Origin of the sequence: Cellulomonas chitinilytica, assembly GCF_016862675.1 — a bacterium.
Taxonomy (GTDB): Bacteria; Actinomycetota; Actinomycetes; order Actinomycetales; family Cellulomonadaceae; genus Cellulomonas; species Cellulomonas chitinilytica.
Genome location: NZ_BONK01000004.1, coordinates 111,834 through 227,176 on the forward strand (window position 1 = coordinate 111,834; position 115,343 = coordinate 227,176).

General features: G+C 72.4%; 103 protein-coding genes, 3 tRNA genes and 1 pseudogene (2 of these 107 cut by a window edge). 59 read left to right on the plus strand and 48 right to left on the minus strand.

Translation table 11 applies throughout. The features are described from left to right. The 5 genes from Cch01nite_RS07045 to Cch01nite_RS07065 all read left to right on the plus strand — a co-directional run. Positions 1-946, plus strand: partial view of an MATE family efflux transporter gene (locus Cch01nite_RS07045; protein ID WP_203750426.1) — the 3' portion only. It extends 410 nt beyond the left edge of the window; only the last 946 of its 1,356 coding nucleotides appear in the window; its start codon lies beyond the left edge, outside the window; its stop codon occupies positions 944-946. Positions 947-1,113: 167 nt separating this feature from the next. After that, on the plus strand, positions 1,114-1,311 hold the full coding sequence (locus Cch01nite_RS07050) for a hypothetical protein (protein WP_203750429.1): 198 nt from the start codon (positions 1,114-1,116) through the stop codon (positions 1,309-1,311). A gap of 158 nt (positions 1,312-1,469) precedes the next feature. Continuing rightward, positions 1,470-1,700 (plus strand): hypothetical protein, encoded by a 231-nt coding sequence (locus tag Cch01nite_RS07055; RefSeq protein WP_203750432.1) that lies wholly within the window; start codon positions 1,470-1,472, stop codon positions 1,698-1,700. A gap of 47 nt (positions 1,701-1,747) precedes the next feature. Next, complete coding sequence (locus tag Cch01nite_RS07060; protein ID WP_203750434.1) at positions 1,748-2,200, plus strand: HNH endonuclease; 453 nt, start codon at positions 1,748-1,750, stop codon at positions 2,198-2,200. A 130-nt stretch (positions 2,201-2,330) separates the two neighbouring features. Continuing rightward, positions 2,331-5,507, plus strand: coding sequence for a beta-phosphoglucomutase family hydrolase (locus Cch01nite_RS07065; RefSeq protein ID WP_203750438.1), 3,177 nt, complete (start codon positions 2,331-2,333; stop codon positions 5,505-5,507). A gap of 21 nt (positions 5,508-5,528) precedes the next feature. On the opposite strand, the gene Cch01nite_RS07070 is transcribed toward Cch01nite_RS07065, so the two are convergent. Next, positions 5,529-6,449: an alcohol dehydrogenase catalytic domain-containing protein gene (locus Cch01nite_RS07070; protein ID WP_203750441.1), complete on the minus strand. Its 921-nt coding sequence runs from the start codon at positions 6,447-6,449 to the stop codon at positions 5,529-5,531. 118 nt (positions 6,450-6,567) lie between these two features. Between Cch01nite_RS07070 and Cch01nite_RS07075 the strand changes: the two genes are divergently transcribed. The 3 genes from Cch01nite_RS07075 (at position 6,568) to Cch01nite_RS07085 (ending at position 8,132) form a co-directional block, all read left to right on the plus strand. Then, entirely contained in the window at positions 6,568-6,954 is a 387-nt protein-coding gene (locus Cch01nite_RS07075; protein WP_203750444.1) for a winged helix-turn-helix transcriptional regulator, read from the plus strand. A gap of 64 nt (positions 6,955-7,018) precedes the next feature. Beyond that, positions 7,019-7,504, plus strand: a complete 486-nt coding sequence (locus Cch01nite_RS07080) for a hypothetical protein (RefSeq protein ID WP_203750447.1) — start codon at positions 7,019-7,021, stop codon at positions 7,502-7,504. Between the two features lie 202 nt (positions 7,505-7,706). Continuing rightward, positions 7,707-8,132 (plus strand): helix-turn-helix domain-containing protein, encoded by a 426-nt coding sequence (locus Cch01nite_RS07085; RefSeq protein WP_203750450.1) that lies wholly within the window; start codon positions 7,707-7,709, stop codon positions 8,130-8,132. Between the two features lie 90 nt (positions 8,133-8,222). Here Cch01nite_RS07085 and Cch01nite_RS07090 read toward each other — a convergent pair whose 3' ends face one another. From Cch01nite_RS07090 to Cch01nite_RS07110, 5 genes are all read right to left on the minus strand, one after another. Further along, a complete protein-coding gene (locus tag Cch01nite_RS07090; protein ID WP_203750453.1) occupies positions 8,223-8,834 on the minus strand; it encodes a ClpP family protease in 612 nt (203 codons plus the stop codon). After that, on the minus strand, positions 8,834-9,451 hold the full coding sequence (locus Cch01nite_RS07095) for a ClpP family protease (protein ID WP_203750457.1): 618 nt from the start codon (positions 9,449-9,451) through the stop codon (positions 8,834-8,836). Before Cch01nite_RS07095 ends, Cch01nite_RS07090 begins: the two co-directional genes overlap by 1 nt. A 131-nt stretch (positions 9,452-9,582) precedes the next feature. Continuing rightward, positions 9,583-10,074: a hypothetical protein gene (locus Cch01nite_RS07100; protein ID WP_203750460.1), complete on the minus strand. Its 492-nt coding sequence runs from the start codon at positions 10,072-10,074 to the stop codon at positions 9,583-9,585. A 65-nt stretch (positions 10,075-10,139) separates the two neighbouring features. Beyond that, on the minus strand, positions 10,140-12,581 hold the full coding sequence (locus Cch01nite_RS07105) for a glycoside hydrolase domain-containing protein (protein WP_203750464.1): 2,442 nt from the start codon (positions 12,579-12,581) through the stop codon (positions 10,140-10,142). Between the two features lie 24 nt (positions 12,582-12,605). Continuing rightward, on the minus strand, positions 12,606-13,697 hold the full coding sequence (locus Cch01nite_RS07110; protein WP_203750467.1) for a hypothetical protein: 1,092 nt from the start codon (positions 13,695-13,697) through the stop codon (positions 12,606-12,608). A gap of 352 nt (positions 13,698-14,049) precedes the next feature. Here Cch01nite_RS07110 and Cch01nite_RS07115 point away from each other — a divergent pair, with 352 nt between their 5' ends. Beyond that, complete coding sequence (locus Cch01nite_RS07115; RefSeq protein WP_203750472.1) at positions 14,050-14,613, plus strand: peptidoglycan-binding domain-containing protein; 564 nt, start codon at positions 14,050-14,052, stop codon at positions 14,611-14,613. A 150-nt stretch (positions 14,614-14,763) separates the two neighbouring features. On the opposite strand, the gene rplI is transcribed toward Cch01nite_RS07115, so the two are convergent. From rplI to Cch01nite_RS07140, 5 genes are all read right to left on the minus strand, one after another. Then, on the minus strand, positions 14,764-15,213 hold the full coding sequence (gene rplI / locus Cch01nite_RS07120; RefSeq protein WP_203750474.1) for a 50S ribosomal protein L9: 450 nt from the start codon (positions 15,211-15,213) through the stop codon (positions 14,764-14,766). A 14-nt stretch (positions 15,214-15,227) separates the two neighbouring features. Next, positions 15,228-15,464 (minus strand): 30S ribosomal protein S18, encoded by a 237-nt coding sequence (rpsR, locus tag Cch01nite_RS07125; RefSeq protein WP_203750476.1) that lies wholly within the window; start codon positions 15,462-15,464, stop codon positions 15,228-15,230. 77 nt (positions 15,465-15,541) lie between these two features. After that, on the minus strand, positions 15,542-16,048 hold the full coding sequence (locus tag Cch01nite_RS07130; RefSeq protein WP_203750478.1) for a single-stranded DNA-binding protein: 507 nt from the start codon (positions 16,046-16,048) through the stop codon (positions 15,542-15,544). A gap of 92 nt (positions 16,049-16,140) precedes the next feature. After that, positions 16,141-16,434 carry a 30S ribosomal protein S6 gene (rpsF, locus tag Cch01nite_RS07135; RefSeq protein WP_203750480.1) on the minus strand — a complete coding sequence of 98 codons (294 nt, stop codon included), beginning with the start codon at positions 16,432-16,434 and terminating at the stop codon, positions 16,141-16,143. 210 nt (positions 16,435-16,644) lie between these two features. Further along, positions 16,645-19,131, minus strand: a complete 2,487-nt coding sequence (locus tag Cch01nite_RS07140; protein WP_203750482.1) for a transglycosylase domain-containing protein — start codon at positions 19,129-19,131, stop codon at positions 16,645-16,647. 330 nt (positions 19,132-19,461) lie between these two features. Between Cch01nite_RS07140 and Cch01nite_RS07145 the strand changes: the two genes are divergently transcribed. Further along, a complete protein-coding gene (locus Cch01nite_RS07145) occupies positions 19,462-20,118 on the plus strand; it encodes a PadR family transcriptional regulator (RefSeq protein ID WP_203750484.1) in 657 nt (218 codons plus the stop codon). Next, positions 20,115-21,206: an inositol-3-phosphate synthase gene (locus Cch01nite_RS07150; RefSeq protein ID WP_203750487.1), complete on the plus strand. Its 1,092-nt coding sequence runs from the start codon at positions 20,115-20,117 to the stop codon at positions 21,204-21,206. The genes Cch01nite_RS07145 and Cch01nite_RS07150 overlap by 4 nt, the downstream gene beginning before the upstream one ends. Before the next feature lie 134 nt (positions 21,207-21,340). Here the strand turns inward: Cch01nite_RS07150 and Cch01nite_RS07155 are convergent, their stop codons facing one another. From Cch01nite_RS07155 to Cch01nite_RS07170, 4 genes are all read right to left on the minus strand, one after another. After that, positions 21,341-22,801: a hypothetical protein gene (locus tag Cch01nite_RS07155; RefSeq protein WP_203750489.1), complete on the minus strand. Its 1,461-nt coding sequence runs from the start codon at positions 22,799-22,801 to the stop codon at positions 21,341-21,343. Beyond that, positions 22,791-23,345, minus strand: a complete 555-nt coding sequence (locus Cch01nite_RS07160; protein ID WP_203750491.1) for a sigma-70 family RNA polymerase sigma factor — start codon at positions 23,343-23,345, stop codon at positions 22,791-22,793. The genes Cch01nite_RS07155 and Cch01nite_RS07160 overlap by 11 nt, the downstream gene beginning before the upstream one ends. 68 nt (positions 23,346-23,413) lie before the next feature. Beyond that, on the minus strand, positions 23,414-24,799 hold the full coding sequence (locus Cch01nite_RS07165) for a hypothetical protein (protein ID WP_203750494.1): 1,386 nt from the start codon (positions 24,797-24,799) through the stop codon (positions 23,414-23,416). Further along, complete coding sequence (locus Cch01nite_RS07170; protein WP_203750496.1) at positions 24,796-25,344, minus strand: RNA polymerase sigma factor; 549 nt, start codon at positions 25,342-25,344, stop codon at positions 24,796-24,798. The genes Cch01nite_RS07165 and Cch01nite_RS07170 overlap by 4 nt, the downstream gene beginning before the upstream one ends. A 172-nt stretch (positions 25,345-25,516) precedes the next feature. On the opposite strand from Cch01nite_RS07170, the gene Cch01nite_RS07175 reads away from it, so the two are divergent. Next, positions 25,517-26,827 carry an MFS transporter gene (locus tag Cch01nite_RS07175; RefSeq protein WP_203750499.1) on the plus strand — a complete coding sequence of 437 codons (1,311 nt, stop codon included), beginning with the start codon at positions 25,517-25,519 and terminating at the stop codon, positions 26,825-26,827. Beyond that, positions 26,824-28,482: a SpoIIE family protein phosphatase gene (locus Cch01nite_RS07180; protein ID WP_203750501.1), complete on the plus strand. Its 1,659-nt coding sequence runs from the start codon at positions 26,824-26,826 to the stop codon at positions 28,480-28,482. The genes Cch01nite_RS07175 and Cch01nite_RS07180 overlap by 4 nt, the downstream gene beginning before the upstream one ends. Before the next feature lie 9 nt (positions 28,483-28,491). Here the strand turns inward: Cch01nite_RS07180 and Cch01nite_RS07185 are convergent, their stop codons facing one another. Then, on the minus strand, positions 28,492-30,033 hold the full coding sequence (locus Cch01nite_RS07185; RefSeq protein WP_373309844.1) for a CCA tRNA nucleotidyltransferase: 1,542 nt from the start codon (positions 30,031-30,033) through the stop codon (positions 28,492-28,494). A 191-nt stretch (positions 30,034-30,224) separates the two neighbouring features. Here Cch01nite_RS07185 and Cch01nite_RS07190 point away from each other — a divergent pair, with 191 nt between their 5' ends. From Cch01nite_RS07190 to Cch01nite_RS07230, 9 genes are all read left to right on the plus strand, one after another. Further along, complete coding sequence (locus Cch01nite_RS07190) at positions 30,225-30,932, plus strand: hypothetical protein (protein ID WP_203750503.1); 708 nt, start codon at positions 30,225-30,227, stop codon at positions 30,930-30,932. Between the two features lie 54 nt (positions 30,933-30,986). Next, positions 30,987-31,541, plus strand: a complete 555-nt coding sequence (locus Cch01nite_RS07195; RefSeq protein ID WP_203750505.1) for an NUDIX hydrolase — start codon at positions 30,987-30,989, stop codon at positions 31,539-31,541. Beyond that, on the plus strand, positions 31,538-33,754 hold the full coding sequence (locus tag Cch01nite_RS07200) for a DUF6049 family protein (RefSeq protein ID WP_203750507.1): 2,217 nt from the start codon (positions 31,538-31,540) through the stop codon (positions 33,752-33,754). The genes Cch01nite_RS07195 and Cch01nite_RS07200 overlap by 4 nt, the downstream gene beginning before the upstream one ends. Beyond that, entirely contained in the window at positions 33,751-35,391 is a 1,641-nt protein-coding gene (gene murJ, locus Cch01nite_RS07205) for a murein biosynthesis integral membrane protein MurJ (RefSeq protein ID WP_203750509.1), read from the plus strand. Before Cch01nite_RS07200 ends, murJ begins: the two co-directional genes overlap by 4 nt. Before the next feature lie 131 nt (positions 35,392-35,522). Then, positions 35,523-37,604: a protein kinase family protein gene (locus Cch01nite_RS07210; RefSeq protein ID WP_203750512.1), complete on the plus strand. Its 2,082-nt coding sequence runs from the start codon at positions 35,523-35,525 to the stop codon at positions 37,602-37,604. 103 nt (positions 37,605-37,707) lie between these two features. Beyond that, positions 37,708-38,712, plus strand: a complete 1,005-nt coding sequence (gene trxB, locus Cch01nite_RS07215; protein WP_203750514.1) for a thioredoxin-disulfide reductase — start codon at positions 37,708-37,710, stop codon at positions 38,710-38,712. Further along, a complete protein-coding gene (gene trxA / locus Cch01nite_RS07220; protein ID WP_203750516.1) occupies positions 38,709-39,041 on the plus strand; it encodes a thioredoxin in 333 nt (110 codons plus the stop codon). The genes trxB and trxA overlap by 4 nt, the downstream gene beginning before the upstream one ends. A gap of 69 nt (positions 39,042-39,110) precedes the next feature. Next, complete coding sequence (locus Cch01nite_RS07225; RefSeq protein ID WP_203750519.1) at positions 39,111-40,460, plus strand: aminotransferase-like domain-containing protein; 1,350 nt, start codon at positions 39,111-39,113, stop codon at positions 40,458-40,460. Positions 40,461-40,679: 219 nt separating this feature from the next. Then, on the plus strand, positions 40,680-41,630 hold the full coding sequence (locus Cch01nite_RS07230) for a D-alanine--D-alanine ligase family protein (RefSeq protein ID WP_203750521.1): 951 nt from the start codon (positions 40,680-40,682) through the stop codon (positions 41,628-41,630). A 146-nt stretch (positions 41,631-41,776) separates the two neighbouring features. Here the strand turns inward: Cch01nite_RS07230 and Cch01nite_RS07235 are convergent, their stop codons facing one another. The 8 genes from Cch01nite_RS07235 to rpmH form a co-directional block, all read right to left on the minus strand. Beyond that, positions 41,777-43,126 (minus strand): ParB/RepB/Spo0J family partition protein, encoded by a 1,350-nt coding sequence (locus Cch01nite_RS07235; protein ID WP_203750524.1) that lies wholly within the window; start codon positions 43,124-43,126, stop codon positions 41,777-41,779. After that, positions 43,123-44,160 carry a ParA family protein gene (locus Cch01nite_RS07240; RefSeq protein WP_239070016.1) on the minus strand — a complete coding sequence of 346 codons (1,038 nt, stop codon included), beginning with the start codon at positions 44,158-44,160 and terminating at the stop codon, positions 43,123-43,125. The genes Cch01nite_RS07235 and Cch01nite_RS07240 overlap by 4 nt, the downstream gene beginning before the upstream one ends. Positions 44,161-45,193: 1,033 nt before the next feature. Continuing rightward, the gene (rsmG, locus tag Cch01nite_RS07245) at positions 45,194-45,877 is read right to left on the minus strand and encodes a 16S rRNA (guanine(527)-N(7))-methyltransferase RsmG (RefSeq protein WP_308439214.1); all 684 of its coding nucleotides are present in this window, start codon (positions 45,875-45,877) and stop codon (positions 45,194-45,196) included. A 4,672-nt stretch (positions 45,878-50,549) separates the two neighbouring features. Continuing rightward, entirely contained in the window at positions 50,550-51,062 is a 513-nt protein-coding gene (locus Cch01nite_RS07250) for a Jag family protein (RefSeq protein WP_203750527.1), read from the minus strand. Between the two features lie 29 nt (positions 51,063-51,091). Continuing rightward, positions 51,092-52,240, minus strand: coding sequence for a membrane protein insertase YidC (gene yidC / locus Cch01nite_RS07255; protein WP_203750530.1), 1,149 nt, complete (start codon positions 52,238-52,240; stop codon positions 51,092-51,094). 37 nt (positions 52,241-52,277) lie between these two features. Further along, on the minus strand, positions 52,278-52,583 hold the full coding sequence (yidD, locus tag Cch01nite_RS07260) for a membrane protein insertion efficiency factor YidD (protein WP_203750532.1): 306 nt from the start codon (positions 52,581-52,583) through the stop codon (positions 52,278-52,280). Between the two features lie 7 nt (positions 52,584-52,590). Then, positions 52,591-52,956: a ribonuclease P protein component gene (gene rnpA / locus Cch01nite_RS07265; RefSeq protein WP_203750535.1), complete on the minus strand. Its 366-nt coding sequence runs from the start codon at positions 52,954-52,956 to the stop codon at positions 52,591-52,593. An 11-nt stretch (positions 52,957-52,967) separates the two neighbouring features. Continuing rightward, entirely contained in the window at positions 52,968-53,105 is a 138-nt protein-coding gene (rpmH, locus tag Cch01nite_RS07270) for a 50S ribosomal protein L34 (RefSeq protein WP_043601468.1), read from the minus strand. Between the two features lie 411 nt (positions 53,106-53,516). On the opposite strand from rpmH, the gene dnaA reads away from it, so the two are divergent. The 11 genes and pseudogenes from dnaA to Cch01nite_RS07320 all read left to right on the plus strand — a co-directional run bounded on the left by dnaA (position 53,517) and on the right by Cch01nite_RS07320 (position 66,116). Next, the gene (gene dnaA, locus Cch01nite_RS07275) at positions 53,517-55,034 is read left to right on the plus strand and encodes a chromosomal replication initiator protein DnaA (RefSeq protein WP_203750537.1); all 1,518 of its coding nucleotides are present in this window, start codon (positions 53,517-53,519) and stop codon (positions 55,032-55,034) included. An 804-nt stretch (positions 55,035-55,838) separates the two neighbouring features. Then, entirely contained in the window at positions 55,839-56,969 is a 1,131-nt protein-coding gene (dnaN, locus tag Cch01nite_RS07280) for a DNA polymerase III subunit beta (protein ID WP_203750539.1), read from the plus strand. A gap of 143 nt (positions 56,970-57,112) precedes the next feature. Next, positions 57,113-58,063: pseudogene (gene gnd / locus Cch01nite_RS07285) on the plus strand (phosphogluconate dehydrogenase (NAD(+)-dependent, decarboxylating)); the annotation flags it as partial. Positions 58,064-58,069: 6 nt separating this feature from the next. Continuing rightward, entirely contained in the window at positions 58,070-59,257 is a 1,188-nt protein-coding gene (gene recF / locus Cch01nite_RS07290) for a DNA replication/repair protein RecF (RefSeq protein ID WP_203750543.1), read from the plus strand. Next, positions 59,247-59,861 (plus strand): DciA family protein, encoded by a 615-nt coding sequence (locus tag Cch01nite_RS07295; RefSeq protein ID WP_203750545.1) that lies wholly within the window; start codon positions 59,247-59,249, stop codon positions 59,859-59,861. The genes recF and Cch01nite_RS07295 overlap by 11 nt, the downstream gene beginning before the upstream one ends. Positions 59,862-60,058: 197 nt before the next feature. Further along, on the plus strand, positions 60,059-62,128 hold the full coding sequence (gene gyrB / locus Cch01nite_RS07300) for a DNA topoisomerase (ATP-hydrolyzing) subunit B (protein ID WP_203750547.1): 2,070 nt from the start codon (positions 60,059-60,061) through the stop codon (positions 62,126-62,128). A 49-nt stretch (positions 62,129-62,177) separates the two neighbouring features. After that, positions 62,178-64,796 carry a DNA gyrase subunit A gene (gene gyrA, locus Cch01nite_RS07305; protein WP_203750549.1) on the plus strand — a complete coding sequence of 873 codons (2,619 nt, stop codon included), beginning with the start codon at positions 62,178-62,180 and terminating at the stop codon, positions 64,794-64,796. Next, a complete protein-coding gene (locus tag Cch01nite_RS07310; RefSeq protein ID WP_203750551.1) occupies positions 64,793-65,710 on the plus strand; it encodes a DUF3566 domain-containing protein in 918 nt (305 codons plus the stop codon). Before gyrA ends, Cch01nite_RS07310 begins: the two co-directional genes overlap by 4 nt. A gap of 77 nt (positions 65,711-65,787) precedes the next feature. Further along, positions 65,788-65,861: transfer RNA gene (locus Cch01nite_RS07315), tRNA-Ile, on the plus strand. Positions 65,862-65,883: 22 nt separating this feature from the next. Next, a complete protein-coding gene (locus tag Cch01nite_RS22690; RefSeq protein WP_239070018.1) occupies positions 65,884-66,003 on the plus strand; it encodes a DLW-39 family protein in 120 nt (39 codons plus the stop codon). A 40-nt stretch (positions 66,004-66,043) separates the two neighbouring features. After that, positions 66,044-66,116, plus strand: a tRNA-Ala gene (locus tag Cch01nite_RS07320). A gap of 4 nt (positions 66,117-66,120) precedes the next feature. Here Cch01nite_RS07320 and Cch01nite_RS07325 read toward each other — a convergent pair. Next, positions 66,121-67,113, minus strand: a complete 993-nt coding sequence (locus Cch01nite_RS07325) for an ArsR/SmtB family transcription factor (RefSeq protein WP_203750554.1) — start codon at positions 67,111-67,113, stop codon at positions 66,121-66,123. A 92-nt stretch (positions 67,114-67,205) separates the two neighbouring features. On the opposite strand from Cch01nite_RS07325, the gene Cch01nite_RS07330 reads away from it, so the two are divergent. Next, positions 67,206-68,057, plus strand: a complete 852-nt coding sequence (locus Cch01nite_RS07330) for an isocitrate lyase/PEP mutase family protein (RefSeq protein ID WP_239070020.1) — start codon at positions 67,206-67,208, stop codon at positions 68,055-68,057. 39 nt (positions 68,058-68,096) lie between these two features. On the opposite strand, the gene Cch01nite_RS07335 is transcribed toward Cch01nite_RS07330, so the two are convergent. Then, on the minus strand, positions 68,097-68,537 hold the full coding sequence (locus Cch01nite_RS07335; RefSeq protein WP_203750557.1) for a DUF6326 family protein: 441 nt from the start codon (positions 68,535-68,537) through the stop codon (positions 68,097-68,099). Between the two features lie 79 nt (positions 68,538-68,616). Between Cch01nite_RS07335 and Cch01nite_RS07340 the strand changes: the two genes are divergently transcribed. Continuing rightward, on the plus strand, positions 68,617-69,288 hold the full coding sequence (locus Cch01nite_RS07340; RefSeq protein WP_203750558.1) for a TetR/AcrR family transcriptional regulator C-terminal domain-containing protein: 672 nt from the start codon (positions 68,617-68,619) through the stop codon (positions 69,286-69,288). Between the two features lie 193 nt (positions 69,289-69,481). Then, positions 69,482-69,979 carry a YciI family protein gene (locus Cch01nite_RS07345; RefSeq protein WP_203750560.1) on the plus strand — a complete coding sequence of 166 codons (498 nt, stop codon included), beginning with the start codon at positions 69,482-69,484 and terminating at the stop codon, positions 69,977-69,979. Here the strand turns inward: Cch01nite_RS07345 and Cch01nite_RS07350 are convergent. The 3 genes from Cch01nite_RS07350 to Cch01nite_RS07360 all read right to left on the minus strand — a co-directional run bounded on the left by Cch01nite_RS07350 (position 69,976) and on the right by Cch01nite_RS07360 (position 72,392). Then, positions 69,976-70,632, minus strand: a complete 657-nt coding sequence (locus tag Cch01nite_RS07350) for a GNAT family N-acetyltransferase (protein WP_203750562.1) — start codon at positions 70,630-70,632, stop codon at positions 69,976-69,978. The two genes, Cch01nite_RS07345 and Cch01nite_RS07350, sit on opposite strands and share 4 nt — an antisense overlap. Positions 70,633-70,741: 109 nt before the next feature. Then, the gene (locus Cch01nite_RS07355) at positions 70,742-71,104 is read right to left on the minus strand and encodes a hypothetical protein (protein WP_203750564.1); all 363 of its coding nucleotides are present in this window, start codon (positions 71,102-71,104) and stop codon (positions 70,742-70,744) included. Positions 71,105-71,258: 154 nt separating this feature from the next. After that, on the minus strand, positions 71,259-72,392 hold the full coding sequence (locus Cch01nite_RS07360) for a hypothetical protein (RefSeq protein WP_203750566.1): 1,134 nt from the start codon (positions 72,390-72,392) through the stop codon (positions 71,259-71,261). 165 nt (positions 72,393-72,557) lie between these two features. Here Cch01nite_RS07360 and Cch01nite_RS07365 point away from each other — a divergent pair, with 165 nt between their 5' ends. From Cch01nite_RS07365 to Cch01nite_RS07375, 3 genes are all read left to right on the plus strand, one after another. Beyond that, on the plus strand, positions 72,558-73,481 hold the full coding sequence (locus tag Cch01nite_RS07365) for an ABC transporter ATP-binding protein (protein ID WP_203750568.1): 924 nt from the start codon (positions 72,558-72,560) through the stop codon (positions 73,479-73,481). Between the two features lie 71 nt (positions 73,482-73,552). Further along, on the plus strand, positions 73,553-74,359 hold the full coding sequence (locus tag Cch01nite_RS07370) for an ABC transporter permease (protein WP_203751156.1): 807 nt from the start codon (positions 73,553-73,555) through the stop codon (positions 74,357-74,359). Beyond that, positions 74,356-75,180: an ABC transporter permease gene (locus Cch01nite_RS07375; RefSeq protein ID WP_203750571.1), complete on the plus strand. Its 825-nt coding sequence runs from the start codon at positions 74,356-74,358 to the stop codon at positions 75,178-75,180. The genes Cch01nite_RS07370 and Cch01nite_RS07375 overlap by 4 nt, the downstream gene beginning before the upstream one ends. 19 nt (positions 75,181-75,199) lie before the next feature. Here Cch01nite_RS07375 and Cch01nite_RS07380 read toward each other — a convergent pair whose 3' ends face one another. The 3 genes from Cch01nite_RS07380 to Cch01nite_RS07390 form a co-directional block, all read right to left on the minus strand. Next, positions 75,200-76,603 carry a cellulose binding domain-containing protein gene (locus Cch01nite_RS07380; protein ID WP_203750574.1) on the minus strand — a complete coding sequence of 468 codons (1,404 nt, stop codon included), beginning with the start codon at positions 76,601-76,603 and terminating at the stop codon, positions 75,200-75,202. Between the two features lie 219 nt (positions 76,604-76,822). Further along, entirely contained in the window at positions 76,823-80,002 is a 3,180-nt protein-coding gene (locus Cch01nite_RS07385; RefSeq protein ID WP_203750577.1) for a glycoside hydrolase family 9 protein, read from the minus strand. Between the two features lie 201 nt (positions 80,003-80,203). After that, the gene (locus Cch01nite_RS07390; RefSeq protein ID WP_203750580.1) at positions 80,204-81,079 is read right to left on the minus strand and encodes a YtxH domain-containing protein; all 876 of its coding nucleotides are present in this window, start codon (positions 81,077-81,079) and stop codon (positions 80,204-80,206) included. 121 nt (positions 81,080-81,200) lie between these two features. Between Cch01nite_RS07390 and Cch01nite_RS07395 the strand changes: the two genes are divergently transcribed. Then, positions 81,201-81,740: a peptidylprolyl isomerase gene (locus Cch01nite_RS07395; protein ID WP_203750583.1), complete on the plus strand. Its 540-nt coding sequence runs from the start codon at positions 81,201-81,203 to the stop codon at positions 81,738-81,740. Positions 81,741-81,810: 70 nt separating this feature from the next. Next, positions 81,811-82,611, plus strand: coding sequence for a rhomboid family intramembrane serine protease (locus Cch01nite_RS07400; RefSeq protein ID WP_239070024.1), 801 nt, complete (start codon positions 81,811-81,813; stop codon positions 82,609-82,611). Between the two features lie 433 nt (positions 82,612-83,044). On the opposite strand, the gene Cch01nite_RS07405 is transcribed toward Cch01nite_RS07400, so the two are convergent. Further along, positions 83,045-83,293 (minus strand): cell division protein CrgA, encoded by a 249-nt coding sequence (locus Cch01nite_RS07405; RefSeq protein WP_203750586.1) that lies wholly within the window; start codon positions 83,291-83,293, stop codon positions 83,045-83,047. A gap of 185 nt (positions 83,294-83,478) precedes the next feature. Between Cch01nite_RS07405 and Cch01nite_RS07410 the strand changes: the two genes are divergently transcribed. From Cch01nite_RS07410 to Cch01nite_RS07425, 4 genes are read left to right on the plus strand one after another with little or no spacing between them, the layout of a single operon-like run. Beyond that, on the plus strand, positions 83,479-84,318 hold the full coding sequence (locus tag Cch01nite_RS07410; RefSeq protein ID WP_203750589.1) for a DUF881 domain-containing protein: 840 nt from the start codon (positions 83,479-83,481) through the stop codon (positions 84,316-84,318). Continuing rightward, positions 84,315-85,124, plus strand: coding sequence for a class E sortase (locus Cch01nite_RS07415; RefSeq protein WP_203750592.1), 810 nt, complete (start codon positions 84,315-84,317; stop codon positions 85,122-85,124). The genes Cch01nite_RS07410 and Cch01nite_RS07415 overlap by 4 nt, the downstream gene beginning before the upstream one ends. 49 nt (positions 85,125-85,173) lie before the next feature. After that, positions 85,174-85,332 (plus strand): hypothetical protein, encoded by a 159-nt coding sequence (locus Cch01nite_RS07420; RefSeq protein ID WP_203750594.1) that lies wholly within the window; start codon positions 85,174-85,176, stop codon positions 85,330-85,332. A gap of 1 nt (position 85,333) precedes the next feature. After that, the gene (locus tag Cch01nite_RS07425) at positions 85,334-85,957 is read left to right on the plus strand and encodes an aminodeoxychorismate/anthranilate synthase component II (protein WP_203751160.1); all 624 of its coding nucleotides are present in this window, start codon (positions 85,334-85,336) and stop codon (positions 85,955-85,957) included. 9 nt (positions 85,958-85,966) lie between these two features. Here Cch01nite_RS07425 and Cch01nite_RS07430 read toward each other — a convergent pair whose 3' ends face one another. The 8 genes from Cch01nite_RS07430 to Cch01nite_RS07465 all read right to left on the minus strand — a co-directional run bounded on the left by Cch01nite_RS07430 (position 85,967) and on the right by Cch01nite_RS07465 (position 95,852). Further along, positions 85,967-86,797, minus strand: a complete 831-nt coding sequence (locus Cch01nite_RS07430) for a class II glutamine amidotransferase (RefSeq protein ID WP_203750596.1) — start codon at positions 86,795-86,797, stop codon at positions 85,967-85,969. A gap of 168 nt (positions 86,798-86,965) precedes the next feature. Then, positions 86,966-88,951, minus strand: coding sequence for a Stk1 family PASTA domain-containing Ser/Thr kinase (pknB, locus tag Cch01nite_RS07435; protein ID WP_203750598.1), 1,986 nt, complete (start codon positions 88,949-88,951; stop codon positions 86,966-86,968). Then, on the minus strand, positions 88,951-90,303 hold the full coding sequence (locus tag Cch01nite_RS07440) for a serine/threonine-protein kinase (RefSeq protein ID WP_203750600.1): 1,353 nt from the start codon (positions 90,301-90,303) through the stop codon (positions 88,951-88,953). Before Cch01nite_RS07440 ends, pknB begins: the two co-directional genes overlap by 1 nt. Next, positions 90,300-91,751, minus strand: coding sequence for a peptidoglycan D,D-transpeptidase FtsI family protein (locus tag Cch01nite_RS07445; protein WP_203750602.1), 1,452 nt, complete (start codon positions 91,749-91,751; stop codon positions 90,300-90,302). Before Cch01nite_RS07445 ends, Cch01nite_RS07440 begins: the two co-directional genes overlap by 4 nt. After that, on the minus strand, positions 91,748-93,178 hold the full coding sequence (locus tag Cch01nite_RS07450; protein ID WP_203750604.1) for an FtsW/RodA/SpoVE family cell cycle protein: 1,431 nt from the start codon (positions 93,176-93,178) through the stop codon (positions 91,748-91,750). Before Cch01nite_RS07450 ends, Cch01nite_RS07445 begins: the two co-directional genes overlap by 4 nt. Positions 93,179-93,188: 10 nt before the next feature. Further along, complete coding sequence (locus tag Cch01nite_RS07455; RefSeq protein ID WP_203750606.1) at positions 93,189-94,601, minus strand: PP2C family protein-serine/threonine phosphatase; 1,413 nt, start codon at positions 94,599-94,601, stop codon at positions 93,189-93,191. Positions 94,602-94,604: 3 nt separating this feature from the next. Then, positions 94,605-95,135, minus strand: a complete 531-nt coding sequence (locus tag Cch01nite_RS07460; RefSeq protein WP_203750608.1) for an FHA domain-containing protein FhaB/FipA — start codon at positions 95,133-95,135, stop codon at positions 94,605-94,607. 9 nt (positions 95,136-95,144) lie between these two features. Next, positions 95,145-95,852: an FHA domain-containing protein gene (locus Cch01nite_RS07465; RefSeq protein ID WP_203750611.1), complete on the minus strand. Its 708-nt coding sequence runs from the start codon at positions 95,850-95,852 to the stop codon at positions 95,145-95,147. A 169-nt stretch (positions 95,853-96,021) separates the two neighbouring features. Between Cch01nite_RS07465 and Cch01nite_RS07470 the strand changes: the two genes are divergently transcribed. From Cch01nite_RS07470 to Cch01nite_RS07490, 5 genes are all read left to right on the plus strand, one after another. Next, positions 96,022-96,104 (plus strand) — tRNA-Leu (locus Cch01nite_RS07470). A 218-nt stretch (positions 96,105-96,322) separates the two neighbouring features. Continuing rightward, the gene (locus Cch01nite_RS07475) at positions 96,323-96,628 is read left to right on the plus strand and encodes a hypothetical protein (protein WP_203750614.1); all 306 of its coding nucleotides are present in this window, start codon (positions 96,323-96,325) and stop codon (positions 96,626-96,628) included. 120 nt (positions 96,629-96,748) lie between these two features. Next, entirely contained in the window at positions 96,749-97,045 is a 297-nt protein-coding gene (locus Cch01nite_RS07480; protein ID WP_203750617.1) for a hypothetical protein, read from the plus strand. After that, positions 97,045-98,034 carry an ATP-grasp domain-containing protein gene (locus Cch01nite_RS07485; protein WP_203750620.1) on the plus strand — a complete coding sequence of 330 codons (990 nt, stop codon included), beginning with the start codon at positions 97,045-97,047 and terminating at the stop codon, positions 98,032-98,034. The genes Cch01nite_RS07480 and Cch01nite_RS07485 overlap by 1 nt, the downstream gene beginning before the upstream one ends. 186 nt (positions 98,035-98,220) lie before the next feature. Beyond that, the gene (locus tag Cch01nite_RS07490) at positions 98,221-98,547 is read left to right on the plus strand and encodes a hypothetical protein (protein ID WP_203750623.1); all 327 of its coding nucleotides are present in this window, start codon (positions 98,221-98,223) and stop codon (positions 98,545-98,547) included. 16 nt (positions 98,548-98,563) lie between these two features. Here the strand turns inward: Cch01nite_RS07490 and Cch01nite_RS07495 are convergent, their stop codons facing one another. Further along, positions 98,564-99,208, minus strand: coding sequence for a zinc ribbon domain-containing protein (locus Cch01nite_RS07495; RefSeq protein WP_203750625.1), 645 nt, complete (start codon positions 99,206-99,208; stop codon positions 98,564-98,566). Positions 99,209-99,415: 207 nt separating this feature from the next. On the opposite strand from Cch01nite_RS07495, the gene Cch01nite_RS07500 reads away from it, so the two are divergent. Beyond that, positions 99,416-101,017: a leucine-rich repeat domain-containing protein gene (locus Cch01nite_RS07500; protein WP_203750628.1), complete on the plus strand. Its 1,602-nt coding sequence runs from the start codon at positions 99,416-99,418 to the stop codon at positions 101,015-101,017. A 21-nt stretch (positions 101,018-101,038) separates the two neighbouring features. Here the strand turns inward: Cch01nite_RS07500 and Cch01nite_RS07505 are convergent, their stop codons facing one another. Then, positions 101,039-101,209: a hypothetical protein gene (locus Cch01nite_RS07505; protein ID WP_203750631.1), complete on the minus strand. Its 171-nt coding sequence runs from the start codon at positions 101,207-101,209 to the stop codon at positions 101,039-101,041. Positions 101,210-101,493: 284 nt separating this feature from the next. Between Cch01nite_RS07505 and Cch01nite_RS07510 the strand changes: the two genes are divergently transcribed. From Cch01nite_RS07510 to Cch01nite_RS07535, 6 genes are all read left to right on the plus strand, one after another. After that, complete coding sequence (locus Cch01nite_RS07510; RefSeq protein ID WP_203750634.1) at positions 101,494-102,090, plus strand: hypothetical protein; 597 nt, start codon at positions 101,494-101,496, stop codon at positions 102,088-102,090. After that, the gene (locus Cch01nite_RS07515; protein WP_203750637.1) at positions 102,087-102,752 is read left to right on the plus strand and encodes a GyrI-like domain-containing protein; all 666 of its coding nucleotides are present in this window, start codon (positions 102,087-102,089) and stop codon (positions 102,750-102,752) included. The genes Cch01nite_RS07510 and Cch01nite_RS07515 overlap by 4 nt, the downstream gene beginning before the upstream one ends. Before the next feature lie 88 nt (positions 102,753-102,840). Further along, complete coding sequence (locus Cch01nite_RS07520) at positions 102,841-104,409, plus strand: pectate lyase family protein (protein WP_203750640.1); 1,569 nt, start codon at positions 102,841-102,843, stop codon at positions 104,407-104,409. 123 nt (positions 104,410-104,532) lie between these two features. After that, positions 104,533-105,627 (plus strand): thermonuclease family protein, encoded by a 1,095-nt coding sequence (locus tag Cch01nite_RS07525; RefSeq protein WP_203750642.1) that lies wholly within the window; start codon positions 104,533-104,535, stop codon positions 105,625-105,627. A 78-nt stretch (positions 105,628-105,705) separates the two neighbouring features. Continuing rightward, the gene (locus Cch01nite_RS07530; protein ID WP_203750643.1) at positions 105,706-106,875 is read left to right on the plus strand and encodes a hypothetical protein; all 1,170 of its coding nucleotides are present in this window, start codon (positions 105,706-105,708) and stop codon (positions 106,873-106,875) included. 100 nt (positions 106,876-106,975) lie between these two features. After that, the gene (locus tag Cch01nite_RS07535) at positions 106,976-107,590 is read left to right on the plus strand and encodes a hypothetical protein (protein ID WP_203750645.1); all 615 of its coding nucleotides are present in this window, start codon (positions 106,976-106,978) and stop codon (positions 107,588-107,590) included. 24 nt (positions 107,591-107,614) lie between these two features. Here Cch01nite_RS07535 and Cch01nite_RS07540 read toward each other — a convergent pair whose 3' ends face one another. From Cch01nite_RS07540 to Cch01nite_RS07560, 5 genes are all read right to left on the minus strand, one after another. Then, a complete protein-coding gene (locus tag Cch01nite_RS07540; protein ID WP_203750647.1) occupies positions 107,615-109,624 on the minus strand; it encodes an MDR family MFS transporter in 2,010 nt (669 codons plus the stop codon). Positions 109,625-109,688: 64 nt separating this feature from the next. After that, the gene (locus Cch01nite_RS07545) at positions 109,689-111,245 is read right to left on the minus strand and encodes a methyltransferase domain-containing protein (protein ID WP_203750649.1); all 1,557 of its coding nucleotides are present in this window, start codon (positions 111,243-111,245) and stop codon (positions 109,689-109,691) included. Continuing rightward, on the minus strand, positions 111,242-112,561 hold the full coding sequence (locus tag Cch01nite_RS07550; protein ID WP_203750651.1) for a hypothetical protein: 1,320 nt from the start codon (positions 112,559-112,561) through the stop codon (positions 111,242-111,244). Before Cch01nite_RS07550 ends, Cch01nite_RS07545 begins: the two co-directional genes overlap by 4 nt. Positions 112,562-112,662: 101 nt before the next feature. Beyond that, a complete protein-coding gene (locus Cch01nite_RS07555; RefSeq protein WP_203750654.1) occupies positions 112,663-113,934 on the minus strand; it encodes a glycoside hydrolase family 16 protein in 1,272 nt (423 codons plus the stop codon). 183 nt (positions 113,935-114,117) lie between these two features. Continuing rightward, positions 114,118-114,804, minus strand: a complete 687-nt coding sequence (locus Cch01nite_RS07560) for a LysE family translocator (RefSeq protein ID WP_203750657.1) — start codon at positions 114,802-114,804, stop codon at positions 114,118-114,120. Between the two features lie 154 nt (positions 114,805-114,958). On the opposite strand from Cch01nite_RS07560, the gene Cch01nite_RS07565 reads away from it, so the two are divergent. Both Cch01nite_RS07565 and Cch01nite_RS07570 read left to right on the plus strand, forming a co-directional pair. Continuing rightward, positions 114,959-115,288 (plus strand): helix-turn-helix domain-containing protein, encoded by a 330-nt coding sequence (locus Cch01nite_RS07565; RefSeq protein ID WP_203750659.1) that lies wholly within the window; start codon positions 114,959-114,961, stop codon positions 115,286-115,288. Further along, positions 115,285-115,343, plus strand: partial view of a type II toxin-antitoxin system HipA family toxin gene (locus Cch01nite_RS07570; RefSeq protein WP_203750661.1) — the start only. Its footprint extends 1,222 nt past the window's final position; 59 of the gene's 1,281 nt are visible here — the first part of the coding sequence; its start codon is at positions 115,285-115,287; its stop codon lies beyond the right edge, outside the window. The genes Cch01nite_RS07565 and Cch01nite_RS07570 overlap by 4 nt, the downstream gene beginning before the upstream one ends.

Here is a 115,343-nt window from a genome sequence, read left to right on the forward strand (position 1 = left end):
GGCGGTCACCTACCTGCGCTGGTCGGCGCCGGGCCTGCCCGGGATGCTGCTCGTCCTCGCGTCGACCGGTGCGCTGCGCGGGCTGCAGGACACCCGGACCCCGCTCGGTGTCGCGACGGCCGGCGCGGCGGTCAACGCGGTGCTCAACGTGGTGCTCGTGTACGGCGCTCACCTGGGCATCGCCGGTTCGGGCCTCGGCACGGCGCTCACGCAGCTCGCGATGGGCGCGGTCCTCGCAGCGGTCGTGGTGCGCGGTGCCCGTAACGCGGGCGCGCGGATCTCCCCGCATGCGGCCGGGCTGTGGGCGAACGCGCGGGCGGGGGCTCCGCTGTTCGTCCGGACCCTGTCGCTGCGGGCCGCGATCCTGATCACGGTGTGGGTCGCGACAGGACTGGGGGCGGTCGCGCTGGCCGGGCACCAGATCGTCAACGCCGTCTGGGGCCTGGCGGCGTTCGCGCTCGATGCCCTCGCGATCGCCGCGCAGGCGCTCGTCGGGCACGCGCTCGGCGCCGCCGACGTCGCGCGGACGCGGGCGGTGCTGCGGCGGACCCTGCAGTGGGGTGTCGGCGCGGGGGCCGTGCTCGGGGTCGTCGTCGGGGGTGCCTCCTGGGGGTACGTGCGGCTGTTCACGCCTGACCCTGCCGTGCGGCACGCCGCCGTGGTCGCGCTGGTCGTCGCGGCGGTGACGATGCCGATGGCCGGTTGGGTGTTCGTGCTCGACGGGGTGCTCATCGGGGCGGGCGACGGGCGGTTCCTCGCGTGGGCGGGCGTGGTGACGCTGGTCGTATACGTACCGTTCGCGCTGGCGGTGCGGGCATGGGCTCCCCCGGGTGCGGTGGGTCTGGTGTGGTTGTGGGCGGCGTTCGCGGGTGTCTTCATGCTGGCGCGCGCGGTCACGACCGGGTGGCGCGCACGCGGCTCCGCGTGGATGGTCACGGGCGCGTAGGGGGCTGTGGTCGGCTCGGTGGAGACGAACGCCCGCGGGCGGCCCGCCCGACCGCCGCGCAGCGGCACCGTCGTCCCCCGCCCGCGAAAATCGGTTCCGGATGCCGTGCTCGTCGGGCAGTGTTCACCCCTGCCGCACGACAGGCACGCCCAGGAAGGAGGACCGCGGTGACGCCCAGCACGACCATCCGTCGGTCCGCCGACGACCTGCAGCTCGAACGGCTCGCCGACCTGCGCGGCGACGTCGCCGACCGGCACGACGCCGTGCTCAGCACCCGTCACGGCGGCTACCCGGCCGGCGAGCTCGTCTCGATGTCGTGCCGCCACCTCATGCGCCCGACCCTCCGGAGAGCACCCGCACGCTGACCTGGCCCGCCCAGGCTGCCGAGGGCCGTTCCCCGACCAGGGGGACGGCCCTTTCGTCGTCCTCCCCGCGGGCGCAGGTGCCCAGCGGGCCTCATAGCCCCGCAACGAGAGGTTCGACTCTTCTGCCCGCGACCTGCCAGAAAGGAAGGGAGACCCCCGTGGTCCGCATCGTCAACGACTCCCTCACCCCCCGCCACCGCGACCTCGCCGCCGACGAGCGACGCCGCGCCGAACGCCGTCTGTCCCGACGCCAGGCGGCCAACCCGCTGCGCCGCGTCCTGCTCGCGTGCGAGACCACGTACGTCCGCGACGGCGTCGCGGTCGTCGGCGACCACCTGTGGTGCGAGCAGCACGCCGACTTCGCCCGCGTCGTCGACGTCGTCGAGTAGGCCCCAGAAGCACAGAGAAGAGCGACAAGAAGAAGGAGGTGACCCCGATGTCCGGAGTCCTGGTCCTCAACGCCGGCTACGAGCCCCTGCACCGGGTGAGCCTCGCGCACGCCGTCCGGATGCTGCACCGCCAGGTGGCCGTGGTGGAGCAGGCGGTCGACGGGAAGTCGTTCGGCCCGTACCCCCTGCCGGCCGTCCTGCGGCTGGTCCGGTACGTGCACATGAGGTGGCGGAGCCGCGGCGGAGTCCCGACGTGGACCCGGTCCGGGATGCTCGTCAGGGACGGCCGGCGGTGCGCGTACTGCGGGCGGCCCGGCGACACCGTCGACCACGTGCAGCCGCGCAGCCGGGGCGGTGCGGACTCGTGGCTGAACACCGTGACGGCGTGCCGCCGGTGCAACCACCGCAAGCGTGACCGCACCCCCGAGGAGGCGGGCATGGCGCTGCGGTACCGGCCGCGCGTCCCGACGTTCGCGGAGCTGCTGGTCGCGGGCCGGTGACGACGGTCACCGGCCCGCGGCCCGTTCGTGTTGCCGGACGGTGCCGGAGTCCTCACGATCGGGGTGCGGCGCCCCGACCTGGCTGAACGACCAGCCGGGAGGCGGCAGGCGCCGGCTGCGGAGGATCCCCATGCCCTCGCCCGTCGAGCTGAGCGACTTCGACGCGGTCCTGTTCGACCTCGACGGTGTCCTCACCACCACCCGCAAGGTCCACGCGGCGGCGTGGAAGCGCATGTTCGACGAGTTCCTCGCGCAGTGGGACGCCGAGCACGGCTCCGCGAGCGCGGCCTTCGACGAGAGGTCCGACTACGCGTCGGCGGTCGACGGCAAGCCCCGTGAGGTCGGTGTCCGCGACTTCCTGGCGAGCCGCGGCATCACGCTGCCCCCGGGGAAGCCCGACGCGCCGCCGGAGGAGCTGTCGGAGTGGGGGCTCGGCAACCGCAAGCAGCTGCTCGTCGAGGAGGAGATCGACCGCAACGGCGTCGAGGCGTTCCCGGGGTCGGTCGCGTGGGTGCGCGAGCTGCGCGAGGCGGGGCTGCGGACGGCGGTCGTGTCGAGCAGCCGCAACTGCGCGGCCGTCCTCGACGCGGCGGGTATCGCGAACCTGTTCGACGCGCGGGTCGACGGCGACACGGTCCTCGAGCTGGGGCTGCCCGGCAAGCCGGCCCCGGACTCGTTCCTCGAGGGTGCCCGGCGGGTGGGGGTGGAGCCGGAGCGCGCCGTCGTGGTGGAGGACGCGCTCGCCGGGGTCGCCGCGGGCCGGGCCGGCGGGTTCGGGCTGGTCATCGGCGTCAACCGGGAGGGCCACGCCGACGCGCTGCGGGCCTACGGCGCGGACGTCGTCGTGGACGACCTGGGCGAGCTGCTCGCCTCACCGGACGACGCGCTGCACCGTTCCGGCCCTCGCCGGCACCACCTGATGGCCGCGGCCCGACGGATCGTCGCGGCCTCGGTGGACTACCCCGTCGACCCGTGGCGGCTGGTGGAGCGGTCGTTCAACCCGGAGTTCGTCGAGCAGACGGAGACGCTGTTCGCGCTGTCCAACGGGTACCTGGGCATCCGCGGGTCGTTCGAGGAGGGCACGCCGTCGCTCACCCCGGACACGCTGCTCAACGGGTTCCACGAGACGTGGCCGATCGTGTACCCGGAGACGGCGTTCGGGTTCGCGACGACGGGCCAGACGATCCTGCCGGTCCCGGACGGCACGACGGTCCGCCTGCTCGTCGACGACACCCCGGTGACGGCGGAGACGGCCGAGATCGAGGAGTTCGAGCGGGTCCTCGACATGCGCCGCGGCGTCCTGACCCGCACGGTCGTCTACGAGCTGCGCGACGGCCGGCGGTTCCGGGTGCGCACGGAACGGGTCGTGTCGCTCGCCCGCCGCCACCTGGCGTGCCTGCGGTACGAGGTGACGGCCCTCGACGCCCCCGCGAGGGTGCTCCTGGTGTCCGAGCTGGTCACCCCGCGGACCGCGCCGCCCGAGGAGGTCGCGGCCGCGGACCCGCGGCAGAGCAGGTCGCTCGCCCACGGGACGCTGCAGCCGGACGTCGAGCAGGTCGACGACCTGCGGGTGGTCCGCACGTACCGGACGCGCAGCAGCGGCCTCGCGGTCGCGGCCGGCGTGGACCACGACCTGGACGAGGGCGTCACGCACGTCCGCACCACCACGGACGAGTCACGCGCGCACGTCGTGCTGGAGCTGGACGCCCAGGTCGGGGTGCCCGTCGGGCTGACGAAGTGGCTCGCCTACCACTACGGGGCGGAGGACTGCGGCGAGCTGGCCGACCGGTCGGGCCTCACGCTGCACCAGGCGCGCGCGTCGGGCCGGGACGTCGTCGTCGCGGAGCACGAGGCGCAGGTCGCGGAGTTCTGGGACCGCAGCGAGGTGGTCTGGGAGGGCGCGACCGCCGCGCAGCAGGCCCTGCACCTCAGCCAGTTCGCGCTCCTGCAGGCGTCGTGGCGCAGCGAGGGGCACGGCGTCCCGTCGAAGGGGCTCACCGGCACCGGCTACGAGGGCCACTACTTCTGGGACACCGAGGCGTACCTGCTGCCGTTCCTCATCCACACGTCCCCGACGATCGCGCGGAGCCTGCTCATGCACCGCGTGCGGATGCTCCCGGACGCGCGCCGCCGCGCCGCCGAGGTCGGGTGCTCGGGTGCGCTGTTCCCGTGGCGCACGATCAACGGCGAGGAGGCGTCCGCGTACTTCGAGGCGGGCACCGCGCAGTACCACATCAACGCCGACATCGCGTATGCGCTCGAGCAGTACGTCGAGGTCACGGGCGACACCGAGCTGCTGTTCCGGCACGGCGCCGAGCTGCTCGTCGAGACCGCCCGGATGTGGGTGGACCTCGGCTTCTTCTCGGACCGGCTCGACGGGCGGTTCGTGATCCACAAGGTCACGGGCCCTGACGAGTACTCGACGGTCGTCGACAACAACCTCTACACGAACGTCATGGCGGCCGAGAACATGCGCGCGGCAGCCGACGCGGTGGCACGTCTGCAGGCGGAGTCGCCCGCAGACCTGGCACGCCTGGTGGAGCGGGTCGGGCTGCGCGACGACGAGGAGGCCCGCTGGCGGCGCGCGGCCGAACGGATCTTCGTGCCGTACGACGAGAAGGCGGGCGTGCACCTGCAGGACGAGAACTTCCTCGAGCTGCCGGTGTGGGACTTCGAGGGCACCCCCGAGGACCGGTACCCGCTGCTGCTGCACTTCCACCCGCTCGTCATCTACCGGCACCAGGTCATCAAGCAGGCCGACGTCGTCCTCGCGACCGTCCTGCTGCCCGAGCGGTTCACCGCCGAGGAGCGTCGTCGGATCTTCGAGTACTACGACCCGCTGACCACGGGCGACTCGTCGCTGTCGGAGTGCATCCAGGCCATCGCCGCCGTCGACGTCGGCAAGTTCCGCACCGCGGAGGAGTACCTGGTGGACGCGGTCGCGATCGACGTCGCGGACACCGCCGGGAACCTGCGCGACGGCGTGCACGTGGCGTCCGCGGGCGGCACGTGGATGGCGCTCGTGCAGGGGTTCGCCGGCTACCGGTGGCGCGGCACGCAGTTCTCGCCGATGCTCCCGACGCGCGGGCGGCGGCTGCGGTTCCCGCTGCGGGTCCGCGGCTCGGTGCTCGAGGTCGACATCGAGCCCGACCGGGTCACGTACTCGGTGCTCGACGGCGGGCCCGTCTCGGCGGTCCACCGCGGGGAGCCGTTCACCGTGGCTCCCGGCTCCCCCGTGGTGTTCGCCGGGTCCTTCCGCACGAGCGACGCCGCACCCGCGGACGACGGGGTGGTCGTGCCGTCCTGACGGGTGCGGCGTCGACGCAGGTCAGGGCACGAGCACGACGGCTCCGCGCAGCCCGCCCGCGAGCACCGCGCGGTACGCCCGCTCCGCCTCGACGAGCGGGTAGGTCGCGGCGACCCGGGTGCTGAGGGTGCCGTCGGCGGCGAGCCCGGCGAGCTCGGTGAGCTGCGTCCCGTTCCCGACCACATGGACCGTCTCGACGCGCACCCCGCGCTCGGCCTGCGGCGTGGCTGGACCGGTGACGGCGACGAGCACGCCGTTGTTCCGCACGGCCGCGAGCGCAGGACCGACCAGGAGGGCGGCGTCCAGCACCGCGTCGAGCCGCCCGGCCACGGCCGTGAGCGCCTTCGCGGTGTCGGCGGCGTCGGCGGGTCGCACCGCGAGGTGCGCCCCGGCGCGCTCGACGAACTCGCGGTCGCTCTCCCGTGCGAGCGCGACGACGTCGAGACCGCGCAGCCGCGCGAGCTCCAGCGCGTACCCGCCGACGCCGCCGGCGGCGCCGGTGATCCCGAGCGTCCCGCTCGTGAGGCCGATGAGGTCGAGGGCCTGCAGGGCGGTGAGCGCGTTGAGCGACAGGGCGGCCGCCGCCACGGCGTCGAGCGTGGCGGGCCGCCGCCCCACGGCACGGGCGGGCAGCACGACGGTCGAGGCGTGCGTGCCGACGAACGTGTCGAACCAGTCGGACAGCCCGAGCACCGCGTCGCCGGGAGCGAGGTCCTCGACGTCCGGGCCGACCTCGTCGACGACGCCGGCGACGCCCCATCCGGGGGTGTACGGCGGCGTGCCGGGCAGGAGGGCCGCGAGCCTGCCGTCGTGCACCCACACGTCGGCGGGGTGCACGGGCGCGGCCTCGACGCGCACGCGGACCTCGCCGGGCCCGGGCCGGGCGGGGTCGCGGTCGACGAGCTCGGTGGCGCCGAAGGCGGGGATCGTCAGGACGGACATGGGTGCTCCTCGTGTCGCTCGGATGGGTGGCGAACCCATCCTGAGCATTGCGGTCACCGTTGGGAAGTAGGTACCTTTTGGTGCCTAAGCGGTCCTTCCAGTGCCCGAGGAGCGGCAGATGACGACCACGGTGACCTGTCCGACCCCGACGCCCTTCGACCCGTTCGACGCGAACTGCCCCACCCGGCAGCTCCTCGACGAGCTCTCCGACAAGTGGGTGTGCCTCGTGCTCGTCGCCCTCGGACCCGGGCCGCTGCGGCACGGCGAGCTCAAGCGACGCATCCTCGGCGTCAGCCAGAAGATGCTCACCCAGACCCTGCGCAACCTCGAGCGCGACGGCATCGTCGAGCGGACCATCACCGCGTCCGTCCCCGTCCGCGTCGACTACGAGCTCACCCCGCTCGGCCGCTCCCTCATGCCCGTCGTCGACGCCCTCAAGACGTGGGCCCAGGCGCACATGGACGAGGTCGAGTCGTCCCGCGAGAGGTACGACGCGCGCGTCTGACGCGCGCGGGTGAACCCGGGCGGTCGGAACCGTGCGCCGGCGCCGCAGGTGGCACTGTGATGCGATGCGCCGCTCGCTCGCCCTCGCCGGAGCCCTCTGCCTCGTCACCCTGTCGGCGTGCAGCCCGGGTGAGCGGCCCCACGTCGGCGTCGACCCGACCGCCATGCCGACCGGGCTGTCCGAGTGCAGGCACATCTCCGTCGAGGGCGACCCCGGCCTCGGCGCAGGGTTCCACTACGACGAACTCGCCCGGCACCGCCTCGGCGAGAGCGCACGGCTCCTCGTCTGCGTGCACCCCTGGGACTCCGGCTCCCGGACCGACGACGTCGCCCGCGAGCTCACCGCCGACGACCCGACGGTGACCGTCACACCCGTCGCCGAGATCGCCCACGACGGCATCATCGAGGTCCGGCTCACGGTCGACGGACCGGCGGACGGGGCCCGTCTGGACATGACGTTCGCCGGGGGCGGGTTCAGCGGCCCGACGGTCCACACCGACGACACGCACTGGTGGCTCGGCCCCTGGGGTGACGGCGTCCTCGACGAGTGACGTGCGTCCGGCACGCGGGCGCTCCGCCACGTCCGCTGCCGGATGCCCGGTGTCGGGTGTGGGGTGTGGGGTGTCCGATGTCCGATGTCCGGTGTCCGGTGTCCGGTGTCCGCTGTCCGCTGTCGGCAGAAGGCCGTGCACGCCGCTCGCGCGGCCCCGGCGTTAGCGTGACGGACAGGCGCACGCAGACCGGAGGCGACCCATGACGCAGCAGCTCACCCCCGCCCGACACCGCCCGGCGCAGCCGGTGGAGCCCCTCATGCGCCGGCTGGTCGGCGGCATCCTGCGTCGGCGGCGCGAGGAGCAGGGCCGCACGCTGCGGGACGTCGCCGAGTCCGCCCGGGTCTCCGTCGCCTACCTCTCGGAGGTCGAGCGCGGCCGCAAGGAGGCGTCGTCCGAGGTGCTCGTCGCGGTGTGCCGGGCGCTCGGGATGCGGCTCGTCGACCTCGTCGGCGCCGCCCACGCCGAGCTCGCCCAGGCCGAGGGGCGCGTCGTCGTGGACCTCACCGCCCGCGCCCGCGCCGACCTCGCCGTCCTCGCGTCGACCCCCGACCGCGAGCGTGCCACCGGGTCGCACCTGTCCGTCGTCGACGAACCGGCCGGCCAGGTCCTGCTCCTCGCGGCCTGACCGGCCCCGCACCCGACCGACCCCGCGCCCCGACCGGCCCCGCCGCGGACCTGACCTGGCCTCGCGCCCCGTCAGGCCGCAGCCCCGCCGTCAGGCCGCCGCCGTCAGCCCCTTCAGCGTCGTCACCACCCGGTCCGCGAGCCCGTAGTCGACGGCCTGCTGCGCCGTGAGGATGAGGTCCCGCTCGGTGTCCCTGCGCAGCTTCTCGACGCTCTGCCCGGTGTGCCGCGCGAGCACGTCGTCCACCTGCGCCCGCAGCCGCAGGATCTCGCCCGCCTGGATCTCCAGGTCGGCCGCCGTCCCCTCGGCACCGCCCGACGGCTGGTGCAGCAGCACCCGCGCGTGCTCGAGCACGTGCCGGCTGCCCGGCGTCCCCGCCGCGAGGAGCACGGCCGCAGCCGACGCCGCCTGCCCGAGGCAGAACGTCGCCACGTCCGGCTTCACGTACTGGATGGTGTCGTAGATGGCGAGCAGCGCCGTGATCGAGCCGCCCGGCGAGTTGATGTACACGTGGATCGGCAGGTCAGCGCTCTCCGACTGCAGGTGCAGCAGCTGCGCGATGACGACGTTGGCGACGCCGTCGTCGATCTCCGTGCCGAGGAACACGATCCGGTCGGACAGCAGCCGGGAGAACACGTCGGACGCGCGCTCCCCCGTCGGCCGCTGCTCCACGACGTACGGGATCGTGTACTGCCCGGCCATCAGAGCCCCGCCTTCCGGGTCACGTCGGGCCGCACGTCGTCCAGGTGCTCGACGACCCGGTCCACGAAGCCGTAGTCCCGCGCCTCCTCGGCGGTGAACCACCGGTCCCGGTCCGAGTCCTTCTCGATCGTCTCGACGGACTGCCCCGTGTGCTCCGCGATGAGCCCCTGCATGGTCCGCTTCACGTGCGCCATGTTCTGCGCCTGGATCGCGATGTCGATCGCCGTCCCCCCGATCCCACCCGACGGCTGGTGCATGAGCACCCGCGCATGGCGCAGCGCGAACCGCTTCCCGGGCGTCCCACCGCTGAGCAGGAACTGCGCCGCCGATGCGGCGAGACCCATCGCCAGCGTCGCGACGTCGTTCGGGATGAGCCGCATCGTGTCGTACATCGCGAGCGCCGCGCTCACCGAGCCGCCGGGCGAGTTGATGTAGAGCGCGATGTCGCGGCGCGGGTCCTCGGCGGACAGCAGCAGGAGCTGCGCGCACACCCGGTTCGCGAGCTCGTCGTCCACCTCCTGCCCGAGCAGGACGATGCGCTGGTGCAGGAGCCGCGTGGACAGGTCGTCGTCGAACGGTCTGGTCGTGGGTGGTGTCGCGGTGCGGGCGGTGATCATGGTGCGCCTCCGAGGGGTCGTCGTGCTGACTCCCACGACGCTGCCACCGTCGGTCACGGCCGGGACGTCGGGTCTGCCGTGCGCAGATCCGCTCCCGGCAGACGAGCAGGGGCGAACGAGGTGCCGGTGCGTCAGCCGGTCGCCGCGGCCGCCCCGACGACGAGCATGCCCGCGAGCAGGAACGGCACGAGCGAGACAGCCACGAGGCCGACCGCCACGCGCGTCGGCCCGCCCGTTCCCGGCGGGACCGTACGAAGGCGCCGGAGCACTGCCTGCACCGCGAGCGGAGGTGCCGTGGCCGCCGCGACGAACAGCAGCTCCGGCATGGCCGACGGGTCGCCCACGACCCAGATGGCACTCCACGCCGCGTAGAGCAGGACGAGCGCCAGCACCACCCAGGCGACCCCCGACAGGAACCGGAGCGATCCCCTGCCGATGTCGGCAGGCCCTGCGCTCGCTCGCTGCCCACCGACGACCGCGACGACGACGCTCCCCGCAGTCACGACGGCGACCAGCGTCAACGCGCCACCGCCGTCGCCGGAGGCATCCGCCACCGCGAACGCCCAGTCGAGGATCGCGCGCACCTGCAGCAGCACGACGCACGACCACACGACGGCGAGCACGACCGATGCGCCCCGGCGCGGGGCTGCCCCCGACCAGGTCGGAGGCACGGTCCCGTCGGGATCCGTCACCTGCCGGCCTCGAGGAACAAGCGGTCCGAGAAGGCACGCCCGACGGCGTCCATCTCGGCGTCGAGCTCGTCCTGCGTGATCAGCTCCCCGTTGATCCCCTCCTCGCCCGGGCGGCGGTGGCCGTCGATCTTCCGGTTCACCGGGAACCGGAAGAGGTGGTTCTCGAACAGGTCGCGGACCGCCGACCGCACGTTCGCCGCCGAGCCGTCGAACCGCTCGTCGAGGAACGTCCGGTACCGCCACCGCGGGTCCGTCTGCGCGGCCACCCGGATCTCACGGAGCGCGTCGGAGACGGGTCGCTGCAGGTTCGTGCCTGAGATCCGCCGGTAGACCAGGTAGGCGTCCACGTCCGAGACGAGGTCGGCGCTGCCGAACGTCGACCCCTCCGCGGTGGTGCCGAGGCGCTCCGCGAACCACGACGACACACGCACTGTCGGCTCGTGCCAGCGCGCCTCGGCATACTGCGCCCACAGCGTCACGAGATCGAGCGCCCAGCCGCCCAGGTCACCCACGGACGTCCTGTCCGCCGTCGAGACGTCCATCCACATCATGTAGGCGCGTGTCGATGCGGCGAGGTGCGGGATGTCGCCCTCGTACGAGCCCTCCGGCGGGAGCCCCGAGGCCGACGAGTAGAAGCTGCTGCGCAGCTCGGTCGCCTGGCCGGCGACGACCGGGCCGATCACCGTCACGAAGGACGCGATCGTCTCCTTGAGCGGCGTGTAGATCTTCCACTCGGTGTCCCAGTACCCGTCCTTCTGCAGGTAGTGCAGGACGAAGTCGTTGAGCAGCGGGCGGACCAGGAGCTCGATGCCGGACTGCTCCAGCACACCCTCGGCCTCCCAGCAGAGCGACGTCGTCTGCCAGAAGAAGTCGTCGAAGGCCGGTGCCGTCGTGCCACCCGTCGTCACCATCCTGTCCGGGGTCGGCAGGACGTCGGCGGCTCCGAGCGGCTCCGCCCGCGGGGAGCCGATGTTCTTGTCGATGGTGATCGCGTTCGTCCCCGAACCGACCGTCAGCGTCTGGATCTGGTCGTAGGCCCAGTTGTCGGGGAGCGAGAAGCCCAGGTTCCCGCTCCATCCTCGCGGGATGCCCGACGACCACGAGCTCACGGCCAACCCGGCCTGCGACACCTTCTGGCAGACGTTGCGCGCACCGTAGACCCCGACGCGGTAATCCGCCCCCGCCCAGCCGAGGCCGAGCCGGACGCCCTCGAAGTACGGGATCACGAGCCCTTCGATGTCACCCCCCGTGGCGTCGAAGTCCACCGAGAAGTAGATGACGGCGCCGGGAGCGATCCCGAGCTGGCGTGCACGCAGCTGGGCAAGCTTGCCCTGGTTCACGCCGATCTCCTTCGAGAAGTACTGCGGCGCGTTCGCGAACTCCTGGAACACCGGGAAGAACTTGAGGCCGCCCTGGTGGATGGTACGGATCTCGAACGGCGCGATGCGCTTCGACGCGACGCTGAGGTAACGGCCGACGGCGCGGTAGCCCGCGTCGTAGAGCGTCGCGACGGTGCCCGGCGTCAGGGGCTTGTTCGTGTCCGCGACCGTGCCGCGCCTGTCGGGGTCCCCGGTGCTCACGAGGAGCGACGCCCACGTCGCATAGTCGCCGCGGCCCGTGGACGGCAGCTGGGTGAACTCCTGGAACTCGAGCACCTCGTCCTTGGTGCTCGCCAGGAACGTCCCGTCGAAGGGAGGCGTGTACGCGTTGAAGATCAGGGCCGCCTGGAACAGTCGCACGAACCGCTTGGCACCGTCGACGCTCCCGGTCCCGACCGTCCCGGACGCCTTGAGCCCCGACTGCGTACCGGGACCGAACGTCCCGTTCGCGACACCGTCGGCCATCCCGAGCTCGTACTGGATCGCGAACATGAGGGCCTTCTGGACGTCGCGGGAGAACACCCCGTCGCACGGCACGACGTAGAAGTCCTTGCGGTGAAGGTACGTCTCGTTCAACCACTGCTGTGCCTGCCGGATGCGCGCCGTCCCGCCGTACCAGGTCGACGTGACGTAGCCGTCCATCGTCAGGATGCTCTTCATGAGCTTCGCCGAGATGTCGGGGGCGGACGTCGACAGCCCCATGTCACGCTTCATGCTCACGCACGACGCCGCGAGCTGGTCGTCGAACGTGCCGTTGCCGACCGTGCCGCCCGGGTACCCCTTGCACCACAGCGCCGCGCGCAGGATCCGGACCACGTTCCCGCTGGGGGTGCTCGGCGAGATGCTGCCGATCATGCTGGTGAATCGCGACTCGGTGGTCGCGCCGAAGTTGTCGGAGAGCGCCGTGATGCTGAGCTCGATCTGCAGCGCCCGGGTCAGTGCCCACACCGTGCGCCACCCGGTGATCCCGTCCTCCTCGACGGGGACGTAGCCCGGTGACACGCCGGTGTAGGTGGAGTTGACCCACTTCTGCGCGAGCAGGACCTGCTGGTCTGTCATGTCGGTGAGCCTCCTGGTGAGCGGTCAGACCGTGCCGACGGCGACGCCGTCGACCTGGGGCGTGCCGGACGCGGTGAGGTCCGCGGTCGTGTAGCCGCCGGTGTCGCGCAGCCGCTCGCCTGGTACGCCTGTGCCGGTGAGCGCCACGGACGCGAATCGGATCGCGCGGCCGACCTTGTCCCCGGTGGACCCGAACGCGAGCTGCACCCGCAGCGCCGATCCTGCGGCGACCTCGGGCAGCACCAACCGGGTCCTCAGCACGTCGCCGACCTGTTCGGAGCTCGCCTGCAGCAGTGCGACGTCGACCGGCTGGTCGGCGGGCGCGTCGGGACTGCCGCCGTCCGCGCCGACCTCCGCCTCCGACCGCGAGAGCGGGGCGGTGACGGCGGCCGCGGTCGCGGTGCACGAGGACGCCAACGCGCTGTCGACCTCGACCGTGAGCGACGCGCCGGCCGGCACGGGCAGGGGGCCGACGCTCTCGACGCGGACCGCTGAGGGGAGGCGGTAGCCGACCGCCGTCGCCGCCCACGCCGCGGTGACGAGCGCACCCCACGGGGCCACGCCGCTCGTGGCGGCGGGCGCGACCCACCGGTAGGCCCGGCGCTCCAGGCTTCCCTGCCGCCCCACGGCGATCTCCAGCGGGAGGGGCACGCCGATGTTCTCCGACGGGAACAGCTCTCGTGGCCGCAGCGGCAGCGACACGATCGTCGAATCGCGTGTCCGCGCCCGGCCGTCGGGCCGGGCGACCGAGAACCGCAGGACGCCGAGACCTGCGGCGTCGGGGCCGGTGACCTGCGGTGCGGCCGTCCAGACGGCGCCTGCCGCGGCCAGCACCACGTCGCCCGTCGCGTCCAGGAGCCGCGTGTCGAACGACACGGTCATCTCCAGGCGCGACGCTCCGGACGCGAAGCCCGCCAGCTCGAGCACGAGCGGAACCTCGAGCGTCGTCTCCTGCGCCCACGTCACGTCGAACGTCCGCAGCGGGACGGACTGCAGCACCGTCAGGGCCAGCGGCCGGCGAGGCCCGCTGTCGCTCGCGTGCGCCGGCTCGGACAGTCCGACGACGACCGCTCCCGCGGCGATCGACCCGAGCACGGTTCTCCGCGACACGTCCATGTGAGCTCCCCTCCGGCGCCACGGCGTGGCTTGGCGCGTCAAGGTAGCGATATGTCGGAGATGCGAGGTGCTCGTCCGCCATGTGGGCTAAAGGTGCGCAGGTCACAGCGTCACCGCCGGTCTGCCATGGGCGGATCCGCGCTCGGCAGACCGGCGCGTCCACCGGCCGCACGACGTCCCACCGAGAACTCCGTCAAACCGCCCACACGCTGGACTTTCGCCCCCTACCCTGTGCCGCACACGGGCGCCGTCGACGGCGCCCGTGCACGCGTCCCGGGCGCGCCTCGCACGTCGTGACCCGGGCACCTGACGGTCGGGCGACGGGCCGGCCGTCCCGACGAGAGGATGCAAGATGCAGCTGCGCAGGCGCAGGTCGGTGGCCGGACGGATCGTCGCGACGATCACACTGATGGTCGCGATGGTCGCGGGGACGTCGGTGGCGGCGAACGCGTACAGCGCGTCGTACTCGGACTTCCGTGGCCTGCCCACGCTGGGCACCGCGTACGTCAAGCAGGGCAACGTCGTCGGCCTGTGGCAGAACATCCTGTTCCGGGACGGCTACATCAACAAGTGCACGTCACTGTCCGCCGTCGCGATCGACGGCTACTTCGGCAGCGGGACCGCGGCGGCGACGAAGCGCTGGCAGGCCAACCACGGTCTCGCTGCGGACGGCATCGTCGGCAAGGCATCGTGGGCGGCGGCGTCGACGCGCCTGCGTGGCCCGTCGTTCTACGAGTGGGACGCGTCCTCGGAGCTGTGGGGCTACGAGGGTGCCGGGGGCTGGTTCGACCTCGTGCGCCGGCCGGCCGACAGCCTGTCCCTCCCGCACGACTCGTGGACGTTCGTCTCCCTGTCGAACCCGAACGGCGGCGACAAGGAGATCATCTGGCCGAGCATCACCTTCAGGACCTGCTGAGACGCACGTCTGCACGGAGTGCTGCGCCGGCTTCTGAGGGGACCGGCCGGTGACGGACCGGCATGCGACGGTCGTCATGACGACTGCTCCGTGACGCACGAAGGCCCCGCCCATCGGGCGGGGCCTTCGTGGTGGTGCAGCAGCCTGAGGTCAGGCGGCGACGACCTTGACGGTTACCGTCGCGGCGACGTCGGCGTGCAGGCGGACGGACACCTGGTACTCGCCCAGGGCCTTGATCGGCTGACCGATCTCGACCTTGCGCTTGTCGATCTGCGGGGCGCCCGACGCCTTGACCGCCTCGGCGATCTCGGCGGTCGTGACGGCACCGAACAGGCGACCGGCGTCGCCGGCCTTGGCCTTCACGACGACCGGCTTCGACTGCAGCGAGTCGCGGATCGCCTTGGCGTCGTCGAGCGTCGCGATCTCACGGGCCTTGCGGGCCTTGCGGATCGCGGTGACGTCCTTCTCGGCACCCTTGGTCCACGGCGTGGCCAGGTTGCGCGGGATGAGGTAGTTCCGGGCGTACCCGTCCTTCACCTCGACGACGTCACCCGGGGCACCGAGGCCGGTGACCTCGTGGGTCAGGATGATCTTGCTCATGAGGTTCTCCTTCCTCAGCGAGCCGACGACGAGTACGGCAGAAGAGCCATCTCGCGGGCGTTCTTGACGGCACGCGCGATCGCGCGCTGCTCCTGGACGGACACACCGGTCACCCGGCGAGCGCGGATCTTCCCGCGGTCGCTGATGAACTTGCGCAGCAGCGCGGTGTCCTTGTAGTCGACAGCGTCGATCTTCGCTGCCTTGAGGGGGTTCTGCTTCTTCTTCGGCTTACGGACCACGGCCTTGGCCATCGTGGTGCTCCTTGTCTGCTGGAGCCCCGGGCGTTGCCATGCCCGGGGATGGATGTCTGGAGTTGTCGATCAGACGATCAGAACGGGGGCTCGTCGGAGTAGCCGCCGGCACCACCCGCGGGCGTCGCCCACGGGTCGTCCTGCTGGCCGCCACCGCCGCCGCCGCCACCGCCGCTGAAACCGCCACCGCCGCCACCGAAGCCGCCGCCACCACCCGAACGCTGGGTCCGGGTGACCTTCGCGGTGGCGTACCGCAGCGACGGGCCGACCTCGTCGACCTGCAGCTCGTACACGGTGCGCTTCTCGCCCTCGCGGGTCTCGTAGGAGCGCTGCACGAGCCGACCGGTCACGATGACGCGGGTGCCCTTGGTGAGGGACTCGGCGACGGACTCGGCCGCCTCCCGCCAGATCGAGCAGCGCAGGAACAGCGTGTCGCCGTCCTTCCACTCGTTGCTCTGACGGTCGAACGTGCGCGGGGTCGACGCCACGGTGAAGTTCGCCACCGCCGCACCCGACGGGGTGAAGCGGAGCTCGGGGTCCCCCGTGAGGTTCCCGATCACCGTGATGGTGGTCTCACCAGCCATGCCAGCTCCTCGTTCGTCCAGAGTTCGATCGGTGCGTGCGGATTGCTCGTCTGATCAAGTTCGTGCGCACGCTACGCGGACGCACTGACACGTCACGCGTCGGCGCGCAGCACCTTCGTCCGCAGGACGACCTCGTTGAGGCCGAGCTGACGGTCGAGCTCCTTGGCGGTCGCGGGCGTCGCGGTGAAGTCGACGACGGCGTAGATGCCCTCGGACTTCTTCTTGATGTCGTACGACAGACGACGGCGACCCCAGATGTCGACCTTGTCGACCGTGCCACCGTCGGTCTTGACGACCGACAGGTACTTGTCGAGCGAGGGAGCGACGGTGCGCTCCTCGATCTCGGGGTCGAGGATGATCATGATCTCGTACTGACGCAGGCTCATACCCACCTCCTCTGGTCTCAGCGGTCACGGTCGTTCCGTGACAGGAGGGTTCTCGTGCGTCGCTGCTCGCCGGCCGGCGCGACGGCCGGACGACTCCCGGAGCACCGCGTCGATCTGCGACGGGCGTTCATGGGCACAGCAAGGGCCAAGCCTACCGGCCCGGCGTCGAGCCCCGAAATCGGGCTGTGGACGACGGGCCGGCGGCCAGGATCAGGGGTTGTTGCCGTTCCCGTTCCCCGCCGCGGTGGGCGTCGGGCTCGGGTTGGGCGGTGGTTGCGTCGGCTGCGCCTTCGGACCGGTCGACACGACGATCGTGACCGCCGAGCCCCGGAGCACCTGGGTCCCCGCCTTCGGGTCGATCCGGATGACGCGTCCCGAGGTCACCGTGTCCGACGGCTCGGACGCGACGTTCGCCGAGAGCCCCAGCCCGACGAGCGTCGCCGTGGCGTCGGCCTCGAGCTTGCCGTCGAGGTTCGGCACCGCGACGTTCTGCGGCGCCTGCTCGGTCGCCTGCTCGGTCGGCTGCTCGGTCGGGGTCTCCGTGGGCGTCGCCGACGCCGTCGCGCCCTTGTTGACGTTCGCCCGCGGGGGGAACTCGACGACCTGCGCGTACTGCGGCAGCGTGAACGCCTGCTTCATGTAGCTCTGCCACAGGAACGCCGGCCACGTCCCGCCGGTGACCTCCTTGACCGTGGAGCCGCCCCGCGTCTTGCCGAACTTCTCGATCGAGTTCTGCGCCTGGCCGTCCTCGCCGACCTGCATCATCGAGACCGCCGTCGCGATGTCGGGCGTGAAGCCGACGAACCACGCCGACTTGTTCGAGGACGAGGTCCCGGTCTTGCCGGCGATCGGGCGGTCCAGCGGCTTGATCCAGTCCTTGCCGGACCCGGACTGCACGACCTGCTGCATCGCGTACGTCGCGTCGGCGATGACGTCGGGCGAGAAGACCTGCTTGCCGGTCGTGTCCGCCTGCAACGCCGTGGTGCCGCCGGGGTTCTTCACGATCGCGACGATGTGCGGCGTGATGTGCGTGCCCTTGTTCGCGATCGTGGCGTACGCGCTCGCCATGTCGAGCGGGTGGACCGCGTCGGTCCCGAGCACGTTGGCCGCGTTGTCCCTGACCGGCGTGGTGATGCCCGCCGCGGTCGCGGTCTTCGAGGTGGTCGCGGCACCGATCTGCAGGTTGAGCTGGGCGTACACGGTGTTCACCGAGTCGGCCGTCGCCTTGACGAGGTCGATCGTGCCTTCCTGCTCGCCGTCGAAGTTGCTGACCTTGCCGTCGTCGCTGTCCCAGCCCTTGAGGACCTGCGGGGAGTGCCCGTCGAACGTCGCCGACAGGGGCACGCCGTTCGAGAGCGCGCCGATGAGGGTGAACGGCTTGAACGTCGAGCCGGCCTGGATCTTGTCGGTGGCTGCGCGGTTGTACTGGTCGATCGCGTACTGGTCTCCCAGCGGCACCGCGGGGTCCGGCGCACCCGGCTGGTTGTCGCCGCCGTACAGCGCGACGATCGCGCCGGTGTGCGGGTCGATCGACGTGATCGAGTAGCGGGTCCGCAGGCTCGGCGTCGCCTCGCGCTGACCCTCGAGCGTGCCCGCCCGGAAACCGGCGGCGGTGTCGACCGCCATCTGCTGCAGCTCCGGCTGGATCGTCGTGGTGATGGTGTACCCGCCGCGGTTGAGCTGGTCGCGCGAGAGGCTCAGCGGCGGCTTGGCCAGCTCGTCGAGCACCATCTGCAGCAGGAAGCCGTTGGGGCCCGTCATGTTGTTGGGCTTCTCGTACGGGTACGTCTCCGGGAAGACCGCGGCCGCGCGGTCCGCCGCCGAGAGCCAGCCCTGCGTCACCATCGAGTCGAGCACGATGTCCCAGCGGGCCTTCGTCTTGTCCGGGTTCACCGCGGGGTCCCAGTTGTTGGGCGACGGGATGATGCCGGCGAGCATCGCGGCCTGGGAGACCGTCAGGTCCTTGGCGTCGACCTTGAAGTAGGCCTGCGCGGCCGCCTGGATGCCGTACGCGTCACGACCCCAGTAGATGGTGTTGAGGTAGCCCTCGAGGATCTCGTCCTTGGACTTGTCCCGCGTCACCTTGACGGCGAGGATCGCCTCCTTCGCCTTGCCGACGTAGTCCGTCGTCGTCTTGTCGACGAAGTACCGCTCGACGTACTGCTGGGTCAGCGTGGAGCCGCCCTGGTCGCGGGCGCCCGCCTCCTTGTGGAGGTTGTACCAGAGCGCGCGGGCCATGCCCTTGAGGTCGACGCCCTGGTTCTCGAAGAACGTCTTGTCCTCGGCCGCGGCGACCGACTGGCCCACGTACTTCGGCAGCGTGACGTAGTCGACGAGCTGGCGGTTCTGGATCTGGAACGTGCCCATGACCGCGCCGGGGCTGCCGTCGGCCTTGTTCGCGTAGTAGACGGTCGACGTCTGGGCCTTCACGTCCGCGTCGGCGGAGTCCGGCACCGTGACGGACGCGTACGCGGCGGCGGCGGCACCGGCACCGAGGAAGAACATCCCGATGAACGCGCCGAGCGTGACCCGCCACGACGGCAGCCAACGGTGCAGGCCGTGGTAGCCGGAACGCGGGTAGTCGAAGAACCGTCGCTTGCGCCCCGCGGCTGCAGCAGGGGTCGTCGACGACGGACGGGTGCGCGTGCTGCGCCGGGACCGCGCGGGGGCTGCCCGCCTCGGGTTCGTGCCTGCCAACGCGATGCCTTCCTGACGACGACCTGTCCGCGGCGGGATGCCCGTTCCGGGGCATGCGTCCGCCGCCTGCCCAGTATGGGGGTGACGCCTGTCCGTGCAGCGGCGTCCGAACGGGGGACGTGGCCAGCCTTCACACGATCGGCACGGGGTGTGCGGCGACCGTCCGCGTTCGACCGTGGAGAAGTGGCCGCGGTCACGTTCTCACGCCGATGACCAGCAGGTTACCGGGGCGCGACGACCAGACGACTTGTGGTGACACATCGCCGCGACGTAGTCTCCAGATGTATCGAGTTGATACATCGACAGCTCGCGAGTCTGAGGAGGTGCCCCGTGCGCGGTCGTTCCGACGTCCTCGAGCCGGCCATCCTCGGACTCCTCCACGAGTCCCCGATGCACGGCTACGAGCTCCGCAAGCGCCTGAACCTCGTGCTCGGCTCGTTCCGCGCACTGTCCTACGGCTCGCTGTACCCGTGCCTGAAGTCGCTCGTCGACCGCAACTGGATCGTGGGCTCCGAGCTGACCCCGCTCGCCGGCCACGCGGTGGCCAGCAAGCGTGCACGCATCGTGTACCAGCTGACGGCCGACGGCAAGGAGCACCTCCAGCAGGTGCTGTCCTCGTCCGGGCCGGCCGCCTGGGAGGATGAGAACTTCGACGTCCGCTTCGCGTTCTTCGCGCAGACCGACGCCGAGACCCGTCTCCGGATCCTCGAGGGTCGGCGCTCGCGCCTGACCGAGCGGCTCGAGACGGTCCGCCAGTCCTTCGCCCGCACCCGCGAGCGCATGGACGAGTACACCCTCGAGCTCCAGCGCCACGGCCTCGAACAGGTCGAGCGCGAGGTCCGTTGGCTCGACGGGCTGATCGACAACGAGCGCGGCGTCCGCCGCGCACGTCCCGCTGGCACCGGCCAACCGGCCGTTGCCGACTCCCCCGCTGCCGCGACCGACCCCGTCGACGCGGCGCGCACCACCGAGAAGGAGCGAGGATGACCTCCATCCGCGTCGCCATCGTCGGCGTCGGCAACTGCGCCGCGTCGCTGGTCCAGGGCGTGCACTACTACGCCGATGCCGACCCGAGCGGGACCGTGCCCGGTCTCATGCACGTGCAGTTCGGTGACTACCACGTGCGTGACATCGAGTTCGTCGCCGCGTTCGACGTGGACGCCAAGAAGGTCGGCTTCGACCTCTCGGAGGCCATCGGCGCCTCGGAGAACAACACCATCAAGATCGCCGACGTCCCGCCGCTCGGCGTGACGGTCCAGCGTGGCCACACGCTCGACGGCCTCGGCAAGTACTACTCGCAGACCATCGAGGAGTCGGACGCCGAGCCGGTCGACATCGTCGCCGCCCTGCGCGAGGCCCGTGTCGACGTCCTCATCTGCTACCTGCCCGTCGGGTCGGAGGCCGCTGCGAAGTTCTACGCGCAGGCCGCGATCGACGCGAACGTCGCGTTCGTCAACGCGCTCCCCGTCTTCATCGCGTCCGACCCCGAGTGGGCCGCGAAGTTCGAGGCCGCCGGCGTCCCGATCGTCGGCGACGACATCAAGTCGCAGGTCGGCGCCACGATCACGCACCGTGTGCTCGCGAAGCTGTTCGAGGACCGCGGCGTCGTGCTGGACCGCACGTACCAGCTGAACGTCGGCGGCAACATGGACTTCAAGAACATGCTCGAGCGCGAGCGCCTGGAGTCCAAGAAGGTCTCCAAGACGCAGGCCGTCACCTCCAACCTCACCGGCCCGCTCGGTGGCAAGAAGGAGGACCGCAACGTCCACATCGGCCCGTCGGACTACGTGGCGTGGCTCGACGACCGCAAGTGGGCGTACGTCCGCCTCGAGGGCCGCGCGTTCGGCGAGGTGCCCCTGAACCTCGAGTACAAGCTCGAGGTCTGGGACTCCCCCAACTCGGCCGGCATCATCATCGACGCCCTGCGCGCCGCGAAGATCGCCAAGGACCGCGGCGTCGGTGGCCCGATCCTGTCGGCGTCGACGTACTTCATGAAGTCGCCGCCGGTCCAGATGGAGGACACCCTGGGCCGTGCCCAGCTGGAGGCCTTCATCAACGGCGAGAACGAGCGCTGATCTGCTGATCCGCTGATCTGACGCACGAAGGCGCGCACCCTCCCGAGGGTGCGCGCCTTCGTCGTCTGCTCGGCGGAGAGCCGGCGCCGGTCCCGGACGCGAGCAGACGGCCGGCGAGACGGACCGACCAGGCGTCAGTAGTGAGCGCCGCCGTGCTCGCCCGCGACCGCCCACGTCTCGAGCCCGATGGCCCACTCGGGGACGTCGACCGTCGGAGCGGGCTCCGGGGCGAGCACCACCGACGAGCCCGACGCCAGGTCGTACGCCGTCAGGTCCGTGCGGCCCGCCTCCTGGCAGGACGGTTGCGCCGCCACGAAGACGACTCCCCCGACGGCGGCGGTGGAGAACATCGTGTCGCCGCCGTCCTGGAGCGGGACGACACGGGCGCCGTCCCACAGCGAGGTGCCGGCGAGGCAGGCGTCTCCACCCCTGCTGACCATCTCGAACGCCACGCGGCCGTCGCCGAGCGACGACCCGCGCCACATGGCCGGGTAGGGCTCGTCGTCGGGGAAACGCTGCAGCTCGGTTGTGCGGGTCGATGCCCCGCTGACATCGACCCGGTACAGCGTCGCGTTCCGTCTCGGGGGGTAGTCCATGCCCTCCGGGTCCGCGTCGGCGCACAGGGCGAGGAGGGATCGGGCCTCGGCCCATCCGACGACGTCGCACGACCGCCCTGGGACGCCGAAGTCGAGCTCCGTGCGACCCCCGTGCACCACGTCGAGGATCGCGAAGCCCCCGTCCAAGCCGTCGTCGGTGGCCAGCCACTTCCCCTCGGCGTCCAGCACGGCCAGCATGCCCATACCGCCGACGAGCTCGAGGGTGCCGTCGTCGGTGCGCCGGTAGACGTCGGCGGTGTAGGCGTCGGTGCTCGTCGCCGTCGACCACAGCTCCGCGCCGTCCGCGGCGAGCCCCACGTAGTGGGGGCCACCTGCGTACTCACCGAGGTCGACCGGGGTCGGGGTCAGGGTCCCCGTCGTGAGGTCGAGCTCGGCGCGTGCTTCGCTGCCCTCGGCCAGGCCGCCCGTCCCGAAGATCGTGACGACGGCGGTCGTCGAGCCTGCGTCCCAGTGCAGCACGGTGACGGAGCGGTCCAGCGGCAGGTCGACGACCCGGTAGCGGTCACCGGTCGGGGACACGAGGACGACGGTGTGCCTGACGGGTCCGGGCTGCAAACCGCGCCCGTCCCACGGCACCTCGGGCCGGTGGATCGTCAGCACCCACCCCGGCGTCGTCCGTTCCAGCAGGCCGGGTGGGAGCGCCTGTGTCGGGGGCAGGCCGGGGATCTCGTCGAGCACCACGGGCGCAGCCGTCGCGCTCGGGGTCGGGCTCGGGGTGGCGGACGGCGTCGGGCTCGACGTCGGCGTCAGGGCCGGGGCGGGCTCCTCGTGGCCGCGCAGCCCGAACCAGGACGCCCCACCGAGGACCACGGCCAGGGCCGCGACGCCACCGGACTGCAACGTGCGCCGCACGGCCCGCTTGCGCCGCACGCGCCGAGCGGTCACGGCGAGCGTCCCGTCGGCCGGCTGGATCCCGGCGATCGAACGCTCACGGGCCTCGACGTTCGCGTGCATCAGGTCGATCAGGTCACGCGTCACGACGCACCTCCTCCGTCCGGACCAGCACGACCCCGTCACGCTCGGCCGCGTCCGTCGTGCCGAGCAGCACGTGCAGCGCGGCGACACCATCGGACGCGTAGCGCTTGACCGCGCCCTCGCTCAGGCCCAGGACCGAGGCGGTCTCCCGGACCGACAGGTCGTCGAGGTGCCGCAGCACCACGCACGCACGCTGCCGCGGGCTCAACACCGCGAGAGCCGTCTCCAGCTCCGTGGACAACCCGCCCTCCCCCGGCCCGGGCTGCACCCGCTCGCCCGGGTGAGCCGCCGCACCCCACGCCGCACGCTCGGTCCCCCGCCGACGCGTGCGGTCGACGAACCGGGACACGATCGCCCGCCGCACGTACTGCTCGGCCTGCCCGACCGAGTCGAACCGCGCCCTCGCCGAGAACGTCGAGACCAACGCCTCCTGCACCAGGTCCTCGGCGTCGGCCCGCGAGGAGACCATCAGCATCGCCCGCGCGACGAGCACCGGGTAGCGCTCACGCGCCACCTGCTCGAGCATCGGCTCCCATCGTCGGACCACCCGACCTCCTTCCCGCAGCCGTAGAACGCATCGGCACCCAGAAAGGTTGGGGTGAGCCGGTGATCCACTCAGCGCGTGGTCGCGACGGTCCACGACGTCATGCCGCGTTGCCACCAGACGGCTCCGACGCCGGGCGCCTCACCGTCGGGCGGGCGCGGCACGAGGACGGTCGTCGCCCCCGTCGCGTCGTCGTACGCCGCGAGCCAGTCGGGGGTGTCGTCCGCGTCGACGACAAGAACGAGCGTGCCCCCGCTGACGGCCACGAATGCGCTCTCGACCATCAACGAGGCGCGCCACACGGTCGAGACGGCGCTCCCGTCGACCATCACGACGACGGACTCCTGTGTCGCCGCGTCGGTGCCCTGGACGACCAGGCGGCCGTCACCCAGCGGGACCACCTGGTTGACCGAGCCGGGTGCGATGCCGTCGAACGCGAGCGGCTGAGGCCACGGGGAGACCCGCGGCTCGGCAGGGAACGCGACGGAGTACAGGGAGCCCACACCGGCCAGGTCCGCGCACCGGATGACCGCCTCGCTGCCGGAGAGCCAGCCGGCCGGCCGGCAGGTCGAGCTGCCGACTGGTGGCACCCAGAACCGCTCGAACCCGGCCTCGAGGTCGACCGCCCCGAACGAGGTCGTGACGAGGCGGCGGTCCGGGCTGAACGTGCCGGAGACCGGGTCGGCCCGGACCGGGAGGACCGGGACGGCAGAGGTGCCGTCTGCAGCAAGCGCGAGCACGTCGCCTGAGGGTGCCTGCCAGATCGTGCGTCCGGCGGCGTCGACCCCTACCCAGGAGTCGTCGTCGGACGGTCCGCCCGTGGCGCTCAGCTGCCCGGTCTGCAGGTCGAGCCAACGGTGGGGCCCGCTCTCGAGGCTCACGAGGGCGCGACGCTCCCCTGCGGTCCAGTGGACCAGGTGGACGTCCCGGGGGACGTCGAACATCCGGTACCGATCGCCGGAGGGCGAGACGAGATAGAGCACGGGCCGCCCGACGGCGATCCTCTCGTCGTTGCCGTCCGCGGTCGACCGCACGTACTCGGGCGCGTACACGGCCAGCACCCAACCCTCCTCCGCGCCCGCCAGGATCGCGGCGGTTACGGGGACGGACGACGGCTGCACCCATGACCCGAGGCTCGGGGTCTCGGTCGCGGTCGCGGTCGGGCTGACCGCCGGCGTCGCGGACGCGGTGGGTGTCGGTGTCGCAGACGGCGTCGGTGCGACCGTCGGGGTCGGCTCGACGGCGGGCGGGGGCGCGTCGAACCGCAGGCCGGCCCAGACGGCAGTGCCGACGACGCCGGCGGCAGCCACGCCGACGACGGACTCCACGGTGTGCCGCTGCACCCGCCGACGCCGCACGCTCCTGCGCAGGCTCGCCAGGAGGAGCTCGTCGGGTGCGACGGTCGAGGACAGCTCGTCGACGGCGTGTCCCAGCACGATGCTCAGGTCGGTGCTCATGCCACTCCTCCCACTCCGTCACGCAGCCGCACGGCGGCCACCTCACGGTCGGTCGTCGTCGTGCCGAGCGCGGCGTCCAGCCGCGCGGTCCCGTCGGAGGTGTACCGCTTGACGGCCCCCTCGCTCAGCCCGAGCGCGGCCGCGGTCTCCCGGACGGACAGGTCGTCGACGTGCCGCAGCACGACGCACGCACGCTCGCGCGGCGCGAGCCCCTGGAGGGCGGCGTGCACGTCGGCGCCGAGACCGCGGGCCTCGACGAGCAGCGGGGTCGCGGGCCGCGCACCGAGCCGAGTCACCGCCGACCGCTCCCGTGTGCGCCTGCGGGACTCGTCGATCGACCGCGTGACGATCGCGCGCCGCACGTAGGCCTCCGCCTGCGCGACGGTCGCGAACCGCGCGCGTCCGGAGAACGAGGCGATGAGCGCGTCCTGGACCAGGTCCTGCGCGTCGTCGCGCGAGCCGCACACGAGCATCGCGTACCCGACGAGCCGTCCGTGCCGCTCCCGCACCACCTGCTCCAGCAGGTCCTGCCACCGTGCCGCCACCGATGTCCTCTCGTCCGGCGCCGTCCATCCCCCGTGCTCGCCAAGGAGAACGCGCGGGACGCCGATCTGGTTGGGGTGGCTTCGGCACACCCAGGGGCGGGGACCAGCAAGAACGGGGCGCGCCACCCGTCCGCGCAGCGGCGCGGGAGCGCTTCGGTGCGAGGATGACGGCGTGCAGGTGATCGACGACCTCAAGGCCCTGTGGCCCCTGCGGGACTTCCGCAGGCTGTTCGCCGTGCGCCTGACGAGCCAGACCGCCGACGGCATGTTCCAGGTGGGTCTGGCGACGCTGTTCTTCTTCTCCCCCGAGAACGCGAGCACCGCGGTCGGGGTCGCGACGGCGTTCGCGGTGCTGCTGCTGCCGTTCACGATCGTCGGACCGTGGGCGGGCGTGCTGCTCGACCGGTGGCGGCGCCGGCAGGTGCTGCTCGTCGGGAACCTGGTGCGGGTGGGGCTGACGGCGACGATCGCGCTGCTCATGGTCACCGGCGGGGTCGGCCCGGCGGTGTACGTGCTGGCGCTGGCGAACCTGTCGATCAACCGGTTCCTGCTGGCCGCCCTGTCGGCGTCCCTGCCGCGCGTGGTCGACGGGCCGCTGCTGCTCACGGCCAACTCGTTGACCCCGACGCTCGGTGCGGCGGCGGCGTTCGTGGGCGGCGGGCTCGGGTTCCTGCTCGGTCTGGTGCTGCCCGAGGGGCACCTGCGGGACGGGGCGGCGCTGATCGTCGCGGCCGCGGTGATGGGCGTCGCAGCGTTGCTCGCGACCCGCCTCGGCAAGGACCGGCTCGGGCCCGACGAGCGTGCGGACGCCGCCCAGCTGCGCGCGGCGCTCGGCACGTTGGCGCGCGGTCTCGTCGAGGGCGCCCGCTACCTCGTCGAGCGGCGCACGCCCGCGCAGGCGCTCGGCATCATGGCGACGCACCGGTTCCTGTACGGCGTGACGTTCATCGCGAGCATCCTCATCAGCCGCAACCTGCTGTCGGACCCGACGGACGTCGACGCGGGCCTGACCACGTTCGCCGGAGTGCTCGGTGCGTCGGCCGTCGGGTTCATGCTCTCGGTGGTCGTCACGCCGGTGCTGTCGCCGCGGGTCGGGCCGCAGCGGTGGATCGTGCTGTGCCTCCTGCTCGCCACGGTGAGCCAGCTGCTGCTCGTCGTGAGCGTGAGCCGCACGGCGGTGCTCGTCGCGGCCGGTGCGCTCGGGCTCGCGGCGCAGGGCGCGAAGATCGCGGTCGACACGATCGTGCAGCGTGACACCGCGGACGCGTACCGGGGGCGGGCGTTCGCGCTGTACGACGTCCTGTACAACGCGGCGTTCGTCCTCGCGGCCGCGCTGGGTGCCCTCACGCTGCCGGACACGGGCTACTCGCGGGTGCTGTTCCTCGTGCTGGCCCTCGGGTACGCCGCGGGCGCCGTCGTGTTCGGCCTCGCCTCCCGGAGCGCCGTCGACCGTCGGACCGTCGACACGCCAGCTCCGGCATGACAGGCTCCGTGCCCGTGGAGCTGGCCGCGCTGGACGTCGCCGTGTGCGTGACGGACCCGCGCCTGCCCGACGACCCGGTGGTCTGGGTCAACGAGGCGTTCACCCGGCTCACGGGGTACCGGTTCGACGAGGCCGTCGGCCGCAACTGCCGGTTCCTGCAGGGGCCCGACACCGACCCTGTCGCCGTCGCCGAGCTCCGGTCGGCGCTCGACACCGACCGCCCCGCGGCGACCGTGCTGCGCAACCACCGGCGGGACGGCTCGCCGTTCTGGAACCAGGTCGTCGTCTCCGCGCTCCGCGACGAGCACCACCGCGTGACGCAGCGGATCGGCCTGCTGGTCGACGTCACGGACCGTGTCGAGTCCGAGCAGCTGGGGGACGTGACCGGCGAGCTCGCCGGTCAGACCTCCGCCCGGCTCGAGCTGCTCGCGCGCGTGAGCGACGAGCTCGCCCGTCACCTCGACTACGAGGCGGCCGTCGACGCCCTCGCCGACCTCGTCGTGCCGGCCCTGGCGACGTGGGGGTACGTCGCGGTCACCGACGACCGGGGCCGGTTCGAGCACGTCCACGTCGTCGCGGGCGACACCGGGGGCGCCGAGCTGGCGCAGTCGCTCGCACGGCAGGACCTCGGCTGGCTGCGCCGTTCGCCGAAGATCACGGAGGCGCTCGCGACCCACCCGGGCTTCGTCGCGCTGCCCTACCAGATCGACACCACGGGCCTGCCCGAGCGGACGTCGCCCGAGCAGCTCGCGCTCCTGACCAGGCTCGGTCTCGGCAGCGCGCTCGTCGTGCCGCTGCGGGCCAGGGACCGCGTGATCGGGGTCCTGTGCCTCGTGCACGAGAAGCCGGACGGCTTCAGCTCGGACGTGGTGGTGACGACCGCGCACCTCAGCCGCCGCGCCGGGCTGGCCCTCGACAACGTCCGCCTGTTCCTCGCGCAGCGCACCGCGGCCCTCACGCTGCAGCACAGCCTCCTGCCCGAGATCCCCACCATCCCCGGCCTGGACGTCGCGGCGCAGTACGTCCCGTCGTCCCGGTTCGCCGCCGTGGGTGGCGACTGGTTCGACGTGCTGCCCCTGCCCGACGGCACCATCGGCCTCGCGGTGGGCGACGTGGTGGGGCACGACCTCGCCGCGGCCGCCGCGATGGGTCAGCTGCGGTCGCTGCTCCGGTCGTTCGCCTGGGACGGCGCCGCACCTGCCCGGGTCCTGGCGCGGATCGACGAGCTGGTGCGCGGGCTCGACGTCGCCGACATCGCGACCTGCGTGTACGCCAGGCTCCGCCCGACGCCCGACGGCTCCGAGCTCGAGTACGCCCGGGCCGGCCACCCGCCGCCGTTGCTGCGCCTGCCCGGCGGCACGGTGACCCGGCTCGACGGCGTCCTCGGCACCCCGATCGGTGTCGGCGACTTCGGCCGCCCCACCGTCGAGGAGGTCGTCGTCCTGCCGGCGGGTGCGACGCTCGTCATGTACACCGACGGGCTCGTCGAACGGCGGGACCGCGGGCTGCGGGACGGGATCGAGGCGCTCGAGTCGGCCCTCGGCGCACTGCCTGACGGCCTCGGCGCGACCGAGGTGCGCGACCGGCTCGTCGCCGAGCTGGTCGGCGAGCACCAGGAGGACGACGTGTGCCTGCTGGTGGTGCGGCGGCCCTGAGCCCCGGCGTCAGGCCGAGCGGTCCGCCCACCACCGCAGCAGCACCTCGCGGGCCTCGTCGGGGGCCGTCGGGCCGTGCTCCATGCGGTGCTCCAGCAGGAACCGGTACGCCTCACCGACCTCCCGGCCGGGCGTCAGGCCGAGGATCTGCATGATCTGCGTGCCGTCCAGGTCGGGCCGGATCGCGTCGAGCTGCTCCTGCTCCTGCAGCTGCGCGATCCGCTTCTCGAGGTCGTCGTACGCCGCGGACAGCCGAGCCGCCTTGCGCAGGTTGCGCGTGGTGCAGTCGGACCGGGTCAGCCGGTGCAGCCGCTCCAGCAGCGGACCCGCGTCCGTGACGTAGCGGCGCACCGCCGAGTCCGTCCAGCCGCCCTCGCCGTACCCGTGGAACCGCAGGTGCAGCTCGGTCAGCCGCGACACCGCCTGCACGGTCGCCTTGTCGAACCGCAGCTCCTTGAGCCGCTTCGCGACGAGCTTCGCGCCGACGACCTCGTGGTGGTGGAAGCTCACGCCGCCGCCGTCCTCGAACCGCCGGGTACGGGGCTTGCCGATGTCGTGCAGCAGCGCGGCGAGGCGCAGCACCAGGTCGGGGCCGGGCACCGGACCGTCGGGCCCGGTCTCCAGGGCGATCGCGCGCTCGAGCACCTGCAACGAGTGCTCGTAGACGTCCTTGTGGCGGTGGTGCTCGTCGATCTCGAGGCGCAGCGCCGGCAGCTCCGGCAGCACGTGGTCGGCCAGGCCGGTGTCGACGAGGACCTCCAGGCCGAGCCGCGGCTGGGCGGCGACGAGCAGCTTGGACAGCTCGTCGCGGACCCGCTCGCCGGACACGATGCCGATGCGGCCGGCCATGTCCTGGATCGCCGCGTAGGCGTCCGGGTCGACGGCGAAGCCCAGCTGGGCGGCGAACCGGGCGGCCCGCATCATCCGCAGGGGGTCGTCGTCGAACGACTGCCGCGGGTCGACGGGCGTGCGCAGGACCCCGCGGGCGAGGGCGGTGAGGCCGTCGAACGGGTCGACGAACGTGAGGTCCGGGAGGCGGACGGCCATCGAGTTGACCGTGAAGTCGCGGCGCGACAGGTCGCCCTCGAGCGAGTCGCCGAACACGACCTCGGGCTTGCGGGACGTCGGGTCGTACGCGTCGGTGCGGTAGGTCGTGACCTCGACGACGACGTCCGACGTCGCCCCTCGGCGGCCCGCGAACCGGCGGGCGCCGATCGTGCCGAACTCCTTGCCGATGTCCCAGTGTGCGTCACCCCACCGGGCGAGGATCGCCTCGGACTCGTCGGGCGTCGCGGACGTCGTGAAGTCGAGGTCCGCGCTCAGCCGGCCGAGGAACGCGTCGCGGACCGGTCCGCCGACGAGCGCCAGCTCGTGACCGGCGTCGCGGAACAGCCCACCGAGCTCGATCGCGTCCGCCGGCAGCCCCGCGAGCACGCCGATGGCCCGCTTCTGCAGGGCGACGACGGCGGCCGACACGTCGTCGGACGGGTCGCCCGGTCGCCGGTCGGCGGGCTCCGGCGGGGTGGGGGCGGTGGGGTCGACGGACGGCACTCGTCCAAGCCTGCCAGATGGCCGGCGATCGCCCGGCGCGGGCAGGCGCGTTGCGCTGGACGGGCGACACTCCCTCACCCGTCAGGTGGACACGCGTCCAGGTCGGATTGACTTCGCCTACGGCCGGGCGCACCATGCCGGATCGGCTTCCTCGAAGGTGTGGAAGCGATGCCAAGCGAAGGACCACCGCCGTGACCGAGTCGAACGGACCCCTCCGTCAGCTCGGTGCGGCCGTCTACCGGCTCCTGTTCGAGATGACCGACGAGGACCTCGAGCCCACCGACCAGCCCGCCGAGGAAGGTCAGGAGAACGCGATCTTCCTGGGCCGGCCCGCGTGGGACGGCACCCCGCTCGAACAGCTCGAGCGCGCCGAGGAGTTCTTCGACTCGTGGGTCGAGTCCCTGCCGCGGCACCGCGCCTGGCTGGAGGGCGAGCTGCGCCGCATGAGCGGGCCGCCCGTGCCGACCGGGATCAGCGGGATGGACGACCTCGCGACCTGGGTGCACGAACGGGCGGGACACCCGAAGGTGATGACGCCGGGCCGCGTCCTCCCGTCGCACCTCATCCCGGGTGAGGGGTTCGGCGGTTCGCCGTACTGGCAGGCGATGATGTCCGGCCTCACCGCGGTGATCGCCGACGTCATGCGGCGATGGCACCCCGAGCTCGACCTGCGGCTCAAGCTCGAGGCCGGCCACGTGTACGACCTGCGGCCCGCGTGGACGCTCGCGCACATCACCCCGCCGTGGCGTCTCGCGCTGGCGTCCGCGAACCGCTTCCAGGACCTCGGCGAGTCGCACCTCGAACGGCTCCTGCAGGCCACCCGCCGGCCGTTCCCCGAGCCGGACGAGTCGATCGCGGCGGACCCCGAGCCCGTCGTCCAGGACCGCGCGACGGTCTGAGCCGGACGGGGCGACCGGGAACGGACCCTCCCGACGACTCGTTACAGTGTCGACATGTCGAGCCCGGCGCACCCACCCGTCCCCGGGGGCGTGCCAGCCCCGCCGGGCGGTCACGCGCTCCGGATCGACCCCCGTCACGCGGTCGTGCGGCCTGCCGCACCTCCGCTGCCGGTGGTCGACGAGACGTCCGCGGGCGGCATCGTCGTGCGCCTCACCGGCGGGGAGTACCAGGCGGCCGTCATCGCCCGCCGCAACCGGGCGGGACGCCTCGAGTGGTGCCTGCCGAAGGGCCACCTCGAGGGCACCGAGACCCCCGAGCAGGCCGCCGTCCGGGAGATCGCCGAGGAGACGGGCATCACCGGCCAGGTGCTGCGGCGGCTCGGGGTCATCGACTACTGGTTCTCCGGTGACGACCGCCGCGTGCACAAGGTCGTGCACCACTTCCTGCTCGGCGCCGTCGGCGGCTCGCTGACCGTCGAGGGCGACCCCGACGGGGAGGCGGAGGACGCCGCCTGGATCCCGGTCGTCGACCTGCACGGCAGGCTCGCCTACCCGAACGAGCGTCGGCTCGCCGAGGCCGCGCTCGTGGTCCTCACCGACGACGCATGAGCGCACGCCGCGGGCGCGGCTGGGTCACGGCCGCCGCTGTCGCCGTCCTCGGCGCCCTGATGGCCTTCGGCGGCGGCGGACCCGCCGGCGCGGCGACCGAGCCCGCAGGCGCGGCGACCGAGCCCGCAGGCGCGGCCACCGAGCCCCCGACACCGTCGCCCACCGAGAAGCCGACCCTCCAGATCGAGATCACCGAGGTCTCCCCGGAGGTCCTGCGGCCCGGTGAGGACCTCACGGTGCTCGCCACGCTCCACAACACCACCGACGAGGTCGTCGACAACCCGGGCGCCGTGCTGCGGATCAAACGGGTCCGGCCCGGGAGCCTGCCCGAGCTCGAGAGCTGGGCGGACGGCTCCACGTCGTCCGCCGGTCAACGCGACGCGACGGCCACCGTCGGGTCCCCGCTCGCGCCCGGGGCGTCCGCGTCGGTCGTGCTGAGCGTTGCCGCGGACCGGATCGGGCTGCGCACGTTGGCCGACGTCTGGGGCCCGCGAGGCATCGCCGTGGACGCGACGTCCGGCAACCGGGTCACCGACCAGCAGCGCAGCTTCGTCCTGTGGCTGCCGTCCGACGACGTGCCCACCGTCCCGGTCTCGCTCCTCGTGCCCGTCACCGGACCGCCGCTCGCGCCGGCGCTCCCGGCCGGTCCCGACGAGTCCGACAGCACCGCCGCGCCCGGATCCGAGCCGTCGACGGCGCCCACGGCCGCCGACCCGGCGACCGTGCAGCGCCTGGAGGCGGCGACCGCACCCGGCGGGCGGCTCACCGCGCTCGAGTCGGCCCTGTCGTCCCATCCCGACATCGGCGTCGTCGTCGACCCGGCGCTGCTGGCGGCCGCCGCAGCCGGTGGGCCGCAGGCGCGCGAGTGGGCCGAGACGATGACCAGCACCCTCGGCAGCCGGGACGTGTGGGCCCTCCCGTGGGCGGATCCCGACATCGCTGCGGCGGCGCACGCGGACCGTGCGGACCTCGTGACGCTGGCCGCACGGACCGGGACGGAGATCAGCACGCTCCCGGTGGACGGGACGCTGCTGTGGGCGCCGCCAGGCCCCGGGCCGGACCGGTCGACCGCCGCCGTCACGGGCGCCGCGAACGCCCGGGCGCTGGTCATCGGGCCCGACAGCGGGTTGTCCGAGGAGCGGGTGTCCGGCGCGGACGGCGCGCGGCAGCGGGTCGGCACCACGACCGGGACGGCGACGGCACTCGTCGGCGACACGACGCTCACCGACCTGCTCGTCGACCCGGACGCCGTCGAGCCGGGGTCGACCACAGCGACCGCCGTGCAGCGAGCCCTCGCCGAGCTCGCCGTCCTCGCACGGTCGGGCGACGGCGCGCCGCCCGCGCTGCTCCTCAGCCCCGGCCGGTCGTGGACCCCCGACGACGCACGCCTCGACGCCCTGCTCGGCGCGTTCGCCGCCGCACCCTGGGTCCAGGTCCGGTCGGCGGCGACGCTCCTCGAGGGCGAGGACGACGCGCACGGCACGCTCCCCGCGACCGCGCACGACGCCGACGAGCTCGCACCCGCCGGCGTCCAGGCGCTCGGTGCGGCCCGCGAGCGCGCGCTCGGGTTCGCGACCGTGACGACCGACCCGCAGTCGCTGCTCGACGGCGTCGACACCGAGATCCTCGCGCCGCTGTCCGTCGCGTGGCGCGAGGACCCGGCCGCCCGGGACGCGCTCGTCGCCGCGACCGTCACGAGCGTCGACGCCCGCACCACCGGCCTGTCCCTGGGCGCCCAGGGCGACATCACGGTCATCAGCGCGTCGAGCGAGGTGCGCCTGTCCGTCCGCAACGACCTCGCGGTCCCCGCGACCGTGCTCGTCGACGTCCAGCCCCGCAAGGCGTGCCTCGAGGTCGGCGAGCCGGAGCCCGTGACGGTCGCGCCGAACAGCGAGAAGAGCGTGCCCGTGCACCTCGTCGCGAACGCCAACTGCGACGTCGTCGTGGTCGCGCAGCTCACGTCGACCGAGGGCGCTCCCGTGTCACCGCCCCTGCAGTTCACCGCCCGCGTCAGCCCCACGATCGAGAACGTCGGCACGATCGTCGTCGGCGTGCTGCTGGCGATCGGCCTGATCCTCGGCATCGTCCGGACCGTGCGGCGCGGCCAGAGCGCCCGCCGCGGGGCGCGCACGGAGGCCGAGGGCACCGGACCCCTGTCCCTGCCGGTGCTCGGCGGCTCCCTCGACGACCCGACCCCCAAGGACCCGTCATGAGCGACACGACCACCGGAGGGATGCGCCGCGGCGCCGCTCTCATGGCGTCCGGGACGGCCGTGTCACGCGTCCTCGGGCTGCTCCGCGCACAGGTGCTCATCCTCGCGATCGCCGCGACCGGAGAGGCCGCCGACGCGTTCTCGGTGGCGAACAAGCTGCCGAACATCCTCTACATGCTGCTCGCGGGCGGCGTGCTCAACGCCGTCCTCGTGCCGCAGGTCGTCCGCGCCTACCGACGCGACGCGGGGCAGGAGTACGTCGACCGGCTCCTCAGCCTCGGGTTCGCGATCCTCGCCGTCGTCACCCTCGTCCTCACCCTCGCGGCACCCCTGCTGGTGCAGCTGTACACGAAGGGCGGCGACCCGGCGCAGGTCGACCTGGCCGTCACGTTCGCCTACTGGTGCCTGCCGCAGCTGTTCTTCTACGGCGCGTACGCCCTGCTGGGCCAGGTGCTCAACGCCCGCGGGTCGTTCGGGCCGTTCATGTGGGCGCCCGTCGTCAACAACATCGTGTCCATCTCGGGCTTCTTCGCGTTCATCCTGGCGTTCGGCGGGTTCGAGTCCAGCGGTCTGAGGGAGGCGAGCGCGTGGGGGCCGTCCCAGGTCGCGCTGCTCGCCGGGTCGGCGACGCTCGGCGTGATCGTGCAGGCGGTGGTCCTGCTGCCCGCGATGCGCCGCGCGGGGGTCCACCTGCGGTTCCGGTGGGGGCTGCGCGGGTCGGGCCTGGGCCGCGCCGGGACGGTCGCCACCTGGACGTTCGTCGGCCTCGGGATCGGGCAGCTCGCCTTCATCGTCGTGTCCCGGGTGTCGTGGGCCGCCGGGCACGCCCCCGGCGTCGACCAGACCGTCGCCGGCAACGCCGCCTACGACCCGGCGTTCACCGTGTTCATGCTCCCCCACTCGCTCGTCACCGTGTCGCTCGCGACGGCGCTGTTCACCCGGCTGTCGCAGCAGGCGCACGACGGCGACGTCGACGGGGTCCGGGCGAGCATGTCCTACGGCCTGCGCGTGGTCGGGCTGTTCACGATCATCGCGACGGCCGTCATCGCCGTCCTGGCCGTCCCCGTCACCCGCGTCGTGCTCCTCAGCGACCAGGGCTCGGTCGACGCCGTCGCCGGGGTCGTCCTCGCGATGATCGTCGGGCTGCCCTGGTTCGGCGCCTGGTCGCTCAGCCAGCGCACGTACTACGCGTACGAGGACGCGAAGGGCATGATCCCGATCCAGGTGGCGATGGCCGCGGTCGTCGTCGCGGGCACCCTGCTCGGTCAGGCGCTGCTGCCGCCGTCCGCCTGGGTCGCGTGCGCCGGGGCGTCGATGAGCGTGTCGTACGTGCTCGGCGCGCTCGCGTCGCAGTGGCACCTGCGGCGGCGGCTCGGCACCGTCGACGGGCCGCGCGTCGTCCGGACCCACGCGCGTGCCCTCGTCGCCGCGCTCGTGGCCGTCGGTGTCGGCCTGCTGACGCTCCGGGTGCTGCAGGCGGCCCTGTCCGACGGGGTCGTGGCCGCGCTCGTGGAGTGCGCCGTCGTCGGCGGCCTGATGTCGGCGATCTACGTCGGCGGCCTCCGGGTGCTGCGCGTCAGCGAGCTCGACGGGCTCCTCGGACCGGTGATCCGACGCCTGAGGGCGGGACGCCGCTGAGGAAGCCCGTCTAGCATGCAGTGTTCCCCCCGGGCATCGGGGACGGATCGGACACCCGACGGCAGGCCGTCGGACGCCGTCCGGACCGCGGCGGGACGAGGACAGCAGACGAGTCGGACCGGGAGGTGCGGGTGAACGAGGCCGTCGGACGAGGGACCGTGCTCGCAGGCCGGTACCGGGTCGTGCAACCCGTCGCGTCGGACCTGGTCGGGTCGAGCGCCTGGCAGGCCACCGACCAGATCCTCGACCGCCCCGTGCGGGTCCGGGTCCTCGAGTCCGGTGCGGTCGCGCCCGCGCTCGACGCCGCCCGCCGGGCCGCGCTCGTCACCGACCCGCGCCTCGTGCGGGTGCTCGACGTCGGCACCCACGAGGGCGTCGGCTACGTCGTCACGGAGCAGGTCTCCGGGCCCTCCCTCGCCGAGCTCGTCGCCCGCGGCCCTCTCGGCGCCGACCAGGCGCGGGCGATCGTCGGCGAGGCCGCGTCCGCGCTCGAGGTCGCCCGACGCCGCGGCGTGCACCACCTCGCGCTGCGGCCGTCGGCCCTGCACGTGAGCCCGGACGGCCGCGTGATGCTCAGCGGGCTCGCCCTCGACGCGGCCCTGCGCGGGGAGCCGAGCGGGGACGCGCGCGCCACCACCCGGGCGGACACCGTCGGCCTCGTGCGCCTGCTCTACACCGCGCTCACCGGTCGGTGGCCGGCGGACCCGCGCCAGCCGTGGCCGACGGGCGACGGGCCGGCGCAGGCGCCCGTGCACGAGGGGTCGCCCGTGCCACCCGTCGACCTCGTGCCGAGCGTCCCGGCCGACCTCGACACCCTGTGCGCCGTCACCCTCGGCCCGTACGAGGACGGCCCGCACAGCCCCGGCGAGCTGGTCCGCGAGCTCGAGCCGTGGGGCGAGCTGCAGCCGGTTCCCGCGTCCGCACCGCCCACCGTGGTCGCGCCTCCCCTGGTCGAGGAGCCCGTCTTCGTCGACCACGACTCGCAGGACACCGCACCCGTCCGGGTCCAGCGCCAGTCCGCCCGCACCGCGTTCGACGAGCTGCAGGCCCCGGGGGCGAACCTCCCCGGGACGCCGCCACCGGCCGCACCGACCCGGACGAGCGCCTTCGGGGCGGCCACGGCCGGTGCTGCGGCGGGGGCTGCCGCGGGTGCCGTCGCCGGTGCCGAGGCCGGGGGGTACGTCGCGCCTCCCGCACCGCCCGCGCCCCTGCCGGGCGCGGGTGCCGGTGCGACGACGCCGATGCCGCCCGTCGGTGCGACCGCGCCGATGCCGCCGGCGACGTTCGGGGCCGCTCCCCCGTCGCCGTACGGGCAGCCGCAGCCGCCGACCGGGTACGGCCCGCCTCCTGCCGCCTACGGGCAGGCGCCGGCGGGCTACGGGCAGGCCCCGCCCGCCGCGTACGGCCCCGTGCCGCCCGGCGCGCCGCAGGGTGCCCTCCACCAGTCGGCCCCCGCGTCGTTCGGCCCGCCGAACGGGTACCAGGGCCACGTCGCCCAGGGTCCCGTCGAGGAGCCGCTCGACTTCGACGGGTTCGCGGTGGAGGACGTGCCCGCGGCCCCGACGCGCCGCCGGTTCGACCCGACCGCGCTCGTGCTGGGCATCGTCGCCGTGGTCGTCGTCATCGGCGTGATCATCGCGTTCAAGTCGCTGTTCTCGTCGTTCGACCCCCAGAAGCCGAGCACCGACGACGCCGCGAGCGCCCCTGAGGCCTCGGCGTCCGCCCCGGCCCAGGCGGCCCCGCCGTCCGCGGAGCCGTCGCAGCCCGCGGCACCACCGGCCGGCGGCGTCCCGACGATCGCGACCGCGATCACGATCGACCCGTCCGACGAGGACGGTGAGCACGAGGAGGATGCGGCGAAGGCGTACGACGGCGACCCGTCGACGTTCTGGTACACGCAGACGTACAAGCGCGACGACTTCGCCGGGTTCAAGGACGGCGTCGGCTACGCCATCACGCTCACCGCCCCGGCCCACGTGAAGACCGTCACGCTGCACTCGAACAGCACGGGCGGTCACGTGGAGGTCCGCGCGACCGACGCCACCGCACCGACCACCGGCCCCGTGCTCGCGTCGGGCGCCTTCGGGCCGGAGACCGTGCTCACGCTGGACCCCGCGACCGACACCCAGTCGATCGTCCTGTGGGTCACCCAGCTGCCCACCGCCCCGGACGGCGGGTTCCGCCTCGAGCTGACGGAGATCTCGCTGTCCTGACCGGGTGGGTCCCACGGGTGCGGAACAGATCCGGCCTAGGATCGGTTGACCACACAGCCGATCGCCGGACACCGTCCGGCTCCCCGTCACCGCAAGGACTCACGTGAGCGACCAGACCAGCACCGTGCGCGACCTGATCATCGTCGGGTCCGGACCCGCCGGTTACACCGCCGCCATCTACGCCGCTCGTGCCGGGCTCGCCCCGCTGGTGGTCGCCGGCTCGGTCACGGCCGGCGGTGCGCTGATGAACACCACCGAGGTCGAGAACTTCCCGGGCTTCCCCGACGGCATCCAGGGCCCCGAGCTGATGGACAACCTGCAGAAGCAGGCGGAGAAGTTCGGCGCCGAGGTGCTCTGGGACGACGCGGTCTCCCTCTCGCTCGACGGCCCCGTGAAGACGGTCGTCACCGGCGGCGGGGACACGTTCCAGGCGCGCGCGATCATCCTGTCCACCGGCTCCGCCTACCGGGAGCTCGGCCTCGACGACGAGAAGCGGCTCTCCGGCCGCGGCGTCTCGTGGTGCGCGACCTGCGACGGCTTCTTCTTCCGCGACCAGGAGATCCTCGTGGTCGGCGGCGGCGACTCCGCCGTCGAGGAGGCCACGTTCCTCACCCGGTTCGGCAAGCGGGTCACCCTCGTGCACCGCCGCGACCAGCTGCGCGCGTCGAAGATCATGGCCGACCGCGCGCTGAACGACCCGAAGATCGAGATGGCCTGGAACTCCGAGGTCGTCGCGATCCACGGCGACGCGAAGGTCACGGGCGTGACGCTGCGCGACACCGTCACCGGTGAGACCCGCGAGCACCCCGCCACGGGCGTGTTCGTCGCGATCGGTCACGTGCCGCGCACCGAGCTCGTCGTCGGCCAGGTCGACCTCGACGAGGACGGGTACATCGAGGTCGTCGGGCGCACCACGAAGACCAACCTCGAGGGCGTGTTCGCGTGCGGCGACGTCGTCGACCACACCTACCGCCAGGCGATCACGGCCGCCGGGTCGGGATGTGCCGCGGCGCTCGACGCGCAGCACTTCCTCGCCTCGCTCGGCGACAGCGTGTCGCACCCCGTCGAGCCGTTCCCCGCCACCGAAGCCCTGGAGGCCACCCGATGAGCACCCTCACCGCCGTCACCGACGCCACGTTCAAGGCCGAGGTCCTCGACTCCGACATCCCCGTGGTCGTCGACTTCTGGGCGGAGTGGTGCGGGCCGTGCCGCATGGTCGCGCCGGTCCTCGAGGAGCTCGCCGTGACCTACGAGGGCAAGATCAAGATCGTCAAGCTCGACACCGAGGCGAACCCGCAGGTCACGGCCGACTTCGGGATCGTGTCCATTCCGACCCTGAACGTGTACGCGGGCGGCGAGCTGGTCAAGTCCGTCATCGGCGCCCGGCCGAAGATGTTCTACACGCAGGAGTTCGACGAGGTCCTCGCCTCCGTCTGACCGCATCCTCACCCCGTCACGGCCCGGACAGTTCGCTGTCCGGGCCGTGTCGCGTGCGACACTGCTCGGATGACTGAGCAGCCTGGGCCCGAGCGCGAGACGGCGGGCCACCTTCCCACGTCCTCCGCCGCCGCCCACGGCACGCGGCTCGACCCGTGGCTCGGCGCGTACGCCGACCGCACGCACGGCATGCGCGCCTCGGAGATCCGCGCCCTGTTCGCCGTCGCCAACCGCCCCGAGGTGGTCTCCCTCGCGGGCGGGATGCCGTATCTCGACGGGCTCCCCCTCGACGTCCTCGGCGAGATCGCGCAGCGCGTCGTCGCCACCCGCGGGCTGCAGGCCCTGCAGTACGGGTCCGGCCAGGGCGACGAGACGCTCCGCGAGCAGATCCTCGAGGTCATGCGTCTGGAGGGCATCGACGCCCACCCGGACGACGTCGTCGTGACGACGGGGTCGCAGCAGGCGCTCGACCTGGTGACCCGCATCTTCATCAACCCGGGCGACGTCGTCGTCGCCGAGGCACCGTCGTACGTCGGTGCGCTCGGTGTGTTCCGCGCGTACCAGGCCGACGTGGTGCACGTCCCGATCGACGCCGAGGGGCTGATCCCCGAGGAGCTCGAGTCGACGCTCGCCGCGCTGTCTGCCGCCGGCCGCCCGGTGAAGTTCCTGTACACCGTGCCGAACTTCCACAACCCGGCGGGCGTGTCGCTGTCCGTCGAGCGGCGGCCGCGCGTCCTGGAGATCGCCCGCCGCTACGGCGTGCTCGTCCTCGAGGACAACCCGTACGGCCTGCTCGGGTTCGACGGTGAGCCTCGCGCCGCGATGCGGTCGATGGACGCCGATGGGGTCCTCTACCTGGGGTCGTTCTCGAAGACGTTCGCCCCGGGGTACCGCGTCGGCTGGGTCGTCGCACCGCACGCCGTCCGCGAGAAGCTCGTGCTCGCCTCCGAGTCCGCGATCCTGTGCCCGTCCAACGCGTCGCAGATCGCGATCTCGACGTACCTGTCGACGTGCGACTGGCGCGGTCAGATCAAGAGCTACCGGGAGATGTACCGGGAGCGTCGCGACGCGATGGTCGGCGCGCTCGCCGAGCACCTGCCCGAGGCGTCGTGGAACGTGCCGGACGGCGGCTTCTACACGTGGGTCCGTCTGCCCGACGGCCTCGACGCGAAGGACATGCTGCCGCGTGCCGTCACCGCCCGCGTCGCCTACGTCCCCGGGACCGCCTTCTACTACGACGGCGCCGGCTCCGACCACATGCGGCTCTCGTTCTGCTACCCGACGCCCGAGCGGATCCGTGAGGGTGTGCGGCGGCTGGCGTCGGTCGTGGCCGGCGAGCGCGAGCTCGTCGAGCTGTTCGGGACGAGCGCGTCGGTCCCCGGGGACGTCGTCCAGGCGCCCGGGCCCGACGTCGCCTGACGCGACCGTGCGGGTGGTCCCCTCCTGCACCGGGCCGACTTTCGGGCCGACTCCCGGGCCGACTCCCGGGCCGACTCTCGGGCCGGCTGCCAGCCCGGTGTGCGGTGCGCGCCCGGCGTCCGTCGCGGCGCGGTCCGGGTCCCGGCCGCGGCCCGGCGGCCGGCTCGCCGCACCTGTCCTTCCGTCCCTTGCCGCGTCGAACTCGGAGCGAACCTCGCCGTGACCACCTCGTCCTCGCCCCGCGTCGTCATCCTCGCCGGCGGCCTCTCCCACGAACGTGACGTGTCCCTGCGGTCCGGACGCCGGGTCGCCGAGGCACTGCGCGGGGCCGGGGTCGACGTCAGCGTGCACGACGTCGACTCGGACCTCGTCCCCGCGCTCACCCAGCTCCGGCCCGACCTCGTGTGGCCCGTCCTGCACGGAGCGAGCGGGGAGGACGGCTCGGTCCGTGACGTCGTGCAGCTCCTCGGCCTCCGGCTCCTCGGCACCGGACCGCGCGCCAGCCGGGTCGCCTGGAGCAAGCCGATCGCCAAGACCGTCGCCGCGCGGGCCGGCCTCACGACCCCCGACTTCGTCACGCTCCCCCAGTCGCTGTTCCGGGAGCTCGGGGCCAACCGGGTGCTCGACGCGATCGTGTCCCGGCTCGGGCTCCCGCTCGTGGTGAAGCCCTCGCGGGGTGGGTCGGCGCTCGGCGTCAACCTCGTCACCCACGCCGACGAGCTCCCCCGAGCGATGGTCGACTGCTTCTCGTACAGCGACACCGCCCTCGTCGAGCGGGCCGCCATCGGGACGGAGGTCGCGGTGAGCGTCGTCGACACCGGCGACGGACCCGTCGCGCTCCCCGCCGTCGAGATCGTCACCGAGGGTCCGTACGACTACGACGCCCGGTACAACCCCGGTCGTGTCGAGTACTTCGCGCCCGCTCGGTTATCCGAGTCGCTCACCGCGGCGGTCGGAGCCGTGGCGGTCGCCGCGCACGAGGCGCTCGGTCTCGAACGCATCTCTCGGACCGACCTCATCGTCGGCGAGGACGGCACCGTCTGGTTCCTGGAGGTCAATGTGGCCCCCGGGATGACGGAGACGTCCCTCCTGCCGCAGGCCGCAGAGGCCGCTGGGCACAACCTTGGGGACTTGTACCGATCGCTGGTAGAGGCTTCCCTGCGGGGCTGAGATCGCCCGGCCGTCACCGCCGTCACCGGTTGGTACGTCCGAAATCGGGCGACTTGTACAGCCGTCCGACCTGACATCCTCCGCACACGCGCGGACGACGAAGGGGCACCGAGATCCCTCGGTGCCCCTTCGTCACTTCCACGCGGTCAGCCCTTGAGCAGACCCGGGTCCTCGGGCGCCAGGCTCTCGAGGATGCGGTTCAGGTCCTGCACCGACGCGAACTCCACCGTCAGCCGGCCCCGCGACTTGCCCAGGCTGACCTTCACGCGAGTCTCGAACCGATCGGACAGACGAGCCGCCAGACTGTCCAGCGCCTCGTTGCGCTCCCCGGCCCGCGGACGTGCCCGACGAACCGGAGCCGCGTCGTCGATGCCGAGCGAGACGATCTCCTCGACCGCCCGCACCGACAGCCCCTCCGAGACGATGCGCTGAGCCAGCCGCTCGATCGCCGCGCCGTCGTTGAGCCCGAGCAGCGCGCGCGCATGCCCCGCCGAGAGCACACCCGCCGCGACTCGGCGCTGCACGAGCGGCGGGAGCTTCAGCAGGCGCAGCGTGTTCGAGATCTGCGGGCGGGAGCGGTGGATCCGCGTCGCCAGCTGCTCGTGCGTGCAACCGAAGTCGTCGAGCAGCTGCTGGTACGCGGCCGCCTCCTCCAACGGGTTCAGCTGAGCCCGGTGCAGGTTCTCCAGCAGGGCGTCGCGCAGGAGGTCCGAGTCCTCGGTGTCGCGGATGATCGCCGGGATCGTGTCGAGGCCGGCGGCCTGCGTCGCCCGCCACCGGCGCTCGCCCATGATGAGCTCGTAGCCGTCGTCGGCCGACCGCACCACGACCGGCTGCAGCACACCGATCTCCCGGATCGACCCGACGAGCTCGTCGAGCGCGTCCTCGTCGAACACCGTGCGCGGCTGGCGCGGGTTCGGCCGGATGGAGCCCACGGGCAGCTCGGCGAACCGTGCCCCAGGGACCGGGACCAGGCCGTCGATGTCCGGCAGAGCGGCCGCGCCACCCGCGTGGGCGGCATCGCCGGAGACATTCGTTGCACCGTTGGCAGTAACGGGCGTCCCGTTGGTGAGGTGCCCGTTGCTGCTGTGCCCATTCGTGCCGTGCTCGTCGACGGGCGTGCCGTTCGCAGCCGTCGCCGTGATGGTGCTCGCCGCACCCGGGGCGGCCGTCGTGTGACCGTTGGCGGGCGTCGCATCGCCGACCGTCGCACCGGCTCCGCTGCCGTCCGACGACGGAGACCCGTCCGTGAGCGCCGTCGGGTTGGTGTCGCTCGTACCCGCAGCTGCCGCAGCCGTGTCCGTGCCCGCTGCGGAGTCCGTGCCCGCCGCCGGGCGATCGGCCTCGACGGTGGCCGTCGCCGCCACGCCGTCCTTGCGGGCGTCCGGGAAGAACACGTCCACAGGGCGCTCCGCGCCGCTCGGCCGCTGGCCGTCGAGCCCTGTCGGGATCAGGGCGCCAAGCCCTCGACCCAACCCGCGCCGCTTCTCGCTCACTGCTCCTCCTGGGTGGCCGCCATGGCCGGCTCGTTCATGCGAATTCGGTCGTCGTGCGACTCGTCAGGCTGGATGTGCCCCTGCTCCCCGTTCGGGGCTCCGGCGCCGTCGTGCCCGTTCACCGCGGCGAGCGCCGGCTGCGCGTCGACACCGGGAGCGCCGTCACCCAGGCCATCAGCCCCACGCTCGGCGAGCTCACGCGCGGCCTCCAGGTAGGCGAGCGCGCCCGACGATCCCGAGTCGTACGTCATGACGGTCTGCCCGTAGCTCGGCGCCTCGGAGATCCGGACGGAACGAGGCACCGTCGTCCGGAGCGTGCGCTCCGGGAAGTGCGTCCGGACCTCCCCCGCCACCTGCTGCGCGAGGTTCGTGCGCGCGTCGTACATCGTGAGGAGGATCGTCGAGACGTGCAGCTCGGGGTTCAGGTGCGCCTGGATGAGCTGGATCGTCTTGAGCAGCTGGCTCAGACCCTCGAGCGCGTAGTACTCGCACTGGATCGGGATGAGCACCTCACGCCCGACGACGAAGGCGTTCACCGTCAGCAGCCCGAGGCTCGGCGGGCAGTCGACGAACACGTAGTCGATCGGCGCCTGACCGTTCTGGACGCGCCACTCGAGGTAGGCGTCGAGAGCGTTCCTGAGCCGGGTCTCACGGGCCACCATCGACACGAGCTCGATCTCCGCACCCGAGAGATCGATCGTCGCGGGAAGGCACCAGAGGTTCTCGACGTCGGGGCTCTGCTGAACCGCGTCGGCGATCGGCGCCCCCTCGACGAGCACCTCGTAGATCGACGGCGTCCCCGCACGATGCTCGACGCCGAGCGCGGTCGACGCGTTCCCCTGCGGGTCGTTGTCGAGCACGAGGACGTTGAGGCCGGACTGGGCGAGGGCGGCGGCGAGGTTCACCGTGGTCGTCGTCTTGCCGACCCCGCCCTTCTGGTTCGCGACCGTGATGATCCTGGTCTGCTGCGGCTGCGGGAACCGGCGGCCACGGAGCTCGATCCGTCGCCGGGCGTCCTGCTGGAGCTCAGCCATCAGAGGCGTGTCGTCGGTGGGGACCGGAAGGCTCTCGACGAGTGCCGCACGACGGCCCTCGTCCGAGTCGAGACGGGACGACCGACGTGCGCCGGTGCTGCCGTCTGTGGTGGTGGCCGCGACCGGGACGGGGTCACCGATCGGGAGATGGGGCGCCTTGTCAGCGTCGGTCACGGGGTTCTCGTCGTTCCTGTCGTGCGTGTTCTCGGGCGAGTCTTCGCCGAGCTCGTCTTCCGGGGCGGTAGCCGGCGCTCCAGTGTGAGGCACGCCGGCGACCATCGGTGCATGCTGCTCATCCGTGCTCGTCGACGTCGTGGGCACGTCGCCACGAACGCGGAGGTCAGACGTGTCACGCGCAGCGGTTCCACGTGAAACATCGCCCGCGGGTGCGTCGACACCGGCCTGCTCGGCAGCTGCGGCCGCCGCACTCGCGACGAGCGGCGACCCGGCCTCCCCCGGCTGCCCGACATGCGACGCGGCAGCCGCGACCGCGGGCTGCTCGGCGGGGATGGGCGACCTCGGCGCACGGGAGTGAGGGGCTCCGACCGACGTCGGCGTCGACGGTGCAGTGTGTGCTTGCGGGGCGTCGGACGCGGTTGGGACGGAGGACGCGGTCGGGGCTGTAGCCGGATCGCGCCGGCCAGCATCGACCGGGTTCGCGCCTGACGTGCTCCCGGCGGAGGTCGTGGGTGCGACCGTGCTCGCTCGGAGCGAGTCGTCGGAGGAACCCGGCCGGGCATCCGAGGTCACGCCCGACGCTCCACTTGACCCAGGCGCGGAAACGGCGTTCGCCACGGAGACGCCTGACGAGTCGGCGCCCACCGGGCCAGCGCTCGTTTCACGTGAAACGAGCGCCGCCGGCACCTCCCCCGCGACACCGGGATTCGACGGAGAGGGCTCCGGGACGGCGCTCGCAGCGGGGGCCCAGACGCGGGCCGGTTCTCCTGGAGGGAGAACGTCGCCACGTCCTGCGGGTGGCGTCGAGGCGGAGTCCGCCGGCGTGGACGGGATCGGATCTGCGCGACGCTTCTTCCTACCGAACACTCGTCACAGCCTCCCGTACGACGCGAACAACGCGAGTCTCTTCCACACCCTCGAGGGTGGATGCGGTGATGACCTCAGCCTGCCCGCCACCGAGCTTTCGCCCTACGTGCCGCGCCGCTTCGACCTCTTCTTCTGCTTTACCGCCCTTGAGCGCCACGAGCGTGCCGCCCTGACGCAGCAGCGGGAACGCCCATCGGTAGAGCTTGTCCAGCGACGCGACAGCGCGTGCCGTCACCGCGTCACCCAGCAGCGCGCCCTGGACGTCCTGGGCCCGACCGCGATGGACCACAACGTTCGACAGCCCGAGCTCGGCCGCGACCTCGGACAGCCAGTCCGTCCGCCGCTCCATGGGCTCGAGAAGCACGACCTCAGCGTCCGGTCGCATCGCGGCGACCACGATGCCCGGGAGTCCTGCGCCACTGCCGAGGTCGATGATCCTGCCCGAGACCGGCAGGAACGGGACCACTGCCGCCGAGTTCAGGATGTGCCGGCTCCACAGCCGGGACACCTCACGTGGGCCGACCAGTCCACGCAGAACACCCTCGCGAACGAGGAGGTCGCGGAACGCCTTCACGGACGGGTACGCGCTGCCGAAGAAGGTCGACAGCCGCGGATCGCCGTCAAGCGGATCAGAGTCGTCGATCGACCCCGCGTCACTCACGGTCACCGTCACATCCCCCGTCGTTTCACGTGAAACACGTCCACCAGCGGCCCGCTCAGCGGCGTCAACCGTCCTGGCGCGCCGCTGTGCGATCGACACAGAGAAGGCTGCGGCCTGGGCGCCGCCCTACCGTACCGTGCCGCGAGGGCTCACCCCGGGCGACCCGCAGCCCGTGGCGAACGCATCCCGTCCCTGGTCAACCGTGTGCTCCGGCTCCGCGCGCCTCGCGCCGCCAGCACCTCCGACCCACGCGGTCGGGGCTCCACCGTCGCGCGACGAAGACCGCGCCTGCGGCGGCAGTGTCACTCGACGGCGCGAGTCTCATCCCCCGCTCGCCACCCACCTCGACCCAGGCAGCCACCCGTAGCTCCGGAAGTAGTCCGAGGGCCCCGACTCGGCTTGCTCGTTCCCTGGTCCCAGTGCCAGGGAGCCCTCCGAACCTGCACGCCGATCGCGAGCCCGCTCCTCGCCTCCCGGCCTGAAAGGGCAGCACAAGAGATGCTGCTCATCCTCCGAGCCTGCACGCCGATCGCGAGCCCGAACGTCGCCTCCCGGCGTGACCGGACACCACGAGGACGCCGCTCGCCCTCCGGGCCTGTACAGCGCCCATCACGGGGCGTGCTCCTCACCCCAGTCTGACCGGGCACCATGAGAGACGCTGCTCGATCACCGGGCCTGCACGCCCGCCACGGGGTCACCTGGCCTCTTGGCCGCAGGGCGCACTCGTAGGCCGCTCGTCCTCCGGGCTGGATCGTGCGTCACGGGGACCGCACCTCGCCCTGCGGCCACTTCGCGCACGACGGGGAGCACGCTCCGGCGGCGTCCGGATCCAGCATTGCGGGACGTCCCCTCACTCCCGACCGCACCCGGTCGTCGCTGTGTGCGTACGCGCCGTGGGATAAGAGGTGAGTCCCGGCCGGGGAGCAACCCGTGGCATCAGCTCCTGGCGTAGTCGCTCGGCGTTGGGTGCGGACGTCGGTGCGGTCGTTGGTGCGGTCGTCGCCGGGCCGTCCCTGGGACGTCTACGGTCCACCAGCGCGCATGGTCACCGGCGGCCTGAAGACACGCCTGTCGCGCGCGCTCGCCGATGACGCTCGGCCGCGCGCGCAGCCGGAGACGTCCTCTGCACCACGTCGGCGAGGTGCCCCCTGTCTGCTCAGACTTGCCTTGGCTGCGTCGCGGTTCCACGTGAAACATCCAACGGCCCGGCGCGGTGGCACCTCCCACGTCATCGAGGTGCCGCCCAGCCCGGCGCAGAGTGGAGGGAGCGGAGAGTCCGACGAGCGCTGCCGGCGGCCAGCCGCCGCCCTCGAGTACCCCCGATCGGGAAGCACGGCGACACGGCATCGCCGCCAAAGACGTCGGCGTCGAGCAGCAGTGACGCTGGGACGGCAGATCACTCCTGCCGAACGGGCCACCGGAACCGACGCGACCCCACGCGGCTCAGACGACATCGCTGTCGGCCTGGACCTGCCCGTGCGCCCCCACCTGGGGCTCGGGTGACGCGTCCCCGGCAGCTAGGCCCGACCTCACAGAGCCCGCGTCCGACCTACTACCCCAACACCGCATCGACACCGCTCCGGCCCACACGGCTCACGGGCTGCTTCGCTCGGACGATGAGAGCATCCATGTCTATGCCTCGGGTCACCCGTTTGACGGGCGACCTGTCACGCCCGCAGTCCAACGACACACACCTCGGGCCGCGCCTCACCTGCGACTGTGTCCGACGCCGATCGGGACTGGGCGGCGCCGGCCAGCGCGACCTACGACGTGGCCCGGCAAAGCCGCGAGGCACTCGGCACTCAACCCTCTTGTGCCGCGCGAGTCCGTGCGCGAGTCCCCCCCTCGAGCAGTCCTGGCACGCATGGTCGGACCTGCACCGGGCACAACAGCCTCCGCACCCTTCCTGGCGGCCAGGCATCTGGGCACTCCTGTGTCTACGCGACGTGGGGAGGTGAGACAGGGCGATCGAGCGCCGCTCACCACTCCGTCCAACGTCGACTCGGGACAGCGCCCCTCGCCTCCGCACCGAAGCCGACACGACGCCCGACCCGGATCCTCGATCCTGATCCTCGACACGGAGCGAACGGCGGATCCCCGGCCTAGAGCGTTGGCTGGGCCACGTTCCACGTGAAACAGGACCACACCGGTGCACGACGCTCGTCCGTTTCACGTGAAACGAGCTCGGTCAGCCACGCGGCACTGCATCCTTGAGCCGGTCCAGCAAGTGTCGCCCCATGGTGCGCGGCAAACGCCCTCCACGTGAACGTGCCGTGTCGCACGCCTCACAGGTCGAGCCTCGTGACCGAGTTGCTCCACATGTCGGGTGACCTTCCCGTCACAATCACCGCCCAGCCGCCGACCCCGTGGCAGTCAGGTGCCGGCGGACAACGGCCCGCTGTATGGCACCACACCCACGGGCCGTCTTCAGGTCACCCGCTCCGCCCACACCCACACCGATGCCTGAGTCCGGCCCTTCCCACGCCAGCCCCTGCCCGCGCTAGCGCCCGCGCCCTGCCCGCGCCCTGCCCGAGCCCTACCCGCGCCCTACCCGCCCGCCCTGGCCCCGCCTTCGCTAGCGCCCGTGCCCTGCCGTGCCACTACCGACCACTGCCACTCCCCGCCCTTTCCTCTCCCCGCCCTTCCCTCTCCCCCGCCCTTTCCTCTCCCCGCCCTTCCCTCTCCCCCGCCCTTCCCTGACCCCGCCCCTGCGTCTGCCCCTGCCCTGCCCCACGATCGGACGGCGCGCCAATGCGCGTCATCGCCCGTCATCGCACCCACGCGCTGCACACGAGGTGTGATCGGTCCGACGCAAACTCCTGAAATGTGGTGCGCCAAGGTGTCGGCTGATGGCGCGCGGGTGACCGATCTCGATGTGGGACGGCCAGGTTTCACGTGAAACGCCGAGCGCCCTGACGGACACGTCACACGTCGGGACTCTCCGATCGGTGACCAGCCCTCGGTGTGCCCCGATCCATCGGTCCGCGCGTGTGCCCGGCGAAGGCGTCGATTCGAGCTGAAGGCGCCGATCCGCTAGTGCGACGGCGGGGCGGTCACGTCCGCGCTGCCTTCTGAATCGCGGACCTGGCGCAGCGCGAGTGGAGATCCTCCGAATCCGCCGCGCCACCCGACTCCTGCCTCGCCATCCCAGGAACGCCACGCAAGCGGAGGACTCCGTCGAGCGATCAGGCCCACCACCCGGGATCTACTGCGCACCCTCGACGACGGCAGAGGCCTCCTCGTACGGCCGCTCGAGCGAGCGAGCGCCCTGCAGAGGTGATCCCCCTCGTCAGTTCCGGCTGGACGAGTCCTGGTGCTTGCGTCTACGCGCCCAAGGGAGCGGTGTGCCGCCAGGACGTCCTCACTCCTCTCGCGCGGACGCCGATTGCGACGGGATGCGAGGAGCCGCCCAGGCTCAGGCAGTCGAGCCCCCACAGCCGAGCCGCTCGCACAGCCGTGCGCTCACGCTCAGTCGCTCCCCCGGACATCGCCGTCCTGGTCGCAGGTGCAAGCCACCTCGGAACCCAGGCCGTCACAGGCTTCGCGGCTCTAGCCGGAGGCCAAAGGAGGAGAGGGGCACGTCGCGAAGTCCCCATCCCGTCAACGCGCTGCGCGCCGTAGGCGCGGTCGGCCGATGTGCGGAGCTACGTGTGCCAGTGGTCCTCGGTGGCGACCCCGAGTCGGCCCTCAGGTGCCCGACGTGCAATCCGTCCGCGACGGAGTCCATCGCAGACGGCCTGCGGGAGCCATGTGCGCACGATCGCATTGAATGATCTCCGCCCCGTGGACCCTGACGTGTGAGGTGAATCCGCGCGGCTTACCGGGGCCACACCGCTCTACTGGACTCGCCGTCACCCGACCCAGAACACGGCCGGCCGTCTAGCCGGGCGGGCACCCGCCGGGCGACCCGAGCGCGGCGACCACCACCCGACTGCGGCCCCAACGACATGCTTGTCGAGCGGCCCCGAAGCGCAGGCACATCCTCATGCCCATCGAGGGAGGGCATGTCCGGACTGGCCCGCCTCTCCCCAGTTTCACGTGAAACAACCGCCAGTCGCGACCGTCCTCGAGCAGGCAGACAGCAAGCGCATGCGCACAAGCCAGATCCATCGACACGCAGAGTCGGACCGAAGCTCGCCGCCCAGCGGATCGTCAGACGGCCGCGCTGGGATCACGTCGACCCCACGACAGGAGCGGCACCAACCAACCCGCCCTGCGATGACAGGGGGTGTTTCACGTGAAACCTCGCCACAGTCGCCCTGCCCCGATCCCGTCGCGCGACACGCGCACAAGAACAAGCATGAGCACAGCACGAGCACGAGCAGCCTCCGACACCGACCGCCCCTGACGAAACACGCACTGGTGCCACCCGGTACCTGGACGGCCCGAACACGGGACGCTCCTGTCAGCCACTCCCGTCCGACGCCGACCTCACCGGCGTCAAGCAGCCCACACCGCCACGCCCACCCAACGTCACACGATCGTCTCGACGCCCCGCCGGCCCACCAGACCGAGCCACGCCCCCGCCGGTCCATCGAACCGAGGCACGCCCCTGACGCCTGCCGTCAGGGCGAGACGGAACGCCGGCGACCACCGAGCCGGGATCCACGGGCGCGTCAGACGACGAAGGGCGGCGCACCGATCGGTGCACCGCCCTCCGCCCCAGCAGGCAGATCGACAGCTGTCAGGCCTGCCGGATCACCACGTGCCGGGAAGGCTCGACGCCCTCGGAGTCGCTGACGAGTCCCGCTGCGGCGGCGGTGTCGTGCACGACCTTCCGCTCGAACGGGTTCATCGGGTCGAGCGCCACGGGGGCACCGGACTCGCGCACCTTCGCGATGGCGGTCTCGGCGACGGCGACGAGCTCGCTCCGGCGGGCGGCGCGGAAGCCGGCGACGTCGAGCATGAGCCGGCTCCGCTCGCCGGTCTTCGTCTGCACGGCAAGCCGGGTGAGCTCCTGGAGGGCGTCCAGCACCTCCCCGTCACGACCGGCGAGCCGCCGCAGCGATCGGTCGTTCGGGTCCTCGGACACGATCTCGACCGCGGCCCGGCCGTGGTCGATGTCGATGTCGATGTCGCCGTCGAGGTCGGCGATGTCGAGGAGCTCCTCGAGGTAGTCCGCGGCGATCTCGCCTTCTTCCTCGAGGCGCTTGGTGCTGGTGGGCTCGGCCGGGGCGTCCGGCGAGATCGAGGTCATGGAGTCTCCGATCATCGGCTGCGCGTGCGCTACTTCTTGGGCTTGGTCGGCGTCTTCGACGACGGCTTGGACTTGCCAGGCCCGTCGTCGTCAGGGCCGGAAGGGGTGGAGGACGACGTACCCGAGGACGACGTACCCGAGGACGACGCACCCGAGGACGACGGGCCCGACGACGCCGCGTCGGACACGGGGCCACCGGTCGTCGCCCCGGCGGGACGCGGCTTGTTGCGGTCCTTGCGCTTCGGCTGCTGGCGCTGCCCGCTGCGCGGTGCGTCCTCGACGATGACCGCCCGAGGGGCGTCCTCGTCGGCCTCGGGGATGGTCCCCCGGGCCGCAGCCTTGCGCGCCTTGCGCTCCAGGAGGGCCTTCTCGGCCTCGGAGCCAGGGGCCGGCATGCGGCGGATCGTGTAGAACTGCTGACCCATCGACCACAGGTTGGTGGTGGTCCAGTAGATGAGCACACCGATCGGGAAGTTCACGCCCGAGAACGCGAAGATCAGCGGCAGGACGTAGAGCAGGACCTTCTGCTGCTGCGCCATGGGCCCCTGCAGCGCGGCGGGCGGCATGTTCTTCATCGTGAGCTGGCGCTGCGTGAGGAACGTGGTCGCGGACATCGCGATGATGAGCACGATCGTCACGACGCGGATGTGCCAGTTGTCGCCGGCCTGCATGAAGGTGCCGGACAGCGGAGCACCGAAGATCGTGGCCTGCTCGGCGGACGACGCGACCGACGCCGTGAGCGGCCCGATGGGCTCGTGCTTGCCGTCGGCGATGTCCGGGAGCGAGTTGAGCACCCGGAACAGGGCGAAGAAGATCGGCGACTGCAGCAGGATCGGCAGGCAGGAGGCGAAGGGGTTCGTCCCGTGCTTGCGGTAGAGCTCCATCGTCTCGCGGCTCATGGCCTCACGGGACGCGGGGTCGGTCTTCCCCTTGTACTTCTTCTGGATCGCCTGCATCTCGGGCGCGAGCATCTGCATGCCGCGCGACGCCTTGATCTGCTTGAAGAACAGCGGGATCAGCAGGATCCGGATGACGATCACGAGGCCGACGATGGACAGGGCCCATGCCGCGCCACCGTCGGGGTCGAGCCCGAGCGAGGAGAGGAGCTGATGCCACCCGTACATGATCCAGGCGACGACAATCATGATCGGCTTGAGCAGACCGTCGAACCACGTCATGTGGCAGAGCTCCTCGGTGGGTGGATCGGTGCGTGGATCAGTGGGCTGACGGTGCCACGTCGACGTGACGGTGCGAGTGGTGGTGCGGCCGTGCAGGGGGAACGTCGTCGACGCCGCCCGGGTTCCACGGGTGGCAGCGGAGCAGGCGTCGGGCGGCGAGCCAGGTGCCGTAGAACGCACCGTGACGGGTCACGGCGATGACGGCGTACTGCGAGCACGACGGGTAGAACCGGCAGGTCGGCGGTGTCATCGGGGAGATGAACCGCTGGTAGCCGCGGAGCAGCAGGAGCAGCGCCTGGGCGGGTAGGCGCACGATCGCGCGGGCCACTCGACCTGGATTCATGGGATGACTAGGCCTGGGCTCGGCGGGTGTGTCGCCGCCGAGCGCCGTCGAGAGCCGAGTCGAGGTCGGCGCCGAGCTGCGCGAACGGCTGTGATGCCGCCGGTGGCAACGCACGCACGACGATGCCGGCGTCCGGGGGCAGGACGTCCAGCCGGTCACGGACGAGGGCCCGCAGGCGCCGCTTGACGAGGTTCCGTGTCACGGCCGTGCCGACCGTCTTGGACACGACAAGACCGACCACCGGGCCTGGGGCACCGGGGTCGGTCCTGGTCGTCAGATGCACCACGAGGGTGTCCCGTCCGCTGCGCGCACCGCGGCGCACCGCCTGCTCGAAGTCGGCAGCGCGGCGCATGCGGTGCGCAGCGGGCAGCACCGACGGTGGGGTCAGGCCGAGAGCTCCGCGCGGCCCTTACGGCGACGCGCGGCGAGGATCGCGCGGCCCGCGCGGGTGCGCATACGCAGGCGGAAGCCGTGCGTCTTGGCGCGGCGCCGGTTGTTCGGCTGGAACGTGCGCTTGGTCACGAGAGTCTCCAACTACTTCGGGTTGGGCCTCGCGCGTGTCGCACGTGGCCTGGTCTGTCGCCGGGCTCGACCACTCCGGGAACACGCACTGCGTGCGTGCGGCGTCAGGGCGCGCCAGCAGGAGCCGTCAGGAAGGCTGCACCACGGTACGCGGCCGGGTCGCAGCCGGTCAAATGCGTCAGGAGGTCACCCGCTCGCACCCTCCACCGTGAGGAGACCGGGGACTAGCATCGTCCGTCGTCGTCCCCGCCGCCCACATCTGTGGAACGCGGGCAGCGCTCGTCCCCACACAGCCCCGTGGGAGCCAGGAACGACGCGGCGAACCGCCGCTCACAGGTGTGGACAAGTATGTGGACAACTTCCCGCCGTGCGAGACTCGAGCACCACGCGATCGAACAGCCGAGGTAGGACGTGTCACAGGACGAAGAGCTGGCCCGTGTCTGGGGTCACGTGGTGTCGACCCTCGAGGGCAGCCCTGACATCACCCCGCGCCAGATCGCCTTCGTGCGCCTGGCCCGCCCTCTGGGCCTCCTCGACGGCACCCTCCTGCTTGCCGTGGGCAACGACCTGACCAAGGACTACCTCGAGACGCGCGTGCGCTCCGAGGTCACGGACGCCCTGAGCGACGCGCTCGAGCGGGAGGCTCGCTTCGCGATCACCGTCGACCCGGACATCGTCGAGGACGCTCCCCCGGCCCTGCGGGTGCTGCCCCCGTCCGTCGACCAGCGGTCCGACGGCTACGACTCCTCGGCCCCCGCCGAGCGCCCGGACCTGTCGATCGTGCACGACGACGAGATCTCGGACGACGAGACGCCGTTCGAGCCGGGTGCGGGTCGACGGCTCATGGCCGTGGGCGACCGGCCGGGCACGGGCAGGCGGCAGGCCGCGGCCGAGCCCGCGCGCCTGAACCCGAAGTACCTCTTCGAGACGTTCGTCATCGGCAGCTCGAACCGGTTCGCGCACGCGGCCGCCGTCGCCGTCGCCGAGGCGCCGGCCAAGGCCTACAACCCGCTGTTCATCTACGGCGACTCGGGCCTCGGCAAGACGCACCTGCTGCACGCGATCGGCCACTACGCGCAGAACCTCTACCCGAGCGTCCGGGTGCGGTACGTGAACTCGGAGGAGTTCACCAACGACTTCATCAACTCGATCTCCGAGGGCAAGGCCGGTGCGTTCCAGCGCCGCTACCGCGAGGTCGACGTGCTCCTCATCGACGACATCCAGTTCCTGCAGGGCAAGGAACAGACGATGGAGGAGTTCTTCCACACGTTCAACACCCTGCACAACGCGAACAAGCAGGTCGTGATCACGTCCGACCTGCCGCCGAAGCAGCTCAACGGCTTCGAGGACCGGATGCGGTCGCGGTTCGAGTGGGGCCTCATCACCGACGTGCAGCCGCCGGACCTCGAGACCCGTATCGCGATCCTGCGCAAGAAGGCCGGCAGCGAGAAGCTCCAGGCCCCACCGGACGTCCTCGAGTACATCGCGAGCAAGATCTCGACGAACATCCGTGAGCTCGAGGGTGCGCTGATCCGGGTGACCGCGTTCGCGAACCTCAACCGCCAGCAGGTCGACCTGTCGCTCGCCGAGATCGTCCTCAAGGACCTCATCACGGACGACCAGACGACCGAGATCACGGCGACCCAGGTCATCGGGCAGACGGCGGCGTACTTCGGCCTGAGCATCGAGGACCTGTGCGGGTCGAGCCGGTCGCGCGTGCTCGTCACGGCCCGGCAGATCGCGATGTACCTGTGCCGTGAGCTCACGGACCTGTCGCTGCCGAAGATCGGGCAGGCGTTCGGCGGCCGGGACCACACGACCGTGATGCACGCGAACCGCAAGATCCGTGAGCTGATGGCGGAGCGCCGCTCGATCTACAACCAGGTCACCGAGCTCACCAACCGGATCAAGCAGCAGAGCCGGGGCTGAGCGCCCGTTTTCGGTGCCTGACGACCTGTTCGCCCGGTCGTCTCCCCAGAAGTTATCCACAACATCCACAGGCACCTGGGGATGCTTGTGACGACATTCACCCGAACGGCGCAACGCTGTCCAAGCGCGACCCGTGAGCACGCCGCAACGCTCTGACCTGCACAAACGGACAGACGTCTCGAACATGCACGATCCCGTGGCGGCATATCGGGCCGAAACGCATGAGACAACTCTCACCGTCGAATCGATCCGACACGGTTGACGGCAAGGTTCAGCCGTCGAGTGAGACATGCATGGGACGAATGTTCACACCTGTGCACACACCTGTGGACGACGGTGGATGAAGGCCCATCCACATGTGGATCACGAGGGTGTGGACGGTGGACGGCGATCCGGGACCTCGCGGTCGTCCACGATCGTCCACGACGACCGGCCCGCGACGCACACCCGGCATCCACACCACGATCGGCCGCTGACCTGCACGGACGGCGGTGTTCCACATCGTGCACACCCCCGATGACGACGACGACCCTTCTCTGCCTGGTCGATCCACACACCGTCGTTGTGCGGACGGCCACGCCGGCCGGGCGACGAACCCGACCAGGGCACACGCCCACGACGGGCTCTGTACCGAGCGTCGGACCTCTCGCGTAGTGTTCGCCTGACGCCTGTCCCACCCCGACGGACCGACGCCCGGACACGGGTCGACGACGAGTCGTGGAGGGCGAACCAGCGCCGCGTCCCGCGTGCACGACTTCGTGCGCCGAGGGGCGTCGGACAGGCCCGAACGACGAGAGGTGAGGCATGAGGTTCCGGGTCGAACGTGACGTTCTGGCCGACGCCGTCACGTGGACGGCGCGGAGCCTGCCCACCCGTCCGCCCGTCCCCGTGCTCGCCGGCGTCCGCATCGAGGCGGACACCACGGGCACCATCCAGCTCTCGAGCTTCGACTACGAGGTCAGCGCCCGCTCGCAGATCCCTGCCGACGTGAGCGAGCCGGGCACGGTCCTGGTCTCGGGCCGTCTGCTCGCGGAGATCTCGCGTGCGCTGCCCGCCAAGCCGGTCGACGTGGTGCTCGACGGCACGAAGGTCATCGTGACCTGCGGCGCGAGCCGGTTCACCCTCCTGACGATGCCGGTCGAGGACTACCCGAACCTGCCGTCCATGCCCGCCACGGCGGGCACGGTCGACGGCGACGAGCTGACGCACGCGGTCGCCCAGGTGTCGGTCGCCGCCAGCCGTGACGACACGCTCCCCCTGCTCACCGGCGTCCGCGTCGAGATCGAGGGCGAGAAGGTCACGCTCCTCGCGACGGACCGCTATCGCCTCGCCCTGCGCGAGCTCACGTGGAAGCCGTCGAGCCCGGACATCTCCACGGTCGCCCTCGTCCGGGCCCGCACGCTGTCGGACGCGGCGAAGTCGCTCGGCAGCGCCGGTTCGGTCACGGTCGCGCTCTCGACAGGCGCGGGCGTCGACCTCATCGGGTTCGAGGCCGCCGGCCGCCAGACGACGAGCCTGCTGGTCGACGGGGACTACCCGGCCGTGCGCCGGCTCTTCCCGGACGAGACGCCGATCCACGCCGTCGTCCTGACGCAGGCGCTGGCGGACGCCGCCAAGCGTGTCGCGCTCGTCGCGGAGCGCAACACCCCGATCCGGCTGTCGTTCTCCGAGGGCCAGGTGGTGCTCGACGCCGGCCAGGGCGACGACGCGCAGGCCTCCGAGGCGCTCGAGGCGACGCTCGTCGGCGACGACATCTCCGTGGCGTTCAACCCGCAGTTCCTGCTCGACGGCCTGAGCGCGCTGGACACCACGTTCGTGCGGCTGTCGTTCACGCACCCGAACAAGCCCGTCGAGTTCACCGGGCAGGAGTCGCTCGAGGGCGAGGACCTGCAGGAGTACCGCTACCTGCTGGTCCCGATCCGCTTCGCCAGCTGACCGAGGCCGGGACGGGCACGAGGCCCGAACCACGGCCCGTCACGGCCCCGCACCACCCCCGGTGCGACCCGGTCGCGGCTGCGGCAGAGTGACCGTGGGATGTCACGAGATCGACCGGTCACGGTCGTCGAGGAGAGGCGAACGCCATGCACATCGGTCTGGTCGGACTGGGCAAGATGGGCGCGAACATGCGTCAGCGCCTGCGTGCCGCCGGCGTCGAGGTCACAGGCTTCGACCGGAACCCCGACGTCACGGACGTCCCGTCGCTCGAGGCGCTCGTCGAGGCGCTGCCCGCGGGTGACCGTGTGGTCTGGGTGATGGTGCCGTCGGGTGCCATCACCGACGCCGTGATCCGGGACCTGGCCGGCCTGCTGACCAGCGGTGACATCGTGATCGACGGCGGGAACTCGTACTACCAGGACGACCAGCCGCACGCCGACCTGCTCGCCGAGCACGGCATCGGCTTCCTCGACGCGGGCGTCTCGGGCGGTGTCTGGGGCCTGGCGAACGGGTACGGGCTGATGGTCGGTGGCGACGCCGCGCTCGTCGAACGCGTCCTGCCGGTGTTCGACGCGCTGCGGCCCGAGGGTCCCCGCGAGGAGGGCTTCGTGCACGCGGGCGCCGTCGGTGCGGGCCACTTCGCGAAGATGGTGCACAACGGCATCGAGTACGGCCTCATGCAGGCGTACTCGGAGGGCTACGAGCTGCTCGCCGCGAAGGACCTGGTCACGGACGTGCACGGGACCATGAAGGCGTGGATCCGCGGCACGGTCGTCCGGTCCTGGCTGCTCGAGCTGCTGGTCCAGGCGCTCGAGCAGGACCCGGGCCTCGCGGAGATCGACGACTGGGTCGAGGATTCGGGCGAGGGTCGTTGGACGGTCGACGAGGCGATCGACCTGGCCGTTCCGGCGCCGGTGATCTCGGCGAGCCTGTTCGCGCGGTTCGCCTCCCGCCAGGAGGAGTCGCCGGCGATGAAGGCCGTCGCGGCGCTGCGTCAGCAGTTCGGCGGCCACGCCGTGAAGCCCACGGGCACCACCGGCCCGGTCACCGGCACCACCCCGGTGCCGGGCGCCGCGGTCCCACCGTCCGCCTAGGCACCGATGTACGTCGCGCACCTGTCCCTCACCGACTTCCGGTCGTACCCGCAGGTCGAGCTCCCGCTCGACCCGGGCATCACGGCCCTGGTCGGCCCGAACGGGCAGGGAAAGACGAACCTGGTCGAGGCCATCGGGTACGTCGCGACGCTCGGCAGCCACCGGGTCCCGTCCGACGCGGCGCTGGTCCGCGCGGGTGCCACGAGGGCCGTCGTCCGGACCCGGGTGATCCGCGAGCTCGACCCGGGCAGCCCGCGCGCGACCCTCGTCGAGATCGAGGTGACGCCGGGCAAGGCGAACCGGGCGCGGGTCAACGGCGGCTCCCCCGGCCGTGCCCGCGACGTGCTCGGCATCCTGCGCACGGTGCTGTTCGCGCCCGAGGACCTGTCGCTCGTGAAGGGCGACCCCGACGGGCGCAGGAGGTTCCTCGACGACCTGCTCGTGCAGATCACCCCGAGGATCGCGGGCGTCGTGGCCGACTACGACCGTGTCCTGCGGCAGCGTTCGGCGCTCCTGAAGTCCGCGGGTGCGGCGATGCGCGGGGGGCGCAGCGGAGCGGACCTGCGCACGCTCGACGTGTGGGACGCGAAGCTCGCGCAGACAGGGGCGCAGCTCGTTGTGGCCCGTCGGGACCTCGTGACGGACCTGGCACCGCGCGTCGCGCAGGCGTACGAGCAGGTCAGCTCGGGTCAGGGCGAGGCCGTCATCACGTACAAGGCGTCCCTGGACGGCGTGCTCGGCGAGGAGGCGTCCGCCGAGCCCGCGACGACGGAGCTCGTCGAGGCGCAGCTGCTCGAGGCCATGGGCCGGCTGCGCGGCAAGGAGATCGAGCGCGGGGTGAGCCTCGTCGGCCCGCACCGTGACGACCTGGTCCTCACGCTCGGCGGGCTGCCCGCCAAGGGGTACGCGAGCCACGGAGAGTCGTGGTCGTACGCGCTGGCGCTGCGGCTGGCGTCGTACGCGCTGCTGAGCGACGACACGTCCGCCGCGGACTGGGGTCCGGACGGCGAGCCGGTGCTGATCCTCGACGACGTGTTCGCGGAGCTCGACACCCGCAGGCGCGACCGCCTCGCGGAGCTCGTCGCCCCGGCACGGCAGGTGCTCATCACGGCGGCGGTCCCCGGGGACGTCCCGGAGCCGCTCGCGGGCGGCCGCGTGGACGTGATGTCGGGCGAGGTCGCTCGTGTCCTCTGACGGGCGCCGCGACGACGGGCGCGCGACGCCGAGCGGGGGCGATGACGACGCCCTCCTCCCCCCGGTCCGTCGCCGACCCGTCGAGGGTGCGCCCCTGCGGGACGTCGTCGACCTGGTCCCGGAGCGTCAGGTGGCCCTCGCCGCGCTGAACCGTGCGAAGGAGGCGGCCCGGGCGAAGGGTCTGCGGCCGGGTGACGCCCCGAGGCGGCGGCCGCTGATCGACACGTCGGGCACGTCGGGCGCCGGGCCGCGCGACCCGCAGGCGGTCGGCACCAGCCTCGGTGCGCTCGTCGGGCAGTTCGGCTGGGGCAGCGGCCTGGTGTCGGGGACGTTGCAGCACCGGTGGGCCGAGCTGCTGGGGCCGGAGGTCGCGGAGCACTGCGCCTACGTGTCGTTGGAGGCCGGCGTGCTGACCGTGCAGGCGAGCTCGACGAGCTGGGCGACGCACCTGGGGTGGGCGGCGCCGACGATGCTGCAGCGGTTCGCGACGGAGCTGGGCGAGGGGGTTGTCTCGGAGGTCAAGGTCCTCGGGCCGTCGGGTCCGGGGTTCAGCAAGGGCCGCAAGAGGGTCCCGGGCCGAGGCGTCAGGGACACGTACGGGTAGGCGGTTCGGCGGGGGTTGCGCGCAACCGGTGGAGAAACCCGGTTCCGGGCTGTCCGGCAGGTAGACTTGGCAGGTCATTCCTGGCGCGTCTGTGCCGGTCTAGACACGAGAACGCCAGCGTCATGGAGTGATCCGCCCTCCGAGTGGTCGTGCGGGGCGCTCCGTCGCGTGTGACAACTTGAGGAGTACCACCGCCCGTGGCCGACGAGAGCAGCTCCACCGACGAGACCCCCGAGGTCGCCGAGGTCGAGCAGACCCCCACCACCAGCGCCACGAACGGCGGCTACGACGCCAGCAACATCACGGTCCTCGAGGGCCTCGAGGCGGTGCGCAAGCGACCCGGCATGTACATCGGGTCCACCGGTGAGCGCGGCCTGCACCACCTGGTGTACGAGGTCGTCGACAACTCCGTCGACGAGGCGCTGGCCGGGTACTGCGACCACATCGAGGTGACGCTGCTGGCCGACGGCGGTGTCCGGTGCATCGACAACGGCCGTGGCATCCCGGTCGCGATCCACCCGACCGAGGGCAAGCCGACCGTCGAGGTCGTCATGACGATCCTGCACGCCGGCGGCAAGTTCGGCGGCGGCGGGTACGCGGTGTCGGGCGGTCTGCACGGCGTCGGCATCTCCGTGGTGAACGCGCTCTCGACGCGCGTCGAGACGGTGGTCAAGCGCGACGGCCACGTCTGGGAGATGGACTTCGAGAACGGCGGCAAGCCCGTCGGCGGCATCCGCCAGGGCGAGGCGACGAGCGACACCGGCACCCAGCAGACGTTCTGGCCCGACGCGTCGATCTTCGAGACGGTCGACTTCGACTTCGAGACCCTGCGGTCGCGCTTCCAGCAGTACGCGTTCCTCAACAAGGGCCTGCAGCTCACGCTCACCGACGAGCGCCCGCAGCACACGGGCACGGAGGACGAGGTCACGTCGGCCGACCCGAGCGACGAGGCAGCGGCCCACACGCGCTCCGTCACGTACAAGTACGACGGCGGCCTCATCGACTACGTCGCGCACCTGAACGCGGCGAAGAAGGTCGAGCTCGTCCACCCCGAGGTCATCGACATCGAGTCGGAGGACAAGGAGCGCCGCATCTCGGTCGAGATCGCGCTGCAGTGGACGAGCGCCTACAGCGAGTCGGTCCACACGTACGCGAACACGATCTCGACGACCGAGGGCGGCACCCACGAGGAGGGCTTCCGCGCCGCGATGACGTCCCTGATCAACAGGTACGCGCGCGACAAGGGCATCCTCAAGGAGAAGGACGACAACCTCACGGGCGACGACATCCGCGAGGGCCTCACGGCCGTCATCTCCGTCAAGCTCGGCGAGCCGCAGTTCGAGGGCCAGACGAAGACGAAGCTGGGCAACACCGAGGCGAAGAGCTTCGTGCAGACGGTCGTGAACAACCAGCTCGGCGACTGGCTGGACTCGCACCCGAACGAGGCGCGCGACGTCATCCGCAAGTCGATCCAGGCGGCCACGGCCCGCATGGCGGCCCGCAAGGCGCGTGAGGCGACCCGCCGCAAGGGCCTGCTCGAGTCGGGCGGCATGCCCGGCAAGCTCAAGGACTGCCAGAGCAACAACCCCGCCGAGTGCGAGGTGTTCATCGTCGAGGGCGACTCGGCCGGCGGCTCCGCGGTGCGTGGGCGCAACCCGCGCACCCAGGCGATCCTCCCGATCCGCGGCAAGATCCTCAACGTCGAGCGCGCCCGCCTGGACCGCGCCCTGGGCAACCAGGAGGTGCAGGCGCTGATCACGGCGTTCGGCACGGGCATCGGCGAGGACTTCACGCTCGAGAAGCTCAGGTACCACAAGATCGTGCTGATGGCCGACGCCGACGTCGACGGCAAGCACATCTGCACCCTGCTGCTCACGCTGCTCTTCCGGTACATGCCGGAGCTCATCACGCAGGGGCACGTGTACCTCGCGCAGCCGCCGCTGTACCGGATCAAGTGGTCGAACGCGGACCACGACTACGTGTACTCCGACCGTGAGCGCGACGCCTTCATCAAGGACGGCCAGGCCGCCGGCAAGCGGCTGCCGAAGGAGAACGCGATCCAGCGCTACAAGGGTCTCGGCGAGATGGACTACCAGGAGCTCTGGGAGACCACGATGTCGCCCGAGCACCGCACGCTGCTGCAGGTCACGCTCGACGAGGCCGCGGCGGCCGACGAGATCTTCTCGGTCCTCATGGGCGAGGACGTCGAGTCCCGACGCTCGTTCATCCAGCGCAACGCGAAGGACGTGCGGTTCCTCGACATCTGAGGCCTCCCGCACCCGCCGCTCCTAGCACTACCGCGACAGAAGGAACCACGTGACCGACATCCCGAACGACGGCATCGAGCACGGCCGGATCGACCAGGTCGACCTGCAGCTCGAGATGCAGCGGTCGTACCTCGACTACGCGATGTCCGTCATCGTCGGCCGTGCCCTGCCGGACGTGCGCGACGGGCTCAAGCCGGTGCACCGCCGCGTGCTGTACGCGATGTACGACGGCGGCTACCGGCCGGACCGGCAGTTCTCGAAGTGCAGCCGTGTTGTCGGCGACGTCATGGGCAAGTACCACCCGCACGGTGACTCCGCGATCTACGACGCCCTCGTCCGCCTCGTGCAGGACTGGTCGCTGCGGTACCCGCTGGTCGCCGGCCAGGGCAACTTCGGCTCCCCCGGCGACGACCCGGCGGCCGCGCCGCGGTACACCGAGTGCAAGATGGCCCCCCTCTCGATGGAGATGGTGCGGGACATCGACGAGGACACGGTCGACTTCGGCGACAACTACGACGGCCGCACGCAGGAGCCCCTCGTCCTGCCCGCACGGTTCCCGAACCTGCTGGTCAACGGCTCGGCGGGCATCGCGGTCGGCATGGCGACGAACATCCCGCCGCACAACCTGCGCGAGGTCGCCGACGGCGTCCAGTGGTACCTGGAGCACCCGGAGGCGTCGAAGGAGGAGCTGCTCGCGGCGCTCCTGACCCGGATCAAGGGCCCCGACTTCCCGACGGGCGCGACGATCCTCGGGCACCGCGGCATCGACGAGGCGTACCGCACGGGTCGCGGGTCGATCACGATGCGGGCGGTCGTCGAGGTCGAGGAGATCCAGGGCCGGATCTGCCTGGTCGTCACCGAGCTGCCGTACCAGGTGAACCCGGACACGCTGGCGAAGAAGATCGCCGACCTGGTCCGTGAGAACCGGGTCAGCGGAATCGCGGACATCCGCGACGAGACGTCGGGCCGCACCGGCCAGCGCCTCGTGATCGTGCTCAAGCGCGACGCCGTCGCGAAGGTCGTGCTCAACAACCTCTACAAGCACACCCAGCTGCAGGACACGTTCGGCGCGAACATGCTCGCGCTCGTCGACGGCGTCCCCCGCACGCTGTCGATCGACGCGTTCGTGCGGCACTGGACCGCCCACCAGCTCGAGGTCATCCAGCGGCGGACCCGCTACCGGCTGCGCAAGGCCGAGGAGCAGATCCACATCTACCGTGGGTACCTCAAGGCGCTCGACGCGCTCGACGAGGTCATCGCGCTCATCCGCCGCTCCCCCGACTCCGAGCAGGCGCGCGAGGGGCTCATGGAGCTGCTCGACGTCGACGAGGTCCAGGCGAACGCCATCCTCAACCTGCAGCTGCGCCGGCTGGCCGCCCTGCAGCGCCAGGAGATCATCGAGAACCACGACAAGCTGCAGACGCAGATCGTCGAGTTCAACGCGATCCTCGCCTCCGACCAGCGGCAGCGCGACATCGTCAGCACCGAGCTCACGGAGGTCGTCGACAAGTACGGCGACGAGCGCCGCACGACGATCCTGCCGTTCGACGGCGAGGTGTCGGTCGAGGACCTCATCGCCGAGGAGGAGATGGTCGTCACCATCACCCGCGGCGGCTACGCGAAGCGCACCCGGTCGGACAACTACCGGGCGCAGCGTCGTGGCGGCAAGGGCGTCCGTGGCACGCAGCTGCGTGAGGACGACATCGTCGACCACTTCTTCGTGACGACGACGCACCACTGGCTGCTGTTCTTCACGAACCTCGGCCGGGTGTACCGCGCGAAGGCGTACGAGCTGCCCGAGGGCGGCCGTGACGCGAAGGGCCAGCACGTCGCGAACCTGCTCGCGTTCCAGCCGGGCGAGAAGATCGCCCAGGTGCTCGACATCCGCGACTACCAGCAGGCCGAGCACCTGGTGCTCGCGACGCAGCGCGGCCTCGTCAAGAAGACCCGCCTCGCGGAGTACGACTCGAACCGGACCGGCGGCGTCATCGCGATCAACCTGCGCGAGGACGAGAACGGCCTGCCCGACGAGCTCATCGGCGCGCGCCTGGTGAACTCGGACCAGGACCTCATCCTCGTGTCCCGCAAGGGCCAGTCGGTGCGGTTCACCGCGACGGACGACGCGCTGCGGCCCATGGGCCGGGCGACGTCGGGCGTCACGGGGATGAAGTTCCGGGCGGACGACGAGCTCCTCGCGATGGACGTCGTGCGTGAGGACGCGTTCCTGTTCACGGTGACCGAGGGCGGCATCGCGAAGCGGACCGCGCTCACCGTCGAGAACTACCGGCAGCAGGGTCGTGGCGGTCTCGGGATCAAGGTCGCGAACCTCCCGGAGGCCAACGGCGACCTGGTCGGGGCCCTGGTCACGGACCTGGACGACGAGGTGCTCGTCATCATGGAGCGCGGCAAGATCGTCCGGTCGGCGACGACCGAGGTCAACGCCACGGGCCGCACGACGCAGGGTGTCATCTTCGCGAAGCCTGATTCCGGGGACCGGATCATCGCGGTGGCCCGCAACACGGAGCGACACCTCGCGGACGACGCCTCAGGTACCGTGGGCGGCGAGAACGGTCACGGACCGGACGAGACGGACACCGCGGAGCCCCCCGCCGGTGACGTCGCGCCGGTCGCCGACGAGGCCGCCGAACCGACTGCGGAGGATGCATGACCGACTCCACCCCACCCTCGATCCCGCCGCGCAAGCGCCCGACGACCCCGGTGACGGCCGGTCGTCCGTCGGCGAGCGCGCACGGCGTGGAGCCGAGCACGGGGCGGACGGTCACGTCCTCGCCGAACGGCACGCCGTCGGGCGAGCCGAGCGGCGGCGCCTCCTCCAACGGGACGCCCGCCGCCGTCCCGGTGCTCCCCCCGACCACGGGGTTCGACAGCCAGCGGACGCGCGACGAGCGACCTTCGTCGTCGGCCGCCTCCGTGCCCGGTGACGAGCACGACCTGCCCTCCCCTCTCATGGTCGCGGTCGACACCGCGACCGTGTGGTTCAAGAAGGCTGCCGGTGCCACCAGCACCGCGTTCGCCGCGGTCACCCGACCCCGTACCGAGGATCCGACCATGACCACTCCGGCTTCGGCGCCTGCCGCTGGTGCTCCCCCGCGCACGTCCGCGCGTCCCGCGCCGACGACGGGGGCCGTCCCTCGCACGACCGGCGCGGTGCCCCGCACGACGACGGGTCGGATCCCGACCGTCGGCGGTCCGCACGGCGGCGCACGCCGCGTCCGCCTGGCGATCTCCCGGGTCGACCCGTGGTCCGTGATGAAGCTGTCGTTCCTGCTGTCGGTCGCGATCGGCGTGATGATCGTCGTCGCGGCGGCGGTCGTGTGGCTGACGCTGGACGGCCTGCACGTGTTCACGAAGATCAACGACCTGGTCGTGCAGATCGTCGGCACGGAGAGCCCGATCGACATCCTGCAGTACGTCGAGTTCAAGCGGATCGTCTCCGGCGCGACCCTCGTCGCGGTCATCGACGTGTTCCTGCTGACGGCGCTGTCGACGATCGGGGCGTTCCTCTACAACATCGTCGCCGCGCTGGTGGGCGGCGTGCATGTCACGATGACTGACGAGTGACCGCATCCGGTTTGGGCGCGGCGCCTGCCCTGGGGTAGTCTCGTCCGGCCGCACTCGGGTTGACCGGGTGATGCAACGGGCCTATAGCTCAGACGGTTAGAGCGCTTCCCTGATAAGGAAGAGGTCACAGGTTCAAGTCCTGTTAGGCCCACTCCCGACCCGTGGGGGAATCGATGAAGAAGCTCCTGCTCCTCGTGGCGGTCGCCGCCGTCGGTTACGTCGTCTACCAGAAGCTCGTGCAGGACCGCGACGAGCGGGACCTGTGGGCAGAGGTCACCGACACCTTCGAGTGAGTCCCGCACGGGGGGCTGCGGCGGACGCCCGCCGCACCACGGGGCCATGGCGCAATTGGTAGCGCACCTGCTTTGCAAGCAGGGGGTTAGGGGTTCGAGTCCCCTTGGCTCCACCCATCACGTCGAGAGCAGCGCGTCCGCTGCCTCGGTCCTCGTGTAGAGGACGGCGCGCCCGTCACGTGCGGCGCGGACCAGGCCGGCGTCACGCATCGCGGTCAGGTGGCCCGACACCCCGGCGGGTGAGAGTCCCAGCTCGTGGGCGAGTGCGGTCGTCGAGGCAGGTGCGTCGAGGCGCCGCAGGATCGTGGTGCGTGTCCGGCCGAGCACCCCGGCGAGGGCCTCGGGTCGGTCCGGCTCGGGTGCTCCCCAGATCGTGCCCGCGCCGCGTGCCGGGTAGGACAGCTGCGGTGGTTCCGGCGGGACGGCTCGGGTGAGGACGGCGTCGCCGACGAACACGTTCGGCAGCAGGACGAGTCCGTGGCCCGTGCCGTCACGGGTGATCTCGCAGTGGCGCCGGACCAGGTGCAGCGAGCCCTCGTCCCACCGCACCGTGCCGTGGAGCTCGTTGAGCACCGCACCGGTCCCCTGCTCCGCGACCTGGCGGGCGCGGTGCAGCAGGTCGGCGTCGAGCACGGCGTGGATCCGCGACCAGTGCGGGGCGAGCGCGAGGTCCCAGTAGGCGCGTACCTCGGCGGCGACGTCGACGAGCACCCGGGCGGGTTCGCGGCGCAGGGCGACGACCCGGCGGGGGTCGAGAGGGGCGCGTTCGGCGGCCAGCATGTCGAGCTCGAGCCGGACACGGTCGGGGTCGGTGGCACGGACCACGTCCAGCTCGGCCGTCAGGTCCGGTGGGCCGGACGGCGGCGGGCACGGGGTGAGCAGGTCGGCGAGATAGCCGTACGTCGGCACGAGCTCGGCGAGCCACCCGCGGTCGAGCCCGGCGGCCCGGACGGCCGGTCGCAGGTGCTCGACCCAGGTCCGGAACGGTGCCGGGGTGCTGGTGCGCGCGAGCATCCGGAAGCTCGTCACCACCTGCCACGACGGCGACACGGCGAACCGGGCGCGCGCGACGTCGTCCGCCGTGAACGCCACGACCGCCCGCACGAGCACCCCCGAATTCGGCGGACGCCGAATCGTTCGACGTCCTGCTGTGGCGCGAGCAGGATCACTGCCGCGACGACACCTTATGGAGGACCACCGACATGACCGCCACCGCGACCGATCTCTCCCGCACCCGCACGATGGCCCGCCGGCTGCGCGACCTGGCCGACGCGCAGGTGCTCCTCCTCGCGAACGTCTGGGATGCCGCGAGTGCGGTCGTCGCGGCCGACGCAGGGGCACCGGCGCTGGCGACGACGAGCGGTGGCGTCGCGTGGGCGATCGGCCGGGGCGACGGACAGCGGGCGACACGGGACGAGATGCTCGCCGCCGCCGCCCGGATCGTCGCGGCCGTGGACGTCCCGGTGTCGGTGGACGTCGAGGGCGGGTACGGGCCGTCTCCCGACGACGTGGCGCGGACCGTCGCACGCGCCGTCGAGGTCGGCGCGGCGGGGATCAACCTGGAGGACTCGCGGGCGGCGGGCGGTCCCCTGTTCGACGTGGCCGACCAGGTCGGCCGCCTGCTCGCGGCACGCGCCGCGGCGACGAGTGCCGGTGCGGCGGAGATCGTCGTGAACGTGCGGACCGACGTCGTGCTGTTCGGGGTCGGCACGCCGGAGACGCGGCTCGACGAGGTGCTCCGGCGTGCGGCGGCGTACGCGAGCGCCGGTGCGGACAGCCTGTTCGTCCCGGGGCTGCTCGACCTCGACGTGCTGGCGGAGCTGTGCGCCCGGTCGCCGCTGCCCGTCAACGCCATGGCCGGCCCGGGTGCACCCGACGTCGTCGCGCTGGTGACGGCGGGGGTGCGACGGGTGAGCCTCGGGACGTCGGTCGCGCAGGCCGCGTACGCCGTGGTGGAGCGGGCCACCCGGGAGCTGCTGCGGGACGGCACGTACGAGCACGTGTCGGGCGGCCTGGACTACGGCCGGCTGGACGGGCTCGTCGACCGGCACTGAGCATCCGTGCGGCGGCCTGCGTGCCGAGCACCCGGCGGATCAGTCGTCGTGGCGCCAGCGCGTCAGGGCGTAGCCGACGAGGAACCCGGTGGTGGCGATCTCGATGACGGAGAAGTACACGTAGTGCGGCCGCGGGCCGGTGCCGACCAGCAGTGAGCCTGCCTGGACGACGGTCATGACGGCGCCGGCGACGACGGTCCCCCAGCGAGCGATCCGGTGGGGTGCCACGCGGGAGACGAGCACCATCGCCATCGGGATGGTCATGAGGACGGCCGACGCGAGCAGGAACCCGTCGGTGAGAGTGATTCCGCCGACGGCGCCGTCGAGGATCGCCCGGAGGTCGTCGGGGGCGAAGAAGCCGAGGACGTCGCAGTACAGGTAGCACAGGACGGCGAAGAGCCACAGGGACGAGACGACCGTGCGGGGGGTGACCCGTGCGGTGGTGGCCGACGGCGGATGCGGTGCGGTCAGGGCGGTCACGGGAGCCTCCAGGTAGCGGACGACCTTACGTTGTAAGTCGACCGTACAGCGTAAGATCAGCAGTTCACAAGGGGGTCCGATGCCACCAGTCCGTGAAGCGCTGAGCCGCGACCGCGTGGTCGCCGCCGGTGTCGCCGTCGCCGACACCGAGGGTCTCGCCGCCGTCACGATGCGCCGCGTCGCCGCCGAGCTCGACTGCGAGGCCATGTCGCTCTACCACCACGTGCCGAGCAAGGACGCGCTGCTCGCCGCCCTGGCCGACGAGGCCGCCCGCCTCGTCGTGCAGGAGGCCGCCGCCATCACCGCCGACGACTGGGTCGATGCCGTGCGCCGCCGGTGCCTCGCCGCACGCGACGTCATGGTGCGGCACCCGTGGGCGGCCGGGCTGCTCGCCGCCCAGCAGCAGAGTCCGCCGTCGTCGTGGGCGCTCTACGAGCAGCTCGTCGGGACGCTCACCGAGGCCGGCTTCGACGACGACCTCGCGCACCGGGCGATCCACTCGCTCGGCTCCATGGTGTTCGGCTTCAGCACCGAGCTCTTCGAGCCGGACGGCGGCGACAGCACGCCCGACCCCGAGATCATGGCGACGATGGCGCAGCACATGCCGAACCTCGCGCGGATGGCCGCGTCCGTGGTGCACGAGGTCGACGGCGCGCTCAGCGTGTGCGACACCCGCGCGGAGTTCGAGTTCACGCTCGGGCTCGTGCTCGACGGTCTGGAACGCGAGCGCGTCCGGCGTGCCACCGCGTAGCTACCGCGTAGCCGCTGCGCAGCCGCTGCGTCGCCGACGCCGGGCCGCACGGCCGGTCGACGTGCGGCCACCGTGCTCGGCCCGCGAAGATCGGTGTGCCATCTCGGACGCCAGCCCTGTCGGATCCACCGCCGCCCGTTCGTCGGGTAGGTGAACGCGGACGACCAGGTGCGCCGACGCAGAGGAGAAGTCAATGCCTGAGTACCTCATCTACTTCAACCAGCAGTGGGTGGGCGACCACTCCGAGGAATGGTTCCGCGGGCGCGTGCAGCCCTCCATGGCGGTCGTGGAGGAGATGAAGGCCGCCGGCGTGTACGTGTTCGCCGGGGGCCTCGAGGAGGAGGACGGACCGGTCTACAGCGCCGACCCGACGGGCGTCACCACCCTCGTCACGGACGGCCCCTACGTCGAGACCAAGGAGTTCCTCGGCGGCTTCGCGCTCGTCGACGTCGCCGACGACGAGGAGGCGAAGCGGTGGGCGGCCAAGGTCGCCGCCGGCTGCGGCTGGCCCCATGAGGTCCGTCGCTTCAAGCCGCGACCCCGGGTCGTCGCCGCAGGCGTCACGCCAGGCGTCACGGCAGGTGCCACCGCAGGCGTCACTGCAGGCGTCACCGGGGGCACCGCCGACGCGGCCGCGGATCCGGCCAGCGCCGGGCTGCCGCGCGAGCGCGTCCGGCGACCGCTCCTCTAGGCGACGCCGAGGAGCTCGGCCACGGCCTCCGCCCCGGTGATGGTGACCGGTGGCCGCATCGTCGCGGGTCGGGCGCGCCACTGCTCGACGGACATCGAGAACGACAGCGACTCGGCCACCTCACCCTCACGGGCCAGCCGGCGCCGACCCGACGCCAGGTAGCCGAGCTTGCGGGTCACGGCGAGCGACGCGGCGTTGTCGGTGAACGCCCCCGTGGTCGCCTCCTGCGCGCCGAGCCCGTCGAACAGCAGGTGCAGCATCGCGAGCCGCATCCGGGTACCGATGCCTGCCCCGTGGAACCGCAGGCCCAGCCACGAGCCGGTCTCGGCGGTGCGGGTCACCGGGTACTTCGTCGCGACGGCGCCCTGGACGCCGACCAGCTCCCCGCCGACGAGCACGGCGAGCTCGAGCCTCCAGTCGTCCGGGTCGACGTGCGCCCGTGTCGCCCACTGGTAGCGCAGCACGCTGCGGGCCACCTCGTCGGGGGTGCCTCGTGTCCACGGGAACGCGAACGGCATCCGGTCCTCGGCGTGCACCCCGGAGCGTGCGAGGTCGGCGAGTCGGAGCAGGAGGTCGTCGTCGAGGAACCGGAGCTCCAGGTCGTCGTGCTGCACACGCAGGCCGGCGGGCGGCCAGAGGTCGGCGAGGTCCACGCCGCCACCCTGTCAGGGACCGGTGGGGCCGGTCATGCGGAATCCCCGGCGGCGTCGCGCACGGGCGCGACGCACCCGGCAGCGACGCCGCCCTCCTCGCGGGACCGCCTCAGTCGGCCACCGGGATCTGCACGCGACGCAGCCTGCCGGACTCCACGTACACCCCGCGACCCACCGGGAACTCGGCGCGGGCCATCCGCGGGAAGGGCGTCCGGAACAGCGCGTCGCCGTCCAGGTGGTCGGGCTGCAGGACGAGCCCGCGCCGGCCGTTGCGGACGTCCGCGACGAGCGGCCACGACGAGCCCCACGTGCTGGTCTCGGCCTCGGCGAGCAGCAGGTGACCGTTGCGCTTGGCGGCCCCCCGCCGTCGTCGCGCCCGCCGGGAGGCCGTCGACGCGCGCGACGGCTTCCGCGATGTCGCCGACGGTCGCGCCGGCGTCGGTCGTGACGACGACGTCGGTGGACACGCCACCGGGTCGCCGCAGTGTGAGTCTCGTGCGCACGTGACCTCCCAGATCCCGGGCGAGGCTAGCCGTGCCGCAGGTGGTCGGTGGCCCTGGCGTGGGGACGCCTGTGGATGTCCACGCGTCCCGCCGCCGGGCCTCCGGCGTGCTGCGGCGTCGGCATCACCAGCGGTTGTCGTGGATCGCCTCGGCCAGCGCCACGTCGTCCCCGGTGAACCCGTAGGACGCGAGCGACGCCGGCATCCCCAGGTACGTCGCGGCGTACGCGTCGGCGAGCGCCTCGTACCGCGAGGTCGGGAACATCGTCCCGGTGAGCCGCTCGATCTGCTTGTGCGCCGCCTCGTGCAGCGCGACGGCCCGGACGTACGACACGAGCTTGCTCCGCGACCCCTGGTACGCGCCCGGGTCACCGCCGCCGAACGAGAGCTGGATCGTCGAGCTGCCCGAGCTGCTGCAGCCGCGGATGGAGAACGAGCCGGCCGACACGGAGCCGGACTGCCCGCACGCGGTCGTCGCGACCCAGGAGACCGACAGCCCGTAGCTCCCGGCGGCACCGGCCGCCGCGGCGCGGACGTCGTCCCACGCGGACGACGCGGGTGCGGCGGCAGCGCCGTCACCGCCGCCGCTGCTGCGCGCCGGTGCGGCGGCCCGCGCGGGGGCCGGCTGCTTCGCGGACCCGTGCTTCGTCGTGGCCCGACGCGCCGCGGCCGCCTCGGCCGCCGCCTGCTCGGCCGCGGCCTGCTCCGCCGCCGCCTGAGCGGCCGCCGCAGCCGCAGCGGCAGCCGCCGCCTCGGCCGCCGCGCGGGCCTGCACCGACGCGGCGACCTCCACGGCCGCCGCCTCGGCCTGCACGACGAGCGGCCGCGCGCCGAGCAGCGATCCCGCGTCGACCACGGCCCGCGCGGACGTGACGGCAGCGGTCGCCGTGTCGACCAGGCTCTCCCTGCCCGCCTCGACCGGGGCGCCGACGACCGCGGCCTGGACGGCGTCGAGCCGCCCGCGCAGCGCGGTCAGCTCGGCGGCGAGCTGCGAGCGGACGGCGGCGCTGGTGGCGACGGCGGCACGATGCTGCTGCCGGTCGTTCCAGTCGGCGTCGGCCGCGCTCACCTTCTGGAGCACCCGGACCCGCTCGACGAGCGCGGTGTGCTTCGCCTGCGCGACGTGGATCGCGTTCCACTGGGCGGCGGTCGGACCTCCGGTGAGCAGCACGCCGCCGAGCGCGAGGACGCTCGACGCGACGGCCGCCCCTCTGCGGAGCAGCCGGACTGGTCGTGAGGTGACGACGGGACGGTGCACGGTGGGCCCCCTGAGGTGAGTCGACGCTGGCTGCACGCTTCGATCGACGACGGGGGGTCGGTGAGGAGGCGGTGGTGAGGATCGCCCCGGTTCGGCCCGCTGGGTTCGACCCGATCGGCCTATCCAGGTGCCGGGTGTCGGTGCCGCGGTCTACGTTGAACCGCTGTGACCCCTGTCATCGCGGCCCGTGGCCTCACCAAGACGTTCGGCGACCTCACGGCGGTCGACGGCATCGACTTCGAGGTGCCCGCGGGCGAGTCGTTCGGCCTGCTCGGACCGAACGGCGCGGGCAAGTCGACGACCATGCGGATGGTCGGAGCGGTGTCGTCCCGCACGGCCGGCGACCTGCGGGTGCTCGGCCTCGACCCCGACGCGCACGGCCCGGAGATCCGTTCGCAGCTCGGCGTCGTCCCGCAGGAGGACAACCTCGACCCGGAGCTGAAGGTCCGCGAGAACCTCATCGTGTACGGGCGGTACTTCGGCATCCCGAAGGCGGTGTGCGCGAAGCGCGCGGACGAGCTCCTGGCGTTCGCGCAGCTCGAGGACAAGGCGAGGAACAAGGTCGACGACCTGTCGGGCGGCATGAAGCGTCGCCTGACGATCGCGCGGGCGCTCATCAACGAGCCGCGCATCCTCATGCTCGACGAGCCGACCACGGGCCTCGACCCGCAGGCCCGGCACGTGCTGTGGGACCGGCTGTTCCGGCTCAAGGAGCGCGGCACGACGCTGGTCCTGACCACGCACTACATGGACGAGGCCGAGCAGCTGTGCGACCGGCTCGTCGTGGTCGACCACGGCCGGATCATGGCCGAGGGGTCGCCGTCGCAGCTCATCCGGCAGTACGCGTCACGCGAGGTCGCCGAGCTGCGGTTCGGGTCGGACCGCAACGCGGACGCGGCCGCACGGCTCGAGGGCTTGGCGGAGCGCATCGAGGTACTTCCGGACCGGGTGCTGTTGTACACGGACGACGGCGAGGCCCTGCTGGAGCGGGTCACGGACCTGGGCCTGCACCCGACGACGAGCCTGGTGCGGCGGTCCAGCCTGGAGGACGTGTTCCTCCGGCTGACGGGACGGAGCCTGATCGAGTGAGCACGCACACGAGCGGTCCCCCGAGCAGCCCGACGCCGGCGCCGGCGACGGACGACGCGACGAGCCGGGCGATGTCCGCGGGCGCCCTCCCCCGCCGGCTGGGCTGGTGGTACGTCGCCGAGCACACGTGGCGCGCGATGCGCGCGTACGCGTGGACGATCGTCATGGAGGGCATCGGCCAGCCCCTGGTGTACCTGCTGGGCATCGGCCTCGGGCTGGCGGCGTTCATCGAGGTCTCGGTCGCCGACGGCGCGGACGGCCCGGTGACGTACCTGCAGTTCGTCGCCCCGGCGCTGCTGGCGTCGTCCGCGGTGGGCATCACGATGGGCGAGTTCACGTACGTCGTGATGTCGGGGTTCAAGTGGCGGCGCCTGTACTGGGGGATGAACGCGTCGCCCGTGCAGCCGCAGCAGATCGTCGGCGGCATCGTGTTCGCCGTCGTGGTGCGGATGCTGCTCACCACGGCGGCGTACTACGTGCTGATCGTGGCGTTCGGGGCGGTCGTCGACCCGTGGACGGGTGCCCTCATGCCGTTGGTCGGGACGCTCGGCGGCCTCGCGTTCGGCCTGCCGCTGCTCGCGTACGCGGCGAGCATCACGGAGGACAAGGGCCAGTTCGCGATGGTCCAGCGGTTCGTGTTCACGCCGCTGTTCCTGTTCTCGGGCACGTTCTACCCGCTCGACACGATGCCGGTGTGGCTGCAGTGGATCGGCTGGCTGTCGCCGCTGTGGCACGCCACGGAGATCGGCCGGTCGCTCTCGTACGGGTCGCCGCCGGGCGCGTGGCCGGTGGGCGTGCACCTGGCGATCCTGCTGGTCATGGCGACGACCGGCTGGGTGCTCGCGCGGCGCGTGTTCGTGAGGAGGCTGCGCGGATGACGACGACCACGGCCCCGGCACCGGTGCGGCGCGGCGGCGGTGTCCGCGCGCTGTACGCGGGGAACGCGCGCGCGATCCTGATGCGCAGCCTGACGGCGACGAAGTCCTCGAACTGGGCGGTCGTGCTGTCCGGCTTCTTCGAGCCGGTCTTCTACCTGGTCGCGATGGGGTACGGGCTGGGCTCGTTCGTCGGCGACCTCACGCTGCCGACGGGCGAGACGGTGTCGTACGCGGCGTTCATCGCCCCCGGCCTGCTCGCCGTCTCGGCCATGAACGGCGCGGTCTACGACTCGACGTGGAACGTCTTCTTCAAGCTCCACTTCGGCAAGCTCTACCAGGCGCAGCTGACGACCTCGATCGGCCCGCTCGACGTGGCGCTCGGGGAGATCTCGTATGCGCTCCTGCGCGGCGGCGTGTACGCGCTCGGGTTCCTCACGGTCATGCAGGTCATGGGCCTGAACCTGGCGTGGTCGGCGGTCGCGGCGGTGCCCGCCGTGCTGCTCGTCGCGTTCGGGTTCGCGTCCGTCGGGATGGCGGTGACGAGCTACCTCAAGACCTTCCAGCAGATGGACTGGGTCACGTTCGTCATGCTGCCGATGTTCCTGTTCTCGGCGACGTTCTACCCGCTGTCGGTGTACCCCGAGCCGATCCAGTGGCTGATCAAGGCGATGCCGCTGTGGCACGGCGTCGAGCTGGTGCGCGGGCTGACGCTGGGCGTCCTCGACCCGTCGATGTACGTGCACGTCGCGTACTACGTCGTCATGGTCGTCGTCGGGCTGACGTTCACCACGACCCGGCTGCGGGCGCTCTTCCTCGACTGACGACTGACGCCTGACGGGGTCAGCCGACCATGCAGGGTGCGCCGTTCACCGTGAACGCGGTCGGCGCGGTGTTCGTGCCGCCGTGCGACCCGTTGAACCCGATGTCGGTGCTCGCCCCCGGCGCGAGCACCGCGTTCCACGGCTGACCCGTGGCGGTGACGGCCGAGCCGGTCTGCGACCACGTGGCGCTCCAGCCCTGCGTCACCTTCTGGCCGGTCGGGAACGTGAAGCCGAGCGTCCAGGTCAGCGGGGACGTGGCGGTGTTGGTGAGCCTGATCCGGGCGGTGAACCCGGTGCTCCAGCCGTTCGCCGAGTAGGCCACCGTGCAGCCGGGGCCCGGGATGACGTCGTCGAGCGTGAACGCCCGGAGCACGTCGGAGGCGACCCCGACGTCGCCGGCGGAGCCGACGGCCCGGACCTGGAACGCGTACTCGCGCATGGGCCACAGGCCGGTGACGGTGTACCGGGCCACCGCGCTCGTGCCGACGACGGCGATCGCGTCGCCGGAGATCTGCTCGACCTGGTAGGTGACGTCGCCGGGCACGTCGTCCCACACGAGCGTGAGCGTCGTGCCGGTCGCACTCGTCTGGTGGAGGCCGGTGACCTTCCCGGGCTTGCCCGGCAGCGTCCTGAACGTCCCCGCCGGGCTCGCGGCGGACCGGTTGCCGGTGCGGTCCCGCGCGCGGACGACGAACGAGTACGACGCGCCGGCGGCGAGTCCCGTCGCCTCGTACGTGGTCGTCGACGACGACCCGACGAACGCCTCGGTGTCGCCCTGCAGGACGTAGACGTCGTAGCCGGCGACGCCGAAGGGCGCCATGGTCCCGCCGGGGTCCGTCGACGCCGTCCAGGACAGGGTGGCACCGCTCGCCGTGACGGCGGTCGCGACCGGCGCCCCGGGGGCGGAGGGCGGGGTCGTGTCGCGCACGATCTCGCGGACCGTCGACGCGTCGACGGCGTCGGACAGCGGCCCGAGCACCCCGCCCGACCCGACCGCCCGGACGAAGAACACGTACTCGGTCGACTGCGTCAGGCCGGTGATCGTGTAGTGCGTGACCGCGCTGGTGCCGACGCCGCCGATCACGTCGCCCGTGAGCTGCGAGACGCGGTAGGCGACGGCGCCCGGCACCGCCGTCCACCCGAGCGTGATCGTGGTGCCGGTCGCGTCCGTCGGCGTGATGCCGGTGACCTTCCCGGGCTGCGTCGACCCGGTCGGTGCGGGCGTCGGTGCGGGCGTCGGCGAGGCCGTGGTCGTCGCCGACGCCGTGGGTGTGGCCGTCGCCGTGGGTGTGGCGGTCGCCGCGGGAGCTGCCGCCCGGGCGTCGTCGGTGGTCAGTGCGCCGACGAGCAGGGCGGCGGCGAGCGAGAGCGCCGCGAGCGGTGTGGTGCGTGAACGGAGCCATGTGCCGGACGGTCGTGCCATGAGGACCTCGTCAGCGCCGGAGCGGGGTCGCCTGGACACCGCTGTCCTGTGGCTCGCGCTCCCCCGGCGCGACGCGCCTGCGCATCGTGACGACACCGGAACCCGCAGGTCAACGGGCCAAAGCGATTCGCGTCGGCGACACCGCGACCTCCGGACGTGCCGGAGGCGGCACCCCTCCCACAAGGAGTGCCGCCTCCGGTGTCCTGCGTCGGGCCCGGATCACCCGACCGTGCAGGCCACCCCGTTCACGGTGAAGGCCGTCGGGTTCGTGTTGGTGCCCGTGTGGGAGCCGTTGAACCCGATGTCGGTGCTGGCCCCCGGTGCGAGGGTCGCGTTCCAGCCGAGGCCGACGGCGGACACGGCGGACCCCGTCTGCGTCCAGGTGGCGCTCCAGCCCTGCGTGAGCTGCTGGCCGGACGGGAAGGTGAACCCGAGCGTCCAGGTGAGCGGCGTGGTGCCGGTGTTGGTGATCTTCACCGAGCCGGTGAACCCGACGTTCCAGCTGTTCGCCGAGTACGTCACCTTGCAGCCGCCCGTCGTGGTGGTCGGCAGCGTGGAGAACGTCACGGCCGACGAGACGGCCGAGGCGTTCCCGGCGACGTCCCGCGCCCGCACGGCGTAGGAGTACGACGTGCCGGCCGTGAGACCGGTGAGCGCGAACGTGGCCGTGGCCGGCGAGCCGACGAGGGTCTGCGTCGTGCCCTGCACCCGGTACACGTCGTACCCGGCGACCCCGGAGCCCGCGTCGGTCGACGCGGTCCAGGTGAGCGTCGCGCCGGTCTGCGTGATCGCGGACGCCGCGGGGGTGCCCGGGACGGTCGGCGCGGTGGTGTCGGTGGGCGGCGTCAGCGTCGTGAACGACACCGCCGTCGAGGAGGCCGACACGTTGCCCGCGACGTCCTTGGCCCGCACCGCGTACGTGTACGCGGTCGCCGGCGTCAGGCCCGTGAGGGTGTACGACGCGCTGGTCGTGGACGCGACGAGCACCGGTGACTCGCCGCCGGCGTTCCGGTACACGTCGTACCCGGCGAGGCCGCTGCCACCCGTGTTGTCCGTCGACGCGGCCCACGTGAGCGTGGCCCCCGTCGTCGTGACGGACGACGCCACGGGCGTGCCCGGCACCGACGGCGCGGTGGTGTCCGGGGTGGTGCCCGTGAGCGTCGTGAACGTGCCCGCGGCGGAGGCGGCCGACACGTTCCCGGCGACGTCCTTGGCCTTGACGACGTACGAGTACGCGGTCGCGGCGGACAGGCCGGTCAGCGTGTACGCGGGCGTCGTCGAGGACCCGACGAGCGTCTGCGTCGTGCCGGTCACCCGGTACACGTCGTAGCCCGCCACGCCGCTGCCGGCGTCGGTCGAGGCGGTCCAGGCGAGGACGGCGCCGGTCGAGGTGATGCCCGACGCGGTCGGCGTGCCCGGGACGGTCGGCGCCGTGGTGTCGGTCGGCACGCCGGTGGGCTCGGTGCCCCAGACGAGCTTGCCGGCCTCGTACATCGTGATCGCCGAGGTCTTGGCGAGCGCGGTGGTGGTGAGGCCCGCGAACGACGGGTCGTTCGCGGCGTTCCACCCGGTGCCGCCGGTGACGCGGAACTGGATCTCGCGCCGGTGCTGCGACTGGCCGCCGGGGTAGATGTTCTGCCCGACGCAGCTCAGCTCGGCGTAGTAGAGGTTGCCGCTCGCCTGCACGGGCTTGGCGGTCTGCGCGCCGCACTCGCTGTAGTTCGCCGACAGGGTGAGGTTCGCGGCGGAGTCGCCGGAGTCGAGCGTGAACCAGTACCGGACCGTGGCGTTCTTGAGCGACCGGGCGGGGAACGCCGACCGGTTGCGGATCATGGCCTTGACCTCGGTGAACGTGGCGCCGGGAGGCTGGTTGAGCTGGGCCTCGACGAACAGCTCGTCCTGGTCCGGCTTCTCCGCGACGGGGAAGTTCGTCAGTGCCGTGCCGCCGTACTCCTGGCTGAGCCGCGCGAGGGCGCTGGTGAACCCGGCGTTGTAGTCGGTCGCGACCTCGTTGGCCGTGTAGTCCTGACGGCTGTCGGTGTAGGCGTCGTTCGCGGACGGCGGGCCGCCGACGAGGGCGCCGTACAGGACGTGCCGGTCGTCGACGGGGTCGGCGATGCTGTCGAGCCACGACCCGTGCGCGGTGCGGTGGTGCGGCTTCGTCGGCGGGTTGGCGCCGAAGCCGACGACGTACGACGACTTGCGGGGGTTGTCGCCGAGCGCGTAGTTGATCTGCCGCACGCCGAAGTCGTGGTACCGCGACTTGAGGCTCGAGTCGGCGAGCCAGTCGGAGTAGACGAGCGCGACGAACGAGGTGTTGGCCGCGTACCGCAGCGACCCCCACGAGTCGAGCACGGCCTCGCCGCCCGGCGAGTACGGCACCTTCTGGCCGTTGACGCCGACGGTCCAGTAGTCGAGCCACCGGTTCGTGTCGTCGACGTACTTCTGCTTGCCGGTCTCCATGGCGAGCAGCGCGTAGTCTCCGAACGTCTTGTCGTCCCACGCGATCGTCCACTTGTACTTGTGCGTGGTGGTCTGGTTCTCGGTGCCGAGCTTGTCGTACTCGGACTCGGCCTTCGCGAGGTAGGTCGCGTCGCCCGTGGCCTTGTAGAGCCAGTACGCGCCCCAGACGAGCTCGTCCTGGTAGCCGGACCACGACTTGTAGTACGCGGACGCCGCGGTGACGCAGTCGGAGTAGTTCCCGCGGTACGTGTCGGCGAACGAGTAGAGCTGCTTGGCGTGCGTGAGGAGCTTCGCCGAGTACGTCGCGTCGTCCTTGAAGACGATCGCCGACGACGCGAGGGCCGCCGCCGTCTCCGCCGCGACGTCCGAGCCGGGGCAGGACGCGCTGATCTTGTACGCGGGCCGGGCCATCGTCATGACCTCGGCGGGGCCCCACCACTTGTGGTCCGCCTCGCCGTCGCCGACCTGCACGTACAGCTCGTTCGGGGCGGTGTGCGCCTTGACGAAGTAGTCGTCGACCCAGCGCAGGTTGTCCTTCAGCTCGTCGAGCTGCCCAGCCTTGGAGTACCCGGACGGCGACGCGATCGCGCCCCAGGCGAGCATCGTGGTGCTGAACGCCATCGGGAGCCCGAACTTCACGTGGTCCCCGGCGTCGTACCAGCCACCGGTGAGGTCCTTGCCGACGTCCGACCCGTCCTGCAGGCCGGAGTCACCGCGCCAGCTGACGGGGAAGCTGTCGGGCAGGTCGCCGGAGCGCTGCGCCTGGTAGAAGAACATCGACTTCTGCAGGGCCTCGCCGTAGTTGTACGTCGGCTCTGCGGCCTGGGCGGCCCCGGCGAGCGGGGCGACGAGCAGGCCGGCGGCGACGGCGAGCGTGGTGGCCGACGCCAGGGCGGCCGCGCCCCGGTGTCGTGGTGGGCGTGGGTGGCGGGACATGAGACCTCTTCGGCGCTCGGACGGTCGGGAACGGCGTCGCCGCTCCGGACCTCGGCCTCGCAGTCGCCCCGGTACGACGCGCCTGCGCATCGTCCACAGACGGCGGATCGAGGGTCAACGCCCTAATCGTTTCAACCAGCGCCGGGGGAGCCCGGACGTGCGACGACCCCGGTCCGTCGCGGACCGGGGTCGTCGGGAACGTCAGATCGCCGGGCCCTCGTTGCCCTCGTCGGGCTTGGTGGTCGACTTCGGCGCGGCGCGACGGGTGACCTTCTTCGCCGTCTCGGCGGCGGCGTCCTTGGCCTCGGTGACCTTCTCGGTCAGGTCCTCCTTGGCCTCCGCCACCTTGTCCGAGAGGTCGTCCTTGGCGCCGGCGACCGTCTCGGCCGCCTTCCGGCTCGCCTCGCGGCCCTTCGCGACCGCGGCGCCCGCCGCCTCCCCCAGGGCGTCCGCCGCGTCGCCCACCACCGCGGACGCGCTGTGGTGGTGCCCCGAGCTGCCCAGCGACTCGGACGGCTCCCACGGCTCGGCCCACGGGTCCACCTGCGAGCGGGACCTCGACCACGCGGCGATGGCCGCCCCGGCGACGGCGATGCCGGTCAGGACCCAGAAGATCTTCGCGCCGGTGTGCCGCTTGCGCTTCTCCTCGGCGGCCTCGACGACGGCGGCCGCGATCGCCGCCGACCTCTTCGACGCCTTGTCCGCGGCGACGTCCGCGACGTGCTCGGCGGTGGCGCCCGCGCGGGCCGCCGCGTCGTTCAGCACCGTCACGAGCCGCGGGATGAGGTCGTCGACCAGCTTGTCGTGCGCGGTGTCGATCGCCGGCGACACCGTCTCGGCGGCCTTCTCGACCTTCGGCGCCGCCGCCTTCAGGCTCTCCTTGTACAGGTGCTCGGCACGGGGGAGCAGCCAGTCGATGAACGCCTCGACCTTCGGCGTCGTCCACTCCTTCGCCTGGTAGGCGGCGTCGCCGGCCTTCGCGGCCGCCTCCTTGGCGCTCGCGGCGAGGTCGGCGGCCTGCTCCTTCAGGTGCTCGGTGTCGACATCGAGCTTGTGGCTGGTCTTCGTGACGGGCATATCCACTCCCGGCGGTTCGGTGGGTCGTTCGCGTCAGCGGTGGTGCAGGTCGGGGCACTGAGCACCCACTCTGCCACCGGTCCTCGGACCTCGCAGCGGCGTGCGTGCGAGACTTGTCGCCATGTTCGCGACCTTGCACACGACCGCCGGTGACATCCGGATCGAGCTGTACCCGAACCACGCGCCGAACACCGTCGAGAACTTCGTCGGTCTCGCCCGGGGCACCAAGCCGTGGACGGACCCCGCGACCGGCCAGGAGCGCACGGACGCCCTCTACGAGGGTGTCGTGTTCCACCGCGTCATCTCCGGCTTCATGATCCAGGGCGGCGACCCGCTGGGGAACGGCCGCGGCGGCCCGGGCTACAACTTCGACGACGAGATCCACCCCGAGCTCGGCTTCACGGAGCCCTACCTGCTCGCGATGGCGAACGCCGGCAAGCGCCTCGACCCCGCGACGGGCAAGGTCGGCGGCACCAACGGCTCGCAGTTCTTCATCTCGGTCGCGCCGACCGCCTGGCTCACCGGCAAGCACACGATCTTCGGCAAGGTCGCGGACGCGGAGAGCCGCGCGGTGGTCGACGCGATCGCCGCGACGCCGACGCGCCCCGGTGACCGGCCCGTCGAGGACGTCGTCATCAGCTCCATCACCGTCGAAGACTGAGCGGGTCCCCATCACCGAGAACGCCGCGACCCCGGTCGCACCGCCGGTCTGCCCGCGACACCCGGACCGGGTGTCGTACGTGCGCTGCCAGCGGTGCGGCCGGCCGGTGTGCCCGGACTGCCAGCGTCAGGCGGCCGTCGGGGTGCAGTGCGTCGACTGCGTGAACCAGGCGGCGCGCTCGACCGCCACGTCGCCGGCGGGCCGCACCCCGCTGGGCGGCCGGCGGCAGACCGGTCCGCCGGTCGTGACCATCGGCATCATCGCCGTCTGCGTGGTCAGCTTCGTGCTTCAGCTGGCGGTGCCGGGCTGGACCCGTCAGTGGCTCTTCGCGCCGGTGATCGGTGCCGACGAGCCGTGGCGGTTCCTCACCGCCGCGTTCCTGCACTCCCCCGGCGGCTACCTCCACATCATCGCGAACATGATCGCGCTGTGGATGGTCGGCCCCTTCCTGGAGACCGCGCTCGGACGGGCGCGGTACCTCACGCTCTACCTGCTGAGCGCCGTGGCCGGTTCCGTCAGCTGCCTGCTGCTCGCCGAGCCGCTCGGCACCTGGGGGGTCGCGGTCGTCGGCGCGTCCGGTGCCGTGTTCGGCCTGTTCGGCGCGGTGCTCGTGGTGCTGCGCCGGCTGCAGGGGAACGCCGCCGGGATCCTCGGCGTGATCGTGCTCAACGTGGTGATCGGGTTCGTCGTGCCCGGCATCGCGTGGCAGGCGCACCTCGGTGGCCTCGTCGTCGGGGCCCTGCTGGGCGCCGCGTACGCGTACGCACCGCCCGCCCGGCGGGCCGTCACCGCGTGGCTCGCGCCCGCGCTCGTCGGCGGGGCGATGCTCCTCGCGACCGTCTCGGTGTACGCGACCTACGGCTTCCTCTGAGCCGTTCGCCCGACGTTCGCCCTCCGGGCGACCGCGCGTCGTCGCGCGTCCGCACCCCGCACACCCGCCCGCAGGATCGTTCCTGACGAACGATCCGGGGCCCTCGCGACGATCCCCAGCGATACTCACAGGTGTGGAACTACACCCGTGTAGTTATCCACAGACTTGTGCACCACTGGGGATGGAGCGGACATCTCCGCAGGTCAGCACACTGTGACCGTCGTCCTCAGCGAACTGTCCACATGGGGACAGCGTGGGGACAGAGGATGCTGCGGCCGTCCTCGGCCCGATGCCCGGCACCGGCCACCCGACGCCCGGCACCGGCCTCCCGACGCCCGACGCCCGTCAGCGAGCATGACGAAGGCCGGGCCGACGGAAGGCGTCGACCCGGCGGGCGTCGGTGCAGGTGGCGGCTGTGCGGGGGAGCGGCTGGTCAGCGCCAGCGCGTCGTCATGCTGAAGCCGGCGATGATGAACGCGAAGCCGATGGCGAGGTTCCACTGGTCGATGCCGGGGACCGGGTACCGGGACTGCGACAGGTACGTCACGACGATCCACACCAGGCCGACGACCATGAGCCCGAGCATCACGGGCACGAACCACGGCGGGTTGACCTTCGGGCCCGACGACTTCGCGGGCGGCGGCGTGTACGCAGCCTTCTTGCGTGACCTCGACTCAGGCACGTCGGGGGCTCCTGTCAGCGGCGGTGTGGGCGGCCGGTCGCGCAGGGGCGGCGGTCGCCGATCGGCAGATCGGGTGGAACGGCGGTCGACGTCCCCACCGACCACGCTGGGCGTCACCGGCCGGGCACATCGTGACCTAGCGTAGTGGCCACCACCACCCGGCGAGGCCCCTCCAGGAGCAGTCCGTGACCGAGCACCCGCACCGCAAGCGACGCCTGGTCGCGCGCGGCACGCTGTCGGTGGCCCTCGTGCTGGCCCTGTCGGGGACCATCTTCGCCGCCAACGCGAAGTTCGCGCGCGCGACGGGGGACCGTCACCCGGAGGACCTCGCCGACCTCACCGAGGTCGAGGCGTCGCGCGTCGAAGACCTGTCGTCGCAGGTGGACGCGCTGCGCGGCGAGGTCGACACGCTCACCGAGGACGAGAACTCGGGTCACGACGTCGGGTCCCCGGGCCTCGGCTACGTCGTCGAGGGCGGCAGCACGCCCGTCGTCGGGCCGGGGCTCACCGTGAAGCTCGACGACGCCCCCGAGGACTCGCTGCGGCTGGCCGACGTCAGCGCGGACGTGCTCGTCGTCCACCAGCAGGACATCCAGTCCGTCATGAACGCGCTCTGGGCGGGCGGCGCCGAGGCGATGACGCTCATGGACCAGCGGGTGATCTCGACGAGCGCCGTGCGGTGCATCGGGAACGTCCTCATCCTCCAGGGCCGGCGCTACTCGCCGCCGTACGAGGTGCGCGCGATCGGTGACCCGGCCCGTCTCAAGGCCGCCCTGTCCGCGTCCCCGGCCGTCCAGGCGTACGTGCGGGACGCCGGCGACGTCGGCCTCGGCTGGTCGGTGACGGTCGCGTCCGATCCGCTCGAGCTGCCCGCCTACTCGGGCGCCACCGAGCTGTCCTCCGCGACCGTCCCGGAAGGGGTCGAGATCCTGCCCGGCATCCCGGCGACGAGCACCGAACCCGGAGCGACCGAGGAGCCCAGGCCGACGTCCGGCACGACCTCCGGGCCGAGGAACGAGCCGTGAGCGACCCGACCCCCTCGGAGCCGCAGCAGGCCCCGACGCGGTCGCAGGCGCGCTCCCGCGCGAAGGCCGCGAGGACACGGCGCACCGGTCACGTCGTCTACGGCACGCTCGGCGTCGTCGGCGAGCTGCTCATCACCGCGGGCGTGCTGCTGTTCGCGTTCCTCGCGTGGCAGCTGTGGTGGACGGACGTCGAGGGCAACCGCGCGCAGGCGCAGGTCGTCCGCGAGCTCGAGCGGGACCCGGTGCCGAGCCCGACGGCCTCCGCGTCGGGACCCGTCGTCGCACCGCCGCGCCACGACGACCCGCCCGTGCTGGCCGAGCCGCCGCACGCGACGACGTTCGCGACGATCCAGGTGCCGCGCTGGGACGGGGAGCCCGAGCGGCCGATCAGCCAGGGCGTGGACCGGGCGACCGTGCTGGACGTGCTGGGCGTCGGCCACTACCCGGGCACCGCGATGCCGGGCGGCGTCGGCAACTTCGCCGTCGCGGGCCACCGGACCACGTACGCCAAGCCGTTCAACCGCATCCAGGAGCTGCAGGTCGGCGACCCGCTGGTCGTCCGGACCGCCGACACCTGGTACGTGTACCGCGTGACGTCGACGGAGATCGTGGCGCCCTCGAACGTCTCCGTCATCGCCCCCGTGCCCGGCGACCCGACCGCGACGCCGACCGAGCGCCTCATCACGCTCACCACCTGCCACCCGATGTTCTCGGCCCGGCAGCGCTTCATCGTGCACGGGACCCTCGACTACTGGGCGCCCGTCGCGGACGGCACCCCCGCCGAGCTCCTCGGTGGCGCATCATGAACGCTCGACGAGTCGCTCGACGAATCGCTCGACCGGGAAGGGGTCGCTGATGTACGGATGGCTGTGGCGTCACCTGCCCGGCCCGGCGGCCGTGCGGGTGGTCACGCTGGTCGTCGCGGCGTTCGTCGTGCTGGCCGTCTGCTTCCTGTGGGTGTTCCCGGCCGTGGCACCCTTCATGCCGTTCAACGAGACCACAGTGGGTGAGTGACGTGACGCGGATCCTCGTGATCGACAACTACGACTCGTTCGTCTACACGATCGTCGGCTACCTCAACCAGCTCGGCGCGGAGACCGTCGTGGTCCGCAACGACGCCGTGCCGCCGCTCGCGGAGCGCACCGGGTTCGACGGCGTCCTCGTGTCACCCGGCCCCGGGACCCCCGCGGAGGCCGGCCAGAGCATCCAGGTGATCCGCGACTGCGCCGCGACCGGCACGCCCATGCTCGGCGTGTGCCTCGGCCACCAGGCCCTCGGCGAGGTGTTCGGCGGCACCGTGACGCACGCGCCCGAGCTCATGCACGGCAAGACGAGCGAGATCGCGCACCACGGCGACGGCGTGCTCGCGGACCTCCCGTCGCCGTTCACGGCCACCCGGTACCACTCGCTGGCCGTCGTCGACGGCACGGTGTCCGACGAGCTCGAGGTCACCGCGACCGCCCACGGCATCATCATGGGCCTCCAGCACCGCACCCTCCCGCTGCACGGCGTGCAGTTCCACCCCGAGTCCGTGCTGACCGAGGGCGGGCACCGGCTGCTCGCGAACTGGCTGCAGATCTGCGGGGACGACGAGGCCGTCGCCCGCTCGGAGGGCCTCCACCCGCTCGTGCGCCTCTGACGGGTCGGGCTACGCGGGCGCGAAGGGCCGGACCTCCTCCCGTCCGCCGTCCACGACGAGGCACGTGCTCTCCGGCACCTCGATCCAGGCCCCGCGCAGGTCCCCGAGCGGTTCGGAGACCACGATGCGGGTCTCGTCGGTCAGGCCGTGCAGCACGGGGTTGTCCGGGTACTGCTCGCGGAGCACCGCGACGTCCTGGTTGCGGAACAACGACCTCGACCGTCCCTCGGACGAGTACCGGAAAGCCCAGAGGCGCTCACCGTCCGTCGTCACGAGCGTGCCCTGCACCGGGAAGTCGACGCCGTGCCCGCGGGCGGCCTCCTCGACGACGCCCAGGGCGAGCGCGACCGCCCGCGGCGGGTCGTCCTCGAGGCCGAGCGTGAGGGCCAGGTAGAAGAGCGTCTCGGAGTCGGTGGAGCCCTCGATGAGCGGGAACAGCTCCGGGTCGACGGCCAGCTGCAGGTCCCGCTTGAGCCGGCCGAACCCGGCGACGAGCCCGTTGTGCATCCACAGCCACCGGCCGTGCCGGAACGGGTGGCAGTTGGTCTGCTGGACGGCGGAGCCGCTCGTCGCGCGGATGTGGGCGAGGACGACCCCGGAACGCACGTGCTGGGCGAGCTCGCGCAGGTTCCGGTCGCTCCACGCCGGCTCGATGCTGCGGAACACCCCGGGCGTCGGGGAGTGCTCGTCGTACCAGCCCACGCCGAAGCCGTCGCCGTTCGTCGGCTCGGCGCCGAGGCGGCTGTGCAGGCTCTGCTGCATGACCAGCGAGTTCGCCGGCTTGTAGAGCAGGTCGTCGAGCGTCACGGGTGAGCCCGTGTAGGCGAGCCATCGGCACATGCCAGCCTCCTCGGCGTGCGGCCCGCGCCGTCGCGCGCCGTCAGGCCCACGATGCGCCGTCGGGGAGCGACGAACCACTCGAACGCCTGGTGGGACCGGCGGCGCCGGACGCGACGAGGCCCGGCACACCGCTCGTCGCGGTGGCCGGGCCTCGTGGCCGTGCGGGTGCTACGGGTTCTTGGTCGGCGTGCCGTTGCCCTGCGGCTGGTTGCCCTTCGACACGTGGATGTCGATCTGGTCGCCGAACTCCACCTCGGTGCCGGCCGCGGGGTCGGTGCGGAGCACCTCGTTGGCGGGCCGCTCGGACGCCTCGTCGACGCGCTTGACGTTGGTCAGGCCGGCCTGCGCGAGCGTCTGGACCGCCTGGTCGTAGTTCTGGCCGGCCACGGACGGGACGGTCGCGGTGGTCCTCGCCTTGGCGATCTCCAGGGTGACGACCTGCCGCTGCTTGACCAGCGACTCCGGCGCCTTGTCCTGAGACACGACTGTCCCCGGTGCCTGCTCGGACTCGACCTCGGTGGTGTTGACCTGGAGGTTCGCGTCGTTGAGGAGCTGTGTGGCCTCGGCCTGCGGCTTCCCGACCACGTTCGGCACGGTCACGTTGCCGGTGGAGACCGAGAGGGTGACGGTCGCGCCCGCGTCGACCGGCGAGTTCGCTGCCGGGTTCGTCCCCGTGACCTGGCCGGCGGGGTAGGCCGGGTTGTTGTCCTGGGTCTGGTTGGGGTCGACCTTCAGGCCGGCGTCCTCGAGCGTCTTGACCGCGTCGTCGACGGACTTGCCCGCCACGTCCGGCACGGTGGTGGTCGCCGGGCCGGTCGAGATGGTGACCGTGACGGTCGACTCCTTCTCGACCTGCTTGCCCGCCGCCGGGTCGCTCGAGATCGCCGTCCCCTTCGGCTCCTCGGACGCCGCCTCGGTCCGTTGGTACAGGAGGTCGGCGTCGGTGATCGCCTGCTTCGCCTGATCCTCCGTGAGGCCCACCACGGAGGGCACGGCGACGGTGGTCGGCGTGTCGTTCTTGTTCGCGTTGGCCAGCAGCAGCGCGATGATGCCCGCGACGGCGAGCACGGCGATGCCGATCAGCACCCACATGAGCCAGGGCCGCCGACGCTCGTCCTCGTCCTCGACGCCCATCGCCGTGGTGGTGGTGACCGCGCCCAGGCCCGTCGTCTGCCACGGCGGCGTGCTCGGCGGCAGCGTCTGGGTGGTCGTGGTCGGCGGGCCCATGACCTGGGTGGCGTCGTTCGGGACGGGAGCCAGCACGGCGGCGCCGACAGCGGGCGCACCGACGGTGCCGCCGCGGACGACGGCCTCCAGGTCGGAGCGGAACTCGGCGGCCGTGGAGTACCGGTCGTCGCGCTCCTTGGCGAGAGCCTTGAGCGTGATGCGGTCCAGCGAGTCCGGCACGTCCGACGCGAACGTGCTCGGGACGGGCGCGGCCTCGCGGACGTGCTGGTAGGCGACGGCGACGGGGGAGTCGCCCGTGAACGGCGGACGGCCTGTGAGCAGCTCGAACAGGAGGCAGCCCGTCGAGTACAGGTCGGAGCGGGCGTCGACCGTCTCGCCGCGCGCCTGCTCGGGTGACAGGTACTGCGCGGTGCCGATGACGGCCTGCGTCTGCGTCATGGTGGCCGCGGAGTCCGCGACGGCGCGGGCGATGCCGAAGTCCATGACCTTGACCGCGCCCGTGGGCGTGAGCATGACGTTCGCGGGCTTGATGTCGCGGTGCACGATGCCCGCGTGGTGCGAGTACTCGAGCGCCGACAGCACGCCCGCCGTGATCTCGACGGCCTCCTCGATGGGCACCGCGTGGCCGTCGCGCAGGATGTCGCGGACCGTGTGCCCCTCGACGTACTCCATGACGATGAACGGCACGTGCGCGACGACACCGGTCGGCTCCGTGAACACGTCCTCGCCCGTGTCGTACACCGACACGATCGCGGGGTGGTTCAGCGACGCAGCCGACTGCGCCTCGCGGCGGAACCGGTTCTGGAAGGAGGGGTCGCGGGCCAGGTCGGAGCGCAGGATCTTGATGGCGACCGTGCGTCCGAGTCGCGTGTCGTGGCCGATGTGCACCTCGGCCATGCCACCGCGCCCGATGAGCTCGCCGACCTCGTACCGACCGGCGAGGGTCCGGGATCCGTCGTCCACCACTAGGCGTCCTTCACTTCCGTCGCAGCCAGTCCCGTCGCGTGTGCGTCCGGACCGTTCACCGAGATCATCCCATCGGCAGTGCCGCCTAGAGGGTACTGGTCAGTCCGTGGTGCCGGGTCGAGTGCCGCGTGCGCGACGAGCACTGCTGCCGGATCGTGACCGTCCGCCTTCGTCAGGCTGTTGGCGAGGGCCGCGCCGAGCAGCGCGACGAGCAGCAGGACGAGCCCGACCAGCGGCCAGCGGAACCGCCCGAACCGGCCGAGCTTCGGCTGCGTGCCGAGCGCCGCCTGCGTGCGTCGGGCCGCGGCCGCCGCACCCTGCCGGGCGGTCGCGGCGATGCTGCCGGAGTCGGTGCGCGGGCGGGGGAGCCCGATGCGCCGGCTGGGCTCGTCGAGCTGCCGCCGGGTGCGGCGGGTCGGCTGGAACGACGGCGGCGGCGGCGCACCCTGCTCGCGCTGGGTCGTGACGGCCGTCGCGAACGTGTCCGGGGGGCGCCGGGCCTTCGAGACGAGCACCGGTACACCGCTGGGCGGCGTGCGCGGCACGAGCTGGTCGAGGAGCGTCGCGAGCTCCTCGCCGGACGCCGGCCGCCGCGACGGCTCCTTCGAGAGGAGCCGCATCACGAGCGCGGCGAGCGGCTTGTCGATGCTCGGCGGCAGCGGGGGCACCGGGCTGTTCACGTGCGCGACGGCGATGTCGACGGCCGTCGGGCCGGTGAACGGGCGGTGCCCGACGAGCGCCTCGTACGCGACGATCCCGAGCGAGTACAGGTCCGACAGCGGGGTCGCGGGGCGCCCGACGGCCTGCTCGGGCGAGAGGTACTGGGCGGTGCCCATGACCATCCCGGTGGCGGTCATCGTGATCTGGTTCGTCGCGAGCGAGACCCCGAAGTCGGTGATCTTCACGCGCCCGCCACGGCCCAGCAGGATGTTGCCGGGCTTCACGTCGCGATGCACGACCCCGGCGACGTGCGCGGCGTGCAGCGCCCGGGACGCCTGCGCGAGCATGGGGAGCAGGCGCCGTGACGACAGCACGGGCTCGCGCTCGAGCAGGTCGGACAGCGGCTCGCCGACCACGAGCTCCATGACCAGGTAGCCCGAGCCGTCCTGCTCGCCGTAGTCGAACAGCTGCGCGATGTTCGGGTGCGACAGGGACGCCGAGTTGCGGGCCTCGGTGCGGAAGCGCTCCAGGAAGCCGATGTCCCCCGCGAACTCCTCCTTGAGCACCTTGACCGCGACGGGCCGTGCGAGGGCGTCGTCGAACCCCTCCCACACCTCGCCCATGCCGCCGACCGCGATCGGCTTGACGAGCCTGTACCGGCCCTCGAGGGCCACGCCGGGTGCCGTCCTCACTGTCCGAGCACCGCCTCGATGACGGCCTTCGCGATCGGCGCCGCGACCTTGCCGCCCGTCGCGTCGCTGCCGAGGCTGCCGCCGTGCTCCACGAGCACCGCGACGGCGACGCGGGGGGCGTCGGCCGGCGCGAACGCGGTGAACCACGCGTGGGGTGCCTCGTCGGTCCCGGTCTGGGCCGTGCCGGTCTTGCCGGCCACCTGGACGCCCGGGATCTGCGCTGCCTGTCCGGTGCCGCTCTGCACCACGCCGACCATCATGTCGCGCAGCGACGCCGCCGTGCCGGGAGACACGGCGGTCGACAGCAGCTCCGGCTTGGTGTCCCGCACGGTTGTCAGATCGGCAGATCGCACCGTCTGAACGACGTACGGGGTCATCAACTTTCCGCCGTTGGCGATCGCCGCCGAGATCATGGCGATTTGCATGGGGGTGGACTGCACCGAGAACTGCCCGATCGCCGACTGCGCGGTCTGCGGGGCGTTCAGGTCGGCCGGGAACGTGCTCGGCACCACCCGCATCGGGATGCGCAGCGAGTCGTCGTCGAAGCCGAACCGCTCGGCCTGCTCCCGGATCGCGTCGTCCCCGAGGTCCATGCCGAGCTGGGCGAAGGCGGTGTTGCACGAGACGCGCAGCGCGTCGGCGAGCGACACCGTCTCCCCGCCGCACGACTCGCCGCCGAAGTTCGGCAGCGTCGCGCTCGTCTGCGGCAGGTCCAGGACCACCGGGGAGGGGATCTGCGTGTCGGGTGCGTACGCCCCGGACTCCAGCGCCGCGGCGGCGGTGACGAGCTTGAACGTGGAGCCCGGCGGGTACGTCTCGCGGGTCGCGTTGCTGAGCAGCGGGTTGCCCGGGGCGGCCGCGAGCTCGGTGTACGCGGCGCCGGCGGCCTTGGTGTCGTGCGTCGCGAGGACGTTCGGGTCGAAGCCGGGCGTCGAGACGAGCGCGAGGATCTTGCCGGTGGACGGCTCGATCGCGACCACGGCCCCCTCCTGGTCGCCGAGCCCCTCGCGTGCGGCGAGCTGCGCCGCGGGCAGGATCGTCGTCTCCACCGCGGCACCCTCGGGCTTGCGGCCCGTGAGCATGTCGCGGATCCGGCTGAAGAACAGCTGGTCGCCGCGGCCGGTGAGCTGCTCGTTCGCGGCGAGCTCGAGCTCCGAGCGGCCGTTGACCACCGAGTAGAACCCCGTCATCGCCGAGTACAGCTCGCCGTCCGTGTAGGAGCGCTGGTAGCCGAACGCGTCGTCGACGGGGGCGCTGGAGGCGACGGCCTGGCCGGCGACCACGATCGGGCCGCGGGCGTTGCCGAACTCGCGGTACAGGTTGCGCACGTTGCGGGGGTCGTTGTTGAGCGCGTCCGCCTGGACGTACTGGACCCACGACGTGCCGACCATGAGCGCCACGAACAGGACGAGCACGACCGACGCGAGCCGGCGCAGCGGGGTGTTCACGAGGCGCCTCCGATCCGCTCCGTCGGGTGGTCGTCGCTCGCGCCGACCACCACGGGCGTGCCGACCTCCGGCGTGAGCGCCCGGACCGCCGGTGCGGGTCGCCGGGCCTCGTCGGACACCCGCAGAAGCAGGGCGACGATGATCCAGTTGGCGACGAGCGACGAACCGCCGTACGCCAGGAACGGGGTCGTCAGGCCGGTCAGCGGGATCATCTTCGTGACACCGCCGACCACGACGACCGTCTGGAACGCGACGACGAACGACAGGCCGCCCGCGAGCAGCTTCCCGAAGCCGTCACGCACCCCGACCGCCGTCCGGAAGCCGCGCTCCGCGAGGATGAGGTAGCCGAGCAGGATCGCGAGCATCCCCGTCAGGCCCAGCTCCTCGCCGAGCGACGCGTAGATGAAGTCCGACTCGGCGTACGGCACGAGGTCCGGCCGTCCCTGGCCGAGTCCCGTGCCGAACAGGCCACCGTTCGCCAGCCCGAACAGGCCACGGACCAGCTGCCCGCTGCCACCGACGGCCTTCTGGAAGACGTCGTCGTCCATCGCGTGCAGCCACGCGTCGAACCGGGCGCCGACGTGCGCGAACGCGGTCGCGGCGAAGAACGCGCCGACGACGAACAGGCCCAGGCCGATGATGACCCAGCTCAGCCGTTCGGTGGCGAGGTACAGCATCGCGACGAAGAGCCCGAAGAAGAGCAGCGACGTCCCGAGGTCACGCTCCAGCACGAGGACCGCGAGGGACGCGCCCCACACGATGAGGATCGGCCCGAGGTCACGGGCCCGCGGCAGCTGCAGGCCCAGCACGCGCGGCCCGGCGAGGGCGAGCGTGTCCCGGTGCGTCACGAGGTAGCCGGCGAAGAAGACCGCCAGCGCGATCTTCGCGAGCTCCGCGGGCTGCAGCCCGACGCCACCGAACCGCACCCAGATCCGGGCGCCGTTGATCAGCACCCCGAGTCCCGGGACGAGCGGCAGGACGACGAGCGCGAGACCGACGACCATCGCCGTGTACGTGTACCGGCGCAGCGTGCGGTGGTCGCGCAGCAGGACCAGCACCACCGCCGCCAGCGCGATCGACAGGGCCGTCCACGTGAGCTGCCGCTCGGCGAACCCGTGCTCCTTGCCACGCGCGGCGTACGCGAAGTCGATCCGGTAGATCATCGCCAGCCCGATGCCGTTGAGCGCGACCGCGACCGGCATGATCACCGGGTCCGCGAACGGCGCCCGCCAGCGCATCACCACGTGCAGGCCCACGGCCAGCGCCGTCAGGCCCAGGCTGTAGCCCAGCACGTCCGCCGGGACGGTCCCCTCGGTGCCGAGGCCCACGAGCACGTACCCGGAGATGCTGATCGCCAGCGCGAGCACGAGCAGGCCGAGCTCCGTGCCCCGCCCGGCGCGCACGCGGTGCGGCTGGATGGTCGCCATCACGTCCGGCTCACGGGCCGACCACCGCGTTCGGGTCGGTGGCGGGGACCACCACGGTGGGCGTCGGGGTGGGCGTGGGCGTGGGCGTCAGGGTGGGGGTCGGCGACGGCTCGGGCTCGACGGTGTCCTCCTCGAGCATCGTCACGAGGTCGCGGGCGTCGTCGAGCGAGTCGGCGTGGATCGTCTGCTCGACGCGTTCGCGCAGGTACGCGGAGTTCAGGTCGTCGATCATCGTGCCGGACCGCTCCACGACCGACGACAGCTCGACGGGGCCGAGCGTCTGCGGCAGGCCGCGCAGGATGACGACCTCGCCGTCGTCGGCCGCCACGAAGTACTGCGTGCGCGTGAACAGGAACCCGAGCACCACGACGGCGGCGACGAGCACCACGGCGCCGACCCACAGGACGGCCGTGGGCACGCGGCGGCGGGTCACGGGGGTGTCGTCGTCCTCGTAGACGCCGTCGTCGTGCTCGTCGGGCGCGACCGTCACCGGCGCGGCGTCGTCGGCCTCGTCGTCCGGCGCCGTCGCCTCCGCGGGCGCAGCGGCGCTCCCCTTCGTCGCGCGCGCCGCCGCCGCGAGGCTCGCCGCGCGCGCCGCCGGGCCGTCCGCCGCGCTCGTCGGGTCGTGCCGCGTCGTCGCCGCAGCCCCCACGACGGTCGCCGCGGTGCTCGGGCCGGCGCCGTCCGCGACCTCGTCCAGCTCGATGACGTCGGCCAGCACGACCGTCACGTTGTCGCCGCCACCCGCGCGCAGCGCGAGCTGCACCAGCCGGTCCGCGCACGCGTCCACGTCCGCGATGCCGGCGAGCGTCTCCTCGATGGTGTCCGCGCTGACGAAGCCCGACAGGCCGTCCGAGCACAGCAGCCACCGGTCGCCCGGGCGCGCCTCCCGCACCGACAGGTCCGGCGTGACGTCCGGGTCGAAGTCGCCGAGCACGCGCATCACGACCGACCGCTGCGGGTGGTGCTCGGCCTCCTCCGGCGTGATCCGGCCGATGTCCACGAGGTGCTGCACGAACGTGTGGTCCGTCGTGACCTGCGTGAGCACGCCGTCGCGGAACAGGTAGCCGCGCGAGTCCCCGAGGTGCACCATCGCGAGCTTGTTGCCCGCCCGCAGGATCGCGATGACCGTCGTCCCCATGCCCGCCAGGTCCGGGTCCGCGTCGCTGCGGGCGATGATCTCGTCGCGCGCCGCCTCCAGCGCGGACTCGAGCTCGTCCAGCGCGTCGTCGGGCCCGTGCGACTCGCCGTCGAGCGGCGCGAACGCCGCGACCGCCAGCGAGCTCGCGACGTCCCCGCCGGCGTGGCCGCCCATGCCGTCGGCGACCATCAGCAGGTGCGGACCCGCGTACGCGGAGTCCTGGTTGTTGGAGCGCACCAGTCCGACGTCGGACCGTGCCGCGTACCTCAGGGCGACGGTCACCGGTTACCTCTGCAGCTCGAGCACGCTCTGTCCCACGCGGACCGGTGTACCCGTCGGCAGGGGAACGGCGGACTCGACTCGCTGGTCCGCCACGTATGTCCCGTTCGTCGAACCGAGGTCCTCGACGAACCACTGACCGTCCTGCTGGAACACCCGCGCGTGCCGCGACGAGGAGTAGTCGTCGTCGAGCACCAGCGTGTTGCTCGGGGCCCGGCCGATCAGCACCGCCGACGTGCCGAGCGGCACGATCGTGCCGCGCAGCGGGCCCTCCGTGACGACGAGCCTGCGCGGACCGGAACCGCTGCGCGCGGAGCGGGGAGTGCGGACCGGTGCGGGCTCCGGCGCTGCCGCCGGTACCGCCGCCGCGGGAGGCGGGGTCGCGGTGCGCGCCTGCACCTGCTTGTTCGCCCGACGACGATCCACGATGCGCGTCCCGTACAGGTCACGGCGCAGCACGCTGATCGCCGACAGCACGAGCACCCACAGCAGCGCGAGATACCCCAGCCGCAGCAGGGTGACCGTGACTTCACTCATGCGGCGACGTCACTCGTCCGGATCCGGCTCGCCACCGGTCCAGAACAGGATCCGGGTACGGCCGATCATGAGGGTGTTGCCGTCCAGCAGCGTCGCCGCCGGCACGTGGTGCCCCTCGACGTACAGCCCGTTCGTCGACCCCATGTCCGTCGCGATCACGCCGTCGGGCGTCACGCGGATCTCCAGGTGCCTTCTCGAGACGCCCGGGTCGTCGACGATGATGTCCGCCTCCGAGCCGCGGCCGATCACCGTGACCTCGCCCGTGAGGATGTAGCGCTGGTCGTCGACCACCAGCAGCGGGTGCCGGGGAGTCGGGTTCGTCGCCGCCGCCGGGGCGACCGCGCCGCGCACCGTCGCGCTGTGCACCCGGAACCGGGCCGACTCGAGCGCGGGGTCCTCGCTGAACGACACCGTCACCGGCCCGACGAACGCGTACCGCTGGCTCGCCGCGTGGTCCGTGACCTCCCGCGCGAACTCGTCCGCCAGCGTCTCCGCGCCCCACGCCTCGATCTGGTCGTAGTCGCCCGGGGACAGCTCGATCGTGAACTCGTTCGGCACCACCGTGCGGTCCCGACCCAGCACTGCCGCCCGGTCGTCGAGCTCGCGGCGCAGCGCGCTCGTCAGCTCGACCGGCTTCAGCTCGCTCCGGAAGACCCGGGAGAAGGCGTTGTTGACCGCTCGCTCCACACCGTTCTCGAACTTGTCGAGGAAGCCCACGCCCACCTCCCTTGTCGTCCTGTCACGCACGGGTGCCGTGCTGCTCTGCGCTGATCCGCCTTGATGGTATCTGCGACCTGGCAGTCTCGACCGGGTTCGCCGCCCGACGCACGGGTGTTCACCTCGTGGTCCTGGACCGGCACGCAGGCGTGCTAATGTTCTGCGGCGCGCGCGAGTGGCGGAACGGCAGACGCGCTGGCTTCAGGTGCCAGTGTCCGAAAGGGCGTGGGGGTTCAAATCCCCCCTCGCGCACACAGTACGAAGGGCCGGAGACCTCAGGGTCTCCGGCCCTTCGTCGTCGTTCCCCGAGGGCACACCGTGCGCCGCCCGCAGGTGGCAGCATGTCCGCCGTGTCCGTTAGCCCGCGACTCTCGTGCCCGTTCTGTCACCGCACCGTGGCACCGCGCGCGCTCCGGCTGCACAGGTGGTGGCACACGAGCCGTCGCCGGGACGGCCAGCAGCAGGAGCACGTGACGCTCTCGCCCGCCGCGCGCTACGAGGGATCACTCGTCGGCGTCCCGTGCGTCTACGTGCACCGGGCGTGCGGGGCGTACACCACGATGCCGGTCGAGATCATCCGCAGCTACCTCGCGAACCCGTTCCTGTACGGCGACGAGACGTTCTGCGCAGGCTGCAGCGACTACGTCCCCCATCGGGACTGCTTCTGGGAGACCGGGCAGAGCCTTCAGGCGTACTTCGACGCATTGCGGGCGGCTGCGTCGCCGGCGCTCCGGGCGCGGGCTCACGAGCACTACCACGGGGGCGTCGACCAGTAGGTCCGGCGGGCGACGTGCCCGGGAGGCCGTGCTCCGTGTCCTTGTGCCGCCTCGTCACCGGGCATACGTTCGACGTGACCGGGCCGGGTTCGGCCGGCGCGGGGTCTGGGGGCAGATCCAATGGCAGATCCGCAGGACGACAAGGACGGCGCTCGGGCACAGGAGCCCGGGGCGGTGGTCGAGGCGTCGGCGTTCCTCAAGGACCACCCGCTGCCGGTGATCATGAACTTCCGGGTGACCGGCTTCAGGCAGGTCGACACACCCGACGAGCTGCGCCGGTGGGAGGCGACGGTCCGCGACCAGGTCGGCCTCCCGGTGGCGGTCGGCTCGAGCTCCGGGTCCGACTCGCGCACGCCGTCGGACACGATCTCCGCGATGTCCGAAGGAGCGGTCGTCGACGACTGCGACTACGACTGATGCCGCCGAAGGTCGGCATCTTCTCCTTGAAGGACGACCTCCACGCCCTCGCCGTGCAGCACCGTCTGCAGCACCGGTTCGGCGTGGACTGCGTCGTCGTGGAGACCGACGACCTGGTGGTGTCGGGTGGGCTGACCTGGCACGTCGGCGGCGAGGACTCCGAAGTCGCGCTGCGGGCCCGAGGCGGGGCCTGGTTCGACCCGCGCGACCTCGACCTGATCTGGTGGCGCCGGTCCAGCTACCCGCAGCGCGGCCTGCCTGACGGGTTCGACGAGGACGCCGCCCAGCTCGTCACCCAGGAGTGGCGGTACGCCCTCGTCGGCCTGCTGCGGACGACGTTCCGCGGCGTCTGGGTCGACCATCCGGACCGGGTGCGTGCTGCCGAGAACAAGCTCGACCAGCTGCGGGCCGCGGAGCTCGCCGGGCTTCGCGTCCCACGGACCCTCGTCTCCCAGGACCCGGCGGCGGTGCGCGCCTTCTGCACCGAGGTGGGCGACGTCGTCGTCAAGGCCGTCCGGGGGCTCGCGCACCGCCCGCAGCAGACGAGCGCCATGGACGTCGCCGTCGTCGACGACGCCTCGATCCGGCTCTGCCCGGCGATCTACCAGGAGCTGGTGCCCGGTCGGCGGCACCTGCGGATCTGCTGCTTCGGCGAGCGGGTCCTCGCCGTCGCGCTGGACAGCGAGGACCTGGACTGGCGGTGGGACCTCACCCGCTGCACGTTCGAGCCCGTCGACCTGCCGGCGCCGACGGGCAGCGCCCTGGCGACGGTGCTCGACCGTCTCGGCATCACCATGGCCTCGATGGACGCCAAGGTCCGGCCCGACGGCGAGGTCGTCTGGCTGGAGGCGAACCCGCAGGGGCAGTTCCTCTTCCTCGAAGGACTGACGGGCCTGGACCTGACCGGGCCGTTCTGCGAGTTCCTGCTCGAGTCGGCGCGGCGAGGCCAGGCCGGCTCCGCCCAGGGGTCGGCGGTCGCCGTCGTCTGACGTCGGCACCGATACTCTCGCGCGACGACGTTCGAGAGAGTGACCCGACATGAAGGATCGACCCCGATGGCGGACGAGGAGACGATCGTCTTCCCACGGCTTGGACCGGGAGCGACGACCGCTGCGTGGATCCACCGGCCCAGCGGGCTCGTCACCCCTCCGGAGAGCACCTGGCACCGTCGGCCCGTGACGCTCGACCGCCGCGCCCACGTCGTCCTGCGAGGCAACGACGTGCGGGTCGACCTGCAGGTCGAGCGGCGCAACGGCTGGCGCGTGGCAGGGATCCCGCTGTACGCGGTGGGTCCGTGGGGGGTCGCCGCTCAGCCCCTGGAGCTCATGAAGGCGCTCGCAGCGGAGGTGCGGAGCCGTCGGCCCTACGGCGCCGACCGGGTGCTCGCGGCCCTCGACCGCCATGTGGCGCTCGTCCGACGCACGCCGGACCGCCTCGACCTCAGTCCCTTCGCCAGCCAGATCAAGGGCAGGATGGCCCGCATCGTCGACGAGCTCTCCTGACCGATCGAGCGGGGCCTCAGCCGCCGACGCGAGTCCCGCAGTCCGCGCAGAACCGGGCGCCCGCGGCGAGCTCGGCGGAGCAGCCCGGGCACGCCGTCGTCGGGGCGAGCGACGCGCCGCAGTCGGTGCAGAACTTGCCGCCGCCCGCGCGGGCGCCGCACGACGGGCACGCGGCCACCGGCGCGGCGGCGACGTCGACACCCGTGAGCAGGTCCGTGCTCGACAGCCGCTCGGCCGCCTGCGTCCGGCGGGCCTGGGCCTGCAGGCCGGCGATCTCGTCGTTGAGCCGGGGTGCGCACCGGGCGCACTGGCCGACCTCCTCGTTCCAGCAGATGGCGCGGCACATCCAGTCGCCGCAGCCGCGGCACTGCGTGAACCGGTCCGCGATCTCCTCGACGGCCGCCGCCAGCGCCTTGTCCTTGGCGGGCGAGTTCGTGCCGCGGTTGAGCATGATCTGGTCGGCGGCGTTCCCGAGGTCGCGCAGCGGGCCCCCGAACAGGCTGCCGACGGAGCGCAGCAGGGTCTGGCCCGTGCTCACCGCGTCGCGCTGGAACGCCGACCGGTACCCGTTGCCGCAGCGTTCGCAGCGGAAGTCGAACTGGTAGCCCTGCGTGTTCGAGAGGTCGGAGAAGTTGTCGGTGAAGGGAACGGCCTGAGTCACGCGGCGACACTAGTGACGCCGGCGGCCCCGAGGACCGTCCACCCGGGTGAAATGTCCGGCTGTCCCACGATCGTGGAGCTCGCGCCGGTCGGGCCGCCGGAGTCTTCACGAGACCTTGACGTCACGGACCGGCAGGACGGGGGGCCGCGTCGGTACGGTCGCCCGGCGGCGGCCACCACGGCCGGCACGGACGGGAGGCCACACCGGATGCCCAGCACGACGCGTACCGAGGTCGTGCTCCGGGCCGGGGCGGGTGTCGTCGCGGTCGTCGGGGCGTGGACGGCCGCGGTGCTGGTCGGCGACGCGACGTGGGCGCTGGTCGGCGACGGCCTGCGGGCGCTGCTCGGTGAAGGGTCGCTGTCGACGGCCGGCGACGCGGTGCGGGCGGTGCGCGGCGACGTGCTGCCGGTGCTGGTGCTGGCGCTCGGGCTGGTCCCGGCGGGCGCGCTCGTCCTGGCCGGGGCGGCCCGTCCGTCCGCCTCGTCGCCGCGCAGGACCGGGGTCCTCGTCGGCGTCGCGGCGGCCGGTGCCGTCCTGCTCGTGCTCGGGGTCCTGAGCCTGACCGCCGACCCCGCCGCGCTGCGGCTCTCGACGGCGTCCTGGTACTTCGCCGTCGGGTCGCCGCGCATGCTCGCGGGCGTGTGGCTCGCGGTCGTGGGCGCCGGGGTGGGCGCGGCCGCGGTCGGCGTGCGGGTGCGTCGCCGGGGCGTCGTCGTCGCCGGTGCGTCCGTGCTCGGCGCCGGAGCGCTGGCCACGGCCGTGTCGGCGGCCGGGTGGATGGCGTGGACGGTCTGGTCGATCGGGCACTACCGCGGCGGCCCGACGTCGGCGGCCGCGGTGCTCCGCGACGGCTCGCTGGCCGTCGGGATCGTCGCGGGCACGGCCGTGCTCGTCGCCGGCTGGTGCGCGGGCGCCGCGTGGCGACGGCTCGCGTCCTGGGTCCCCCCGCAGCCCGACGAGCCGCCGGGGATGCGCACGGCCCGGGCCCGACGTCGGCTGCTGGTCGCGGCGGGTGTCGCGGGCATCCTCCTGGTGGCGCTCGGCGTGCGGGTCACGTCGCACGTGGCGGAGCGGGAGCCGGTGCCGGACGTCGTCGCCGACCCGGCGCTCGCGGCGTGCCTGGAGCAGTCGCTCGGCGTCGGGCACGGCCGAGGTGTCTCGCCCGACCAGTACGACAAGGTGTACGTCCTCGACTGCGGCTGGAGCGGCAGCGGGCCGCAGGTCAGGTCGCTCGCCGGGCTCGAGCGGTTCACACAGGTGCACGACGTCGACCTGTCCCGTCAGGACGTCGCGGACCTCGCCCCGCTCGCCGCGATGACGGGTCTGACGTCGCTGCGGCTGACCAGCAACGCCGCCGTCACGGACCTGTCCGCCCTGGGCGGGCTCCCGCTGGAGAACCTCGGCCTGTCGGGCACCGGCGTCCGCGACCTGTCGCCGCTGGCGGGGACGACGACGCTGCGGTTCGTCGGCCTGTCCGGGACCGGGGTGTCCGACCTCGGACCGCTCGCGGGGTCCGACCTGGACGAGCTCGACGTGTCGCACGCCGCCGTCACGGACCTGTCCCCGCTGGCGGGCGCGCGGTCGCTCACCAAGCTCGACGCGCGGGACAACCAGGTCACCGACATCGGCCTGCTCGCCGGGATGCCCGCGCTCGACGAGCTGTGGATCGGTGGCAACCCCGTCGTCGACCTGCGGCCGCTGCTCGGTGCGCCCGCGCTGCTGGGGGTGGACGTCGAGGGTCTCGACCCGTCGACGCCCGGGATCGTGGAGCTGCGGGCGCAGGGCGTGTACGTCGGCGGGCTCGCCTGACGAGCGGGCTGCCGCGGGGGGTCAGTCCTCGGGGTGGTCCGGGACGGCGTTGACGGCCCGCTGCATGGACGCGGACCGGCCCGCGACGCGGAGCGTGCGGTCCTCGGACAGGAACGGGTTGGGGTCCGTGAACGCGTGCGTGAGGTTCCGGTCGTGCGCGTCGAGCGGTACGGCGTTGTCCTGCTCGGTCATGTCGTCCTCCCACGGGGCGATGGAACCTGGTCGTGCGTCCAGGCGACGGCCCGCGGCAACTTACCGGGACCGCCGGGCGGTTCGTGGGCGGTTTGCGTCGAAAGAGAGAACTCTCACGCTTTCGATACCTCGCGGTGTCACACGTCGGAGCGATCACCCGCGGCGGGTGTACCGCGCACCCCGGCACCCGTCGAGCATCGGGACGTGCGGTCCGCGCCGGCTCCCGGCTCCCGCACCGGGGGCGTCGTGAGTCGTCGGGAGCGTCGACCGGAAGAGGACGTGGCGTGAACGCATCGCACCAGGGCGCCCGGCGGGCGTCGGGCGTCGTGGGTGTCCTGCTGGCGGTGCTGCTGCTCGCGTCCTGCGGCGACGGGATCGACCGGCCGAACCCGACCAGGACGGTGCCCACCCCCACGATCACGGTCCCGACGCCGACCGTGACGCGCCCGACGAGGCCGACACCGACACCGACCCCGACGCCCACCCCGGAGCCGACGCCGACGCGGACGCTGCCCGTCCGTCCGACGCCGACCGCCGAGCCGACGCAGGCCCCGGTGCCGACGGCCGAGCCGACGGTCGAGCCCACGGTCGAGCCGACGGTCGAACCCGCTCCGCTGCCGACGGTCGAGCCGGCCCCGACCACCGTCCCGACCGAGACGGCGACCCCGACCCCCACACCCACGCCCACGCCCACCCCGACGCCGACCGAGGTGGTCACCCCGTCGCCGTCCCCGACCGCGGTCCCGGAGCCCGACGAGGGCGGAACGCCGGCGTGGGTGTGGTGGGTGGCGGGCATCCTGGTCGTCGGGGCGGGGGTCGGGGTCCCGCTGCTCGTCCGGGCGCGCCGCGCCGGCTCGTCGAACCCCGCGGGAGAGGCGTGACGGACAAGCTCGACGTCAAGAAGACCCTCGACTCCTACCGTGCGCAGCACGGGCGGTTCCGGGTCCTCGACGTGCCCGACCTGCAGTACCTGATGGTCGACGGGCACGGCGACCCGAACACGTCGTCCGCGTTCACGGAGGCCGTCGAGGCGCTGTACCCGGTGGCGTACACCCTGAAGTTCGCGAGCAGGCGGGAGCTCGGCCGTGACTACGTCGTGCCTCCGCTGGAGGGCCTGTGGTGGGCGCAGGACATGGAGGCGTTCACGGGCGCGCGGGACAAGTCCCGGTGGGACTGGACGATGCTCCTGATGGTCCCGGACGGGATCGGGCCCGACCTGGTCGAGGCGGCGATCGCGCAGGTCGGGGCCAAGAAGTCCGTCCCGGCGCGGCTCGGTGACGTCCGCTTCGAGACGCTGTCGGAGGGCCGCTGCGTGCAGACGCTGCACGTGGGCTCGTTCGACGACGAGGCGCCGGTGCTGGCGCGCATGCACGACGAGTTCATCCCGGGCCACGGGCTGCGGATGGTGGGGCGGCACCACGAGGTGTACCTGAGCGACTTCCGGCGGGTCCCGCCCGAGCGGCAGCGGACGATCCTGCGGCAGCCGGTCGCGGCGGTCTCCGAGCCCGGCTGGCCGACAGTTGCCCGTCGGCTAATGGATTAGGCGGCCTTGTGGCGCGGGAAAACGCTCTCCTAGTGTCGAGAAACCGGTATCTCGCACCGGCAGACCCTCGACGAAGGTGAGCGACACGATGAGACGACGAGTCGCAGTGCAGCTGCTCGCGGCAGGAGCCGCGACGGCACTCGCTGCCACGATCGGCGTGACCGCACTGGCGGTGTCCGGTGCCCAGGCGGCGACCGGCGGGGCCACCGGCTTCGCGACGCAGAACGGAGGGACCACCGGCGGCGCGGGCGGCGCCACCGTCAAGGCGACCACGGGCACCCAGATCCACGCCGCCCTGTGCAGCCGCGCCAGCGCGAGCACCCCGATCACGATCCAGGTCGAGGGCACCATCAACCACGCCAACACCGCCAAGGTGTCGGGCAGCAGCTGCAGCACCGCGGCGGGCGTGATCGAGCTCAAGCAGATCAGCAACGTGACGATCGTCGGCGTCGGCAGCGGCGCCGTCTTCGACCAGCTCGGCATCCACATCCGGGAGTCGAGCAACGTCATCATCCAGAACGTCACCGTCAAGAACGTGAAGAAGTCCGGCTCGCCCACGTCGAACGGCGGCGACGCCATCGGCATGGAGAGCGACGTGCACAACGTGTGGGTCGACCACGCCACGCTGGAGGCGTCGGGCGGGGAGTCGGAAGGCTTCGACGGCCTCTTCGACATGAAGGCGAACACGAAGTACGTGACGTTGTCCTACAGCATCCTGCGGAACTCCGGCCGGGGCGGCCTCGTCGGCTCCAGCGACAGCGACCTGCAGAACGGCCCCGTGACGTTCCACCACAACCTGTACCAGAACATCGACTCGCGGACCCCGCTGCTGCGCGGCGCCACCGCGCACATCTACGACAACTACTACCTGAACCTCAACGAGTCGGGGATCAACGCCCGCGCCGGGGGCAAGGCGAAGGTCGAGAACAACTACTTCAAGAGCTCGAAGGACGTGCTCGGCACCTTCTACACCGACCTCCCCGGCACCTGGCAGGTCGCCGGGAACATCTTCGACAGCGTGACGTGGTCGCCGAAGGGCACGGACACCAACCCGGCCGGCCCCAACCCGACGTCCACCACGACCGTGTCGATCCCGTACTCCTACACGCTCGACGCCGCGAGCTGCGTGCCGTCGGTCGTCGCCCAGACGGCCGGCGCGGGCACGGGCCTGAAGGTGTCGGACGGTTCGTGCACGCCGACGACGCCGACCCCGACGCCGACGTCGACCACCCCGAACCCGACGCCGACCACCGCCACCCCGACGCCGACCCCGACGGCGACGACGCCGACCGGGACCAACCTCAGCCTCGGCGCAGGCGCGGACGGCTCCAGCAAGGCGAGCGGCACGAGCTACGGCAACGTGATCGACGGGTCGCTGACCAGCTACTGGTCGCCGAACGGCTCGACGGGACAGATCTCCGTCAAGTGGAGCTCCGCGACGTCGGTGTCGAAGATCAACGTCCGCGAGGCCTCCGGGGCCGTGGGCGCCATCACGTCCTGGCGGGTGCTGAACGGCGACACGGGCGCGGTCCTGGCCTCCGGCAGCGGCGCGGGCGTCATCTCCTTCTCCGCGACGTCGCTGAAGAAGGTGACGCTGGACATCACCGGCTCGTCCGGGACGCCGAGGGTCGCCGAGCTGGAGACGTACGCGAAGTAGCACGCGGTGCTGCGTTCCCGCTGGTGGGCAGCGGGAACGCAGCACACGGGCGTCGGCCGCCGCCGGCGCGGTGACCGACGTCATGCCGGGCGACGGTCACGGGCGGCGCGGACCGTGCCGATGGTGTCGACGTCCCCTCTCAAGGAGCTCGTCGCCGTGAAGTCCGCCCGCACCCTCTGCCTCGCCGTCGTGACCGCCGGCCTCGTGCTCGGCTCGGGCCTCCCGGCCCAGGCCGCCGACCGGCGACCCGACGGCCCGGCCAAGGACCGGACGGCCGTCGTGGCCAAGGTCGTCGACGGGGACACGATCGACGTCCGGGACGCCGACGGCGTGCACCGGGTGCGCCTGCTGAACATCGACACCCCCGAGACCGTCGACCCGCGCAGCCCCGTCGAGTGCCTGGGTCCGGAGGCGTCGGCGTTCCTCACGGACAGGCTCCCGGCGGGCACGAAGGTGGCGCTGAAGCACGACCGGATCACGCACGACAAGTACGGCCGCGAGCTGGCCGCCGTGTTCGTCGGGAACACGTTCGTCAACGCGGAGATCGCGAAGGCGGGCCTCGCGGACGCGATCGTGATCGGCGGGAACGACAAGTTCTACGACCGGGTGATCGCCGCGCAGAAGGTGGCCCGGACGGCGAGGTCCGGCCTGTACGCCGAGACCGTCGCGTGCACGGTGCCCGGGCAGGTCGCCGCCGTCGAGCAGCAGACCGCCGCGCTGCTCGCCCAGCCCCCCGCGTCCGGCGCCGGTGTCGAGGCGTTCGACGCCTACGCCGCGCAGCTCGCCGCGCTGGCCGCCGCCGCGACGACCGTCGGGACCGTGCTCGCCGCCGACCTGCACGACCACCGGCTCCTCGGCCTGAACGCCGGCCGGGTGCGCACCCTCGTCGCCCGGCTCGGCGCGACCCGGTCCGCGGTCACCGCTCGTGCCGCCGAGACCACCACGTGGCGGGCCGCGGAGGCCGCACGGATCGCCGCCGAGCAGGCGGCGACCGCGCAGGCCGAGGCGGACCGGGTGGCGGCCGAGGCTGCAGCCGCGGCGAAGCGGGCGGCCGCGAAGGCGGCACCGAAGAAGCGGTCGACCGCACCCGCACCCGCACCCGCCGCACCGGCACCCGAGGCACCGCAGGTCGACACCTACACGGGGTGCCGGGCGTACGCGCCGGGCGGGCGCACGTACACGAAGATCGACTGCAAGACGAAGCTCCCGATCGGCTGAGCGGAGCCGACGACGCGGTCGCCATGCGGACCGCCGATCGCGCACCCGACGCCGACCTGACCCGTACCGTTGTCGCCCGTGCCCACCCGACGACCGGCCGGCGCTCGCGAGAGCGTCGAGACCGCACCCGTGCGCGACGCCTGGGTCTGGTGCGCCGTCGGGGTCGCGACGTCCGCCGCGGTCGTCGCCGTCGCGGGCCTGCTGGCCGCCGGCCACGTGTCGCTGGCGTGGGGTCTGTTCCTCGGCGGGTCCGGGTCGGGCGGCGACCTCACGATCACGACGTTCATGGGTGACGCCCACGACGTCGTCCGCACCACCGCCGTCGCGCTCGTCTGGCCGGCCGTCTTCCTCCTCGCCGGAGCCGTCCGCACCACCGTCCTCGTCGCGCGAGGCCGGCGCCGCGAACGGCAGGCGGTCGAGACCCGGTTCGGGCTGTTCCTCGTCGTGGCGCTGTCGGTCAACATGCTGACGTCGCTGCTCGTCACCCGTCGCCTCGGCGACGAGACGGCGTGGCTCGACGCGACCACCGCGACACCGTGGGCGGTCGCGGTCGTCTGGGCGTTCGTCGAAGGCCACGCCGCCGCTCGCCGCCGCGAGCTGGCCGGCACGCGCCCACCTGTCCCACCGGAGGCCGCGGCGCGGCTCGGGCGGCAGTCGACCGTCATCGCCGCGATCGTCACCCTGGCCGGTGTCGCGACCGTCGCCTGGTCGGCGGTCCTGGCCGGTCGCGCGACGCACCCCGTGCGCTGGGGTGCCGCCCTGGCCGGCAAGCACGGGTCGGGCGTCGGGGCCGTGTTCGACGTCGCGCCGCGCCACCTCGTCACCGTCGCCGCGCTCGTGGTGGGGGTCCCGGTGACGCTCGCGGTCGTCGGCGCCGCCCGTACCCGGTGGCACAACCGTGCGGGGCGCCCGTGGCCCCGGCTCTCCGGATGGACGCTGCTCTCCGTGCCGGCGGCGGTCGTCATGGTCCCGAACGTCGCGATCATGTTCACCGCCGGGACGTACGCCCCTGGAGGCGGGTGGGCGGTGCTCGGGCTCGCGTGGGTCCAGATCGGCGTCGTCGTCGGGTTCGTCGCCGCCGTCCTCCTGCTGATGAGGACGGACGTCACGCCCGTCGCCGCGCCGCCGCGGAGGGACCCGCAGGCCGAGACCGAGGTGGCGGCCGCCGTGCGACGACGTGCCCGGTTCGACGAGGCGCGGCGGCGTACCGCGAAGAAGAAGGCGGCGCGAGCACGCTCTCGTCGCTGACGCCGCCGTCGATACTTGCCGTCATGGACGACGACCGGACCGCCCTGACCCGAGCGGGGTTCCCCGCGGGAGCCACGTGGGCCCCGCTGGAAGCAGCCCGATGACCGTCGCGGTCGACGCACCTCCCGCCGCCCGGCACCGCGCCGCACGCGTCGTCACCGAGGTCCTGGCCCCGCCGTGCCTCGGCGCCCTGACGCTCCTTCTGCTCGGCTGGCACGCCACGGGGACGGACGGCCTCGTCGACGGCGCACTCGCCGCCCTGTTCGTGACGGGGATCCCGTACGTCGTCGTCATCGTCGGGGTCCTCGCGGGTCGATGGAACGACCGGATGCTCACCGCTCGACGCCAGAGGATCGTGCCGATCCTGTCGAACACCACCTTCGCGGTTGTCGGCCTGGTCGTCGCGCTCGTCACCGGTGCGCCCGCCGCGATCGCCGCGTTCATCGTCGCCGCCATCGGCACGCAGGCTCTGCTGTTCGTCGTGAACCTGGGCTGGAAGATCAGCTTCCACGCCGGGGTGTCGGCCGGCATCGTGCTGATCCTCGCCCAGGAGTTCGGCCTCGTCCTCGTCCCGCTCCTGGCGCCCCTCGTCGTCCTGATCTCCTGGGCCCGGGTCGAGCTGCGCGAGCACACCGCCGCCCAGGTGGCTGTCGGCGCGCCCGTCGGGGGACTTGCCCTGGCCGGGCTGTACCACGTCGCTCTCGTCATCCCGTGACGCGGGCAGCCGCGGCCGCAGCGCTCAGCCGCGCAGCCCCGCGGGTGACGGGTCGTCGCGCCACAGGCGGTCGGTGACCTGGTCGACGAGCACGTCGAGGGCGGGTTCGTCGCTGCCCTCCCACTCGTCGACCATCCGGCGCAGCAGCGCGCGCTCGTGGTCGCGGACCCGGTCGGCGAGCGCGTGCCCGGCGTCGGTGGGGGTGACGGTGCCGTCGTCGACCTCGACGAGGCCGCGCGTACGGAGCGCCTCGGCGGTCGCCTCCACGCGGGCGCGCTCGACGTGGGAGGACGCGACCATCGCGTCGACGGTCCGCGACCCCGTCGCGGTCACACGGGCGAGCATCCAGCACTGGCCTGGGGTCAGGTCGACGTCGAGGTCCCGGACGACCACGGCGTACGCGCGCAGCGGGTCCTGGTGGCCGACCTCCCGCCAGAGCAGCAGGCGCAGCTCCTCGTAGGACGTCCGGCTGGACGGCAGGGCGTACACCTCGCCCTGCTCGGGGACGTGCGCGGCGGTGCGCAGGGTGACCTCGGGGATCAGCCAGGACAGCGCGAACGCGAGGATCCCGACGGGGACGGCGTACAGGAAGATCGTGTGGATCGCGTCGGAGTACCCGTCGAGGAACCAGTCCTGCACGGCGGCGGAGCAGGTGGGGAGCGCGGCGGACGTCGCGCTGAGCGTCTCCGCCGAGCAGGGGCCGACGGCGTCGGGCGGCGGGGCGGCGGCGAGCCCCGACGTGAGGTGGCTCGTGAACAGCGTCCCGAAGACGGCCACCCCGACGCACGAGCCGATGGTCCGGAAGAACGTGGCCCCGCTGGTGCCGACCCCCAGGTCGCGGTACTCGACGGCGTTCTGCACGGCGAGGACCAGCACCTGCATGACCATGCCGAGCCCGGCGCCGAGCACGAACATCGACAGGCCCGACTGCCAGGCCGTCGTGTCCCGGCCCATCAGCGAGAGCAGGTACAGGCCGACGGTGAAGACCGCGGAGCCGACGATCGGGAACACCTTGTACCGGCCGGTGCGGCTGATGATCTGCCCGCTCGAGATCGACGTGAGCAGGATGCCCAGCATCATCGGGATCATCTGCAGCCCCGACCCGGTGGGGCTGGCGCCCTGCACCTGCTGCAGGTACAGCGGCAGGTAGGTGATGGACCCGAACATCGCGAACCCGACGACGAAGCCGACCACGGCCGTCGTCGAGAACACCCGGTTCCGGAACAGCCGCAGCGGCATGACGGGCTCGGGCACGCGCGCCTCGACGAACCCGAACGCGACCACCGACACGACGGCGAGCAGCGAGAGGCCGACGACCTGCACCGACGCCCACTCCCACGTCGAGCCGCCGAGGCTCGTGACGAGCACGATGCACGTCGCGATCGTCGCGAGCAGCGTGATCCCGACGTAGTCGATCTTCGGGGACCGGTGCGACCGGGTGGACGGCAGGACGGCGGACACGACGACGAGCGCGACCAGCCCGATCGGCAGGTTCACGTAGAACACCCACCGCCAGGTCAGGTTGTCGACGAACCACCCGCCGAGCAGCGGTCCGGCGACGCTCGACAGGCCGAACACCGCCCCGAACGCCCCCTGGTACCGGCCCCGGTCCCGCGGCGGCACGACGTCGCCGATGATCGCCTGCGCGAGCACCATGAGGCCGCCGCCGCCGACCCCCTGCAGGGCCCGCCACGCGATGAGCTGCAGCATCGTCTGCGACGTCCCCGCGAGGGCGGAGCCGGCCAGGAAGATGACGATGCAGACGAGGAACACGACCTTGCGGCCGTACAGGTCGCCGAGCTTGCCCCACAGCGGGGTCGTCGCGGTCGACGCCAGCATGTACGCGGTGACGACCCACGACAGGTGCTCCGCGCCGCCGAGGTCGCGGACGATCGTGGGGAGGGCCGTCGCGACGATCGTCTGGTCGAGCGCCGCGAGCAGCATCGCGAGCATCAGGCCGCCGAAGACCGCCCACACGGCGCGCTGGTCGAGGTCGCCCTCGACGGGTGCCTCCGTCGACTCCTGCTTCGTCATGCCGCCCCCCTTGGCGTCCTTCGCATCGTCGGCGGGTCCGGGGGCCGACGCAAACGGGGGCGGGTCAGTGGGGCTTGCGGGCGACCATCAGCAGGTGCGTGCTCGGCCACGGCACGGGCGCACCGGACGGGGTCCGGATCGATGCGCCGACGGACAGCCGGTGCTCGACGAGCCAGTCGTTGGTCCACGGGCCCGACCCGACGCCGATCTCGAAGCCGACGTCGGTGAGCAGCGTCCGCCAGTCGTCCCAGGTCATGTCGCAGAACCGCTCGTGGCACTCGGAGAGCCAGCTGTCCGTGTAGTCGCGCGTGGTGAGGAACTCCATCGCGGACCGCAGGGGGAGCACGACCTCGCCGTCGGGTGACACGGGCCCGGCCTCCAGGTCCGTGTGCGCGAGCACCGGGAGGTCGCGGGCGAACTGCACGAACCGTTCGGCGGGGCTGAGCGCGGTGATGTGGTCGTGGACCGCCTGCCGGGTCCAGCCGCTCATGTCGACGGGCCGGTCCGTCCGCAGGGGCCCGTCGAGGCGGAGCACCACCCGCTCGTCGCCGCCGTCGGGGCCGAGCACGTCGGAGTTGATCCACACGCCACCGGGCGCGGTGTGCTCGAAGATGCGGCGGGCGAGCAGCTCCAGGTCCGCGCGGCCGTCGCCGTACGAGGAGATCTCGTGCGTGAGGGCGACCGTGATCGTGGTGGTGATCGACGCCGGCGGGAACACCGACGAGCGCAGCAGGTTCCGCTGGGCGAAGAAGACGTTCGGGTTCTCGAAGACGCCCTGCGCCTGGCGGTGCTCCGCCTCGGCGATCAGATGGCGGGAGACGTCGACGCCGTACAGGTCGCACTCGGCCAGACGCGGGTCGCGGGCGGCGCGTTCCAGCAGCCCGCCCGCCGCGCAGCCCAGGTCGACGACCTTGCCGGGCACGACGTGCGGCGCGACCTGCGCCCACTTGCGGTCCGACGCGTCGTCGAACGCCGCCGTGTACGTCCGGTAGTCGCGGGTCTCGGTGAGGTCGCCCTCGCTGCCGACGGTCGGGTCGGTGTGCACCAGCCGGACCGCGTCGTCGAGCCGGTACCGGTCGTACAGCTCGACGGTCTGCGGGTGGGCGAGGTCCCGCCACGCCGGGTCGCCCGCGACCATGTGCTCGAGGACGTCCCACGGGCGCAGCGGAGCGGGGTCGTGGGAGTCCTCGACGGCGGCGACGCGGAACCCGAGCGCCGCGTACAGCGCCGCGACGGCGGGCGTCGAGCACGCGACCACGGTGTCGTCCGGCGTGAGGGTCCGGCCTGTCGTCATCTGCACGCTCGCGAGGACGGTCGTCGCGAAGCGGGGCGACGGCGGGACGTCGGGCACCGGGGCGACGACGGACGGCAGGTCCGCGTCGAGCGCGACCCGTTCGATCAGCGCCTCCCGCCGGTGCGCGGGCACGGGGTTGCGGCGCGTCCCGGTGTGCGTCGCCGAGGTGACCGCCCAGACGACCTCCGCCTCGGGGGCGAGCACCAGGGGCCGGCCGTCGGTGTCGGACTCGTTCCCGTCGAGCAGCGACCGCAGGTAGTCCACCTGGAAGCGCGTCACGAGATGGTGCCGTCCCGGGAACAGGACGGACGTGAGCTGCGCGCTCACGCGTCGGTGCGGGGCCGGGACACCGCGCTCACCAGGGCGGCGTGCAGGGCGGCCGGGTCCTTCGCCTGCACCCAGACCGGCTTCTGCCCGCGCGGGGTGACGCGGATGGCGCTCGGGCTCCTGACCGCGCCCCACCCGGCCCCGAAGAGCTTGCCCTTGACCGGGTCGCCCGGCGCCGACACGCCAGACGGGTCGAGGTCGGCGAGGCGGATCCTCTTCGACCCGGCGCGCAGCGCCGTGCCGGTCAGGCGGGTGGTGCTGTAGTACGTGGTGCTCCACATCGCCACGGCGATCACGCCGCCGAGGATGCCGACGAGGAGCGTTGCGACCACCCAGTCGCCCGCGACCGTCATCCAGGTCCACGCCGCCGCGCAGACGCCGAGCAGGATCCACCACGCGCGCGACGAGGAGCCCTCGGAGTACCGGGCCGGGCCGGGCGCGGGCGCCCTCGTCGCGGCGGCGAGCCGTTCGAGCTCCTCGCGGTTGTTCGCCAGGTAGTCGTGCACGGGCCGTGACGTGGTCTCGTCACGGATCCCGTCGAGGAGCCCGGGATCGGTCGGGGTGACAGTCACCGTGTGGCTGCCGTCCCGGTCGACGACCAGCGAGAACACGATCACCCGCGTCGGTGACGCGACCGCGAGCTCGTCGAGCAGGCCGCTGCGCAGGAAGTACGTCTCGCGCGGCGCGCGGAAGTCCTGCTGCTCGAGGCCGTCAGGTGTCTCGATGACGAGCGCGCGCACGATGGCGCTGCCCGCGGACCCCGGGTCGACCGAGCACTCCTCCCGCACGACGAGCCGCAGCCAGCCCGCCGGTGCCGCGTCCGCGTAGCTGCGGACGATGCGCTCGACGACCGCGTGCTGGTCCGCGGTGAGCTCGATCTCGTCGGACGGGGCCCAGACGCGCCGCGTCGCGAGCTTCGCCGTCAGCCAGGCGGGGGTGTGCTCGGGCGTGCGCGGGTACTTGAGCAGGTCCAGCGCGTACAGGTCCGCGGAGAGGTCCGTGCCGGGGTCGCCGTCGTAGTCGAAGTCCGTGGCGAACTGGCCGTCGGCCCGCAGGACGAACGTCGCCGAGAACCAGGTGCCCGCGTCCTCGCGGTACGCGGCGATGCGGAGCTGGCGAAGCGTGTACGCGACAGTCCCCGGCAGGGGGCCGGCGGGCGCGGTCCCGCCGTCGGCCAGCCGCGCGACGACGGCGGAACGCTCGGCGTGGGCGGCGGCGGCGAACGTCAGGGTCAGCTCGGCCCAGCCCTCGGGTGCGACCGACGTCAGTCCCTCGGCGATCTTCTGATACTCGTCGGGCGACATCTCGAGCGTCATGAGGCGCGGCTCACTTCCGGAGCGGGTCGACGGGGTCGCCACAGGGTACTGATCGCCCCGCACCCTGTGGCGACACCGCCCGTACCGCGCTCAGGGGCCGGTCAGAAGGCCCACTGCTGGTTGGCGGCTCCCGTGCAGGACCAGATCTGCACCCGCTGCCCGTCGTGCACCGGCAGGCCGCCGACCGCGTCGAGGCACCGGCCCGACTGCGGGTTGCGCAGCGCGCTCGACGACGCGACGTGCTCCCAGCGCTGCGCCGCGGTCCCGTTGCAGGTCCACAGCTGCACGACGGTGCCGTCGGCGGTCCCGCCGCCGGACACGTCGAGGCACTTGCCGAGCGCCCGGACGGTTCCGTCGGAGCCGCGCGTCCAGGACTGGGCGGCGTTCCCGTTGCACCCGACGACCTGGATCGGGGTCCCGTCGGCCGTGTTCGCCCACGGCACGTCGAGGCAGAGCTGGTTCGCGACCTTGATCGTCCCGGTGCCGGTGGGCAGCGAGCCGCCACCGCCCGTCGTCGAGCCGTTGTCGTAGACCCGCACGTAGTCGACCTTCATCTGCTGCGGGAACACGGTCGTCGCGTCCGGGTTGCCGGGCCACGCGCCGCCGACCGCGACGTTGAGGATGAGGAAGAACTTCTTGTCGAACACCCACGGGTTGCTGCCGACGCTCGCGCGGGTGACCTGGTGGTAGACGTTCCCGTCGACCGACCACGTGATCGAGCCCGGCTTCCAGTCGACCGCGAACGTGTGGAACGCGTCGGCGAACGACCAGCCCTGCGGGTGCTGGTACGTGCCGGTGATGCCGCTGCCGCCCGAGTACCCGGGGCCGTGCACGGTGCCGTGCACGCGGTGCGGCTCGTAGCCGACGTTCTCCATGATGTCGATCTCGCCGGAGCCGGGCCACGACGTCTGCGGGAAGTCGCCGCCGAGCATCCAGAACGCCGGCCAGATGCCCTGGCCGCGCGGGATCTGGATCCGAGCCTCGACCCGGCCGTACGCGATCTCGACCTTGTCGTTCGTCTGCAGTCGGGCCGAGGTGTAGGACCCGTCGGCCTCGCGGCGGGCGGTGATGACGAGGTTGCCGTTGCCGTCGAGGGCCGAGTTGCTGCGGGACGTCGTGTAGCTCTCGAGCTCGCCGTTGCCCCAGCCGCCGCCACCGACGTCGTAGCCCCAGACGGACGGGTCGGGCGCGGTGCCGGCGGCGCCGTCGAACTCCTGGGACCACAGGACGTCGCCCGGGGCGGCGGCTGCGGGGGCGGTCGAGCCGGGGACGAGGGCGGCGGCGACGAGCGCCGTCCCGGCGACGGCGGCGGTGAGGGCGAGGGCGGCGGCGATCTGTCGGGTGGGCCGGGACCGGCGGTGCGCGGGCTTCATGTGTGCCTCTCCGTTCCCGTGCCCCGGCGCTGGGACACGGATGGGGTGCCGCCCGCGCAGCGTCCGACGTGCGTCATTGCCCGGGAGGGGACGGGGCTCCCCGTCCAGCCCAGGACGGTAACGGGATTGTTTACTGACTGACAAGTAACCATTGACTGGCGAACGTTGTCGACAACGTGTTCGTCAGGGGAGCAGGCGGGTCGCGACCAGCACGACGGCGAGCACCACGAGCACCGCACCGCACGTCCGGCGGACCCCGACGACGACCCCGGGCCGGTCGAGGAGCGCCCGCGACGCACGTCCGGCGGCGACCGCGACCCCGACGAGCACGAGCGTGCCGAGCACGTCGAACAGCAGCCCGAAGAGCAGGACCTGCTGCCACACCGGGCCGTCGTCGGGGCGCACGAACAGGGGGATGAAGGAGAGGAAGAAGAGGATGACCTTGACGTTGAGCAGGTTGACCGTGGCGCCCCGGCCGACGAGCTGCAGCGCTCGCGGGGGCGCGGGCTCCTCGGGCGGCGCGTGCGCCGGCCCCGCCGTCACCACCGCACGGTCGTCTGCCGGGACGACGAGCGTGCTGCGGTCGCGGACCATCCGGACCCCGACCCAGACCAGGTAGGCGGCGCCCGCGGCGGTGACGACCGCCATCGCCGGCCGCGACGCCGCGACGAGCGCCGACAGTCCCGCCGCCGCCAGCGTCGCGTGGCACAACGACCCGACGGCGATCCCGACCGCGGCCAGCACTCCGGCCCGCGTCCGGTGCTGCAACGACGTGCCGAGCACGAACACCATGTCGGCACCGGGCGTCACGTTCAGCGCGAGGGCCGCGAGGACGAAGGCGAGGAGCACGTCAGGCTGCGGGACGAACACACGGACATGGTGGCGGATCAGCCGCGGCCTCGAGGACGTGTCACCGAACGGTGACAACGACCAGATGAAACCGGACGGTGACATGTGCGATGAGTAACCGTACGGTGACATTGCTGGATCGTCACCGTATGGTGTCTCGCACGGGAGGTGTCGCATGAGGATCTCGAGCGTCCGTGACCTGCAGGTGCTGGTGCGGGCACGTCGGCGCGACCTCGGGATCACGCAGCAGGAGGCCGCCGACCGGGCGGGAGTCTCGCGCAAGTGGCTGGTGAACTTCGAGAGCGGCACCGCGTCCGCTGTCGAGCTCTCGCTCGTGCTGCGTCTGTTCGCGGCACTCGATCTCCCCCTGGACGTGCCGACCTCCGACGAGGCCGAGGTGGACGCGGAGCCGGTCGGCGAGGACTGGGACCTCGTCGATCTCGACGACCACCTTCGTCGTCTGACGAGCGAGACTCGCGGCCCGCGACCGGTGAGCGACAGGTGAGCGACGTCCTGTACGTGCTGCTCGACGGGCACGTCGCGGCGACGATCCGGCGCGA

Excerpts from the sequence above, each read along its gene's own strand:
- Cch01nite_RS07060 (WP_203750434.1), top strand. The coding sequence starts at position 1,748 with ATGTCCGGAGTCCTGGTCCTCAACGCCGGCTACGAGCCCCTGCACCGG.
- Cch01nite_RS07065 (WP_203750438.1), top strand. The coding sequence starts at position 2,331 with ATGCCCTCGCCCGTCGAGCTGAGCGACTTCGACGCGGTCCTGTTCGAC.
- Cch01nite_RS07070 (WP_203750441.1), bottom strand. The coding sequence starts at position 6,449 with ATGTCCGTCCTGACGATCCCCGCCTTCGGCGCCACCGAGCTCGTCGAC.
- Cch01nite_RS07075 (WP_203750444.1), top strand. The coding sequence starts at position 6,568 with ATGACGACCACGGTGACCTGTCCGACCCCGACGCCCTTCGACCCGTTC.
- Cch01nite_RS07080 (WP_203750447.1), top strand. The coding sequence starts at position 7,019 with ATGCGCCGCTCGCTCGCCCTCGCCGGAGCCCTCTGCCTCGTCACCCTG.
- Cch01nite_RS07085 (WP_203750450.1), top strand. The coding sequence starts at position 7,707 with ATGACGCAGCAGCTCACCCCCGCCCGACACCGCCCGGCGCAGCCGGTG.
- Cch01nite_RS07090 (WP_203750453.1), bottom strand. The coding sequence starts at position 8,834 with ATGGCCGGGCAGTACACGATCCCGTACGTCGTGGAGCAGCGGCCGACG.
- Cch01nite_RS07095 (WP_203750457.1), bottom strand. The coding sequence starts at position 9,451 with ATGATCACCGCCCGCACCGCGACACCACCCACGACCAGACCGTTCGAC.
- Cch01nite_RS07105 (WP_203750464.1), bottom strand. The coding sequence starts at position 12,581 with ATGACAGACCAGCAGGTCCTGCTCGCGCAGAAGTGGGTCAACTCCACC.
- Cch01nite_RS07110 (WP_203750467.1), bottom strand. The coding sequence starts at position 13,697 with ATGGACGTGTCGCGGAGAACCGTGCTCGGGTCGATCGCCGCGGGAGCG.
- Cch01nite_RS07115 (WP_203750472.1), top strand. The coding sequence starts at position 14,050 with ATGCAGCTGCGCAGGCGCAGGTCGGTGGCCGGACGGATCGTCGCGACG.
- rplI (WP_203750474.1), bottom strand. The coding sequence starts at position 15,213 with ATGAGCAAGATCATCCTGACCCACGAGGTCACCGGCCTCGGTGCCCCG.
- rpsR (WP_203750476.1), bottom strand. The coding sequence starts at position 15,464 with ATGGCCAAGGCCGTGGTCCGTAAGCCGAAGAAGAAGCAGAACCCCCTC.
- Cch01nite_RS07130 (WP_203750478.1), bottom strand. The coding sequence starts at position 16,048 with ATGGCTGGTGAGACCACCATCACGGTGATCGGGAACCTCACGGGGGAC.
- rpsF (WP_203750480.1), bottom strand. The coding sequence starts at position 16,434 with ATGAGCCTGCGTCAGTACGAGATCATGATCATCCTCGACCCCGAGATC.
- Cch01nite_RS07150 (WP_203750487.1), top strand. The coding sequence starts at position 20,115 with ATGACCTCCATCCGCGTCGCCATCGTCGGCGTCGGCAACTGCGCCGCG.
- Cch01nite_RS07165 (WP_203750494.1), bottom strand. The coding sequence starts at position 24,799 with ATGAGCACCGACCTGAGCATCGTGCTGGGACACGCCGTCGACGAGCTG.
- Cch01nite_RS07180 (WP_203750501.1), top strand. The coding sequence starts at position 26,824 with ATGACAGGCTCCGTGCCCGTGGAGCTGGCCGCGCTGGACGTCGCCGTG.
- Cch01nite_RS07195 (WP_203750505.1), top strand. The coding sequence starts at position 30,987 with ATGTCGAGCCCGGCGCACCCACCCGTCCCCGGGGGCGTGCCAGCCCCG.
- Cch01nite_RS07200 (WP_203750507.1), top strand. The coding sequence starts at position 31,538 with ATGAGCGCACGCCGCGGGCGCGGCTGGGTCACGGCCGCCGCTGTCGCC.
- murJ (WP_203750509.1), top strand. The coding sequence starts at position 33,751 with ATGAGCGACACGACCACCGGAGGGATGCGCCGCGGCGCCGCTCTCATG.
- trxA (WP_203750516.1), top strand. The coding sequence starts at position 38,709 with ATGAGCACCCTCACCGCCGTCACCGACGCCACGTTCAAGGCCGAGGTC.
- Cch01nite_RS07225 (WP_203750519.1), top strand. The coding sequence starts at position 39,111 with ATGACTGAGCAGCCTGGGCCCGAGCGCGAGACGGCGGGCCACCTTCCC.
- Cch01nite_RS07240 (WP_239070016.1), bottom strand. The coding sequence starts at position 44,160 with ATGGCTGAGCTCCAGCAGGACGCCCGGCGACGGATCGAGCTCCGTGGC.
- Cch01nite_RS07250 (WP_203750527.1), bottom strand. The coding sequence starts at position 51,062 with ATGACCTCGATCTCGCCGGACGCCCCGGCCGAGCCCACCAGCACCAAG.
- yidC (WP_203750530.1), bottom strand. The coding sequence starts at position 52,240 with ATGACGTGGTTCGACGGTCTGCTCAAGCCGATCATGATTGTCGTCGCC.
- yidD (WP_203750532.1), bottom strand. The coding sequence starts at position 52,583 with ATGAATCCAGGTCGAGTGGCCCGCGCGATCGTGCGCCTACCCGCCCAG.
- dnaN (WP_203750539.1), top strand. The coding sequence starts at position 55,839 with ATGAGGTTCCGGGTCGAACGTGACGTTCTGGCCGACGCCGTCACGTGG.
- recF (WP_203750543.1), top strand. The coding sequence starts at position 58,070 with ATGTACGTCGCGCACCTGTCCCTCACCGACTTCCGGTCGTACCCGCAG.
- Cch01nite_RS07310 (WP_203750551.1), top strand. The coding sequence starts at position 64,793 with ATGACCGACTCCACCCCACCCTCGATCCCGCCGCGCAAGCGCCCGACG.
- Cch01nite_RS22690 (WP_239070018.1), top strand. The coding sequence starts at position 65,884 with ATGAAGAAGCTCCTGCTCCTCGTGGCGGTCGCCGCCGTCGGTTACGTC.
- Cch01nite_RS07330 (WP_239070020.1), top strand. The coding sequence starts at position 67,206 with ATGACCGCCACCGCGACCGATCTCTCCCGCACCCGCACGATGGCCCGC.
- Cch01nite_RS07340 (WP_203750558.1), top strand. The coding sequence starts at position 68,617 with ATGCCACCAGTCCGTGAAGCGCTGAGCCGCGACCGCGTGGTCGCCGCC.
- Cch01nite_RS07345 (WP_203750560.1), top strand. The coding sequence starts at position 69,482 with ATGCCTGAGTACCTCATCTACTTCAACCAGCAGTGGGTGGGCGACCAC.
- Cch01nite_RS07370 (WP_203751156.1), top strand. The coding sequence starts at position 73,553 with ATGTCCGCGGGCGCCCTCCCCCGCCGGCTGGGCTGGTGGTACGTCGCC.
- Cch01nite_RS07375 (WP_203750571.1), top strand. The coding sequence starts at position 74,356 with ATGACGACGACCACGGCCCCGGCACCGGTGCGGCGCGGCGGCGGTGTC.
- Cch01nite_RS07380 (WP_203750574.1), bottom strand. The coding sequence starts at position 76,603 with ATGGCACGACCGTCCGGCACATGGCTCCGTTCACGCACCACACCGCTC.
- Cch01nite_RS07385 (WP_203750577.1), bottom strand. The coding sequence starts at position 80,002 with ATGTCCCGCCACCCACGCCCACCACGACACCGGGGCGCGGCCGCCCTG.
- Cch01nite_RS07390 (WP_203750580.1), bottom strand. The coding sequence starts at position 81,079 with ATGCCCGTCACGAAGACCAGCCACAAGCTCGATGTCGACACCGAGCAC.
- Cch01nite_RS07395 (WP_203750583.1), top strand. The coding sequence starts at position 81,201 with ATGTTCGCGACCTTGCACACGACCGCCGGTGACATCCGGATCGAGCTG.
- Cch01nite_RS07420 (WP_203750594.1), top strand. The coding sequence starts at position 85,174 with ATGTACGGATGGCTGTGGCGTCACCTGCCCGGCCCGGCGGCCGTGCGG.
- Cch01nite_RS07430 (WP_203750596.1), bottom strand. The coding sequence starts at position 86,797 with ATGTGCCGATGGCTCGCCTACACGGGCTCACCCGTGACGCTCGACGAC.
- Cch01nite_RS07450 (WP_203750604.1), bottom strand. The coding sequence starts at position 93,178 with ATGGCGACCATCCAGCCGCACCGCGTGCGCGCCGGGCGGGGCACGGAG.
- Cch01nite_RS07460 (WP_203750608.1), bottom strand. The coding sequence starts at position 95,135 with ATGAGTGAAGTCACGGTCACCCTGCTGCGGCTGGGGTATCTCGCGCTG.
- Cch01nite_RS07480 (WP_203750617.1), top strand. The coding sequence starts at position 96,749 with ATGGCAGATCCGCAGGACGACAAGGACGGCGCTCGGGCACAGGAGCCC.
- Cch01nite_RS07485 (WP_203750620.1), top strand. The coding sequence starts at position 97,045 with ATGCCGCCGAAGGTCGGCATCTTCTCCTTGAAGGACGACCTCCACGCC.
- Cch01nite_RS07500 (WP_203750628.1), top strand. The coding sequence starts at position 99,416 with ATGCCCAGCACGACGCGTACCGAGGTCGTGCTCCGGGCCGGGGCGGGT.
- Cch01nite_RS07505 (WP_203750631.1), bottom strand. The coding sequence starts at position 101,209 with ATGACCGAGCAGGACAACGCCGTACCGCTCGACGCGCACGACCGGAAC.
- Cch01nite_RS07520 (WP_203750640.1), top strand. The coding sequence starts at position 102,841 with ATGAGACGACGAGTCGCAGTGCAGCTGCTCGCGGCAGGAGCCGCGACG.
- Cch01nite_RS07535 (WP_203750645.1), top strand. The coding sequence starts at position 106,976 with ATGACCGTCGCGGTCGACGCACCTCCCGCCGCCCGGCACCGCGCCGCA.
- Cch01nite_RS07540 (WP_203750647.1), bottom strand. The coding sequence starts at position 109,624 with ATGACGAAGCAGGAGTCGACGGAGGCACCCGTCGAGGGCGACCTCGAC.
- Cch01nite_RS07550 (WP_203750651.1), bottom strand. The coding sequence starts at position 112,561 with ATGACGCTCGAGATGTCGCCCGACGAGTATCAGAAGATCGCCGAGGGA.
- Cch01nite_RS07555 (WP_203750654.1), bottom strand. The coding sequence starts at position 113,934 with ATGAAGCCCGCGCACCGCCGGTCCCGGCCCACCCGACAGATCGCCGCC.
- Cch01nite_RS07565 (WP_203750659.1), top strand. The coding sequence starts at position 114,959 with ATGAGGATCTCGAGCGTCCGTGACCTGCAGGTGCTGGTGCGGGCACGT.